We start from the raw sequence: 112,594 nt of genomic DNA on the forward strand, positions 1-112,594 counted from the left end.
CGGCCGACGGAACACGGGAGTTCGTGGTCAAAGGCGCCCCGGAGATCGTCCTGCCCGCCTGCCGCGACCTGCCCGAACACGCCTCCCGTACGGCGCAGTCGCTGGCCCGCGACGGACTGCGCGTCCTCGCGGTCGCGCGACGGCGCCTGCGCGACGACGAGAAGGACGCGGACGTCTGCGAAGAGCCCCTGTCGGAGCTGGAGTTCACCGGTCTGCTCGCGCTCGCCGACGTACCGCGCGAGACATCCACCGCCCTGGTCCACGGCCTGCGTGAGGCGGGCGTACGACCCGTCATGCTGACCGGCGACCATCCGCAGACGGCGCGGGCGATCGCCATCGAGCTGGGCTGGCCCGACGACACGGCCGTCGTCACCGGCGACGAACTGGCCGCCGCGGACCGCTCCGAGCGCGCCCGGATGCTGCGGGACGTGGACGTCGTGGCCCGCGTCGCGCCCGAGCAGAAGCTCCAGGTCGTCGAGGCCCTGATGGACGCGGGCCGGGTGGTCGGCATGGTCGGCGACGGCGCCAACGACGCGGCCGCCATCCGCGCCGCCGACATCGGCGTAGGCATCAGCGCCCGCGGCTCGGCCGCCGCCCGCAACGCCGCCGACCTGGTGCTCACCCACGACGACCTCACAGTGCTCGTCGAGGCCGTGGTCGAGGGCCGCGCCCTGTGGCACAGCGTTGCCGACGCGATCGCCATCCTGATCGGCGGCAACGCGGGTGAGGTCGGCTTCGGGATCCTGGGCACGCTGCTCGCCGGCGCCGCGCCGCTGTCCACCCGTCAGATGCTGCTGGTGAACCTGTTCACGGACCTGTTCCCGGCGATGGCGGTGGCGGTGACACCCCAGAAGGAGGGGGAGTCCGACGTCAGCGCGCCGCTGGGCAAGACCCTGCTCGGCACACCGCTGATGCGGCAGATCCGCCACCGGGCGCTGACGACCTGCCTGGGCGCGGTCGCGGCCTGGCTCATCGGCCGGTTCACGCCGGGGTCGGCCCGCCGGACCACGACGATGGCCCTGTGCGCGGTCGTCGGCACCCAGCTCGCCCAGACCCTGGCCGACCGCAGCGGCTCCCCGCTGGTCCGCGTCACCTCCTTCGGCTCCGCGGCCGCCCTCGTCCTGCTGGTACAGACCCCGGGCGTGAGCAACGCCCTCGGCTGCACACCGCTGGGCCCGGTCGCCTGGGCCGGCGTCGTGGCGGCCATCGCACTGGCGGTGACCGGACAGCGGGTGATGCCGGAGCTGGAGCGGGCGGTGGTACGGCTGAGCCGGTAAGCCTGGACGCATACGGGTGCGTCCCTTCGGGTGGCCGCGGCTGGTCATGTACGTGAATGACGTACGGGATGTAGAACGCCAAGCTGGGAATGCTGACTGATTTCGCCTGAGAGAGCTACCTGACGGTCAGTTTGCTGAACTGCACCCACGAGATCGGCGCTCCGCTCCACGCTTTGCGCACAACACATTCGGACACCCCTGCTCAGCGAGGGAACTGTCGAAGTCGCCGCACGGAAGCGCCCGCTTCCCTGCCGATCCCCCTGTCGACAGCCCCACGAGCCGCCATCACGAAGGGATGACCGTCTTGCCTGCCACTACCAAGCGCAGACCACTTCGCACCATGCTCGCCGCACTCTGCGGAATGCTCGCGGCAGCGCTCATCGCCGCACCCCCGGCCGACGCCCGCGTCGACGAGCCCACCGCGGCGCTCAACGAGGTCACCGGCTTCGGCGAGAACCCCAGCAACCTGCAGATGTACGTCTACGTTCCGGACAACGTGGCCGACAAGCCGGCCGTCGTGGTGGCCCCGCACTGGTGCGGGGGCTCCGGCCCGCTGATGCACTCCACCACCGAGTACGCCTCGCTCGCCGACCAGCATGGGTACATCGTCGTCTACCCGTCGGTCACCCGTGACACCAAGTGCTTCGACGTCGCCTCACCCGAGGCCCTGCGCCGAGGTGGCGGCAGCGACCCGGTGGGCATCAAGTCCATGGTCGACTGGGTGACCCGGATGTATGACGCCGATACGAGCCGGATCTTCGCCACCGGCATCTCCTCGGGCGGGATGATGACGAACGTCCTGCTGGCGGTCTACCCCGATGTGTTCAAGGCGGGCGCCTCCTTCGCCGGTGTGCCGTTCGGCTGCTTCGCCAACGCCGACGGCACCGGGTGGAACCATCCGTGCGCGAACGGCGACATCGACCGCACGCCGCAGGAGTGGGGCGACCTCGTGCGTGCCGCGTATCCCGGTTACGACGGACCCCGGCCGCGGATGCAGGTGTGGCACGGCACCGAGGACGACGTGCTGTGCTACCCCAACTTCAAGGAGCAGATCGAGCAGTGGACGAACGTGCTCGGTGTCGGTCAGGAGCCGGCTGCCACGGACTCGCCCCAGTCCACCTGGACCCGCACCCGCTACGGCGGTACCGGTGACCAGGCTCCCGTCGAAGGCATCAGCCTCCAGGGCGTCGGCCACCCCGACCTGTACGCCCCCGGTATGGCCGCTCGCGTGCTGACCTTCTTCGGCATCGCAAACAGCTGACCGAGCCCCAAGCCCGTACGACCGCGCCCACCAGCGCGGTCGTACGGGCTTAATAGGGCAGCAGACGACCCGAGGGTGTCCTCCGGTCGATCGTCGTCTCGCGCGGGCGGGTGGGGCGGCGGGTGGGGCGGATGCGGGTCTGGCGGTTCATGGCCCGCCTCCTCGTCTCTGATGCGTTTGTGATGCCACCACCCTCGCCGTCGGCCGAGTCCGGCACATCGTGCCCGGGTAGGCACCGCCCCTGACCTTGGCGGAGCAGTCCCCGGGGGTTGCCGTACTCCCCGGGGAGGAGGGAACCCTCAGGGCCGGTCAGACCGAGCGGTGATACTGGTCCGGTACGTGGACGTCCGCACCCAGCTCGCGCGCCGCGTGCCGCGCCCAGGACGGGTTCCGCAGCAGCTCACGGCCGAGCAGCACCGCGTCGGCCTCGTCGTTGGCGAGGATCTTCTCGGCCTGTTCGGCCTCGGTGATCAGGCCCACGGCGGCGACGGACAGGCTCGTCTCCGCCTTGACGCGGGCGGCGAACGGCACCTGGTAGCCGGGGCCGGTCGGGATGCGGACGCCGGAGGCGTTGCCGCCGGTGGAGACGTCGAGCAGGTCGATGCCGTGGGCCTGGAGGTCGGCGGCGAAACGGACGGTGTCGTCAGCGGTCCAGCCGCCGTCCTCCAGCCAGTCGGTCGCCGAGATGCGGAAGAACAGCGGCTTGTCGTCCGGCCACACGTCCCGCACGGCGTCGACGACCTCGAGGGCGAAACGGGTGCGGTTCTCGTACGAGCCGCCGTACGCGTCCGTGCGGTGGTTGGAGTGGGGCGAGAGGAACTCGTTGATCAGGTAGCCGTGGGCGCCGTGGATCTCGGCGACCTCGAAGCCGGCGGCGAGAGCGCGGCGTGCGGCGTCAGCGAACTGGCCGACGACCTCGTGAATCTGAGCCACCGTCAACTCGTCCGGCACCGGGTGCCGCTCGTCGAACGCGACCGGGCTCGGCGCCACCGGCTGCCAGCCGTACGTCTCCGGCCCCACCGGCGCCCCGCCCTTCCAGGGCTGGTCGGTCGACGCCTTGCGGCCGCCGTGCGCGAGCTGGATCCCGGGCACCGTGCCCTGCGACACCAGGAAGCGCGTGATCCGGCGGAACGCCTCGACCTGCGTGTCGTTCCAGATGCCCAGGTCGTACGGGGAGATCCGGCCCTCGGCGCTGACGGCGGTCGCCTCGACCAGGATCAGGCCCGTGCCGCCGGCCGCGCGCGCCGCGTAGTGGGCGAAGTGCCAGTCGTTCGGTGCCCCGGTGTCCGGGCCCTCCGGTGCGGCCGAGTACTGGCACATCGGGGCCATCCAGACCCGGTTCGGGACGGTCACATCGCGCAGGCGGAAAGGCTGGAAGAGGGCGCTCATGGCGAGCTGCTCCAATCGTCACGGGGTCGATGGACGACTCGTACGATAGGCATCGTAGTACGGGAAGTGTCAAACTACGAGACCCTTCGTACAATGGAATTCCGCCCGACGAACTGGAGCCGCCGTGACCACCGCCGCCACCACCAGCCGCGATCTTCCGCACCCGGCGCGCGACGAGATCCGGCTGGAGGGCATCCTGCATGCGCTCTCCGACCCGATGCGGTTGCAGATCGTGCGAGAGCTCGCCACCGACGGCGGCGAGCTCTCCTGTTCGCGCTTCGACCTGCCGGTCACCAAGTCCACGACCACGCACCACTTCCGGGTGCTGCGCGAGAGCGGCGTGATCCGGCAGATCTACCGGGGCACAGCAAAGATGAACGGCCTGCGCCGGGACGACCTAGACGGCCTCTTCCCGGGGCTTCTCGACACCCTTCTGGACGCCGCCGCCCGGCAGGCCGTCCGCCTCGGCGGCTGAACCGGCCCGTGCGGGAAGGTGGTTGAAGAGCAGGTTCAGCACGATCGCGGTGAGACAGCCCGCGCTGATGCCGCTGTTCATCACCGTCTGGAACCAGTCCGGGAACTTCTCGTAGATCGTCGGCACGCCGACCGGCAGCACGCCCATGGCGACCGAGACGGCCACCACCGTCAGGTTGTCGTTGCCCTTGAAGCCGACCTGGGCCAGCGTCCGCAGCCCGCTCGCCGCGACCGTCCCGAACATCACCAGACCCGCGCCGCCGAGCACCGGCGCCGGTATCGCCGCCACCACCGCGCCCAGCTTGGGCAGCAGGCCGAGCAGCACGAGCATGCCGCCCGCGGCCGCCACGACCCAGCGGCTGCGCACCCGCGTCATGCCGACGAGCCCGACGTTCTGTGCGTACGCCGTGTACGGGAACGTGTTGAAGACGCCACCGAGGACCGTGGAGAAGCCGTCGGCGCGCAGGCCGTCGGAGAGGGAGCGCGGCTCGACCTTGCGGTCCGTCATCTCGCCGACCGCGATCAGGTCACCGGTCGTCTCGGTCATCGTCACCAGCGCCACCACCAGCATCGAGATGATCGCCGACGCCTCGAAGGTGGGCGCGCCGAAGTGGAACGGCGTGCTGATGCCGACCCAGTCGGCGTCCCCGACCCCGCCGAAGTCCGTGAAGCCGAAGGGCACCGCGACCGCGAGGCCCACCACGATGCCGACCAGCACCGCGATCCGGCTCAGGAACACCGGCGCGAACCGCTGCACGGCCAGCACCACCAGCAGGACGAAACCGGCCAGCGCGAGGTTCTTCGGTTCCCCGAAGTCCGTCGAACCGGCGCCGCCCGCGGCCCAGTTGCCCGCCACCGGCAGCAGTGAGATGCCGATGATCAGGATCACCGTGCCGGTGACCAGCGGCGGGAAGAACCGCAGCAGTCTGCCGAAGACCGGCGCGAGCAGCATGATCGCCAGGCCCGCGACGATCACGGCGCCGTAGATCGCGGGCAGTCCGCCGCCCGTCGTGCCGATCAGCACCATCGGGGACACGGCCGCGAACGTACAGCCCTGCATGATCGGCAGTCGTACGCCGAAGCGCCAGAAGCCGATGCACTGGATGAGCGTGGCGATTCCGCATACCAGCAGGTCGGCGGTGATCAGATACGCCAGGTCCGCGGGCGACAGTTTCATGGCTCCGCCGACGATCAGGGGGACGGCCACGGCGCCGGCGTACATCGCGAGGACGTGTTGGAGGCCGAAGGCGAGGAGGTGGCGTTTGGGCGGGATCTGGTCGACGGGGTGTACGGGCGCAGTTTCGGTCATGGACGGGACCGTAGGCTCCTTGAACAGTTTGTTGATTTCGGGGGTGTTGCTGCGTCGTTGCTTGGTGCGGGTTGTGTGTGGCTGGTCGCGCCCACGCGGCGGAGCCGCATATTGATACAGCCCCGCACCCCTTACGGGGCGCTGTTGTGCGCGGCGTTCATCAGTGACTGCCAGTCGGGGAGCTTCACCACGCCCCTGCCGAGTGACGCACCCAGCTCCGCCTCTGCCCGCTCGATCGCCTGCCAACCCGTCCATTCCACCGGCTCGATCCCCTCGGCGCGCAGTGCCGTCAGCGGATCCTCGGGCAGATCCCTTTGTACGAGTACGTCGGCGTCCTCGATCAGGGATGTCACCGTCTCCTTGGCGTCCGGACGGTTCGTGCCGATGACGCCTGTGGGGCCTCGTTTGATCCAGCCCGCCACGTACTCGCCCGGCGCGACGAGGTCCTCGCGGAGTACGCGGCCGGCGAGATGGGGCACCGTGCCGGTCGTCGTGTCGAAGGGGAGGCCCTCCAGAGGGACGCCGCGATAGCCGACCGAACGCAGGACCAGCTGGGCCTCGATGTCCTCGTAGTGGCCGGTGCCCGTCACGCCGCCGTGGTCGTCGGGCCGTGTCCGCTCGAAGCGCACCGCGCCCACGCGGCCGGCTTCGGCGAGGAGTTCGACGGGGCGCAGGAAGAAGCGCAGCCGGATGTGGTGCTGGGCGTCCTTCGCCGGGGTCTCGGCCCAGCCGCGCAGCACCTCCACGTTGCGGCGGTTCGCCGCGGGCAGGCCGGAGGGGTCGGCGTAGGCCGGGTCCAGTGCCAACTCGGCCGGATCGACCCGCACTTCGGTGTCCGGGAGGGCGCCGAGTTCGCGGAGCTCCTTGGTGGTGAAGCGGGCCTGGGAAGGGCCGCGGCGGCCGACCATGCTGATCTCGGTCACCCGGCTCGCCGCCAGTGCGGTCAGGGCCGCCTGTGGCATGTCGGTGGGGCTCAGCTCGGCCTGGCCGCGGGCCAGCATCCGGGTGACGTCCACGGCCACGTTGCCGACGCCGATGACCACCGCGGAGCGTGCGCCGAGCACGAAGCCGTCGGCGGTGGCGTCCGGGTGGGCGCTGTACCAGGAGACGAACTGGGTGGCCGACCAGCTGCCGGGCAGATCCTCGCCGGGGATGCCCAGATGCCGGTCGGTCGCGGCGCCCACGCAGTACACCACCGCGTGGTACAGCTCGCGCAGCCTCGCGGCCGGCACTCCGCCGGGGCCCACCTCGACGCCACCGAGGAACCGCACCCGCTCGTCCTCCAGGACCGCCCGGAGGTTGTTCTGCAGCGACTTGATCTTCTCGTGGTCCGGTGCCACCCCGTAGCGCACCAGGCCGTACGGGCACGGCAGCCGGTCCAGGACGTCCACGAGCACGTCGGAGTGGAGCTGGACGAGGCTCTGGGCGGTGTAGACCCCGCTCGGCCCGGAGCCGACGACGGCGACACGAAGCACGGCGGAACTCCTTACCCCGAAGGACCGTCGGAGATCGCTGACACTTCCAGCATCGCACCGCGGATGCTCCGCTGACAGGGTGCTGACCGGAGGACGGGCGTGCGTGTCCTTTCGTATGGAATGTGATCATGCGGTTTCGTTGCGTGTGTGCTCGAAGCATCCTTTCTTGATCTTTCTGATCGTTGTCCGATGGACGGTGCGGTGTCCGTGTGGCCCGCGTGGGAAGTGCGGGAAGACGGAGCCGACGGGGACGACGCCGGCGTGACGTCCTGGTGGGGCGTTCGGCTGGCGTTCCCGGACGGTGCGCAGGTCGACCTGCTCGCCGTGGTGTCCGGCGTCGGGGTCCGTATCGAGGACGTGCGGGCCCAGCCGGCCTTGTCCCTCGATGATCTGGCGGTGCTCGCCGAGTGGATCGAGGGCCCGCTGTCCGAGGTGTGCGGGGTGGAGCCGGCCGGTGGGCCGGGGGCTTCACGGCATGCCCGGCCTGCCTGGCCGCGTGGCATCGCCGGGCAGTGGCTGGTGGCCCGGGAGTACCGCGCGGCACAGGAGTTGGGCGTCGATCCCGTGCTCGCGGTGATGAGCGCGACCGGGCACGGCCGGCGCAGGTCGCTCAGTCTGATCGCCCAGGCCCGCGACGCCGGATTCCTGACGGCACGTCACGCACGCCGCTGAGGCGCGTCCGGCTCACGGCAGGTCCCGCATCCGGTTGATCTCGCTGGTCTGCTGGGCGACCGTGTCGTCCGCCATCTCCTCGATCTGTACGTTGTTGCCCTGCGCCTTCACCTCGGTGGCCATGGTGACCGCCCCTTCGTGATGGGTGATCATGAGGGTGATGAAGAGCTGGTCGAACGCTTTCCCCTTGGCCTTGCGCAAGTTGCTGAGCTGACCCTCGGTCGCCATCCCGGGCATCGAGGCGTGGTCGTGTCCGCCGCCCGTCTCCTTCTGGCCGTGTGTCTTCAGCCAGCCCTTCATGCCCTCGATCTCCGGCTTCTGCGCGGCCGCGATCCGCTCCGCCAGCTTCTTGATCTTCGTCGACTCCGCGCGGTCCGGGGCGAGTTCGGTCATCTCCAGGGCCTGGGAGTGGTGCTCGATCATCATGCGGGCGAACGACACGTCCGCGGCGTTGGGGGAGTCGTCGTCGGCGCGCTGCTCTGCGGCGTCCTCGGCGGACATCGTGTGGTTCGCCTCGCCGGGCTTGCCCGGAACGATCACCGAGGGGCCGCTCTCCGGGGCGGAGTCGGCGTCGGATCCGGAGTCGCAACTTCCCAGCGCCAGAACGGCGATGACGGCCAGGGCAGCCGTAAACGATCGATTGAAAAGCTTCATTACATGTCTGTGTCCCTCTGTTGGTATGAGCATGCACAAGACAATACTTCGACGTGCATGAACCGTTCTCACGCGAACGGAACAAGGGAGGAAACAGTGATCCTGTTGAACGATCCCCGAACGCGGCACAGACGCCTGGGAGTCGGCGCTGTCGCCGTCGGGCTGCTGGCCGCGCTGCTCACGGGCGGTCCGGCGGCCGCGACCCCCGACCCGGGGGACGGCCCGGCGGCGCAGAAGGAGGTCTCCAAGAGCACCCAGGCCGAGGTGAGACGGTCCCTCGAGAGTGGCGAGATACCCGGCCAGGACGAGATCGTCCACTCCGCCAACATCCAGCACGTGGCGAACGTCCCCAAGGACGTGCTGCCCGGCCTCAATTCGGACCTCGCCTTCCAGGGCCGCTACGCCTTCGCCGGCAACTACGACGGCTTCCGGATCTTCGACATCAGCAACCCGAAGGCCCCGAAGACGGTCTCCCAGGTGCTGTGTCCCGGCTCGCAGAACGACATCTCGGTCTCCGGCGACCTGCTCTTCCTGTCCACCGACTCCTCGCGCAGCGACAGCAGTTGCAGCAGCACCACGCAGCCCGCGACCGAGAAGTCCTCGTGGGAGGGCATGAAGGTCTTCGACATCAGCGACAAGGCCAACCCGAGGTACGTCGCCGCCGTGGAGACCGCCTGCGGCTCGCACACCCACACGCTGGTGCCCGAGCGCCGGAACGTCTACATCTACGTCTCCTCGTACTCGCCGAACGCCACCTACCCCGACTGCCAGCCACCGCACGACGGCATCACGGTCATCAAGGTCCCGCGCAAGGCCCCCGAGAAGGCCGCCATGGTGGGCTTCCCGGTCCTCTTCCCCGGTGAGGGACCCGACGGCGGCGGCAACCCGGGCGCGCCCACCAACCCCGGCGTCTCGAAGACCACCGGCTGCCACGACATCACCGTGCTGCCCTCGGAGGACCTCGCCGCGGGCGCCTGCATGGGCGACGGCATCCTGTTCTCCATCGCGGACCCGGAGCACCCGAAGGTCATCGACCGGGTCCAGGACAACGTCAACTTCGCGTTCTGGCACTCGGCGACCTTCAACCAGAGGGCCAACAAGGTCATCTTCACCGACGAGCTGGGCGGCGGCGGAGCGGCCACCTGCAACGAGGAGATCGGCCCGAACCGCGGTGCCGACGGCATCTACGACCTCGTGGGCAAGGGCGACAAGCGCAAGCTGGTCTTCCGCAGCTACTTCAAGATCGACCGCCACCAGGCGGACACCGAGGTCTGCGTGGCCCACAACGGCTCGCTGATCCCGGTCAAGGGCAGGGACCTCATGGTCCAGGCCTGGTACCAGGGCGGCGTCTCCGTCTGGGACTTCACCAACTCCGCCAAGCCGAAGGAGATCGCCTACTTCGAGCGCGGCCCGCTGACCACGGACAGGGTCACGACGGCCGGTTCCTGGTCGGCGTACTACTACAACGGCTACATCTACTCGAACGACATCGCCAAGGGACTCGACGTCCTCAAGATCAACGACCGGCGTACCGACCCGGCCAAGTGGGTGCGGATGAGCGAGCTCAACGTGCAGACCCAGCCGGACTACTTCGACTGATCTGCGGGCCGCTCGCCGGTCGCGAAGAACCGTGACAGATCCGTGTCACCCGTCCCGCCGGACGCCACCTCGGTGTCCGGCGGGACGCCCAGCGCCCAGTCCAGCCGGTAGCGCTGGAACAGCTCGGCCCGCAGCACCGGCAGGGGCATCGGAGCACCGGGCACCAGCGCCGCGTAGACCGCGCCCATCAGCAGGGCGCGCAGCATCGGGTAGTCGGCGTCGACATCCTGTGAGCCGTTGCGGGCGACGGTGTCCCGCAGCAGCTCGGCCAGCCGCCGCTGCTCCGGGCACGGCATGAATCCCTCGGCCTGCAGCAGCCCGGCCATGTGCTGGCGCATCAGCACGGGCCGGTCCCGGGCCAGGCCCAGGATCGCGTCGATCGCCCGCGCCATCCGCTCCCGGCCGTCCTCGGTACGCGGCTCGCGCTCCAGCGCCTCCTCCAGCGTGCGGTTCATCAGCCGGTGCACCGCGGACTGCACGAGCTGGCGTTTGCCGGGGAAGTAGTACGACACCAGGCCGCGCGCCGAGCCCGCTCTGTCCGCGATGTCGCCCAGCGTCGTCGCCTCGAACCCGTGCTCACCGACCAGCTCGACCGCCGCCTGCAGAAGCCGCTCCCGGGAACGCCGCCGCAACTCTTCATTGACCGAGGCGCTGCGCGGGGACATGCTGTAACTCCTGCGTTGACTGGCTGGCAGCCAACTATACTCAGGCGCGTCCGGACCTGCCCCTTTCCGCGGGCTGGTCCGGTGCTGCCGTCCTCCTCGGGCGACGCGGGGGATCGTCCGAGGAGGCGGCCACGTCCGGGCCGGCTCAGCCCACCAGGTCCAGCACCGGCCGCAGGCCGTCGGGCCGCAGTGCCACCGGCAGATGGTCCACGAAGTGCACCCCGCAGCCCAGCGCGGCCGCGCCGCCGTCCGCACGGCGGTTGTCACCGACCATGAGCGCGTCCCCCGGTGCGACGCCGAGCTTCGCGCAGGCGGTCGCGAACAGCCGCGGGTCCGGCTTCCTGATGCCGTGCTCGTACGACAGCACGTATACGTCGATGTACGGGTCGAGGCCGTGCTCGCGGAACACCGGGCGCAGATCCCAGCCGATGTTGCTCACCACGCCGACCGGGATTCCGCGCTCACGCAGGGTGTGCAGGACCTCCGCGGCATCGGGGTACGGCGCCCACGCGGCGGGCAGCATATGGCGTTCGTACAGCGCGTCGTGCAACCCCGGGTCGGGCAGCGGCACCTGCCGGGAGAGCCCGGTGTACGCCGCCCGGTGCAGCTCCGAGCTCTGGTCCCGGACGTCCCACACCTCGGCGACCTCCGTGGGCAGCCGCTGAGGATCGGCCCCGCCGGGCAGCGCCCCCGCCGTCTCCAGCGCCTGCGCCGTCTCGGTCAACTCCGGCTCCGGCAACTCGATCCCGGCCTCGGTGAGCGCACCCCGCAGCCAGGACTCGGTGGACTCGACACGGAAGAGGGTCCCGGAGAAATCGAACAGCACGGCAGTCATGGGGTGATCCTACGAGAGCGCTGCGCTGGCTGTGCCGAGTTGGGTCGTCGGGCGTCTGCGGGCTCGTTGTGGCTGGTCGCGCAGTTCCCCGCGCCCCTATGGGGCGCTGCCGAACCGGAGTGGGCTTGGCCCGACCTGCTCAGACGATCCACCGCCGGTGCGCCAGCGCCGCCAGTGCCACCAGCGTCGCGCCCAGGAGCCAGCCGCCGACTACGTCCGTGGTCCAGTGCACGCCGAGCCATACGCGGGTCAGGCCGACGCCGACCACGGAGATCACTGCCACCGCCACCGCTGTACGCCACAGGACGCGGCCGACGCCGTAGTAGTGGAGGAGCCACAGCAGGACGCCGCAGACCACCGCGGCGGTCATGGCGTGGCCGGAGGGGAACGCGGCGTAGTGGGCCGAGTCGACGGGGTCGGGCCAGACCGGGCGGGCCCGGCCGACCGCCGCCTTCAGGGACTGCTGTACCAGGGTGCCCAGGGCCACGGTGGCCGCCAGCCACAGAGCCGTCCGCCAGGCCTTGCGTCTCCACATCAGCCACACCACGACGGCCGCGCACAGGATGCGCATCGTCCACGGGTCCCACACCCAGTCCGTGAGGATCCGGCACGCCTGTGTGACCCCGGGGCCGTCGACCGCCCAGCGGTGGGTGGTCCGGGAGATGTCGCCGTCGAGCGTGATCAGGGGTCTCCACTCCGCCGCGACCAGGATGAGCAGCAGCAGGGAGGACGCCGCCAGGGCGGCGGCGGAGCGCAGGGCGCCGCGCTCGCCGGGCGGGCGGGGCGGGGAGTCGACGGGCGAGGTGTGCATGCTGTGATCCTCGCCGAATGGCGGGGCGTGAGGCGAATTCCTGGGCTCCGAGGGGGCCGGTGTCGCCGACGGACGGGATTCCAGTCTCCTGATCCTTCCTACCGGCCCTAGCCCAGCGTCCGTAGCGCCGGTACGAACGCCACCAGCACCGGCACCACCGGCACCAGCGCGGCGGCCGCGGTGAGCCGCAGCCGCCGGGCCGCCGAAAGCCGGTCCGGGGGAGTGAGCAGCCGGTTCACGCGCTGCGGCACATGGGTGTGCGGGGTGGACCCGTGGCCGAACACGCCCCGGTCCTCGTTGAGTTCCACCAGGGCCAGGGCGGTGGTCAGGCGGCCGAAGCGCCGGGAGGCCGTGTCGTCGGCGGCGAGTTCGACCAACCGGTGCATCTCGTCACGGAACGCGGCGAACACCGGCACCTGCGGAAACCCGCCCGCCAGCGCGGCGGAGCAGTGCAGCAGCCAGTCGTGCCGCGCCTGCGCATGCCCTTCCTCATGGGCCAGTACGGCGTCCAGCTGCCGGCCCTTCAGTCGGCGCAACGCGGCGGTGCTGACGACCAGTTGGGGCCGCGCCCCCGGCAACCACCAGGCGTCGGGCCGCTCGCCCTCCAGGACGACCAGCCGGTGATGTTCGGGCCCCTCGCCGGGCAACCGTGGGGCGCGGACGAGGAGTTCGGCCCGCCGCTGACGTCGCCGTGCGCGTGCCCGTGCGACCTCGCGGACCAGCATCGCCGCGCTCCACACCCCGCCCAGCGCGAGCGCCACCGCGGTCGTGGCGGCCCAGGGGCCGGTGGGACCGAAGGCGTAGGCCTCCACGACGGCGTGCGGCGCGGGCGCGAACACATGGCCCCGGACCGCCTGCCAGGCCGCCGCCGCGCTGAGCGTCATCGACAGCGCACAGCACAGGAGCACGGCCGCCACCACGCACTGCCACACCCACAGGGCGACCACCGGTTCACGGTCCGGCCAGTCGGCCCGGGCGATCAGCCGAGGGGCGACCACGGCGGTCAGGGCGCCGAGCAGCAACAGTGCCGCGGGGACCATCATGGGAGCACCCTATGAGCGGCGGAACGCTCAGGGGTACGGCTTGCTACGCCGAAGTGACGCAGACCACGGCCGTATGCGGCCAGTACTCACAGCGCCAGCAGCATCGCGACCATCCCGATCCCCATCGACAGCCGGCACGCCCGCGCCAGCTCCGGCCGGTCGCCCCACCCCACGCTCCCGCCACCGGCGCCGACGGGCACCAGCCGGGCACCGGACAGCAGCACGTACGCCACGAAGTACGCCAGCAGCGCCGCCGTGACGAGCGGGACCCCGGAATCGCCGTGCCGTCCCGGCGAGGCGGCCATCGCCAGCGCCATGTAGACCATGGCCGAGGCGCCGACCAGGTGGTGCAGATGGTGAGCGTGCGTCCGTGCCGCCCACAGCGCGTGCAGCGCGGCCACGCCGAACACGGCCGCGTACACGGGCCAGGCCCACGAAGGCGGCGTGAACACCGCGGCCGGTACGGCCATCGCGGCCATGCCGAAGCCCATCAGCGCCTCACCGCCCGCGGCACGGCGCTGCTCCTCGACGCTGCTGCGCATCCGCAGCAGGCAGTAGGCGCCGGTCGCCGCGCACAGCATGACCAGCAGCCAGCCGGACGAAGCCGTTCCGTGCACACGCACCTCCGCGGTCGACGGTCGCGGCCACTCGGTCAGGAGATGCCCGGGGCAGGCGGCGCGCATACGAGCGCAAGGGTGTACGCGGGGGCATCTCGGTGGAGCACGCAGAGCATCAGCTCTCGTCCCCCGCGCGGTAGACCCCGAACACCGCCCCCTGCGCCGTCAGGTCATCGGTTCCCAGCTCGGTCCAGCAGGGTCCGCCGGGCACCGGCTTGTCGAGCTTCATGGCGATCCTTCCGTAGCACAGGCACGGGGATCCCCCTCCAGCACGCTATGCCTCGCCCAGGTGCCCGGCCATCCGACGCGAATCCACTGGTGCCCGGCGCCGCCGTCGACGTACCCTCGGCCCCGTACCGCATCGCATGGCGGCCTCCAGTCCGACCCGTTCTTCCGGAGGTCCTGCATGCCCGCGCCCACCGTGCGCCCCTTCCACCGCGCCGACCGCGACCAGCTCACCGACCTGATCAACGCGCATGTCGCCGCCGTCGTACCCGGTGTCTCCGTCTCGGTGAACACCGTCCTCAGCAGCCTGGAGCGACAGCCGGACGAGTTCATCACCGACCCGTGGGTGGCCGAGCGGGTGACGCTCGTCGCCGAGCAGCGCGACTACGTCGTGGCCGCCGCGCATCTGCTGCGGTACCGCGCCGACGCCGAAGTGGGCGAGTGCTACCGGGACATCGGTGAGATCGACTGGCTCGTCTGCCACCCGCCGGCCTCGTTCTGGCCGGACGCCGATGAGGCGGCCGATCTGCTGATGAGTGCGTGTCTCGCCCAACTGGCCCGCTGGGGCGTCCGTGCCTGCTACGCGAGCGGCGAGCTGCCCGCCCCGGTCGTGTACGGCCTGCCCCGGAACTGGCCGCACATCCGGGCCGTTTACGAACGTGCCGGCTTCCGGCACACGGGGGACACCGAGGTGATCCTGATCGCGCGGGTGGCCGACCTGCCGGTGCCGGAGCCCTGGCCGGGCGTCACGGTCGAGCGCACGTTGGGGGAGTGCGGCACGCGTCTCACCGCGTACGCCGACGGCGCCCCTCTCGGCTTCATCGAGGTCGACACGACGCTGGCCCGCCCCGAACGGCACGCCCGCGCGGGTGGCTTCGCCGACATCGGCAACCTGCACGTTGAGCCGGCCCGGTATGGGCTGGGCATCGAGCGGCGGCTCCTTGCCCGGGCGGCGGATTGGCTGGGGTTGTGTGGTGCGGATCGTCTGCTCGCGTACGAGGCGGCTGCCGACCGCGTGATGATCGACCATCTGAGCTCGGCGGGGTTCCGGGAACTGACCCGCACCGATCGTGGGTGGGCGCTTCGCGGCGTGCCGCGCTAGGTCGTCGAGCGTCTGCGGGTCCGTTGTGGCTGGTCGCGCCCACGCGGCGGAGCCGCATATTGATACAGCCCCGCGCCCCTTCGGGGCGCTCAAATCCCCGGCCTGTGGCGGATCGGGTGGTCCGCCGGTACCTCCACCAGCACGATTCGCGTTCCGTCCGGATCCGCCACCCACATCTCGATCAGGCCCCACGGCTCCTTCACCGGCTCCCGGACGATGTCGACGCCCTTCGTCCGTAGCTCCTCGTGCGCCGCGGTCACGTCCTCGACCTGGAGCCACATCCGCACGGCTGGAGACGGCGGAGTGTCCGAGCGGCCGGAGATTTCCAGGAAGCCGCCGCCCAGGAAGTAGACCGTGCCGCGTTCCGGGCCCGTACCGAACTCGCGGTAGACGGACAGGCCCAGCTGTTCGCCGTAGAAGAGCCGGGACCGTTCGGGATCGGTGGGTCGCAGGAGGGTCCGGCTGCTCAGTACGTGCACCATGCATCCGGAGCCTAGTGGCTGGGCTACCCTCGTCGGTGCCCGAGCCGCGCCGCAGATCGGAGTCGTACTCCATGGAGACCGCAGCCAACGGACTGACGTTCCGAGACGCCGCCGACAGCGATGTGGACGCGCTGGTCGCACTGATCGAGTCGGCGTACCGCGGTGACTCCAGCAGGACGGGATGGACCACGGAGGCGGACATCCTCGAGGGGCAGCGGACCGATCCGGAGGGTGTGTGGGCCGTGATCAAGTCGCCCGACAGCCGGCTGGTCACGGTCGAGCGGGACGGGCGGGTCGTCGCCTGCTGCCAGCTCGAACACCGCGGTGACCACGCCTACTTCGGGATGTTCGCGGTCAGCCCCGATCTCCAGGGCGACGGCCTCGGCAAGGTGATCATCGCCGAGGCGGAGCGCACGGTCCGCGAGGAGTGGGGCGCCACGGAGATGCACATGACCGTGCTCTCCGTACGCAATGACCTGATCGCCTGGTACGAGCGGCGCGGCTACCGCCGTACGGGACGGATGTCTCCGTTCCCGTACGGCGACGAGCGGTTCGGCATTCCGCTCCGCGACGACCTGCAGTTCGAGCTGCTGGTCAAGGAACTGGGCTGAGCGTCACGCGGTGAAGCGGCCGGTGCGTTTGATCTCCGGGTAGTCGGTGGTCGCGCCGTCCAGCTCCAGAGCCCGTACGAGCCGCAGGTGGTCCTGGGTGTTCACCACCCAGCCGATGATCCTGAGGTCCGCCTTCCTGGCGTGCTCCACGATCTCCAGGGTGAGCCGGCGGATGTTGAGGCAGATCGTCCGCGCACCGGCCTCGACGGCGCGGTCGACGATGTCGGTGCCGTAGCGGCTGGCGATGAGCGCGGTGCGGACGCCGGGCACCAGGCGGGCGATCTCGGCGATCGCCTCGTCGTGGAACGAGGACACCTCGACCCGGGCGACCAGATCCCGCCTGTGCATGACCTCGGACAGTGCCCGCGCCGCCGCCTCGTCCTTGATCTCGGCCTGGAGCGGGCACTTCACCGCGTCCAGGACCTCCTCGAAGACCGGTACGCGCTCCCCGCGGCCCGCGTCCAGGGCGCGCAGCTCGGCGAGGGTCTTCTCGGCGATCGGGCCGGTTCCGTCGGTCGTGCGGTCCACGTCCGCGTCATGCATGACGACGAGGGCGCCGTCCTTGCTCAGGTGCAGATCGAGTTCGATGACGTCGAGGCCGGCGTGCTCGGCGGCGACGAAGGAACGGAGGGTGTTCTCGGGTTCGATACCCATGACTCCGCGGTGACCGATGGTAAGGAAGTTCAAGGTTCCAACTCGCTTCCGTCGACGGCGGCTCGGGCGCGCGGAAACGGAACGGACGTTTCGCGCGGCAGTGCCGCAGCCTAATGGCCCTGCCCCGGTATGTACCCGCGCGTTCACCGGGGATTGGCGTGGCGCGTATGGCGGACCTGCCCGCCGTCGCCGGGTGCGGTCACCCGGGCGTGGGCGAGTCCTGCGCGGATTGACCGCGGGTGGCTCCGACGCCCGTGCCACGTCTGCCCGTGCACAGCCGAAGTAATCGCCGTCACGGCATCAGGCGGGAAAAAGTTCGGTGACAGTGGGGTGTGCGCAGGATAATTTCCCGAGGCTCCCCTTGCTGGAAGAAACCTCGTATGCATACGGTGTCCTTACGAGAGGTTCTCCCGTGGAGGATGGGACATGACGGAAATTCTTGTGCAGGTGGGTGCGGGGGACCAGGGTCCTTCGGTGGTCAGGGTGGTGGAGCACCCGGCATGGCCCGTGCTCAAGGATGCCGTGGAGCGGATCCGGCCGTGGCAGTCCAAGGACGGATCCATCGACTTCGAGGCCGAGGGCGCCCCCGGTCCCGCGGACGCCGAACGCGTCGTGCGCCGGATCAGCGACGCCGTCGCGGAGCTCTCCGCACTGCTCCCGCACGACCGCGCCTACCACGAGGCCCTCGTCGAGGATCTGCGCCGCTGGGCCGACGGCGGGTTCGGGGTGCCGGACTTCCTCGACTCGCTGCTGGCGTTCCAGCCCGCCGCACACCGCGCGGACGGCCTCCAGTATCTGGTCCTCTTCCCGATGTACACGCAGAACGGCAACCCCGACCGCAACCTCGAAGCGGTCGTCCTGCGCATGGTCTGGCCGGACTGGCTGGCCGAGCTGGAGCGCACCCGCTATGACAACCCGCTGTTCTGCGGCATCAAGTTCGAGGACTTCACGGCCGGTTACGACACCAACTCCGCCGTCCTCTTCCCCGAGACGATCGCCGTGCGCGAGGCGCCCGAGCGCTTCTCCTGGGGTGGCATCTTCTGTGACCGTGAGGCCGCCCGCTTCCGCCGCGTGACCGCCGCCGCCGTGGACGTCCTCGGCCTCGAGCTGCCCGAGGACATCGCCGCCATGGTCCACGACCAGAAGCGCTGCGAGGAGGCCTTCGTCCTGTGGGACATGGTCCACGACCGCACTCACAGCCATGGCGACCTGCCCTTCGACCCGTTCATGATCAAGCAGCGCCAGCCGTTCTGGATGTACGGCCTGGAAGAGCTGCGCTGCGACCTCACCGCCTTCAAGGAGGCCGTGAAGCTGGCCGCGGACGGTGTGCCGCAGGCCCGTGACGTGCAGTACGCGGTGTTGTTCGACCGCATGTTCCGCTTCCCGGTCACCGGCGAGCGCGTCCGCAACTACGACGGCCTCGGCGGCCAGCTCCTCTTCGCCTACCTGCACAGGCACGACGTCGTCCGCTGGACCGACAACAAGCTCTCCATCGACTGGGAGCGCGCACCCCAGGTCACCAACCAGCTGTGCGCCGACATCGAGCAGCTGTACCGGGACGGCATCGACCGCCCCAAGCTCGTCCACTGGTTCAAGGGGTACGAGCTGGTCTCCACCTACCTCGCTCCGCACCCCGGCTCCAAGTGGGCCAAGGGCCCCGACGCCCTCGACCTGACCCTGCCGCCGCGCAAACTCGTCGATGACGTGCTTCCGGACGAGTTTCCCCTGAGCATGTTCTATGAGGCGCTGTCCAAGAAGCTGAAGAACGTGATTGCCTCGACTCGGGGCATCCGGGCGGACGCCGCCGAGCAGGTCGCCGCGTGAGCGACCGCACCAAAAACGCTGCTCAGGAGGCGAAGATCATGGGGAACGGAGCTCTCAGCGGTGCGGTGATCGCGGTGGCCGGCGCGGGTGGACCCGCCGGGCGGGCGGCGCTGCTCAGGCTGGCCGAGGCGGGTGCCACCGTCGTCGGCTCGGACAACGATCCGGAGCGGCTGGCCGAGGCCGTGGACGCGGCCAGTTACGCACACGGCGGTGCCACCGTCGTCGGTGACACGGTCGATCTGCTCGACCTCCAGTCCACCCACGACTGGGCCACGCGTATCGAGAAGGACTTCGGCCGGGTCGACGGCCTGGTCCACCTCGTCGGCGGCTGGCGCGGCAGCGAGACCTTCACCCGGACCAACCTCGACGACTGGGACTTCCTCGAACTGCTGCTGATCCGCACCGTGCAGCACACCTCCCTCGCCTTCCACGAGGCCCTGCAGCGCAGCGACCGCGGCCGGTACCTTCTGATCAGCGCGGCCGGCGCCAGCAAGCCCACCGCGGGCAACGCCGCCTACGCCGCCGCCAAGGCCGCCGCCGAGGCGTGGACGCTGGCCACGGCCGACTACTTCCGCAAGGCCGGGGGCGAGCAGGGCCCGAACGCGGCGGCTGCGATCCTGGTGGTGAAGGCACTGGTGCACGACGCGATGCGCGCCGAGCGACCCAACGCGAAGTTCGCGGGCTTCACGGACGTCAAGGACCTGGCCGAGGCCATCGTCGAAGTCTGGGAGAAGCCCGCCGCCGAAGTGAACGGAAACCGTCTGTGGCTGACCGAGAAGCCGTGAACCCTCCGAAGACCGACGCCCGTCGCCATCACGACCCGGAGCTCCGCGGTTTCGCCAGCGACAACTACGCCGGGGCCCACCCCGAGGTGCTCGCCGCCCTGGCCCTGGCCAACGGCGGGCACCAGGTCGCGTACGGCGAGGACGTCTACACCGAGAACCTCCAGCGGATCATCCGCAGCCACTTCGGCGCCACCGCGGAGGCCTTCCCGGTCTTCAACGGCACGGGCGCCAACGTCGTCGCGCTCCAGGCGGTCACCGACCGCTGGGGCGCGGTGATCTGCGCCGAGAGCGCACACATCAACGTCGACGAGGGCGGCGCCCCCGAGCGCATGGGCGGCCTGAAGCTGCTCACCGTGCCCACACCCGACGGCAAGCTCACCCCCGAGCTGATCGACCGGCAGGCGTACGGCTGGGACGACGAGCACCGGGCCATGCCGCAGGTCGTCTCGATCGCCCAGAGCACCGAACTCGGCACCGTCTACACGCCGGACGAGATCCGCGCCATCTGCGAGCACGCCCATGCGCACGGCATGAAGGTCCACGTCGACGGCTCCCGCCTCGCCAACGCGGCGGCCTCGCTCAACATGCCCCTGCGGACCTTCACCGACGCGGTCGGCGTAGACCTCCTGTCTCTGGGCGGGACCAAGAACGGCGCGCTGTTCGGCGAGGCGGTCGTCGTCATCAACCAGGACGCCGTCAGCCACATGAAGCACCTGCGCAAGCTGTCCATGCAGCTCGCTTCCAAGATGCGCTTCGTGTCGGTGCAGTTGGAGGCGCTGTTCGCCAAGGACCTGTGGCTGCGCAACGCCCGCCACTCCAATGAGATGGCCCAGCGGCTCGCGGAGGGCGTGCGCGCGGTGCACGGCGTCGAACTGCTCTATCCGGTGCAGTCCAACGCCGTGTTCGCGCGCCTCCCGCACGACGTGAGCGAGCGCCTGCAGAAGCGGTTCCGCTTCTACTTCTGGGACGAGGCCGCGGGCGACGTCCGCTGGATGTGCGCCTTCGACACCACCGAGGAGGACGTGGACGCGTTCGTGGCGGCCCTCAAGGAGGAGATGGCCCGCTGAGGCCGCGCCGTCCGTCAGTTGACGACGATGGCCGTCCTGTTGTTGCGCAGGTTCGGATCGAACCGGCGGATGTCGAGCTCCGCTTCGTCGATGACGGTGGCGACGGTGGTGCGTGCCCCGCGCACCACCCGGTCGATCCGCAACTGGACCTCGATGGTGTAGGACGCCTTGTCGTGCAGGTAGATCGGCGTCCAGCAGAAGTACGTCGTGGCGGACGGACCCTCCTCGGACGGCGGCAGCACATAGCAGTCCTCGGGCAGCTCGACGACGGTCGTGCCCTCCGGCGCCTGGAACCGCACCATGGTCACGGGCGCGCCCGCGCCCAGCGATGCCACCCACGCCGGGCCGCGGTTGTGCACGGTCACTCCGGCGGAAACGGTGTCACCGGCGGCGCCGGTCACCCGGCTGCCGATGAGCTTCAGGTCCGCGGTGTTCCGGGCGTCGAGCATCACGGCCCGTGCGTTGTCCGACAGATCGAGGTCGTCGTCCCCGGCCGCGGTCACCGGAAGCAGGTCCAGCTCGGCGCCGGTGCCCCGAGTCCACGTCCAGTCGCCGCGGATGTCTTCCAGCCTCTCGTCGGAATACGGCTCGACGGAGTGGTCGAACCGCTCGTACAGCGCCTTCCGCCCGACGCCCAGCTCGGTCACCAGCGCGTACTCCTGCCCCGGCGCCACCGGTTCGTCCAGCACGCACACCGCCGATGTACCGGTCTCGTGCTGCCGGTACTCGCAGTTGGTGTGCCGCTCCTTGAACCGCAGGCCGTATGAGGCGTTGAGCCACAGCAGTGTCCGGTCCACGGCGCGGTTGCCGCTGTTGGCGACCGTCGCCCGCACGCTGGTGTCCGTGCCCGGCCTGAGTCCCCGCTGGTCCTCGGCCTGGCTGAGTCCGAGATCCGGTCCGTTGCCGAGGGTGACCAGGGTCTCCGTGGTGTGCGACGTCAGCTCCCCGGCGGTGGCCGTGTAGCGCACGGACCCCGAGGCGCTGAGGTCCGCGTCCGGCAGCGCGCTGAGCCCGAGCCGGGCGGCGGTCACGCTCTCCGTCCCGGCCGGCATCTCCGGGAAGGCGCAGCTCGCCTTGGTGGCCGACTCGGGCACGCAGTTGTCCGGCCACGACACCTGCGCGAAGGAGCCGATCCCGCTCGCGTCCACGGTCAGCTGCCCGGCCGGAACACCGTTGTCGAGGTTGTCGTGGGTGATGTCCACAGTGAGCCGGCGCTCAGGTGCGCTGCCGTCCGCGTCCGGCCCCGGCAGCACGGTCTCGGACGGCACGCTGATCCACAGCTGGTCGGAGACGGCCTGCGCGGACCCGGTCCCGGCCACTGCCAGGGCACAGCCGGCGAGCGCCCCCGCGAGAAGACGGAGCCTCACACGTCGTGTCGGTCTGGTCTGCGGGTGCTTCATCTGTTCCCCCTCGTCGACGGTCTGCCGGTGGCCGAGACCGACGGCTCGGGGGATGGGTTGTGCCGGAGCGGCGGGTTGCGGCGGTCTTCGGCCGTTCTCCATCGCCAGACCCAGCTGATGCATAGATATGCGCTTGCGAGAAAATTCATTGACGGCCGGGTGATCGTATTCCTATGCTCTACGGATATGGAGCTCACTCAGGAAACCCCTGACCTGTCCGCCTACTTGGCTGCCGATGACGTCATCGACCACGATCATCCGCGCGTACGGACGACGGCTGCCCGCCTCGCCGGGAAGGCGCAGGACTCGTATGCCTATGCGCGGCTGGCGTTCGAGTTCGTGCGCGACACCATCCCGCACTCGCAGGACTCCGGCGATCTGCGGGTCACCTGGCGCGCTTCCGATGTCCTGGAACAGGGCACGGGCATCTGCTACGCCAAGGCGCACGCCCTCGCGGCGCTGCTGCGGGCCGAGGACATTCCGACGGCGTTCTGCTATCAGCGGCTGTCCGACGACGGCGATGGGCATGTCGTGCACGGTCTGGTCGCCGTCCGGTTCAACGGCGCCTGGCATCGGCAGGACCCCAGGGGTAACAAGCCCGGCGTGGACGCACAGTTCTCGCTCGACGGTGAGCGGCTGGCGTTCATGCCCGAACCCAAGTCCAATGAGGTGGACTATCCGGTGCTGTACGCTGAACCTCATCCGGTCGTGCTGAACACCCTCAAGGCGGCGCGCGACCGGCCGCACCTGTGGCAGACGCTCCCCACCGCACTCTGAGGCAAGGCCGACCATGACTCTCACGCTGACCGTGTCCGACGAGGTGCGCGCCCTCGCGCCCGGCTTCACGCACGTCGCCATCGAGGCGCACGGCCTCGTCAACGGGCCCAGCACCGACGCCAGTTCGGCGCTCCTCGACGACGCGGCCCGACGGCTCGCCGTACGCCTGGACGGGCGCGCGCCGCACGAGGACCCGCACATGGCGGCCTGGCGGGAGGCCTACACGGCCTTCGGTTCGAAGCCCTCACGCACCCGTAACTCGGCGGAGGCGCTGGCCAAGCGGGCGTTGTCAGAGGCCGGGCTGCCCCGGATCAATGTGCTCGTCGACCTCTACAACGCCATCAGCGTCGCCCACCTGATCCCCGTGGGCGGCGAGGACCTCGACCACATCCAGGGCGGCATGCGTCTTGTCCGGGCCACCGGCGACGAGGAGTTCGTGACCGTCGCCGCGGGCGAGGAAGTCGTCGAGCACCCCGATGCCGGCGAGATCGTGTGGTGCGACGAGGCCGGGGTGACCTGCCGCCGCTGGAACTGGCGCCAGGGGCCGCGCACGCGGCTCACCGAGGAGACCGTGTCGGCGATCTTCCTGCTGGAGAGTATGGCGCCGATGCCGGTCGCCGACGTCGAGACGGCGGCTGCCGAACTCGCCGAGCTACTGGAGAAGTTCAGCCCCGGCGCACACATCGAGATCCGTCCCGCGGAACCGGCGCGGAACTGATCCGCCGCACACGCCGCGGCCGGGAGCCGGTTGGTCGGTGTGACGCGCGGTTCTAGCGGGCCTCGGCCGCGCGGACCTCTTCCGGTGTCGGCGCCGTACCACCGAGGTGCGCCGGCATCCACCAGGTGTCCTGGGCGTCCTTGGGGCGTACGGGGTAGGCGCGCTGGGCTGCTTCGAGCAGCTCCTGTACGGCCTCACGCAGCTGGCGCGTGATGGCGCCGGCGTACTTGTCGCGGGACGCCTCGATCGCCTCGCCGACCCGGATGGTGATCGGGGTGTGGCTCCGCTTGAAGTTCTTCGGGTGGCCCTTGGTCCACAGCCGCTGCGTGCCCCACACGGCCATCGGGATCAGCGGTACGCCCGCCTCCTGGGCCAGTCGCGCGGCGCCCGACTTGAAGCTCTTCAGCGTGAACGACTCCGAGATCGTGGCCTCCGGGAAGACCCCGACGATCTCGCCGGAACGCAGCGAGTCGAGCGCGTGCTTGTACGCCGCCTCACCCTGCTTGCGGTCCACGGGGATGTGCTTCATCCCGCGCATCAGCGGCCCGGAGATCTTGTGCCGGAACACGGACTCCTTCGCCATGAAGCGGACCAGCCGTTTCTGCGGGAGCGCCGCCAGGCCGTCGAAGATGAAGTCCAGGTAGCTGATGTGGTTGCTCACCAGCACGGCACCGCCCGAGCGCGGAATGTTCTCCGACCCCTTGCAGTCGATCTTCAGGTCCCACGCCTTGAACAAGGTGAGGGCGGCACCGACAACGGGACGGTAGACAAGCTCTGCCATGGACGGAGTGAACCCTTCCTTCTCTGCCAGGGAAAGGGCTCCCGGCGGGAAAGTTACGCAGCCGTAGGTTTACGGCATCTCGCAGATCGTGCCCCAAGAACGCACGGACAGCCAGTGTTGGTGCCTGGGAACGGCGAGATCCTCGTCACGTCGACCCCATGATCCACCTCGGGCTTTTACGTCGCCTTTACTCCGCGCGTACGGCGATTCTCCGTACGACCAGGCACATCTCGCAGCCCAGCAGTACCCGAATGCAGCATTGAGAAACACGGCGGCGAGCTCGGCGCCGGTCGCCGCGAACTCCAGCCAGGGCGGCACCAGGGCGAAGGAATCTTTGGAGTCGTGCGCATGCTGACGAGATGATGAGGGGACTGGTGGCGGCCCTCACGGAGTGCCGCGTCGGCGGCGGAACGGGAGAGTGCGGGTGCGCGGGCGCGACGACGAAAAGCGGCTCGGCGCGGCCGAGTTGGGCCAGGAGCTCGGCGAGCGCGCCACCCTTGTGCAGTTCTCCAGCGCCTTCTGCGCGCCCTGCCGGGCGACCCGGCGGGTCCTCGGTGAGGTGGCGGACATGGTGCCGGGCGTGGCCCACATCGAGATCGACGCCGAGGCCCGGCTGGAACTCGTACGCCGACTCGGCATCCTCAAGACCCCGACCGTGCTGGTCCTCGACGCCGACGGTCACGTGGTGCGGCGGGCGACCGGTCAACCGCGCAAGGCGGATGTGATCGCGGCGTTGGGGGAGGCGGTGTGAGTGCGTGAGCCATCTCCCAGGTAATGGGACGTACTTGACTGTGTGCACCATCTATCGTCAGCTTGACTGTATGCCTTCGGAACTCCTTCTCGTCGGGCGGGTGCACATCGACCTCGTCCGTACCGCGAGCGCGCGCTGTCCGGGTCGTTGAACACCCAGAACACCGACAGGACCGCTGCCCACTCCCCGCAGAAGGACCACTCCATGACGGCCACGCCCGATCTGGTCACCCCTCAGCTCGCCACGACCGACACGACCGACCTGTTCCGCTCCGTCTTCCGGCGACACGCGGCGGGCGTCGCCGTGATTACTGCCCACGGTGACCGGGGCCCGGTCGGCTTCACCGCCACCTCCCTCACCTCGGTCTCCGCCGCACCCCCGCTCGTCTCCTTCGGTATCGGCACCGGCGCCTCCAGCTGGCCCGCGATAGCCAGGGCCGACCATGTCGGGGTGCACATACTCGGCGAGCACCAGCGCGAGCTGGCCGCGACCTTCGCGCGCAGCGGTGCCGACCGCTTCGGCCCGTCCACCGCCTGGCGGAAGGGGCCGGAAGGCGTTCCCGTCCTCGACGATGTCCTCGCCTGGCTCGTATGCCGGGTCCACGCGCGCGTGCCCGCCGGGGATCACCGCGTGGTGCTCGCCGAGGTCGTGCACGGGGACCCCTCGGGGCCCGGACGTCCGCTCGTGTACCACCAGGGGCGGTTCACCGCACTGCGTGACTGACCGGGCTCCGGACTCTTCTGCGGGACCGTCGAGTTCCGGTTACGCTGCGTTGCAAAGGTCACAGTTCAAAGCGCTTGCTTAGCGGGCAGGAACTGGGTGTACTGACGAGTAATATTCCGCTCGGAGCGCAGGCCGCCCCGACCGGGATCGGCCGCTTGGGGCGCCTATGCTGCCTGCAAGTAGGCAGCAGAGAAATGTCGATGCAGTAGGAGAGCCGGCGTGAGCTTGAGGATCGTTGTCACTGTGAAGTACGTGCCCGACGCCACTGGCGACCGGCACTTCGCCGATGACCTGACCGTCGACCGGGACGACGTGGACGGTCTGCTCTCCGAGCTCGACGAGTACGCGGTCGAGCAGGCGCTGCAGATCGCCGAGGACGCCGACGACGCAGAGATCACCGTCCTGACCGTGGGCCCCGAGGACGCCAAGGACGCGCTCCGCAAGGCCCTTTCGATGGGCGCCGACAAGGCGATCCACGTCGAGGACGACGACCTGCACGGCACCGACGCCATCGGCACCTCGCTGGTGCTGGCCAAGGCGATCGAGAAGGCCGGCTACGACCTGGTCATCTCCGGCATGGCCTCCACCGACGGCACCATGGGCGTCGTACCGGCGCTGCTCGCCGAGCGTCTGGGCGTCCCGCAGGTCACGCTGCTCTCCGAGGTCTCCGTCGAGGACGGCACCGTCACGGGCCGCCGGGACGGCGACGCCGCCTCCGAGACGCTGCAGGCCTCGCTGCCGGCCGTCGTGTCGGTCACCGACCAGTCGGGCGAGGCGCGTTACCCGTCCTTCAAGGGCATCATGGCGGCCAAGAAGAAGCCGGTGGAGTCCTGGGACCTGTCCGACCTGGACCTGGAGGCCGAGGAGGTCGGCCTGGAGGGTTCCTACACGGTCGTCGACTCCGCGGCCGAGCGTCCGGCCCGTACGGCAGGCACGATCGTCAAGGACGAGGGCGAGGGCGGCAAGCAGCTCGCTGAGTTCCTCGCGGGCCAGAAGTTCGTCTGAGCCCGGATTCGCTGACCGCCCCTCATCTTTCGCAAGCAGGAGAGAAGAAGTCCCATGGCTGAAGTTCTCGTCTACGTCGACCACGTGGACGGTGCCGTCCGCAAGCCCACCCTGGAGCTGCTGACGCTGGCCCGCCGTGTCGGCGAGCCCGTCGCCGTCGCCCTGGGCAACGGCGCCGCCGACACCGCCGCCACGCTCGCCGAGTACGGCGCCGTGAAGGTCCTCACCCACGAGGCCGCCGAGTACGCCGACTACCTGGTCGTTCCGAAGGTCGACGCCCTGCAGGCCGCGGTCGAGGCCGTCTCCCCGGCCGCCGTGCTGGTGCCGTCCTCCGCCGAGGGCAAGGAGATCGCCGCCCGCCTGGCGCTGCGCATCGGCTCCGGCATCATCACCGACGCCATCGACCTGGAGGCCGGCGACGAGGGCCCGGTGGCCACGCAGTCGGTGTTCGCCGCGTCCTTCACCACCAAGTCCCGTGTCTCCAAGGGCACTCCGGTCATCACGGTCAAGCCCAACAGCGCCGCCGTGGAGGCCGCTCCGGCCGCCGGCGCGGTCGAGGCGCTCGCCGTGGCCTTCTCCGAGAAGGCCACCGGCACCAAGGTCACCGCCCGTACGCCGCGTGAGTCGACCGGTCGCCCGGAGCTGACCGAGGCCGCGATCGTGGTCTCCGGCGGCCGTGGCGTGAACGGCGCGGAGAACTTCGCGATCATCGAGGCGCTCGCCGACTCCCTCGGCGCGGCCGTCGGTGCCTCGCGCGCCGCCGTCGACGCCGGCTGGTACCCGCACACCAACCAGGTCGGCCAGACCGGCAAGTCGGTCTCGCCGCAGCTGTACATCGCCTCCGGCATCTCCGGCGCCATCCAGCACCGCGCCGGTATGCAGACCTCGAAGACGATCGTGGCGATCAACAAGGACGCCGAGGCCCCGATTTTCGACCTCGTCGACTACGGCATCGTCGGCGACCTTTTCGACGTCGTCCCGCAGCTCACCGAGGAGATCAAGACCCGTAAGGGCTGATCCGCGGACGGCTGAACGAGGCCCCCGCGACCGTGCCGACGGTCGCGGGGGCCTCGGCTCATCCCAGGGTCAGCGACGCCTGCACCGGCAGATGGTCGCTCGGGAACTGCCCGTCCACGGCGAAGGTGTTGATCGACGCCTTGTGCGCCGTCACCCCCGGCGTGGTCAGGATCCAGTCGATCCGGTCGCCGTTCGGCGTCAGCGGCCGGTAGCCGTGGAAGGTCGCGTACAGCGGGCCGCGCTCGGCGGCCGTGTCCCACGTGTCGACGAGACCGGCGTCCAGCATGGTGTCGTAGACGACGTTCTTGTGGGCGGCCACGTTGAAGTCGCCGGTCACCACGAAGGGCAGGGAGCGATCCAGGCCGGTGAGCCGCTGGGCGATGAGCACGGCGGAGCGCTCGCGTGCGTACTGGCTGGCGTGGTCGAAGTGTGTGTTGAGGACGTAGAACTCCCGTCCGTCGTCGCGCCGGTCGCGGAAGCGGACCCAGGTGACCATCCGGGCGAAGCCCGCGCCCCAGGTGTTCGAGCCGATCACGTCCGGGGTGTCGGAAAGCCAGAAGTGGTCGTACTCGGTGGGGGTGAGGCGTCGCCTGTCGTAGAAGACCGCCATGGACTCGTCCCGGCTGCCGTGCAGGCGGCCGGTGCCGATCCAGTCGTAGTGGCTGCCGAGATCGTTCCCGATGTCGAGCAGCTGGTGGAAGATGCCCTCCTGGGTGCCGATGACGTGCGGGGCCTCGCGGTGCAGCAGTTCGCGCATCACCGGTCTGCGGACGGCCCAGCTGTTGGGCTCGGTGGTGCTGGCGAAGCGGAGGTTGAAGGACATGACCTTCAGGCGACGGCCCGCGGATCGGGATTCGCCCGCCGAGGCGGACGGTCCGGACAGTGCTGTACTGGAGAGCGGAACGGCGACCGCCGCCGCTAACGCGGCCTTCAGACCCAGACGGCGCGTGATTCGGCTGTGGTGCGGCACGGGGGCTCCTTCGGTAGGGCTGCCGGACGAGTCGTGCATACGGAAGTGTTCTACCGTCACGTGAGATGGGCGTGAACATGCCGATAGCCCGGAGTGGACCGATACGGAAGTGGTGTTGACCGGCGGGAAGATCCCCGGATAACTTCGTTCTACGGATTGTTGATTCCGTACTGCGGAAAACAGGAGGGTATGGGATGGGTCAGGGCCAGCAGGAGCAGGTGGCGACGAGCCTCGCGGGCGCCGTCAGCGAGGAGATCAGCGCCTCTCTCGCGCCGGTCGACGCCGAACTGGAGCGCCGCTATCCCGGCGACCCCGGCACCCGCCAGCCCGTCCACACCGTCTATGTCCCCGGAGATGTCTTCGCCGCCGACACCATCCGCTCCTGGGGCGACCAGGCCCTCGCCGCCCTCGACGAACACGCCCCGGACGCCGCCTCCTTCGCCGCCGTCCTCGGCCTCGCGGACGAGCTCGCCGAGCCCGTGTACGCGCGCGTGCGCGCCAAGCTGGAGCGCGAGCCCATCGAAGACCTGCGCGTCGACTTCGAGGACGGCTACGGCCCGCGCCCGGACGCCGAGGAGGACGAGGCGGCGGCCCGCGCGGCGCGACTGATCGCTCAGGCGTACGAGAACGGCACGGCGGCGCCGTACATGGGCATCCGCATGAAGTGCATGGAGGCGCCGGTCCGCGACCGGGGCATCCGCACCCTGGACATCTTCCTCACCGGCCTCATGGAGGCGGGCGGGCTGCCCGGCGGGCTGGTCCTGACACTGCCCAAGGTCACCTACGCCGAGCAGGTCACCGCCATGGCGCGGCTCCTGGAGGCCTTCGAGAAGGCGCGCGGTCTCGAGCCCGGCCGGATCGGCTTCGAGATCCAGATCGAGACCAGCCAGTCCATCCTCGCCGCCGACGGCACCGCCACCGTCGCCCGCATGATCCACGCGTCCGAGGGCCGGGCCACCGGACTGCACTACGGCACCTTCGACTACAGCGCCTGCCTCGGCGTCTCCGCCGCCCACCAGGCCAGCGACCACCCGGCCGCCGACCACGCCAAGGCGATCATGCAGGTCGCGGCGGCAGGCACGGGCGTACGTGTGTCGGACGGCTCCACCAACGTCCTCCCGGTCGGTACGACCGAGAAGGTCCACGACGCCTGGCGACTGCACTACGGCCTCACCCGGCGCGCCCTGGCCCGCGCCTACTACCAGGGCTGGGACATGCACCCCGGGCACATCCCGACCCGGTACGCGGCCGTCTTCGCCTTCTACCGCGAGGGCTTCGAGCAGGCCGCGGCCCGTCTCACCCGGTACGCCAACCGGGCGGGCGGCGATGTCATGGACGAGCCCGCCACCGCCAAGGCCCTCAGCGGCTATCTGCTGCGCGGCCTGGACTGCGGCGCGCTCGACATCGCCGAGGTCGCCCGCGCGACCGGGCTGACCCGGGCCGACCTGGAGGGTTTCGCGGCGCCCAGGCGCGCCGATCTGACGGTGTCCGCCACGTGACGAAGTAGCGGAGCTGTCACAGCCGAGGTCTCCCGGCCGCGTTGTCACTGGCTCCCCCTAGTCTGTACACCACGCATCAGACGGGTCACAGGAACGGGGCGGCGGTGTCTTCGGGGGAGTACGGACAGGCGGACGGGATCGGTCGGCTGCTGGCCGGGCGCTATCGTGCCGTGGCGCAGCTCGGGCGCGGCGGCATGGGCGTGGTCTGGAGAGCCGCCGACGAGGTGCTCGGCCGCGAGGTCGCCGTCAAGGAACTGCGCACGTACACCGACGCCGACGGACCCGAACTCGCCGATCTCCGGGTGCGGATGCAGCGCGAGGCCCGCGCCGCGGCCCGGGTGCGCCATCCCGGAGTCGTGGCCGTGCACGACGTCGCCGAGGTCGACGGCCGCCCGCTGATCGTCATGGAGCTGGTGGACGGCCCGTCCCTGGACGACGTGTTGCGTGAACACGGCACCATCGACCCGCGCGAGGCGGCCGGGATCGGCGCCAAGGTGATGGACGCGCTCGCCGCCGCCCACCGCGCCGGTGTCCTGCACCGCGACGTCAAACCCGGCAACATCCTGCTGGAACGCTCCGGCCGAGTCGTCCTCACCGACTTCGGCATCGCCACGATGGAGGACCCGGGCGACGGCTCCGCCACCCACCTCACCCGCAGCGGCGAACTCGTCGGCTCCCTGGACTACTTGGCGCCCGAGCGGGCCCAGGGCGCCGACCCCGGCCCGGCCTCCGACGTCTGGGCCCTGGGTGCCACGCTCTACGCGGCCGTCGAGGGCGTCTCGCCCTTCCGCCGTACGTCGACCTACTCCACCCTCACCGCGATCGTCTCCGAACCGCTGCCGGAGCCGCGCCGGGCCGGGCCCCTGGGTCCCGTTCTCCAACTCCTGCTGGACAAGCGGCCCGAGCACCGACCGGAGGCCGACGCGGCGCGGGAGCTGCTGCAGCGGGTGGCGGACGGCTCCGGGACGGACGTACCGACGACGATGCTGCGGGGGAGCGGGGCGCCGCGGGAGGAGACACAGCGCAGCGTTCCGGCGGTACCGCCGGGGTTCGGGCCGCCGGAGTCCGGCGTGTCGGCGGCACAGGGGGCGGATGCGCCAGGACGGTCCGGGCAGGAGGGACAGGCCGGTTCGGAGACGCCCTTCTTCGGTTCGCCGGTGCAGGACGGCTCAGGAGGGCCCGGCTCCGGCTCCGCCGCCGCCCAGGCCTCGGCCGCCACCGGCCCCATCCCCGCGTCGCCTCCTTCCCGTCGCAAGGGCCGCGTCCTGCTGGCCGCCGCGGCCGTCACCGTCGTCCTCGCGGCCACCGCCGGCACCGTCGCTCTGCTGAACAACACCGGCGATGCGGAGGCCGGCGCCGGGCCCACGTCCTCCGCCACCACGTCCGCCGGCGCCACGTCCTCGGCGTCCGGCAGCCCCGACGCCGACCGCTCCGCCTCCGCCAAGCCCACGGAGCAGGGCGACGGGAAGACGCGCACTCCGACGACGACGCCGCCCGAGAAGGGCGAGGGCACGTCCGGCGGCCAGGGCTCCTCGCCCGCACCGACCAAGTCCGCCGGCGGCGGCACCACGGAGGGCGGCTCCAACAGCGGCGGTGCGAACGGCGGGGGCGGTGCGACCACCCCGGCACCGACGGTGGCCTGTGTGTCCATAGGCGGTGGCAAGTACAACTGCGAGGTCTGGCGCACCGCCACCTCGTACACCGCCGACGGCGCCGAGGCCGGCGTCCTCAAGGCGGGCACCAACTACTTCTACTGCCAGTCCAACCTGGGGCGCCGGGAGACCTACGGCGAGTGGACCAACGTCTGGTGGGCGAAGACGGACGACGACAGCGGCAACGCGGGCGTGTACATCAGCGACGTCTACATCAAGGGCGGCAACAACGACGAGCCGGTCCCCGGGCTCCCGGTCTGCTGAACCGGCAGATACCGCTCCAGACCCGAGGCCGTCACCAGTTTCTCCTCGCCGAGCAGCCGCGTCCCCGCCGCGCACACCCGCCCGTCGGCACGTGCGCGCGTGCAGAATTCCTCGGGCGTGACGCCGAACAGCTCCCTCAACCGCGCCGAACCCGCGAGGAGTTCGGTGATCAGGGCCCGCTGCCCCGGGTGGGTGCGCGGCGCGCCGGTGCCGTTGTGCAGGACGCCGCGGCGATTGACGTAGATGTACGCGCCGGGCAGCGCGGTGCCGTCGGCCAACTCCACCAGCACCTCCGGCGCGGGCAGCCAGGTGCGGCCGTAGTTGCCGTCCGGCAGTGGCACGCCCTCGCTGGCGTCGACCACCGCGAGCTGCTCGGCATCCAGCCAGGTGATGAACAACTCCCGCACTCGCCCCGGTGCTTCGAAGGGCGACGCGGACACGTACCCCATGCGGCTCACATGCGCGGAGACGCCGATCTCGACGCCCGTGACCCGGGCCTTCACCATCGGCACGGGGGCGGCGATCCCGGACTCGGCCATCTTGTACCGCAGTTGGGCCGGGCAGGCGTTGGAGCCGACCGCGAGGACGGGGACGCGGTCCTCGTACACCAGACGGTCGAGCGGCAGCAGCCGGTCGCCGTCCAGGAGGCCGGACTCGCTCGGCCACACACCGGGGTAGAGCAGCGGATGATCGCGCGGAGCCTCGGCCAGGCCCAGCGATTCCAGGGTGCGGTCGTCCACAGGCGCCTCAGTCCGTCGGCGGCAGTTCGCCCGACCCGCGGGTGATCAGCCGGGTCGGGAGCTCGATGCGCTCCGGGACGACCAGCGAGCCGTCCAGCTGGCGGAAGAGACGCTCGGCCGCGGTACGTCCGAGGGTGGCGGCGTCCTGGGCGACGACCGTGACGCCCGGCTGCAGCAGATCGGCCAGCTCGATGTCGTCGAACCCGACCAGGGCGACCCGGCGCGACTGCTCGGCGAGCACCCGGACCACGGTGACCGTCACCCGGTTGTTGCCCGCGAAGATCGCGGTGACCGGCGAGGGGCCGGAGAGCATCTCCTCGGCCGCGCGACGCACCCGCACGGGGTCGGTCACCCCCAGCGACATCCAGGAATCCTCGACCGGTATCCCCGCGTCCTCCATGGCCGCCCGGTAGCCGCGCAGCCGCTCGGCGGCCGTGTGGATGCGGGGCATGTCGCCGATGAAGCCGATCCGGCGGTGACCGTGGGCGATGAGGTGGGCCACACCGTCGCGGGCGCCGCCGTAGCTGTCCGACAGCACCACATCGGCGTCGATCTTCCCGGCCGGACGGTCCACGAACACCGTGGCCACGCCCGCCCGCAGCTCGGGCTCCAGATAGCGGTGGTCGTCGCCGGCCGGGATGACCACCAGCCCGTCCACCCGGCGTGCGCACAGCGCCAGCACCAGTTCCTGCTCACGGTCCGGGTCCTCCGCGCTGGAACCGTTGATGAGCAGGGCACCGTGCGCGCGGGCCACCTCCTCGACCGCGCGGCTGAGCGGACCGTAGAACGGGTCCGCGAGGTCCTCCAGGACCAGGCCGATGCTCGCCGTACGGCCCTTGCGCAGCACCCGAGCGCTGTCGTTGCGGCGAAAGCCCAGCGCGTCGATGGCCTCCTGGACGCGGCGCTCCGTCTCCGGGGTGACCCCCGGCTCCGCGTTGACCACGCGCGAGACGGTCTTGAGTCCGACTCCCGCACGCGCCGCCACGTCTTTCATGGTCGGACGATTGCCGTAGCGGTTCCCGGAGATGCGGTCTGCGAGGCGATCTGCACGGCGGCTGGTCTCGGGCACAGTGCGGTGTCCTGTCCTGTCGTCCACGGGGATGCGTCGGGCCATGGGTATGTATGAGGATGTGGCGTCGAGCATAGAGCCTGGACAACGTTGTCAGATGCGGGAGAGACTGTCCACCGCAATCTCCGGCCTACGTCCCCACCGTGAGACCGGCCCGCCTTTTTCCCGTGGTTGACGGGGAGAACCGATCCTTGACCGGGAGATCAGACACAGATGCACACCGACTTCGTGGCTGCGCTCGACATCGGCGGCACCAAGATCGCCGGAGCGCTGGTGGACGGCCACGGCAGCATCCTGGTGCGTGCACAGCGCGCGACTCCGGCACAGGAGGACGGCGACACCGTGATGGAGGCCGTCGAGGAAGTGCTCGGCGAGCTGACCGCGTCCGAGCTGTGGGGACGGGCCACCGCGCTCGGCATCGGCAGCGCGGGCCCGGTGGACGCCTCCGCGGGCACGGTGAGCCCCGTGAACGTGCCCGGCTGGCGCGACTACCCACTCGTACGGCGGGTGCGGGCCGCTGCCGGAGGGCTGCCCGTCGAGCTGATCGGCGACGGAGTGGCGATCACGGCGGCCGAGCACTGGCAGGGCGCCGCCCGCGGCCACGACAACGCGCTGTGCATGGTCGTCTCCACGGGCGTCGGCGGCGGCCTGGTGCTGGGCGGCCAGTTGCATCCCGGGCCGACCGGCAACGCAGGCCATATCGGGCACATCAGCGTGGATCTCGACGGCGACGACTGCCCGTGCGGTTCGCGCGGCTGCGTGGAGCGCATCGCGAGCGGCCCGAACATCGCGCGGCGCGCCCTCGAAGGCGGCTGGAGTCCGGGGCCCGACGGTGACACCTCCGCCGCCGCGGTGGCCGCCGCCGCCCGTGAGGGCGACCCCGTCGCCGTGGCCTCCTTCGAACGCGCCGCCCAGGCCCTGGCCGCCGGCATCGCGGCCACCGCGACCCTCGTCGAGATCGACATCGCCGTCATCGGCGGGGGCGTCGGCAAGGCGGGCGACGTGCTCTTCACGCCGCTGCGCAAGGCGTTGAGCGACTACGCGACGCTCTCGTTCGTGCAGCGCCTGACCGTGGTGCCGGCGCAGATGGGGACGGACGCGGGACTGGTGGGCGCTGCCGCCGCCGCGCTCGCCAAGCGAGCGGACACGGCCGCTGCGAGGGTGTGAGGCGGGGCCTCGGCAGGAACGTGCACTCGGCGGCCGGGCCCGGGGAAGGGGCTCGGCCGCCGAGGTGTCTCGCAGGCGGACGGCACGGGTGCGTACCCGCCGCCGGGCTCAGCAGCTCAGCTGTGCGTCCGCCCAGTCCGCGTGGTCGGAGTCGATACCGTCGCCGCCGTCGGTGACGACGAGGCGGATCAGCTGGGCGCCCGTCACATCCGCGGTGAGCGGCTGGGCGGGCATCGCGTTGGTGAGGACGCCGGTCGAGGCGGCCTTGGTGCCGTCCGCCCAGATCTCGAAGGCGACCGTCCCGTTCGCCCCCTTCTCGTCGTCGACACCGACGTCCGCGGTCACCGTCTCGCACGCGCCGCCGGCGTAGTACTCGACGGCGCTCTCGGCGTGCACACCGAGCCCCTTCGCGTACGCGACCCCGCCGATGGTGATCGGGTTGCCGTCGCCCGCGTCGCTCTCCCCGTTGCTGGTGTTGCGCTCGACCGGCCCCCATCCGTTGGCGGCCGACAACCACGGAAGGTCACCCAGTCCGGACGTCCCCGAGGGCGGCGGCACCACCACGGACACGGCGATCGGCACCGCGCTGTCGACGCGGACACCGGCCGGGGAGCGGTAACTCGCCTTGAGCGTCAGGTCGTACGACCCGGAGGGCGTCCCTGACGGGGCGGTGACGGACCACTTGGTGCGCAGCGAACGGCCGGTCGGCAGGGAGGCGGTGGTCGTCGGTGACGTGGCCCTGACGGTCCAGCCCTCGGGACCGGTCAGCGCGACGGAGACGCGCTTGGCCGACGTGCGTCCCAGGTCAGTGACGGTGGACGTCAGTGCGGCCTGCTCACCCGCCTCGACCAACGGGCTGCCCTCCAGGCCGAGTTCGACGGCGGGCGGGTACTTGCCCCAGCGCGGGTCCGGCGCGACCCGGACGAGCACCGTGCCGTGCGCCGGGACGGTGGCCGAGATGGTGCCCGCGGTGTTGTAGCTCTTGTGCTGCCACAGGTCGCGCAGGGTGTAGGCGTCGGCCTCGGGCAGGCCGACGGCCGCCGCGGTCGTGGAGACGCGCTGGGCGCTGCCGGTCTCGTTGAAGAGCGCAACGGCGCGGCTGCCGTCCCGCATCTCCTTGGCGACGACCCAGCGTCCGCCCTCCGACGACACGACCGCGCCCTGCTTGCCCAGCGGGTCCTGGTCGACCGCGATGACCTCCTTGTTGCCGAGGATCTCGAAGGTCGCGTCGGAGGCCTCGCGCAGGTCGGAGCCGATCAGCAGGGGTGAGGCCATGATCGACCAGAGCGAGAAGTGCGAGCGGTACTCGGTGTCCGTCATGCCGCCGTTGCCGACTTCCAGCATGTCGGGGTCGTTCCAGTGCCCGGGACCGGCGTACTGCGCGAGCGGCAGGTTCTGCTTCAGGATCGACAGCATCGACCCCCAGGTGTCGCTGATGTCGCCGGTCGTACGCCACAGATGTCCGACGTCTGACGCCCACTCCCAGGGCTTGTTCTGGCCCCATTCGCAGATGCTGTAGACGATGGGCCGCCCGGTGGCCTTGAGGGCGTCGCGCATGGTCGTGTAGCGCAGTTTCGCGTCCACGCCCTGGTTGTTGCAGTTGTCGTACTTCAGGTAGTCGACGCCCCAGTCCGCGAACTGCTGGGCGTCGCTGTACTCGTGGCCCAGCGCGCCCGGGAAGCCGATGTTGCTGCAGGTCTTGGTGCCTGCGCTCGTGTAGATGCCGAACTTCAGCCCCTTGGAGTGCACATAGTCCGCGACGGCCTTGATGCCGTTCGGGAAGCGGACCGGGTCCGGTACGAGCTTGCCGTTCGCGTCGCGCTCCGGCAGGGCCCAGCAGTCGTCGAGGTTGACGTACTCGTATCCGGCGTCCTTGAGCCCCTTCTCGACGAAGATGTCCGCGATCCCCTTGACCATGGCTTCGTTGAACTCGGCGCGGCAGTGCGTGGAGTTCCAGTTGTTGAAGCCCATCGGTGGGGTGGGGGCGAGGCCGTCGGCCAGGGCGGGGGCCGCGCTTGGGGCGTTCTCGGCGGCGTGGACGGGTGCGGCGAGACCCGCCGTGCACAGGAGTCCTGCCGTGAGTGCTCCGACCACTCTTCTGCGGGTTGTGCGGGTGTGAAGGTGACGCATCGTTACGTTCCTCCGAACCAGCGAAAGGTGGGATGACGGCATGCACGCGTCATCAGTGCGTTCACGGTAGAACGTGTCGGACTCTGTTGGAAGATGCGCGTTCGATGGTGCGGGTCTGTTCTCACATACTCGAGAAGCGGCGTGCGAGGTCGCGCAGCGAGGCCGCGGCATCGGCCACCTGATCTCCCGAAATCGTGGAGCCCGCCATGGCGCCCAGGCGCTCGATGTCCTCGGCGAGGCGCAGGTGTTCACGAGCGGCGTGTTCACGGCAGGGCAGGCAGGTGACGCTCTCGGGGCGCGCGGAGGTCATCGCGTACGGCACACGCAGGCCGCAACCGGCGGTGACGGTGCTGGGGAGATCGCCGGCGAGAGCGAACGTGGACGCCAGGATGTTGCGCGTGGCGGCACTGTTGCGCGTCACCTTCGCGTCGACGTGGATGTGCCGGTCCTGCTCGTTCATCCGCCCTCCTTGTCGTGGCCGCCACAGCAGAGCATGCCAGTTGGGCATGGATGCCATCCGTTCCGGTTCCCTCGGGAAGGGGTGCGTGACCCCGGCCCGGTCCGCGCAGTTGAGCGGGGCATGAAGAAGCGCAGCATGCTCGCCATCGCCTCCCTTGCCACCGGTTTCGTCGTCGCGGCTGTGTCGCCGTCCCATGCCCACGGCGACGACCCCGCCGCGCCCAGCGGTCCGGCTGCTCCCGACCGTCCGGCTGGTCCCGGCGACTCGGCCGTTCTCCACGGTCCGGCCGTACTGCACGGTCCGGCTGTTCTCGGCGGCACCCCGGCGGTGGTCCACAGTCCGGCCGTTGTCGACGTCGACGAGACCATGGGCACCGTCGACCCGTTCCTCGCCAGGGAGTTCCGTATGGCGCTGGACGACACCCCGCACGGGCAGAAGGGCAAGGGCAAGATCGGCTGACGAGGCCGACGGCCGGAGCGCGACGCCGGTGTCCCCGCTGCCGGGGCCACCGGCGTCCTGCGTTTGCGCGCCCTCAACGGGAGCTGGTTTTGGTGGCAGGGTGGAGCGGGCAAGCCACAGGGGGCCAACAGAAGAGGGGGAACCGTGATCGTTTGGATCAACGGTGCGTTCGGTGCGGGGAAGACCACCACCGCACGGGAACTGATCGACCTGATCCCGAACTGCACGCTCTTCGACCCCGAGGTCATCGGCGGAGCACTCACTCACCTGCTCCCGCCCAAGCACCTCGCCGAGGTCGGTGACTACCAGGATCTGCCGATCTGGCGGCGGCTGCTGATCGACACGGCGGCCGCGATGCTCGCCGAACTCGGCGGCACGCTGGTGGTCCCGATGACCCTGCTGCGCCAGGACTACCGCGACGAGATCTTCGGCGGACTCGCCGCACGCCGGATCAGTGTCCGGCATGTGCTCCTCGCCCCGGCGGAAACGATCCTGCGCGAACGAATAGCCGGGCGGGAGGTCCCGCCCGAACTGTCCGACGGTGAGATGCGCATACGGCAGTGGTCGTACGACCACATAGAGCCGTACCGCGCCGCCCTCGCGTCCTGGCTCACCGCCGACGCTCACCCCGTCGACACCGGTGCCCTCACTCCGTATGAGACCGCGGTCCGTATCGCCGACGCGGTCAGCAGGGGGAGCGTTCCGGTATGTGACATTGTACAAACGCCGGAACCCACCGCCGAGACGACCGCCGCCGGCGTCCTCCTCTTCGACGAACACGACCGGGTACTGCTCGTCGACCCCACCTACAAGGCAGGTTGGGAATTCCCCGGCGGTGTCGTCGAACCCGGTGAGGCGCCCGCGCGCGCGGGCATGCGTGAGGTCGCCGAGGAGACCGGGATACGGCTCGACGAGGTACCCCGCCTCCTCGTCGTGGACTGGGAACCCCCCGCCCCGCCCGGCTTCGGCGGCCTGCGCCTCCTCTACGACGGCGGTCGGCTCGACTCCACCGAGGCCCAGCGGCTCCTGCTGCCAGGCCCCGAACTGCGCGACTGGCGCTTCGTCACCGAAGCGGAGGCCGCCGACCTGCTCCCGCCCGTCCGCTACGAGCGGCTCCGGTGGGCGTTGCGGGCCCGGGAACGCGGAGCGGCGCTGTATCTGGAGGCCGGGATTCCGACACCGTGACCCCGCGTTGTCACGAGGGAGGTCGCGCCTCGCCGTGGCGGCGAGGCGCGAGGTGGGAGGCGGGATACACCGTGGAGTGGCTCAGCTGCCCGCGTAATTGCGCAGGAACAGTGCCTCCGCCACCGACAGTCGCTCCAGCTCCTGCGGGGACACGCTCTCGTTCACCGCGTGGATCTGGGCCTCCGGCTCGCTGAGGCCGATGAGCAGGATCTCGGCGTTCGGGTAGAGGGCGGCGAGGGTGTTGCACAGGGGGATGGAACCGCCCTGGCCGGCGTACTGCATGTCCTGGCCCGGGTAGGCCACCGCCATCGCGTCCGCCATCGCCTGGTACGCCGGGCTGCTCGTGTCGGCGCGGAAGGCCTGGCCCCCGCCGACCTGCTCGGAGTGCACCCGGGCGCCCCACGGAGTGTGGGCCTCCAGGTGGGCCTGGAGCAGCTTGGTTGCCTCGGCCGCGTCCACGCCCGGCGGCACCCGCAGGCTGATCAGCGCGCGTGCGCTCGCCTGCACGGACGGGGTGGCGCCGACGACCGGCGGGCAGTCGATGCCGAGGACGGTGACGGCCGGGCGTGCCCAAAGGCGGTCGGCGACCGTGCCGGAGCCGATCAGCCCTACGCCGTCCAGAACCTTGGCGTCCGTGCGGAACTGCCCCTCGTCGTACTGCAGCCCGTCCCACGACGTCTCGTCGGTGAGCCCGTCGACCGTCGTCGAACCGTCTTCCGCGCGAAGCGAGTCCAGTACGCGGATCAGCGCGCCCAGCGCGTCGGGCGCGGCACCGCCGAACTGGCCGGAGTGCAGGTTGCCTTCGAGCGTGTCGATGCGGACGCGGACGAGGGTCATGCCGCGCAGGGTGGAGGTGACCGTCGGCAGGCCGACGCGGAAGTTGCCCGCGTCGCCGATGACGACGGTGTCGGCCTCCAGGAGCTCCGGGTGCTCCTCGGCGTACCGCTCCAGGCCGCCCGTACCCATCTCCTCCGAACCCTCGGCGATCACCTTGACGTGGACGGGTATGCCGCCGTTCGCCTTGAGCGCGCGCAGCGCGAGCAGGTGCATGATCACGCCGCCCTTGCAGTCGGCGGCACCGCGCCCGTACCAGCGGCCGTCACGCTCGGTCAGTTCGAAGGGCGGCGTGGTCCAGGCGGCCTCGTCGAGCGGCGGCTGCACGTCGTAGTGGGCGTAGAGCAGGACCGTCTTGGCGCCCTCGGGGCCGAGCAGGTAGCCGTAGACGGACTGCGTGCCGTCCGGGGTGTCGAGCAGGGCCACGTCCTGGAAGCCCTCGGCGCGCAGCGCGTCGGCGACCCAGTTCGCGGCGCCTTCGCTCTCGCTCTTCGGGAACTGGTCGAAGTCCGCCACCGATTTGAACGCCACCAGTTCGGTGAGCTCCGCCCGCGCCCTGGGCATCAGCGCGGCGACGGTCTCGGCGACCGGATTCGACGACATGGGCACGCTCCTTGTGGGTGCGACGTTGTGACGAGTAAGTGCTGTGATCCTCCCACAGCGGCCTCGGGCGACGGCCGCCGTAGGATGCGGGAGACAGGTGCGGCAGCGGCTTGATCGGGAGCAGTAGACCATCGTGAGCAGCGAGAACTCTTCGGCGGACGACGTGCGGCAGGTGTGGGACGTCGTCGTGGTGGGTGCGGGACCCGCGGGGGCCTCGGCCGCGTACGCGGCGGCGGTCGCGGGGCGCCGCGTCCTGTTGCTGGAGAAGGCCGAACTGCCGCGCTACAAGACATGCGGCGGCGGGATCATCGGCCCGTCGCGCGACTCCCTGCCGCCCGGCTTCGAGCTGCCGCTGCGGGACCGGGTGCACGCGGTCACGTTCTCCAACAACGGGCGTTTCACGCGTACACGCCGCTCCAAGCAGATGCTGTTCGGCCTGATCAACCGCTCCGAGTTCGACCAGCAGCTCGTCGAGCACGCGCAGAAGGCGGGCGCCGAGCTGCGTACGGGCGTCACCGTGGCGCGGGTCGAGCAGCACGGGTCGGCGGTGCCGGACCGGCGCACGGTCGCCGTCGTCCTGCAAGGCGGCGAGACGCTGCTCACGCGGGCGGTGGTGGGGGCCGACGGCAGCGCCAGCCGCATAGGGGCGCACGTCGGCGTGAAGCTCGGCCAGGTCGATCTGGGGCTGGAGGCGGAGATCCCGGTGCCGGAGACCGTCGCCGAGGACTGGAAGGGGCGGGTGCTCATCGACTGGGGGCCCCTGCCCGGCAGTTACGGGTGGGTGTTCCCCAAGGGGGACACGCTGACCGTCGGGGTCATCTCCGCGCGGGGCGAGGGCGCGGCGACGAAGCGGTACCTGGAGGACTTCGTCGGGCGGCTCGGGCTCGCCGGGTTCGAACCCAGCGTCTCCTCCGGCCACTTGACGCGCTGCCGCGCCGATGACTCGCCGCTGTCGCGCGGGCGGGTGCTGGTGTGCGGGGACGCGGCGGGGCTGCTGGAGCCGTGGACGCGCGAGGGCATCTCGTTCGCGCTGCGGTCGGGGCGGCTCGCGGGCGAGTGGGCGGTGCGGATCGCCGAGGCGAACGACGCGGTGGACACCCGGCGTCAGGCTCTGAACTACGCCTTCGCCATCAAGGCGGGGCTGGGCGTCGAGATGGCGGTCGGCAAGCGGCTGCTGACCGTGTTCGAGCGGCGCCCCGGTCTCTTCCACGCGGCGCTGACCGGCTTCCGGCCCGCCTGGAAGGCGTTCACGGACATCACGCGCGGGGCGACCTCGCTGGGCGAGATCGTCCGCTCGCATCCGATGGCCCAGCGCGCCCTGACCACGCTGGACCGCCGGCCCGTCGGCGGCGAGGCCGGCGAGGTCAGCTCTTGACCGTGACGCGGAACACCGGGTGGTCGGGGGCGATGCGCCGCAGTTCTTCGTTGGACGAGTCCGGGCCGACGCCCTTGAAGAACACACCGACCTCGGCCTTCCAGCGCTTGAGGTAGGCGCGCAGCAGCGGGGGCTTGTCGTCGTCGGCGACCTCGGTCGCGGTGAACGTCTCCACGTTCTTCCCGAGCCGCAGTTCACCGCCGCCCGCGGCCCGCATGTTGTGCGTCCACTGGACGTGGCCGCGGGGTGCGACGAGGTACTGCGTGCCGTCCACGGTGAGGAGGTTGACCGGTGTCGTGCGCCACTCGCCGCTCTTGCGGCCACGGACGGCGAGGACCCGGGAGCCCCAGACGCTGAGCCCGCGGCGCGTCATCCAGGCCACGGCGCGGTTGAAGACGTTGACGGTGAACCAGCCGGGCTTCTGGATGTGGGTGGACGTGGACATCTGGGCCCCCAGGGATTTGGTGGGAGAGCGGCGCTCGTTTGGGTGAGCGCCGATCGTGTTTGTGAGCACTGCTCTCGCTGCTCTCGCAGTCTGCCCGAGATTGGTGATCCAAAGCAAGAGCACTGCTCTCTTTTGCGTGTACTGCTCTTTTCTGCGTTGCCCGCTCTTGTTTGTGTGCACTGCTCCGAAAACATGGAACACTCCTTCGCATGAGGACCGCACAAGGAGCCCGCGCCCGAGCCAGGATCGAGGTCACCGCCGCCATCAAGCACGAGGCGCGCAGACAGCTCGCGGCCGAGGGTGCCGCCAAGCTCTCGCTGCGCGCCGTGGCCCGCGAACTCGGCATGGCCTCCTCCGCGCTCTACCGCTACTTCCCGAGCCGCGACGACCTGCTCACCGCCCTCATCATCGACGCCTACAACTCCATGGGCCAGAGCGCGGAGGCGGCGCACGAGAAGGCCGCGGACGCCGGGCCCGCACAGCGGTGGGTCACGGTGTGCGAGGCGGTACGCGCGTGGGCGCTGGGGCATCCGCACGAGTACGCGCTGATCTACGGTTCGCCGGTCCCCGGCTACACCGCGCCCGACGACACCGTCCCCGCCGCATCCCGGGTCGCCCTCGTCTTCATCGGCATCCTCCGCGACGCCTACCAGGGCCTCGGCCTCGCCAAGCCGCCGCTGCCCGCCGAACTGCGTCCCGAGGCCGAACGGATGGCGGCCGACTTCGCGCCCGACCTGCCGCCCTAGACGGTCAACGCACTCGTCGCGGCCTGGGCGCAGCTGTACGGGCTGGTCGGGTTCGAGCTGTTCGGTCAGTTCAACCGGGTCGTGGAGGACCGCGAGACGTTCTTCCGGCATGCGGTGGCTCAACTCGCCCATGGGGTGGGCCTGGTGTATCCGCGGAGCGCTCCGCGGGAAGTGCGGTGAGAGGTCGCCGGTCGTCTGCGGGTGCGTTGTGGCTGGTCGCGCAGTTCCCCGCGCCCCTGTCGGGGCGCTGCCGAACCGTCCGCTGCAAGCCCTACGGCACCGCAACCGCCGGCAGCAACTTCGGGTCCTGCCGCAGGATCCGCTCGTGCAGCGATCGCAGCGCGGGCCCCGGATCCGCGCCCATCGCCTCGGCGAGCCGTTGCCGCGCGGCCTCGTATGCGGTGAGCGCGTCCGTCGGGCGGCCGGTGCGGCACAGGGCCAGCATCAGCAGCTCGACGAGGCGCTCGCGCAGTGGGTGCGCCGCCACGAGCCGGACGAGTTCGTGGACGTACTCGAAGGACTGGCCGAGTTCGATCGCTCCGGCGAGCCGGGCTTCCAGGACGGTGAGCCGTTTCTCGGCCCAGCGCAGTCGCTCCGCCGCAAGGTAGGGCGCCTGCAGGCCCTCGGCGAAGTCGCCGCGCCACAACTCCTCGGCATGCCGGGCTAGTTCACCGGCCTGCCGCAGGTCGCCCGCGTCGCGTGCCGCCAGGGCCTGGTCCACCAGGCGGCGCCGTTCGCGCAGGTCGTCGGCCTCGGCTCCGGTGAGCAGGTATCCGGTGCCGGTCCACGACAGCTCCGGCCCGTCCCCGAGCGCGCGGCGCAGCCCGGAGACGTACTTCTGCACGAGGTTGCGCACATGCACCGGCGGCGCGCCGCCCCACACGGCCTCGACCAGACCGTCGTACGACAGGGGGCGCCCTTCCTGGAGCAACAGGACGGCGAGCACCGCGTGTTGCTTCGGTGGGCCGAGCGGGATCTCCACGCCGTCGCGTAACGCGCGCAGCGGGCCGAGCAGTTCGCAGCGCAGGGCGGGTGAAGCCGCCGTCGTCGCCGTGTGCGGGCCGCGCGCAGTCCCCGTTGTCCCCATGCGTCGAGCCTAACGCGCACCCCGTCTTCCAGCGGATCTTCCAGCGGATCTTCCAGCGGGCCTTCCAGCGACCCGGCCGACGGTGTGGGAGCACACCAGCCTCCATGGAAAGGCGACTTCATGCTCACTCGGCTCGGCCGACTCGCCGTGCGGTACAGCCGTGCCGTGCTGATCGGCGCGGTTCTCGTCCTCCTCGGCCTCGGTGCGTACGGCGCGGGCGCCCAGGACGACCTCGACCTCTCGGGATGGAGCGCCCCCGGGACCGAGTCCGTGCGCGCGGGAGACCGGCTGCGCGACGACTTCGGCACCGGCAACCCCAATCTCGCCCTGCTCGTCACTGCCCGCGACGGCGATGTGGACAGCCCGCGCACCGAACGGGCGGCCCGTGAACTGACCGCCGAGGTCGAGCAGTTGCCGCTCGTCACGGACGTCACCGCCTACTGGGAGGCCCGCAGCCCCGCCCTGCGCGGCGAGGACGGACGCCGTGCCCTGATCCTGGCCCACCTCGAAGGCACGCCCACCGAGATCCGTAAGGAACTCGGCGCATTGTCACCCCAGTTGACCCGCACCACACCCGTACTCGACGTCAGCGCCGGCGGCCAGGAGGAGATCTCCCGGCAGGTCAGTGCGCAGGCCCGCACCGACTTCCTGCGTGCGGAGGCCTTCGCGCTGCCCGCCGTGCTCCTTCTGCTGATCCTCGTCTACCGGCGCACCACGGCCGCCCTGCTGACCGTCGGAGTCGGCCTGTTCGCCGTCCTCGGCACTCTCGCCGGACTGCGTCTGCTCGCCCGCTTCACCGAGGTGTCGACGTTCGCCGCGAACCTGGCGCTCGTACTCGGCCTCGGACTCGGCGTGGACTACAGCCTGTTCGTGATCAACCGCTACCGCGAGGAACGCGCGGCGGGCCGGGATCAGCAGGCGGCGGTGGTCAGGGCGACCGTCATGGCCGGGCGGACCGTCGTGTTCAGCGGTGTCACGGTCGCGGTGTCGCTGTGTGCGCTGCTGGTGTTCCCGTTCTTCTTCCTGCGGTCGTTCGCGTACGCCGGTGTCCTCGTCGTGCTCTTCGCGGTCGCCGGAGCGGTGCTCCTCCTGCCCGCCGCGCTCGGACGCTGGGGTCACCGCGTGGAGCGTCCCACCGCACCCGCCTCCGGTTTCTGGCACCGCACGGCCCTCGCCGCCATGCGCCGCCCGCTCCTCGCCGGCGCCGGCGTCCTCACGATCCTGCTCGTCGCCGCATCGCCCCTGCTCGGCCTGCGCTTCGGCCTGCCCGACGAGCGCACGCTCCCCGAGGGCACGTCCTCGCGCACCACCTCCGAGATCGTCCACCGCGAGTTCGCCGCCGAACCCACGGACACCGTCCAGGTCGTCCTCGGCGAACCGGCCGACACGCGCGCGTACGCCGCCGAACTCTCCCGTCTCCCGGGCGTGTTCCAGGTCGACGCACCCGCGGGGGCCTACCGCGACGGGGCGCGCACCGCACCCCCCGGCCAGGACCGGCTGAGGGCACCCGACGGAAGCGTGCGCGTGGCCGTCGTACCCACCCAGCAGGCGATGTACGGCGACGTCCCCGCCTTCGTCGAACGCGTCAGAGACACCCCGGCCCCCGCTCCCGCCCTGGTCGGCGGCTACCCCGGCGAGATGACCGACTTCCGCTCCACCCTCCTCGACCGGCTCCCGCTCGCGATCGGGATCGTGCTGGTGGCGACGTACGTGATCCTCTTCCTGATGACCGGGAGCGTGCTGCTGCCCGCGAAGGCGACCGTGCTGAACCTTCTCAGCCTGTCGGTGATGTTCGGCTGTCTGGTGTGGGTCTTCCAGGACGGGCATCTGTCCGGGCTCCTCGGCTTCACCCCGACGGGCTCGATCGAGCCGAGCATCCCGGTGCTGATGTTCTGCGTGGCGTACGGACTGTCCATGGACTACGAGGTGTTCCTGCTCGCACGCATCAAGGAGGAGCACGAGCGCACCGGCGACACCGAGCGGGCGGTCGGCGAGGGCATCCGGCGCAGCGCTCCGCTGATCACCGCCGCTGCGGGGATCCTGGCGCTGTCGTTCCTGTCGTACGCCACCGGAGGCGTCGTCTTCCTCAAGGAACTCGGCATCGGGACCGCCCTGACGATCCTCGTCGACGCCACCCTCATCAGGGTCCTGCTGCTGCCGGTGACGATGCGGCTGGCGGGGCGGGCGAACTGGTGGGCGCCGAGGCGGCTGCGCCGGCTGCGGGTGCGGGAGGAGAAGGGGGAGGAGGACGTACTTCGCGGGGAGTACGTGTGATCACCCCGTCCGGCTGACGTCGCAGGCGGTCCGTGGCGTCTAGCGTTGCGGACATGGACAGGCTTCGGGTACGCGGTGGAGGCCCGCCGCCGTGGTGGCGGTACGGGCCGCCGTGGGCGCACCGCTGGGACGACGAGGAGCGGGGCGCCCGGTGGCCCTGGCGTTCCACCGCGGCGCTCACCGTGTTCGTGCTCGTCGGCTCGGGCTTCGCGGCTGAGGCGCAGGCCGGTGAACGCGCGGCGCTGGACCCCTTCGCGCGGGTGCTGCTGGTCGTGGCCTGCGTCCAACTGCTGTGGCGGCAGCGGTATCCGGTCGTCGTGGTCTTCGGCACGGCGACGGCCGCGATGGTCTACTTCGGCGCCGGGTACCCGTACGGGCCGATCTTCCTCGCCGTGGCCCTGGCCTGCTTCAGCGCCATCGTCACGGGGCACCGGCGGGCCGCCTGGGCGGCTGTGGGGATGCTCTGGGTCGGGCATGTGCTGATCGCGCACTGGCTGTACCGCTGGCTGCCGCCGTCCGGGGACGGGCCTCAGCCCTGGGGGACGGAGGGGGTCGTCGCGGCCTGGGTGGTCGCCATCGTGGCGCTGGCCGAGCTGGTCAGGGTCCGGCGGGAGCAGTGGGCCCGGGAGCGGGACGAGCGCGCCCAGGCGGCGAAACGGCGTGCCGACGAGGAGCGGCTGCGGATCGCGCGCGAGCTGCACGACGTCCTCGCGCACAGCATCTCGGTCATCAACGTCCAGGCGGGCGTCGGTCTCGCGCTCCTCGACTCCGACCCCGAGCAGGCGCGCACCGCGCTCAGCACCATCAAGGCCGCCAGCAAGGAGGCGCTCGGCGAGGTCCGCCAGGTCCTCGACACGCTGCGCACACCGGGTGACGCGCCGCGCGCGCCGGCACCCGGCCTCGACCGGCTGCCCGAACTGGTGGAGCAGGCGGCGAGCGCGGGCCTCTCCGTCGAGGTCGAGGGCGAGTCCCCGCCGCTGCCGCCCGGCGCGGACCTCGCGGCGTTCCGTATCGTCCAGGAGGCCCTCACCAATGTCGTACGGCACTCGGGCTCGCGGCACGCGCGCGTACACCTCGATCAGGAGGTCGGGGCGCTACGGCTGCGGATCGACGACGACGGGCCCGCGACCGGCGCCGACGCGGGCGGCAGCGGCAACGGACTGGCCGGAATGCGGGAGCGGGCCGCGGCCCTCGGTGGCACGATCGAGGCGGGACCGCGCGACGACGGCGGATTCCGCGTGCTGGCGGTACTGCCGCTCAATGCCAAGGAGGACGACGGGTGATCCGCGTACTGCTCGCCGACGACCAGTCGCTGGTCCGCGCAGGCTTCAAGGCGCTGCTCGACGCCCAGCCGGACATCGAGGTCGCGGGGGAGGCCGCCGACGGTGAGGAGGCGTTGCGCATGGTGCGCGAACTGCGTCCCGATGTCGTCCTCATGGACATCCGCATGCCCAAGCTCGACGGGCTGGCCGCGACCCGCCGTATCACCGACGAGGCCGAGCTGAAGGACGTCAAGGTCGTCATGCTCACCACCTTCGAGCTCGACGAGTACGTCTTCGAGGCGATCCGTTCCGGTGCCTCCGGCTTCCTGGTCAAGGACACCGAGCCGGAGGAACTGCTGCGCGCCGTGCGGGCGGTGGTCGGGGGCGACGCGCTGCTCTCGCCGGGCGTGACGCGCCGCCTGATCGCCGAGTTCGCCGCCCGCTCGAAGGAGCCCGCGGCCGCCGACGCCCTCGGCGAACTCACCGAGCGGGAACGGGAGGTGATGGCGCTGGTCGGCATCGGCCTGTCCAACGACGAGATCGCCCGCCGTCTGGTCGTCAGCCCGCTCACCGCGAAGACCCACGTCAGCCGCACGATGGTGAAGCTGGGCGCCCGGGACCGGGCCCAACTCGTCGTGCTGGCCTACGAGTCGGGGCTGGTGCGGCCGGGCTGGCTGGGCTGAGGCGGCTGCCGGAAGCGGAGCAGCACGCTGACGACGCGGGCGGCGAAGAGCACCGGCGCGAGCACGAGTCCGGTGCGTAGTGCAACGTCTCCATGGTGCCGGGCAGTTCGAAGAGCAGCGCCGGACCGGCGACGGCCCGTTTTCGCTCATCCGTGCAGTGTCACAGGCGTGCGCCCGGCGGAGCAAGCAGGCTCCGCCGGACGCACGCAGGGGCAGGCCGCGCCCCAAAGGGGCGCGGGGAACTGCGCGACTAGCCACAATGGCGCCGCAGACGACCGACGGCCCATCGCCGCACAGCCAGCGGAGCGCCTAGTCGCGTACGGACACGCGCTCCGCCTCCTGCGGGGTGGACTTGGCGACCACGACGGACTGCCGCGGACGACGGGCGGGCCGCAGCCCGGTGAGCGTGATCAGCAACCCGGCGACGGCGATACCCGTCACGACGACCAGGCCGGGCCGGTAGCTGTCGAGGACGGCCTGCGGGGTGGCGTCCTCGGGAGCGCCCGCGGTGACCACCGCCGTCACGATGGCCAGGAAGATCGCGCCGCCCACCTGGACCGAGGTGTTGAGCAGACCGGAGACCATGCCCTGCTCGTGGTCGTCGACACCGTTGGTGGCCTGGATGTTGAGCGACGGGAAGACCAGGGCGCAGGCCGCGCCGATGAGCAGCATCGACGGCAGGATCACGGCGGCGTACACGGGGTCGAGGTCGACCTGGAGGAACAGGGCGTACCCGATGACCATCAGCCCGAAGCCCGCCGGGAGGAGCCGCTGGGTGCCGAACCGGTCGACGATCGAGCCCATCTTCGTCGCGGACAGTGCCACCAGCGCGCCCGCGGGCAGGAAGGCGAGCGCGGTGTGCAGCGCGGACCAGCCGAGCAGCGACTGCATGTACAGGGTGACCAGGAACTGGAAGCTGACGTACGACCCGAAGAAGAGCATCGCGCCGAGTTGGGCGCGGATCTGGATGCCGGAGCGCAGCACGCCGAGCCGGACGAGCGGGCCCGGCGAGCGCCGCTCGACCAGGACGAACACGGTGAGGAGCACGGCGACGGCGAGGAAGGACAGCAGCGTGCGGGCCGACGCCCAGCCGACCTCCGGTGCCTGGACGACGGTGAAGACGAGCAGCAGCATCGACGCGGTGCCGAGGATGGCGCCGGGAATGTCGTAACCGTTGTGGTCCTTCTCGCGGGCGCTGCGCGGCAGCAGCTTCAGGCCCGCGATCAGGGCGATCAGGGCGATGGGCGCGGGCAGCAGCATGGTCAGGCGCCAGCTGGCCTCGGTGAGCAGACCGGACAGCACCAGGCCCATGGAGAAACCGGTGGCCGCGCAGGTGGTGTAGATGGACAGGGCCCGGTTGCGCAGCGGGCCCTCGGGGAAGGTCGTGGTGATGATCGACAGGCCGGCGGGCGCCGTGAACGCCGCGCTCAGGCCCTTGATGAAGCGGCTGGCGATCAGCAGCGGGCCCGAGTCGACGAGCCCGCCGAGCAGCGAGGCGAGCGCGAAGACACCCAGGGCGACCAGGAAGACCTGGCGCCGGCCCAGCAGGTCGGCGGTCCGTCCGCCGAGCAGCAGCAGGCCGCCGTATCCCAGGATGTAGCCGCTGACGATCCACTGCAGCGTCGAGGTGGACAGACCGAGATCGGCGCCTATGGACGGCAGGGCGACGCCGACCATCGACACGTCCAGCGCGTCCAGGAACATCGCGGCGCAGAGCACCAGCAGGGTGCCCCACAGCCGGGGCGTCCAGCGTCCGTCGGACGTGGGGGTGGTGAGCGGAGAGGTCATGGCGACGACACTACATGCGCATGCATCGAATGCAAGCGCATTTAATTCTGATGCAACAAAGCCGCTTCTCTGCTACGGTGCCGCGCTATGGCGGCGAAGAAGCCCGAACAGGTGCTCGTGGAACAGTGGCGTGACATGCTCGCACTCCATGCGCGCACACAGTGCGAACTCGACCGCGCTCTCCATCAACACGGCCTGTGCGCAAGCGACTTCGAGGTACTCGACGTCCTGGCCGAGGCGCGCGCGGTGGACGGCACCTGTTCCTACCGCGTCCAGGAGATCTCCGAGCGGGTCCACCTCACCCAGAGCGCACTGTCCCGGCTGGTCGCCCGGCTCGAGAAGGACGGTCTCGTCGAGCGCGGCATGTGCCCGGAGGACCGGCGGGGCGTCAAGGTGGCCCTCACCCCGAAGGGGCGCTCACTGCACGGCGAGGTGCTGCCGGTGCAGCGCGAGGTGCTGACGCGCATGCTCGCCGGGCACAGCGCCACGTGACGCGGCTCAGCTCCATGTGACGGCGGACTTCTCCCGCCACAGCGCGGCGAGCGAGGCGTCGCCGGTGACGGCGGGGAACGGCAGCCGGTTCCAGAGCGACAGATAGAGCCGGGCCGCCGGACCACTGATCTCGCAGTCGGCGGCGATCGCCTCCGAGGCATCGTCGCGGGTGGCCGCGGGCGGCTCCGGAGACAGTCGTACGGTCCACACCGCGCCGTCCGCGTCCGTCGCCCGCACCCGCAGCACCCGGGACTCATCGGTGCGCACCCTGCTCTTGGGGCGGGCGTGGAAGGCGAGCAACAGTTCGTCGATGCCGTCCACCGCGAAGGCGGGCGCGATCTCCGACGGCGTACCGCCGCGGGCCGCCTCGGCGTCGAAACGGTGCACCGTGGTCTCGTGCGCCTGCCTGCGCGCCCAGAACGCCAGCGGCGACGGCGCGGGCAGGAAATGCCAGCACTTCACGTCGGGAGCCGCGTTGGAGAGGGTGCTGACGAGATGCCGGTGCCCGTCCCGGAACCAGGTCACGAGCTCGGCGCCGTCGAGGTCGGGCAGGCCGTCGTCAGGGTGATAGGAGGGGTACCCCTCGTTCACGAACCCCGCCGCCCAGCGGTGCACCATCCCCGTGTGCCGCAGCAGGTCCCGCACCTGCCAGTCCGGGCACGTCGGCACCTTGACACCGGTGCCGGCCTCCTCGGCGGCCGAGGCCAGCGCCTGGCCCTCCCGGTCGAGGATCTGTACGAACTCGGCTGTCTCCATGCGCCGAGTGTGCCGTATGGAGTGCGGTCGAAGGGAAGAGCGCAGAGGCTGGAGATCGGGCCGCCGGGTTCCCCGGCAACCCGGCGCGTGGACCTTAGGCTGCCCTCGGCCCCGTCGGGGCTTCGCGAAACGGAGGAGTACCGATGGGCGAGCGGGAGCAGGACGAGGCACTGGCTCGGGGGCAACGGCTGCACTGGCAGCGCACGTACGCCGGCCACCCGGGCATGTACGGCGACGAGCCGTCCGCCCCCGCCGTGTACGCAGCCGAGGTCTTCCGGCGGGCGGGCGCACACGAGGTGCTGGAGCTGGGCGCGGGGCACGGACGCGACGCCCTGTACTTCGCCGGCGAGGGCTTCGCCGTGCACGCCACCGATTTCAGCGCCGAGGGCCTGGAGCAACTCCGCGCCCGGGCGGCCGGATCCGGTCTGTCGGTGACGACGACGGTCCACGACGTACGCGAGGCGCTTCCGCTGCCCGACGCGTCCGAGGACGGGGTGTTCGCCCACATGCTGCTGTGCATGGCCCTGTCCACCGAGGAGATCCACGCCCTCGTCAGCGAGGTACGCCGCGTGCTGCGCCCCGGCGGCGCCTTCGTCTACTCCGTCCGCCACATCGGCGACGCCCACTACGGCGTCGGCGTCTCCCACGGCGACGACATCTTCGAGCACGGCGGCTTCGCGGTGCACTTCTTCGACCGCACGCTGGTGGAGGAACTGGCCGAGGGCTGGGAAGGCGTCGACGTGTACGCCTTCGAGGAGGGCGAACTGCCGCGCCGGCTGTGGCGGGTGACGCAGCGGCTGCCGGGGTGAGGGCTTCTGCTTGAGATACTCCGGCCATGGACCCAAGTGCGCAGGTGAACGCGGTACAGCAGGGTGGGACGGCGGGCCGTCCCATGGGATGGGCCCTGCGTGCCGCTGAGCCGGCGGATGTCGAGGCGATCGCGGAGCTGCGGGCGACGGTGATGCGCCCGGATCTGGAGCGGTTGGGACGGTTCGACGAGCATCGGGTCCGGCAGCGGCTGCGGGATTCCTTCTCGCCGCAGCACACGTCGGTCATCGTGGCCGAGGGCGCCTTCGCGGGCTGCGTCACCGTGCGCCCGGCCGAGGACGGGCGGTGGCTGGAGCACTTCTATCTCGCTCCGCGGCTCCAGGGCCGGGGACTCGGGTCGGCCGTCCTGCGCACACTGCTGCGGCGGATCGACGCCGACCACATGCCCGTCCGCCTGAACGTCCTGCGGGGCAGCGCCGCCCGACGGCTGTACGAGCGCCACGGGTTCACCGTAGAAGCTCAGGACCCGATCGATCTCTATATGGTGCGACGGCCGCCTGAGGGCTCCCTCGGAACGCGTTCTGCCGGAAAGCCCAGCTGATCCTCGGTTCCACGGCGAAGCGGAAGACCTGCCGCACGGGCGGCGTGCACAGCACGGTGACGACACCGGCCGCCACCACGGTGACGGCGATGGCGCCCAGCGGCCCATGGACCCAGGCGGGGTCGTACCAGCCCCAGAACTTGGAGCCCTGAGCCACGAACCCGTGCAGCAGATAGCCGTACAAGGTGCCCGCGCCCAGCACGGTGAACCACATGCGCCGCCCCGGCACCCAGGCGAGGAAACAGGCGACCAGGAGCATCGAGCAGCCGAAGGTGACCAGCGTCATCACGGGCCCGTACCAGGCCGGTGCGCCGAGTTCCGGGGCGCTGTCACGGTGGTAGAACCAGGCACTGGTCATCCGGGGCACCGCCCAGTACGCCGCGACGAAAGCGCACATGAACACCGGCACGGCCAGAATCCGCACCGCACGCCGCCGGACCAGCCGGAAGTGCTCGGGCTTCAGGGACAGGCCCAGCACGAAGTACGGCAGGAACTGCAAGGCGCGCTGCAGATCGAGGTCGTTGCCGATGCTCGGCGCCATGGTCGCCAGCATCGCGACGGCGAGGGCGACCGGCAGGGGCCTGCGCACCGACCGCCACAGCGGCGTGGTCAGCCGCCAGATGACCAACGCCACCAGGAACCACGTCAGATACAGGGGATCCAGCAAGGTGACGGGACGGTCCGGCACCTGGTCGGTCCACCGGGTGAAGAGGGTGTACGCCGTCTCGAACACGACGTACGGGACGACCACACCGGTCACCAGCCGTTTGAGCTGCTCCGGGCGCGCGTCGAAACCACGCGAGAAATAGCCGGAGATGACGATGAACGCCGGCATGTGGAAGGCGTACACGAGTGTGTAGAGCGCCATGACGGTCCGGCTTCCGTCACGCAGCGGCTCCCAGGCGTGTCCCATCGCCACCAGCACGATCGCCAGATACTTGGCGTTGTCGAAGAACGCGTCGCGCTGCTTGGTCTCCTCGCGCGCCGGGGTCTCGTCGCGGTCGCGTGCGGTGTCCGTGGCCTGGTTCACCACACCGCCCCCTGCGCAGAGCGCAGCGGATGAGCGCCATGGGATGCAGGTCCTGGCGGGCGGTTGGATACAGGTCTTACCGGAGTGACTGCTGTGACGAAGCTGCGCGACATCCCGTGCGCCTCACCGATTCGTCACAACGCAAACCTCTCGATACGAGGAGCAGTGCCGACTCCGTAGCCGAGCCCCCGCGCCTCAGCCGGCCGCCGCACGCCGCGTCACGACGGCGATGAGCGCGGCTGCCGCCGCCAGTGCCGCCACGCTGGTGAGGGCGGTGGGAAGGGAGAACCAGTCCGCCATGAACCCGATGGCGGGCGGGCCCAGGAGCATGCCGCCGTAGCCGAACGTGGACGCGATGGCGACCCCGTCTGGGCCGGCCAGTGCGCCCGCGCGTTCGACGGCGACAGGGAAGAGATTGGCCAGACCGAGTCCGGCGATCACGAAACCGAGGAGGGCCGCCCAGAGTGCGGGAGCGAGGGCGCCGAGCAGCATGCCGGCGGCGGCGGTCGTGCCGCCGTACACCAACGTGCGCGTCTGGCCGAGGCGTTCGAGCAACTGGGTGCCGGTGAGCCGCCCGATGGTCATGGCGAGCGCGAAGCAGGAATAGCCGACCGCCGCGACACCCGCCGTGGCGTCCAGATCCTGCTCCAGGTGCAGCGCGCTCCAGTCGGCCAGGGCTCCCTCGCCGTAGGCCGTGCACAGCGCGATGAGGCCGAAGGTGATCACGAGCGGGCGGGTACGGGACCCCGGTCGGCGCGGCGCCGACTCCCCTCGCGGTGCACTCTCGGGCGATTCTGGGGGCTGGATACGCAGCAGCGTGCGGCCCGCGAGCACGGTGACGAGCAGCCCGATCAGCGTGAGGCCGAGCAGGTGCGGCGTCGGAGTCAGCGCACCGGCGACGAGCGCACCGAGCCCGGCGCCGATCATGCCGCCGAGGCTGAACGCCGCATGGAAGCTGGGCATGACGGGGCGTTGCAGGGCTCGTACCAAGTCGACTGCGGCGCTGTTGAACGCCACGTTGATCCCGCCGTACGCGGCACCGAAGACCAGCAGGACGGCCCCGAGTGCCGGCACGGAGTGGGTGAGCGGGGGCAGTGCGACGCTGAGGGAGAGCAGGATTCCGCAGATCACGGTCATCGGGTGGCTGCCGAAGCGACGGCACAGGCGGCCGGTGACCATCATCGTCACGACCGCGCCGGCGGAGACGCCGAGGAGGGCGAGGCCGAGTGCGCTGCTGGACGCGTTGGTCTGCTCCTTGATGGCCGGGATGCGCACGACCCAGCCGGCGAAGATGAAGCCGTCGAGGGCGAAGAAGACGGTGAGGGCGATACGGAGTCGGGTGAGGTCGCTTCGGTTGCCCGGCACGGCGTTGTGCGTTCGGGCTTTGTTTATTAGCGGCACAAAGTCAGGCTAGGGCGTGTGTGGAGGCAAGGCAAGGCTGTCGATCGCCGGTCGGTCGGGGTGGGAAGAGTGGCGCAATCGGACGTCGCGCCCCCGTTTTGCTGGCAGGCGTGGCAGGACAACCCGAACGCCATGTGGAACTGGAACGGCCTGTACCGCAACGGCTCCGGCGGCCAACTCCCTGGACACCGTCGGCCCTTGGAAGACGACGGACATCGGCAGCAGCGACTTCACCGTGCGCCTGTACGACCAGGCCAGCCATGGCGCGGACTACTTCCTCGTCTACGTCACCCGCCAGGGCTTCGACCCGAACACCCAGCCGCTGACCTGGAGCGACCTCCAACTACTCGATCGACGTGAGCATGCCGGGCCTCACCGGTCGCCACGTCGTCTACACGATCTGGCAGGCATCGCACATGGACCAGACGTACTTCCTGTGCAGCGACGTGAACTTCACCCGGACCGGGACGCCGAGCGTCCAGTAACCGTCCGAGCTGTCCGTGTCGTACCGGGCCCGGGGCAGCGAGTACTCGATGGTCGGCGAGCGGTACGGCTCTGACCGTCCCCGCCCCTCAGAGCGTGGTCAGCTCGTAGAACCCCCTCCCGAACGTCGCCGCCACCAGCCGGTGGTGCCCCGCGTCGTACTCGATGTCGTCCACCGGCACCTGCGGCATGCCGCGGCCCAGGCGCAGCCAGCGCCCGCCGCCCGTCACGGACGTGAACACGCCCTGATCGGTGGCGATATGGAGGACACCGCTACGGGCCACGACCAAGTCGTTGACGGGGGCCGCCGGGAGGTTGCCCGACAGGTCGCGCCAGTGCCGGCCGCCGTCGGCGCTGCCGTACACGTGGGGGAGCGGGTCGCCGGAGCGGTAGCCGGAGTGGGTGGTCCACACCCGGTCGGGGTTCTTCGGATCGACGACCACCCGGGTGACCCAGGGGCGCCCCTCAGCCAGCTTCGTCCAGGTGGCGCCCAGGTCCCTGGTGACCCAGACGCGGCCGTCGTCCGTGCCCACGTAGACCGTGCGGCCGTCGGACGCGGGGGCGATGGAGGTGATGGTGCCGTAGTTGGGGTAGAGCGGGTCGGAGCCCGGACCGCCGCTCAGGTCGGGGCTGACGGTCTGCCAGGTCTCGCCGCCGTCCGTGGAGCGGTTGAGGACCTCGGAGCCGTAGTAGAGGACCTTCGGGTCACGCGGATCGAAAGCCATCGGCGTGAACCAGTTGCGGCGCTGGAACGTCGTCCGGTCGGCGAAGTACGTAAGGGTGTCGCCGCCGTCGGTGGAGCGGAAGCAGTTGCCGTACTGGTAGCAGGCGAAGACGTTGTTCACGTCGGCCGGGTTGATCAGGTTCTCCTCGCCGTCCCCGCCCAGGTACTCGTTGAACTTCTCCCCGCCCCAGGAGCGCAGCGAGCCGTTGTCCTGCGCGCCGCCCGAGATCCGGGTGACGTCCTGCGGGGTGATCGCCGCGCTGTAGAGCTGGGTGTACGGCTGGTGGCGGGACTTGACCCAGCCGCCGTCGCCGCGCGCGTCGGAGCGATAGACGCCGCCGTCGTTGCCGAGGTAGACGCGGTCGGCGCGGCGCGGGTCCCACACCATGGCGTGGTGGTCGACGTGCATGCTTGTGTCGTCGGCGCTCCAGGTGGCGCCGCCGTCCTTGGTGGTCAGCAGGGCGACCCCGGCCACGTGCACGTGCTCGGCGTCCCGGGGGTCGATCCACACCTTCCCGAACCACCAGCCGAAGCTGGACTGCGAGTTGGTGAGGTCGTCGTTGGCGGGTGTGCGGGTCCAGTTGTCGCCGCCGTCGTCGGAGGCGTAGAAGCCCTCGAAGGAGCCGTTGGCCTTGTTGGCGATGGCGTAGAGCCGGTCGCCCGCGACGCCCAGGCCGATGCGTCCCACATCGGGGCCCACGGCGGGCAGTCCGCCGCCCAGCCGCTCCCAAGTCTCGCCGCCGTCCGTGCTGCGGAAGACGCCGGAGCCGACACCGCCGTACGTGCGCAGATCGGGGCGGCGGCGCTTGTCCCACAGCACGGCGTACAGGCGGTCGCCGTCCGCCACGATCTCGGTGGCGCCGGTGAACTCGTTGGCACCGGCGAGGATCCGCTCCCAGGTCGCGCCGCCGTCCTCCGAGCGGTACACGCCCCTGTCGCCGCCGCCGTTGTAGAGCGAGCCGGCCGCGGCCACGTAGATGCGGCGCGGGTTGGCCGGGTCGACGGTGATGGCGCTGATCGCCCCGGAGTCGCGCAGGCCGAGCGGCGTCCAGCTCCGGCCGCCGTCCCGGCTCCGGTACAGGCCCGTCCCCTCGTACGTGACGCTGCCGCCGCCCGGGTTGGGCTCGCCAGTGCCCACGTACAGGGTGCCGTCCGGGGCGGCCGTGACCGCGCCCATGGCCTGCGTCCAGCTGTCGGGCCACACCGAGTGGAACGTGGCCCCGGCGTCCGTGCTGCGCCACAGACCGCCGCTCGCGGCCGCCGCGTACAGGGTGTCGGCGCGCTTGGGGTCGAGTGCGAGGGAGACGACCCGGCCGCCGATGTTCGTGGGGCCGGCGTTCTTCCAGCGGCCGCCGACGACCGGCAGCTTCCGGGCCTGCGCCGCGGCCAGGTCGTGTGCGTGGCGGGGGATCGACTCGCCGGGCACGGTCTTCTGGGCGTAGCGGTACTCGGCGGGCGCGGACGGCCCGCGCACCGGCCGGTACACGTCGGAGGGGCCGGGCGGGGCCGCGCTCGCGGGTGCGGTGAGCAGCGAGGCGCCGGTGACCGCGGTGAGTACCAGCGCAAGCAGACCTCTGCCCATGAGAACCCTTCCGTCACATTGGCCACATCAAACGCGAACGACGGTACGAGAAGGGCGAGTTGAGCAGAAGAGCGCGTCGGGCACTCAGCCCACGGCGGCGGGCGCCTCCGCCAGCGGGAAGTGGCAGGCCGCGCTGCCGCCCGCGCCCACCGCCGGCCACCGGCGAGGGCGCCGCCGACAGGAGCGCCGCCGTGTAGGGATGGCGCACCGGCCCGGTCTCCACGACTGTGCCCGCATACATCACGGCGACGCGGTCCCCGTGCGCGGCGGCGAGTCCGAGGTGATGCTGGGCGCCGCCGGGAACGAACCCGTGCGGAAAATCGTTTTATGCGCAGCCGCGCTATACTTGCGTCGCCCATGAGGACCACTGTCGTGCCTGGTCGCACGGCTCCCAGAGCGAGGGGGTGGACGCCATTTCGGCACGCCCCGCCCGTATTCAGGAGGTCGCCGCCGCGGCGGGTGTCTCGGTCTCCACGGTGTCGAACGTCCTCAACCGGCCCGAGCGGGTCAACGCGCAGACCGCCGAACGCGTCCGCAGCGCGATCGCGGCGCTCGACTACATCCCCCACCCCGGCGCCTCCGGCCTGCGCACCGGGCACTCGTCCTCGATCGGGCTGGTCCTGCCCGACGTGGCCAACTCCTTCTACGCGCGCATCGCACGGGGCGCCGCCGACGCGGCATACGACCACGGCTATGCGCTCGTGCTCTGTCACAGCGGGGACGCGCCGGAGCGGGAACAGGGCTACTTCACCATGCTCGTCGAACAGCGTGCCGTCGGTGTCGTGGTCGTTCCGCTCAGCGCCGATCCGGGACGGCTCACCCGGCTGCGCGATCGTGGCATCCCCCTGGTCCTGGCCGACCGCGCGATGCCGGAGCGCGAAGGCTGCTCCGCCTCCGTCGACGACATCGCCGGCGGGCGCATCGCCGTGCAGCACCTCCTGGACCGCGGGGCGCGGGACATCCTCGTAGTCAACGGAGAGCGCGGGATCCGCCAGTGCGCCGACCGCTACCAGGGCGCCCGGCAGGCGGTGCGCAGCCGGCGGGAGGCCCGCTGCGACCAGGTCGTGGCCCAGGAGATGACGGTGGCGTACGGCATGAAGATCGCGGACCAGCTCGCCGAACTGCCCGACGGGGTCTTCTGCACCAACGACTTCCTCGCCGCGGGACTGTGCCGCGGACTGACCGACCGGGGCGTGCGCATTCCCGAGGACGTACAGGTGGTCGGCTACGGCGACCTCGACATCGCGAGCTTCGGGGCGACGACCCTCACGACGGTCCGGCAGCCGGTCGAGGAACTCGGCCGGGCGGCCGTCGAGATGCTGCTCGACGAGATCGAGGCCCGCACGGAACACGTCCACGAAACCCGGGTGTTCGCGCCCGGCCTCGTCGTACGGGACTCCACGCTGCCGCCGGCCGACCTCTGATCACGAGCCCGGAATCCGCAACGTCACCGGCCCCAGCAGACCCGACGAGAGCTGGGACGGGAAGGCCCAGGCGGTCGGTGTCGCCTCGGCGAGATACGGCGCCAGGGTGTTGTGCACGGTCACCTCGATCCGCACGGTGCGCCCCGCGGCGCCGGGTAGCGCGAAGCGGTACGGCCCGCAGAACGCCTCGCCGACCATCTCCCCGTCCAGCGCCACCTCGACGCTGCCCCGCACCCTTCCCAGATCCAGTACCGAGTCCGGCCCCGGCGGCACATCGAGCGCCCGCGAGTAGGCCACGCCCCCGCTCCAACTGCCCAGCCCCCGCGCGCTCCAGTTCCCCAGAGCCAGCGGCGCCGGCACCGTACGCACCCGTGCCGGCCCGCGCCACGCGGCGCCCCCGCGCAGGAAGGCCGTGGGCCCGGTGACGACCTCCAGCTCCGTCGGTTCCCCCAACGGCCGCTCCAGCGTGAGCACTTGGCCGTCGAGCGGGCGCTCCACGCCGTTACCGACCCGCACCCGCGCGGGAATCTCCAGCGGCAGATCGATCGAGACCGAGCCCGCGGGCACGGTGAAGCGGAAGCGTTGCGCTGAGGAATGCACGTCGTCGGTGGACCGTACGGGGAGCATGCGGCTGCCGAGCACCGGCGGGCCGCTGAGCCACTCGGTGTCCGGCAAGGGGTGCGGCCGCACGGCGGCGTGGCAGTGCTGCAACTCGCCGCGTCTGACGGTGTCTTCGACGGTACGTCCGTGCCAGGCGCCCGACTCCGCCTCCCAACCGGCGCCACTGACCAGTGCCGTCGACCGCGCCACCAGGTCGACGAACACCGCCTCCCGGTCGCCGTCGGTCACCACATCGAGCACGTGCTCGCCCGCCCCGAGAGCCACCTCGTGGCGGAAGAACATCGGCACCGCGCCCCAGTCCGCCTCGTAGTACTCCACCTTCTCCTGCCGCGCCACGACAGCGCCGTCGAGCAGCACGGTGACCGCCGCCGCGGCACCCACGACGAGCACCGCCCGCGCTCCGTCGCGGGGCAGGCGCAGCCGTGCGCGGTACGTCACCGGGCCGCTGTCCGGCCCCACCCCCTCGGGCAGCCGCATGAACCGCGGCCGCGCCGCGGATCCGTCCGGCTCGGACAGGCAGAAGTAACTGCCCAGCGGTGTATTGGCGGCGGCCGAGATCGTCGACGGCCGGCCCTGGGCGTCGGCCAGTTCGTACTCGAGCACATGGCGAGCGCGGGCCACCGTCACCGGCGCGGAGGCCAGATACCCGCAGCCCGTGTCCAGCAACTCGCCGTCCCACCACACGCGCTTGACCGCCTCCGCGGCGACGTGCAGCTCGGCAGGTCCCCGGTGATCGGTTTCCACGATCGCCCGGACTCGGGCGACTGTTCCGCCGCCGGGCACGGGGACGCGTACGAACTCCTCGTCCACCAGACCCTTGGTGCCGAGCAGCCCTCCCGGCTCCGGGATCCCACGGCTCGATGAGTACACCGCCACGTCCCACCCCGGCGCGAGGGGCAACTCCCCGTCCAGAACCCGCTCGACGGACTCGGCGTCGAGCGGCTCGGGGGCGTCGGCGGCGGGAACCGGCGGCAGGACGCGGACCCGGTTGCCGTAAGTGACGCGCGTCCGCTGCCACACCGCGTCCGGCGCCTCTGTCTCCGTCCACGCCATGTCCCAGATCTGCGGCTCGGCCACGGACGACCCCGCGGGCAGCGCCAGATCGCCCCACCGGTTGTCGATGGTGGGGATCAGGCGGCCCTGCCAGCCGGTCGAGATATCGATGATCGTCTCGTCCGGCTCTGGAGGTACGGCCGCGCGGCTCGTCGGTGCGCCTTCGCGCCATACGACGAGCACGGCCGGGGCGCCGTCCAGGCGTACTTCGATGGTCGACACGCCGTCCTCGGAGACGGTGAGGCGTGCCGGGCTCCGGGTGCCGGTCGCCGGGTTCCAGACCTCGGCCTCGGCGACCGGGGCGCGCACGGTGAGGGACGAGGTGCGGGAGTAGCGCGCGGGATCGGTGGTGCAGTTCCGGGCGCCCCGTTCACGTACGCAGGCGTCGGGGAAGGCCCCCGTCACCAGGGCGACCGCCGCGTTCCCCTTCCTCCTGACGAGCAGCGGCACTTCGCCGGTGACGTGTCCGGCCGAGTCGGCCACCGCCGCCGCGCCCGCCTCGGCGTCGCGCACCCGCTCCAGCCGCGGATGGGACACCAGCGCCGCTACGACGGAGTCGTCACCGGCCACGCCCGCGGCCGCCGCCGGAGGCCGCCCCACGACCACGACCCGCCCGCCGGCATCGAGCAGTTCGGTCAGCCGACGCGCCGTCTCCTCCTCCAGGACGCTCGCAGAGGGCAACAGCACCGCGCTGTACGCGAGATCCCTGATCCGCAGGGCGCCGTCGGCGGCCTTGGCGCGCTGAAGGGAATCGTCGTCGATGACGTCGAACGAGACCCTGCGGATATCCAGCGCGCCTGCGCGGGGGCGCCGCCAGTCGTTGGTGCCGCACAGGTCCAGGTAGTGCCGCTGTGTCTCGTCGGCGTCGGCATGCGGGGCGCCGAGTCGGCCGTCGCCGAAGTGGTGGACGGGGGCGTCCAGGGGGAGGAGGGACTGCATGGTGGCGGTGGGGTGCAGGACCGCCACGTCGGCCTCGTAGCTTCCCCAGGACATGATCGAGCAGATCCGGGCCACGGCCCGGGAAAAGGCCGGGTACTGCCTCCAGTACGGCTGTCGCCAGTCGGTGGCGGGCGGTGCCCACTCGAACCAGCCACCCGCGGTGCCGAAGTAACTGGCGTGCGGGTTGTAGAGGTTGGCACCGCTGCGCAGGAACGGCAGCAGCCAGTCGTAGGTGTCCTCCAGGGTGCCGCCCCAGCCGGAGGAGTGGAACGCCTCGATCCAGACGCGCTCGTGGCCGTAGAGGTGAGCCATCGAGGAGTGGACCTTGGCATCGCCGTGGTGGTCGCTGCCCGCGGCGCTGTACCAGCGGTGGGTACGGAAGTAGTCCGTGTAGAGCTGCGTCGACTGGGCCGGGTAGCCCGCGCGGGCCGGGTTGCTCTGGTCGCAGCCCAGGAGCATGCCGCGCTCGCGGTGCCAGTCGGCGAGCGGGCGGAACAGGGCCTCTTCGGTGAGCTCCGCGCGGACCGCGTAGTAGTCGGCGCGGACCTTCGCCGCCCGGTCCGTGGTGCGGGTTCCGAAAAGGGCCGGCAGGTGGTCGAGCAGGTCGTAGCCGCGCCGCACGCGGAACTCGTCCGGGAAACGGCGGCTCCAGGCGTTGGTGCCCGGTAGTTCGTCCTGGAAGCTGCCCGCGATGACGTTGCCCAGGTACTCCGGCACACGGCGGTCGTACTCGTGATGGATGGCGTCCATCAACGCGCCGACGGCGTCCCGGCCCAGGTAGTCGAACGCCGTGGGCACCGCGGTGACCAGCTGTACCTGGGTGCCGTCCGCGACCGCGACCGGATCGGGCAGGCGTCGGCCGTCGGCGTCGTAGGCGCCCACCAGGGTCTCGCCGTCCCGGAGGGCGAGCGCGCCCCGGTGCACGGCCGCCGTGCGGGTGCGCAGGGCCAGGCCCGCGGCCTCGGGCTGCCGTCGGGTGACACCGCCCTGGACGTTGGCGCCGGAGAACCCGATCTGGTCGTAGAACCACAGGCGCATGCCGAGTTCGGCGGCGATCTCGCAGGCGTCGGTGAAGCGGGCCCACCACTCCTCGCCGAACCACGCCGGCTCATCGGCGCGGGCGCCGAAACTCGGCCCCGTCGGCGCCAGGTTGATCACCACGAGGTTGTGGACGCCACCGTCCGCGAACGCCCGCATCTGCCATGCCAGGCGGTCACGGGTGACCTCGGCGCCCGACCACCACCACAAGGGGGTGGGGCCGAAGTCGCGGGGCGGGTCCTCGAACAGCTGCTGAAGTTCTGGGGAGAGCACGGATGCGGTCCTTCCCCTAAAAACGTTTTTAGATGGCGAACACCGTAGGGGACATGGAAGGTTCGCGCCATGGTCGAGGGAGCGCCGGACACGGTCGGCGACTTGCCATGGATATCTGCGCGGCATCTTGTTGGAACGTTTTTCGCGCCCTATATTCTCTGCGATCCGGCCCGGAACCGCGATGTCACGAGACGACGGAGTCGCATCATGGCCGAAGAACCCGTCCCCAAGCACCTGTGGAAGGCCGCGGCCCTGTCGGGCATGGCTTCCTACCTCGACGCCGGACTGATCGTCAGCATCTCCGTGAACCTGGCCATCTACCGCGACAGTTACGACATGGGCGTGTGGATGGCCGGCGCGATCAGCGCGATCGTCACCATCTGCATCGCCGTCGGATCCCTGGTCGGCGGACGGCTCGCCGATCTGTTCGGGCGTCGCCGTGTCTACAACTGGGACATCTTCTGCTTCGCGGTGGGCGCGCTCGTCATCACGCTGGCACCCGACGACATCGTCCTCCTGATCGGGGTGCTCATCGCGGGCCTTGCGGCGGGCGCCGACCTGCCGACGTCCCTGGCCGTGGTCTCGGACGCCGCCCCCGCCCGGGCCCGCGGACGTCTCGTGGCCTTCACCCAGGTCATGTGGATGCTGGGCATCACCGTGGCCATCTTCCTCGGCTTCGTCCTGTCCACGACGGGCATGACCGGAGCCCGGATCATCACCGGCCAACTGGCCCTCGCCGCACTGGTCACCTGGCACCTCCGCTCCCGGCTGAAGCTGTCGCCCGAGCAGGTCGCCGAGGAGGATCAGGCCGCCGCACAGCAGACGGAGGACGCGGCCGGCCCGTCCGGCATCGCGTTGAAGAACGTGTGGACGCGTGCCGCGCTGCTGCCGATGGCCGCGACCTTCGTCTTCTACGTCACCTGGGGTCTCGGAGCCAACACCTTCGGCCAGTTCGGCACCTATCTGCTGGTCACCGTCAGTGACGCGTCACAGAGCCTGGCCACCGGGATCAATCTGGCCTTCATCCCGATCGGGGTCCTGCTGACCATCGCCTTCGTACGCGTCGCCGACAGCCCTTGGCGCGACCGGCTGTTCTATGTGGCCGCCGCCGTGCAGGTCCTCGCCTTCGTGATCGCGTCCCTGACCGCCGGTGCCCTGGTCGGCATGCTCGTCTTCTTCGTCCTCTACCAGCTCTCCAACCCCTTCGCCGGCGAGGCCAATTACAAGGTCTGGTCGCAGCTCACCCTGCCCGCGGACACTCGCGGCACCACCCAGGGCCTCACCTACGCCCTGTCGCGCGGGGTCTTCGCGGTCGCCGCGTTCTTCACCCCTGCCCTGGTCGACTACAGCCCGGCCGTCCTGCTCTGGTCCATCACCGCCTGCATGGCGCTGGCCGCCTTCGCCGGCGCCTACATCGTCCGTGTCCTCGTCCCGCGTTCGCCCAGCGCCGCCCGCACCCACAAGGACCTGCGGATCGCCAGCGCCTGAGCCGAGGCCCACCCGTCGGCGTCACAAAGGAGCACCATCCATGGCTACGACCGCCCCCACGACGGCAACGACCACGGGCCGCACCGCCGAACAGGCCGCCCATCTGCGCGAGTTGCTTCCCCCGGCGGCCCGGCGCCGCACCCGGATCGGGCTCGTGGCCGGCGGGCTCGGCACATACTGGCCGCAGTTCCCCGGACTCCTGCCGCAGCTGCGGGAGTCGGCGCGTTACGTCGCCGACCGCTTCCGGCGGATGGACGCGGAGGTGACCGACGTCGGGTTCATCTCCGACGCCCAGGAAGGAGCGGCGGCGGCCGAGAAACTGCGCCGCGCGGACTGCGACCTGATCGTGCTGTTCCTGACGACGTATCTGACCTCGTCGATGGTGCTGCCGATCGCCCAGCGCTCGCACGCCCCCGTCCTGGTCATCGACCTCCAGCCGACCGAGCGGATGGACCACGCGTCCTTCGACACCGGTGCCTGGCTGGCCTACTGCGGACAGTGCCCGGTGCCCGAGGTCGGCAATGTCTTCCGTCGTGCCGGCATCCCGTTCCGGTCGGTCTCGGGGTGGTTGCGCCAGGAGAACGCCTGGCGGCGCATCGAGCAGTGGATCCGGGCCGCCCACGTCCGGGCGGCCCTGCGGCACGCCCGGCACGGCCTCATGGGGCATCTCTATCCGGGGATGCTCGATGTGTCGACCGATCCCACGCTGCTGTCCACGACGTTCGGCTCGCACACGGAAGTGCTGGAGTTCGACGACCTGCGGCACCGGGTGGAGCAGGTGACCGAGGCGGAGACCCGTGAACGCATGGCGCTCGCACGGCAGGTCTTCACCCTTGACGACAGCGTGGTGGACGAGGACTTCGCCTGGGGAGCGACCGTCTCGGTCGCCCTCGACCGGCTCGTGGACGACTTCGGCCTCGACACGCTCGCCTACTACCATCGCGGCCTCGGCGGGGAACTCCACGAGCGGCTCGGCGCGGGCATGATCCTCGGCGCCTCCTTGCTGACCGCCCGGGGCGTCCCCGCGGCCGGCGAGTACGAACTGCGCACCAGCGTCGCGCAGTTCGCCTCCCAGAGCATCGGCTCAGGGGGCTCGTTCACCGAGATCCAGGCTCTGAACTTCGAGGACGGCGTGGTGGAGATGGGCCACGACGGGCCCGGCCACCTCGCGGTCAGCGCCCGCGACCCGCTGCTGCGCGGGCTCGGCGTCTACCACGGCAAGCGCGGCTGGGGCGTGAGTGTGGAGTTCGACGTCCAGCCCGGTCCCGTCACCCTCCTCGGCCTCGGCCAGGACGCCGACGGCAGCCTGTCCTTCGTCACCTCCGAGGGCACCGTCGTCCCGGGACCGCTCCTGGAGATCGGCAACACCACCAGCCGCGTCGACTTCGGCCGGGACCCCGGCGAGTGGGTCGACGCGTGGAGCGCCACGGGCGTCGGCCATCACTGGTCCCTGTCGGTCGGTCATCACGCGGCGGACTTCAGGGCCGCGGCGAGTCTGCTGGGGATCGATCACCGGGGGGTGTGACGGAGGGTCGGTGCGCCCCGGTGATCGATCAGCTCAGTCCCGGGCCGGCGGAGTGTAGAAGTCGCCGACAGACGTCCAGACGCCGTTCTTCACCGCCACTCGCTGCACGCTGCGCGTGCCCAGATGGTTGCCGGCGCTGAAGTTCATGACCGGCGACACCCCCGGGTCCACCTTGGCCGCCTTCTCGTAGGCCGCGGTGAGGGACTGGGAGGTGACGGGCCCCTTGACGGTCTTCGCGATCTCGGCGAACACCTTCGCGTTGCTCCAGCCCCACAGGGCGAGGAAACCGGCGGCCTGATCCGGCTCGTACTTGGCCATCGCCGTCCGGAACTCCTTCACCGCGGGGTCCGGGTCCGAGGGCGCCTTCACCAGCTGTACGGCCTTGAGGCCCTCGGCGGCGTCCTTGGCCAGGGAGACCGTCGACTCGGCGGCCACGGGTGCGTAGGCGTAGGTGGGCAGGGAGAGTCCCTGGAGCTTGGCCTCCTTGAGGAAGGCGGCCGCCTCGGGGGAGGTGAGGATCAGGATCACCGCCTGGGGGCCGGCCGCCTTCACCTTGCTGATGACCGGGGTGTAGTCGGTGGTCTGGTACTTGACTGTAAGCCGGTCGACCTTGACCGAGGGATCCACCTTCTTCGCGACGGGCTCCACCTGTTCGGCCACGTTCACGAACGCGGCCGGGTCACTGTGCACGACCAGGACCTTCTTGGCACCGTCCTCCGTCGCCCAGGCGGCGATCGCCGCGGCCTGGTCCTCGTAGAGGGTCTGCGTGCCGAACAGGCCCGGGCGCGGCGGCTCGAACCAGGACTCGCTGCCGCCCACCTCGTTGAGGACCGGGACCTTGGACTGATTGAGGACGAACGGGAAGGCCGCCTCCGCCTGGGAGGTGCCGTTCGCGTTCACGATGGCCACGACCTTGTCCTGGCCGACGAGTTCACGTGCGATCTGGACGGTCTGCTGCGGGTCTGCCGCGTTGTCCTTGACGGTCCACCGGACCTTGCGGCCGTTGATGCCTCCAGACGCGTTGAGCATCTTGAAGTACGCGTCGGCGCCCGCCTTCTCGGGCACGCCGTACGCGGCCGTGGCGCCGGTGAGGGGAAGCCACGCGCCGATGTGGATCTCCGACGTGTCACCTCCGCCGGCTCCTGCGGAGTCCTGGCCGGCACATGCGTTGGCCGTCAGCGCGACCACGGCCAGGACGGCCGTCGTTCCCGCAGCTCGGCGGAACTTTCTCATTGTCCGGAACACGGTCCACCTCGTTCACAACGGGATTGTCAATTCACTGGGGAGGTCCGGGCGTCGGCCTTCGCCGCCGTGGCGGCCGCATCCAGGCCGCCGCTGAAGTACGCCGCTTCCGCCTGCTCCGCGAACTCCGGGTCGCCCGGACGCCCGTGGGCGGCGATGCCGCCCTCGTGCAGCACGACGACCTCGTGGCAGACGGACATGGCGCGGCTGAGCAGTTGTTCGAGCAGGACGACCGTCAGGCCGTCGTGGGCGAGCCGGGCCAGCCGGTCGTAGACCTCGTCGACCAGGGCGGGAGCGAGCCCGAGCGCCGGTTCGTCGACGATCAGGACGTCCGGCCGGACGATGAGGGCCCGGGCGATGGCGAGCATCTGCTGCTCGCCGCCGGACAGCCCGGCGGCGGAGGCGGACATCCGGTCGCGCAGCCGCGGCGGCAGCCACTCGACGGTCTCCTCCAGCCGTTCGCGCAGCGGCGCGCCGGTGATGCCCGCCGCATACGCCGCCACTTCGAGGTTCTCCCGCAGGGACAGCGTCTTGAACAGGGCCCGCCCCTCGGGCGCCAGGCTGGTGCGGACGGTTCCGTCCGTCTCCCTGTCGCCCCGGGCGGGCTTGAGTGAGCCGTGCAGGATGCCGCCCAGCGTGCTCTTGCCCGCTCCATTGGCCCCGGCGATGCCCAGCACGACCCCTTGGCGGACATCGAGGTCGACGTCGCGCACGGCAACCACGCCGCCGTAGGTATGGCCGATCCCGCGCAGGCGGATCATGCTCCGCTCGCCCACGTGCTCGGGCAGCGGGGTCCTGCCGTCGACCGTCCCCAGGTACGACGACCGCACCGCCGGATCCTGCAGGACGGTGTCCGGGGTGCCCTCGCCGATCGTGCGGCCGAAGTCGAAGGCGATCACCCGGTGGGCGACGGAGAAGAGGTCGTCGAGGACGTGGTCGATGACCACCACGGCGGTGCCCTCGGCGTGCAGCCTCCTGATGTGCTGTGCCAGCAGCGCCCGTTCGCCCGCGTCGAGGCCGCCGAACGGCTCGTCCAGGATCAGGAGTTTCGGTTCCTCGGCCATCGCGCGGGCCAGGTCGAGGCGCTTCTGGAGCCCGAACGGAAGCTCACCGGGGCGGCGGTCGGCCACGTCAGCGAGACCGACGGAGCGCAGCAGCCGCGCGACGGACTGCCGGTCACGCGCGGTGATCAGGCGACGGGTGCACAACACGTTCTCCGCGACAGTGAGTTCGGAGAACACCTCCGCGTGCTGGAAGGTGCGTCCGATGCCCAGCCGCCGCCGCGCGGTCGCCCTGGCCTTCAGGAGGGGCCGGCCGGCGAAGTCGGCGCTCCCGCTCACCCGGCCGTTCCCCGTCAGCCCCGACAGGGCGTTCAACAGGGTTGTCTTCCCTGCCCCGTTGGGCCCGATGACCGCCAGGATCTCGTTCTGCCGCAGGGACAGCGAGGCATCCTCCAAGGCTTTGAGTCCGCCGTACGACACCGATACGTGCTCCAGCCGCAGCAGGACGGGGTCGTCGCCCGCGGTCTCGGACGCGGCCCGGACCGGTGACAGCTCCGCCGACTCGTCGGCGGGCAACGGGACGTGTTCGTCCGGTCGCCGCAGCACGCGCCATACGACGCTCCGCGCGGGCTTGGCGAGGAACGGCACGACGCCCCCCGGCAGGAAGAGGAGCACCGCGATCAGTACGAGGCCCTGCACGACCGGCTGGGGCAGCCCGACAGCGGACGAGAGCGAGGGGTTCCAGGTCAGATAGACGCCGCCGGCCACGGCGCCGAGGATCGTGCCGACCCCGCCGAGCACACAGGCCGCGATCAGCGAGATGCCGAAGGTCAGCGAGAACGGGTCCGGGCTCACGAACCCGGTGAGCAGACCGAGCAGCACACCCGCGAAGGAGGTGCAGGCCGCGCTCACCGCGAAGGACAGGGACGACTGCGCCTCCGGCGCGATACCGATCGTACGGGCGGCCAGCGGGTGCGACTTGGCGGCCACCAGCCGCATCCGCAGCCCGGAGCCGGCGGCCGGTACGGCCAGCGCCAGTACGACGGCGGCGGCCCCGACGGCGAGGTACTGGGCGTCGGTGCCGCCACCGAGGAGAGTGCCCAGGCCGAGCGCGCTGCGCAGCTCGATCACCGGCACGCCCTGGTCGCCGCCGGTCACGCTGCTCCAGCGGTTGACCACTTCCAGGGTCACCGTCGTGAAGGCCAGCGTCAGCAGGGCGATGTAGAGCACCGAGAACCTGGCACCCGCATACCCGATGAAGGCGCCCAGGACGGCACCGGTGGCGACGGCACCGAGGACCACCGCTTCCAGGGGCCAGTCGTGGCCGCTGCCGTACGCGGTGAAGTAGGCGCCGATGGCGAAGAACGCGGGGTGGCCCACCGACCAGATGCCGGACCAGCCGGCCAGCAGGCCGACCGACAGCACGACGATGGTGTACACGGCCGCGAGCCCCACCGAGTACATCTGGTACGCGGGGATCGCGCCGGCGGCCATGAACGCCATGAGCACCGCGCCGGCGGCCGGGCCCAGCGCCGCCTTCGCCAGGAGGGAACGGTTGAAGACCATGGATACGACCCCTCAGACCCGTTGGAAGGTGCGGGTGCCGAACATGCCCTGCGGACGGATCAGCAGCACCAGCACGGTGAACGAGAACACGAACGTGTCCCGGAAACTGGCGGAGACGTAGTTCGCCGCCAGGTTGTCCAGGACACCGATGGTCAGCCCGCCAAGGACGGCGCCGTACATGCTGGTCAGGCCACCGAGGAAGATCCCGGCGAAGGCCCGGAACAGCGGTGCGACCAGCGCGGTGGGCACCAGCCCGGACCGTGGGGCGTACAGACAGGCGGCGAGCGCGGCGAGACCGAGGCCGAGCGCCCAGGAGATCCTGGCCAGGCGCTGCGCACTCAGCCCCAGCACCCGGGCGGTGTCCGCCGACTCGGCCGCGGCGCGCATCGCGGAGCCGAGCGTGGTGCGGGCGAACAGATAGCCCACCAGCGCCATCGCCACGGCCGCGACCGCGATCGTCACCAGGCTCTGCACCGGCACCGCGGCGCCCGACCAGCGCACCGTCCCGTCGACCAGGCTGGGGAAGGCCTTCGGCTGGTCGCCCCAGATCGATCCGGCCACGCTCTCCGCGATCAGGGACACGCCCATGGTCACGACGAGAGCGGAGAACAGCTGCCCCTGCCCCAGTGGCCGGATCACCGTCTCGCGTACCAGCATGCCCGCCGACACGGTGATCGCGACGGCGGCGAGGACGCCGAGCACCGTCGCCACACCGCGGTCGTGGAGCGAGACCGCCACGTACAGACCCAGCGTCGCGATCGACGCCATCGCGAAGTTCACGACGTCCGTGGCCCGATAAATGATCACGAGCCCGAGGCCGATGAGGCCGTACACGGCTCCGCTGGCCACCCCGCTGACCAGGACAAGCAGGAACTGACTCACAGCCCCTCCTCGGTGGAAGAGCGCGATCGCGCCACATGTGCGAGAAGCATGACCACCTCACGAACAGTTGAGTTAAAGTGAACTCAATTCAGTAAGCTAGGCACTCCGGAGCCGGGCGGGCAAGCCTCGTGCACCGGATTTCGTGCCGAGCGGCCGAACGGGGCTCAGCGCCCGACGGCCGCCGGGGTCTCGGTGAGCGCGGTCCGTGCCGCCGCAAGGCCGAACACCAGCGCGGGGGCGAGGCCGCCGGCGTAGGCGCGCCGGTACAGTCCGCCCGCGTCCGCACCGGCTGCGAGCAGGCCGGGTACCGGATGCCTGCCGCCGGAGTCCGCGGACAGCGCGTGCGCCCTCGCGTCGATCAGCAGACCCTCGAAGGTGAAGGTGATCGCCGGGGCCGCCTCGAGGACGTAGAACGGCGGTTCGTCGAGCGGCCGGCGGTCGAGCAGCCTGCCGGGCGTTGTCGCGCCGTTCGCGCGCATCGTGGCGTTGAACTGCGAGATGCGGTCACGGATGGTGGTACCCGGATAGCCCCACTCCTCGGGCATCGACGCGAAGTCCTCCAGACTGTCCGCCACCGCGCTGCGGGCGCCGGCCCGATGGCACAGCTGGAACTTGTTCACGCCGGGGATCCCCTCCACGTACGAGGCGCTGATCCACTCGCGGTGCACCCCCGCGTCGGCGACCAACAGGCCGCGGGCCTCCGGTCGTTCCAGCAGCGCCATGGCTGTCAGGTGGTCCCCGGCCGTCTCGTCGACGAAGCGCTCGCCCGTCGTGTCGAACAGCAGGGCGTGCTCGCTGTAGTAGAGCGCGAGGTCGACGAAGCGTGCGGGATCGGACAGGGAGACGCCCGCCGGCATCAGGTGCCCGTAGAACCCCGCGTCCTGCCTGCCGAACGCCGCGCCCGCGGCCCGCCCGAGTGCGAGGCCGTCGCCCCGGCTGTGCGGGTTGGCCCGCAGCCCGATGTCCTCGGCCTGGGGGTGGATGCGCTCGGCGCGCAGGCTCGGATCTCCTTGGAATCCGCCGGTCGCGAGCAGGGTCCAACCGGCTTCGATCCGGCGCCGGGATCCGTCCGGCAGGAGGCAGTCCGCCCCCTTGACCACGCCGTTCTCCGTCACCAGTGAGTGAGTCCGGGTGGCGGTCAGCACCTCCTGGCCCCGGTCGCGGAGCATCCGCTCGCACGCGTCGAGATAGTGGTTCGTGTCGACCTGGTGTCCGCGGCCGAAGCCGAGCACCGGCACCGGCGGTCGGCATTCCACGCCGAGCGACCGGATCCACGCCACGCCGTCGGCGAACCCGGCCACCAGAGCGGCCGCCAGCTCCGGGTCGCCGTCCGGGTTGACCCGGCGCATGTCCTCGACGGTCGGGGTCGTCCATACGAAACCGGCGAACCGGGCGGAGCCGCCGGTGCGTTCCGCCTTCTCCACCAGAACCACCGAGCCACCCTCGGCAGCGACCCGGGCGGCGGCCGAGAGACCGGCCATGCCGCCGCCTATCACCAGCAGATCCACTGTCTCCGCGTCCATGGCAACGACGCTAATTGAACTCACTTCTGTAGTCGAGAGGTGCGCTGGGGGTGGCTGGGTCGTGCGGTTTCGGCCGGATCTCAGGGAGCGAGAATCACGCGCCCTCGTACCCGGCCCGAGCGCAGCCTCTCGATCGCCTGCAGCGCGCTCGACAGTGCGAACCGTTCGACCTCCACTTTCAGGACCCCCTTGCGTGCCAGGGCAACGACCTCTGCCAGTTCGGGCAAGGTCCCCCAGAAGGGCAAGGAGATCCGGGCTCCAGCGGGAAGCGCGCCCGGTTTGCGCACCGTAAGCTCCCCGCCTCCGCTGCCCACCACGACCAGCTCCCCGCCGGCCCGCAGCAGGCCCGCCGCCAATCCCAGGCTGGACCGGCTGCCGACGAAGTCGAGTACGGCTGCCGCTCCGACGCCACCGGTCCGGCCCAGGAGAACCGCCCCGGTGTCGGGCCGCAGGAGCGTGCCGAAGTGCGCGCCGCACGCTTCGGCCAGGGAGAGCGCCTCCGCCCGCACGTCAACGGCCAAGATCTGCGCGGTTGTCGTGGCCCGCAGGATCTGGACGGCCACATGCCCGAGGCCGCCCACGCCGAACACGACCACGCTCGTGCCGTCGACGAGAGAAGGCCGCACCGCGGCCACGGAGTGATAGGCGGTGAGCCCGGCGTCCGACAGCGGCGCCGCCTGGACCGCGGGCAGGTCGCCCACCGGGACCAGCAGGCTGCCCGACGGCACGAGCATGAGGTCGGCCATCCCTCCGTCGCGCCCGAGCCCCGCTCCCGTACCGGTCAGGGCGGCATCAAGGTGTGCGCGCCGGTCGCAGTAGTTCTCCGCGCCCGCCGTGCACCGCGCGCAGTTCCCGCAGCCCCAGGGGCCGTAGACGACCACGCGCTCGCCGACCGCCGGTCCCACGGCCTGCGGGCCGCGCTCGGCCACCCGGCCCGCGACCTCGTGCCCGAGGGTGAAGGGAGTTCGGTACGGGAGATCGCCTGGCCGGGCGTCGATGACATGGAGATCCGAGCGGCACAGCCCCGCCGCCTCGACCTGGATCAGGACCTCTTCGCCCGTGGGACTGGGGCGTTCGGATTCGATGAGAACCGGTGGGCCGCCCCATCGGGTCAGCTGTACGGCTCGCGTCCCGCCTGTTGACATACCTGAGACAGTAACAAAAATGAAGTCAGTTCAGTAGCTGGGGCGAGGGATGGTGACCGGACATGGAGCACGAGCACTTCGGACGCTTCGACGGGCGGGTCGCCATCGTCACCGGCGCCGCATCCGGTATCGGCGCGGCGGTCGCGCGGCGACTTGCCGCGGAGGGTGCCGAGGTCTTCGTTGCGGACGTGGACGGCCCGGCGTCCGAGGCCGTGGCGAAGGGACTGGCGCGAGCGCGGCCGCTGACCGTCGACGTGGCCGCGCCCGCGGAGGTCGAGCGGGCCTTCGCCGAAGTCGTACGGCGGCACGGGCGGCTCGACGCGGTGGTGCACGCGGCCGGGGTCGACGACCCCACGGCCAAGGAATGGATCGCCGAAGCCCTGGTCGCGGACCGGCCACCGGAGGTGACAGGGCGGCTCGACGACACCGCCTGGGAGCGGGTCGTGCGGGTCAACCTGTCCGGCACCTTCCATGTGCTGCGCGCCGCCCTCCGGGTCATGGCACCGCGCCGGTCCGGAGCGGTCGTCACCATCGGTTCCTCGTCGGCCTTCGATGCTCCGGCCGGCTATCCGCACTACGCGGCATCGAAGGCCGGTGCGCACACGCTGAGCCAGTCGGTCGCCAAGGAGGCGATCGCGTTCGGCGTCCGCGTCAACACCGTGGCACCGGGGCCCACCGAGACCGGCATGGCCGCCAGGACGCCCGCGGCACTGCGCCGTGGCTTCGCCGATCCGCGGGTGCGCCCGTACGCCACACCGGAGGAGATCGCCGACATCGCCCTGTTCCTGGCGAGCGACGAGGCCGCGAACCTCGTCGGCGCGGTCCTCCTCGCCAACGGTGGACGCTTCACGGTCTAGGGAGGCTTGGATGTTCCGGCTCGATGCCGATCCGGCGCTGCTGCTGGACAGCGACGAACGGCGCCAACTGCGCCAGATCCTACGACAGTTGCTCAGCGAGACCTGCGGTCCCGAGGAGGTCCGCAAGCAGACGGAGGGCCCACGCGGTCACGACCGGGTGCTGTGGGATCGGCTCGCGGGCGAGATCGGGGTGCACGGGCTCGCCGTGCCCGAGGAGTACGGCGGCGCCGGCTGCGCCTTCACCGAACTCGCCGTGGCTCTGGAGGAGACGGGCCGCGCGCTGTGCCCGGCTCCGCTGCTGTCCACCGTCGTCCTCGCCGGACAGACCCTGCTCGGCAGCGGCGACCCGCGGGCCTGCGCACGCTGGCTGCCCCCACTCGCCTCCGGCGCGCTCACGGCCACGGTCGCCGGATTCCTGCACCCGGCCGATCTGACGGCCGAGCGCGGCCCCGACGGATGGGTGCTGCGCGGAGCGGCCGATTTCGTCCCCGACGCAGAGAGCGCCGATCTCCTGCTGGTCCGCGCCCGCACCCCGGACGGGGAGCGGCTGTTCGGCTGCGAGCCGGACGATGCGACCTGCGCCCGGACACCTCGCCGGGTCCTCGACCCCACGCGCCGTCAGGCACGCGTCCGCTTCCGAGGGGCGCCGGCCGAACCGGTCGGCGAGCCCGGACAGGCGCCGGGCATCGCCGACGCCGTCGTCGACGCGGGACGGGTGGCACTCGCGGCCGAGCATGTCGGCGGCAGCGCGCACGCCCTGGACGCCGTCCTCTCCTATGTGTCGCAGCGAACCCAGTTCGGTCGGGTCATCGGATCGTTCCAGGCCGTCAAGCACCGGCTTGCCGATCTGCTCGTCGAGATCGAGGGCGCCCGGTCGGCGTCGGCGTACGCGAGCGCCTGTGTCTCCTCGCGGACGGCCGAGGTGCCGGTGGCGGCGAGTGCGGCGGCGGTGGCCTGCACGGGGGCGTACCGGCTGGCCACTGCCGAATACGTCCAGTTCCACGGCGGGATCGGCTTCACCTGGGAGCACCCGGCCCATCTGTACCTACGCCGTGCGCGGGCCGACGAGGCCCTGTTCGGCACCGCCGACGACCACCGGCTGCGACTGGCCGGGCTGCTCGGTCTCGCCGGTCGTGAGGACGGGCCGGCCCGCGGCGCCTGAAGACAGCACGGCCCGACGGACCATTGACAGGGGCAACCACCGCCCTCAGAATCGTACTGAATTCAGTTCAGGTTGGAGGAGCTCATGGCAGTCGAAGACGAGATCCAGTTCGAGCGGGACGGTCATGTGGCGCGGGTCTGGCTGAACCGGCCGCACAAGAAGAACTGCGTGACGGTGCCCATCCTGGACCGGCTCGACGAGATCATCACCGAGGTCGACGAGGACCCCGAGCTGCGCGTGCTGGTCCTGCGCGGGCGCGGCAACACCTTCTGCTCCGGCTTCGACCTGGACAGCCTCCAGGCCGACTTCGTCGGACGGTCCAACGCCATCGACGTCGCCGTGAAGTCGGCGAAGGTCTGCGACCGGCTGTACTCGATGAAGACCCCGTCGATCGCCGTTCTCGAAGGCCACGTCACCGCGGGCGGCTTCGAGCTGATGATCTCCTGCGACTTCGCGATCGCCGCGGACGACGCCCTGATCGGCGACTTCCACATCCGCCGTGCGCTGTTCGGCGGAGCGGGCCCCATCTACCGCGTGCCGCGGATGATCGGTGTCCGCAAGACCAAGGAACTCATGCTCACCGGCAAACTGCTCACCGGCGTCGAGGCGGCGGAGTTCGGCCTCATCAATTCCTCGGCACCCGCGGACAAGCTGGACGCGACGGTCGAGGAGTTCGCCGAACAGCTCACCGACAAGAGCCCGTTCACGATGTGGATCACCAAGATGACCATCGACCGGAGCCTCGATGCCGACATCCAGTCCCTGATGGTCATGGAGCACCTCGCGGTCGGCGTGATGCTCAACTCCGAGGACGCGGCGGAGGGCGTGGCGGCGTTCCTGGAGAAGCGGGAGCCGCAGTGGAAGGGTCGTTGAGCGACGCGGGGCGACTGCGCGGCTCCCGGTGTGCCGACTGTGCGGTGGCTGTCTACCCGGCCGACCCCGCGTGCCCGCGCTGCGGGGGCCCGGCCGAGCCGATCGCCCTCTCGGCGACCGGCACGCTGTGGACGTGGACCGTCCAGCGGTACGCGCCCAAGTCGCCGCCGTACGCCGTGCCCGACACGGGGTTCGAACCCTTCGCCGTCGGATACGTCGAACTGCCCGAGGGGGTCAGGGTGCTGGCCGCGCTCGACGTCCCTCCCGAGCGGATCACGATCGGTATGCCGCTGCGGGTCACGGCGGGGGACGGCGTCCCCAGGGCCGCCGCTTCGGGAGTCGCCGTATGAGCGCCGATGAGGTGCTGGTCTGCGGCGCCGGGATCACCTCCTTCGCCCGTACGGAGGCGACCGGCAGGCAGCTCGCCGAGCGGGCCGTCCGCGCGGCCCTCGCCGACGCCGGACTGCCGTGGTCGCGCGTCCGGGCCGCGTACGGCGGCAGCGACGCGGCCGGGAACGCCGACACGCTGGTGGCCGAACTCGGCCTGACCGGAGTGCCGTTCGTCAACGTGCGCAATGGCTGCGCGACCGGTGGCAGTGCGCTGGTCTCGGCCGTGAACGCCATCCGCTCGGGCGCGGCGGACGTGGCCCTCGCCGTCGGCTTCGACAAGCACCCGCGGGGCGCCTTCGACCCACGGCCCGCCGACTGGGGGCTCGACGAGGTCTACGGCCGCGACGGGCTCATGGTGACCACCCAGTTCTTCGCCATGAAGATCCAGCGGTACATGCACGATCACGGCATCAGCGCCCGCACGCTCGCGCTGGTCGCACAGAAGGCGTACGGCAACGGGGTGCTCACTCCCCACGCCTGGCGCCGCAAACCGCTCGACGCGGACGAGATCCTGGCCTCCGGCATGGTCAACGACCCGCTGACCAGGTACATGTTCTGCTCACCCGGCCAGGGTGCGGTCGCCCTGATCCTGTGCAACCGGACGGTCGCGCGTGACCTGGGCGGCAGCCCGATCGCACTGCGGGCGGCCGTCGTACGGACCAGGAGGTTCGGTTCCTTCGAGGTGTTCAGCCCCTGGGCGCCGCCCGGCACGCCGACCAGTGTCAGCACCGACGCGGCACAACTGGCCTTCGAACAGGCGGGGTTGGGGCCGGACGACATCGACGTGTGCCAGCTCCAGGACACCGAGAGCGGCGCCGAGGTGATGCACCTGGCCGAGTGCGGGTTCTGCGAACACGGCGAGCAGGAGCGGCTGATCGCCTCCGGAGGCACCGGGATCGACGGAGCGCTGCCGGTCAACACCGACGGCGGGTGCATCGCCAACGGCGAGCCCATCGGCGCTTCCGGGCTGCGCCAAGTCCACGAGATCGTCCAGCAGTTGCGGGGGAGAGCGGGCGAACGGCAGGTGCCCGGCGGCCCGGCGGCCGGCTTCACCCAGGTGTACGGAGCACCGGGCGTCAGCGCCTGCACCGTACTGACTCGCTGAAGGGAGGACCATGACCCGCATCCCGGACCCTGAGGAGTTCCGTGCCGAGGCCCGGCGCTGGCTGACGGGCGTGGCGAAAGCCCGCCCCACGCGCCGGGCATGGGGCAGCGGCGACGACTCCGTGGCCGTCTTCGAGAACCGGACCGAGGCGCAGGAGCGCGAGCACACCGACCGGACACGGGAGTGGGAACGCACCCGCCACGACCAGGGGTGGGGCGCGCTCGGCTGGCCGGAGGAGTACGGAGGGCGTGAACTGCCCGCCCACTACGAACAGTTGTACCGGGCGGAGGAAGCCGCCTTCGACGTGCCCCGGCGCACCGAGATCTTCCCCGTCACCCAGCAACTCGTGGCTCCCGCGATCCGTGTCTGGGGCACCGACGAGCAGAAGCGGCGCTGGCTGCGCCCCATGCTCCGCACCGACGAACTCGCCTGCCAGCTCTTCTCCGAGACGGAGGCGGGCTCCGACCTCGCCGCCGTTCGCACCCGCGCCGTGCGGGACGGGGCGGGCTGGGTGCTCAGCGGCCACAAGATCTGGACGTCCGGCGCCCGCGTCGCCACCTGGGGCGTCGCCGTGTGCCGTACCGACCCGGATGCGCCCAAGCACGCGGGCATCACGGTCTTCCTGGTGCGGATGGACGCGCCCGGCGTGACCGTACGGCCCATCCGCCAGATGACCGGCGGCTCCAGCTTCAACGAGGTCTACCTGGACGACGTGTTCGTCCCGGACGCCGATCGGCTCGGCCCCGTCGGCGAGGGCTGGCGGGTCACCCTCACCGTGCTGGCCGCCGAGCGTCTCGACTCCGGCGGCCTCGGCCTGGACAACGCCGACCGCGCACTCGACCTCGCCCGGCACCTGCCCCGGCCGCTCACCGGCGGCGAACGGCAGCAGGCGGCCGACCTGTTCGTCCGCTCCCTCGTTCAGCGGCTCATCGGGCTCCGTGTCACGGCCGCCCTGGTCGCCGGCCGCGAACCCGGCGCGGAGGCCTCGGTCGGCAAGCTCCACGCCACCGCCACCATGCGCGCCACCACCGACCTGGTCCAGCAGCTGCTGGGGCCACGCCTCGCCGCCGACACGGGGGAGTGGGGCACCTTCGCCTGGACCGAGCACCTGCTCGGCGCGCCCGGCTACCGCATCGCCGGCGGCAGCGACGAGATCCAGCGCACCATCCTGGCCGAACGCGTGCTGGGACTGCCCAAGGAGCCGAAGGGGGCCGGTCGTTGAGCACCGCGACCGAGGTGACCGAACTCGCCGGACGGGTCCGCACACGCCTCGCCGAACGGCATCCGGGCGAGTCCTTCGGTGATCTGCGCACCCTGCCCGGCGGCCACTCGGGACTCACCTACACCATCGCCTCGAGAACGGCCCGTTATGTGGTGAAGGCGGTGCCACCCGGACAGCGGCCCATCGGCCGCAACGACGTGCTCCGCCAGGCCCGGGTGCTGCGCCTGCTCACCGGATCAGCCGTGCCCGTGCCCGGAGTCGCCGCGGTCGACGAACGCGAACCGGCCTGGTTCGCCATGGAGTTCGCGGACGGCGAGGCGATCGAGCCGGTCCTCGACGAGCACCGGCTCGATCCGGGGCTGTGCCGGACCCGGATGCTGGCCGTGGCCGACGTACTACGAGACCTGCACGACACGGGAGCGGACGCGTCCGAGCCCCCACTGGACCCGGCGAGCGAGCTGGAGCGGTGGTCCCGCACCATGCGCGCCGTACCGATCGAACTGCGGCCCGGGTCCGAGGAGTTGCTGGGCGCCCTGGCGTCCCGGGTACCGGCGCGCATCCCGCCCGTGCTGACCCACGGCGACTTCCGGCTCGCCAACGTCCTGTGCCGGGGCGAGCGGCCGGTCGCAGTCGTCGACTGGGAGATCTGGGCCGTAGGCGATCCCCGGATCGACCTCACCTGGTTCCTTCTCTTCGCCGACCACACCAACTTCCCCCGACTCGGGCGGACCGTGCCCGGCCTGCCAGGCGAGGAGGAACTGCTCGCCGCCTACCTCGACGGCCGCCCCGAACCACCCGCCCTCGACTGGTTCCGCGCCCTGGCGCGCACGAAGATGGCCGCGATCATGGGCCACAACCTGCGCAGACACCGCGAGGGCAAGCACCACGACCCCGACCAGGAGCGGCTGCCGCCGACGATCGCGGAGATGATCCGCACGGCGCGCGGCATCGTCGCCCCCATGCCCTGAAGGAGCGCCGGCATGGATTTCGGACTCACCCCGAAGGCCGAAGAACTCCGCGACCGCATGGCCGCGTTCATGGACGAGTACGTCCTGCCCGCCGAAGCCGTGTACGACCGGCAGCTCGCCGAGGGCAACGACCCCCATCGACTCCCGCCGGTGATGCGGGAGTTGAAGGAGAAGGCGCGTGCCGAGGGCCTGTGGAACCTCTTCCTCGCGCATGGCGACTGGGGCGCCGGCCTCACCAACCTCGAATACGCACCGCTCGCCGAGCTGGCCGGACGGTCGGTGATGGGGCCCGAGGTGTTCAACTGCTCCGCACCCGACACCGGCAACATGGAACTGCTCGCCCTCTTCGGCACACCCGAGCAGCAGGACCGCTGGTTGCGGCCCCTGCTCACCGCCGAGATCCGCTCGTGTTTCGCGATGACCGAACCGGAGGTCGCCAGTTCCGACGCGCGCAACATCCGCACGCGGATCACCCGTGACGGCGACGAGTACGTGGTCAACGGCCACAAGTGGTACACGTCCGGAATCCTCGATCCGGACTGCCGGCTGATCATCCTGATGGGCGTCACCGACCCGGACGCGCCGACGTACCGGCAGCAGAGCATGCTGCTGATCCCACGGGACACACTCGGCATCACCGTCCTGCGTGATCTGCCGATGTTCGGTTACACCGACCGCTGCGGCCACGGCGACGTGCTGTTCGAGGACGTACGGGTGCCGGCCTCGGCGCTCCTCGGCGGCGTGGGGGAGGGATTCGCCCTGGCACAGGGGCGGTTGGGACCCGGGCGCATGCATTACGCCATGCGGGCCGTCGGATTCGCCGAGCGCGCCCTGGAGTTGATGTGCCGCCGGACCCTGACCCGCACCGCCTTCGGCGGCCCGCTCGCGGAACAGGGCGTCGTACGCGAGTGGATCGCCCGCAGCCGCATCGAGATCGAGCAACTACGGCTCCTGGTCCTCAAGTCGGCCTGGCTGATGGACACCCAGGGCAACTCGGCCGCCCGTACCGAGGTCGCCGCCATCAAGGTGGCCGCCCTGGAGGTCGCCCACCGGGTGGTCGACCGGGCCGTCCAGGCGCACGGGGCGGCCGGCGTCAGCGACGACACCGTACTGGCGCGGCTGTACGCCATCACCCGGGCGCTCAGGATCGCGGACGGGCCCGACGAGGTGCATCTGCGCACGGTCGCGCGGCGTGAGCTGGCCAAATACCCGGAGGAGTCGGCGTGAACGGACAGGTACTGAGCGGCCGGGTCGCGGTCATCACGGGCGGTTCCCGGGGAATCGGTCTCGGAATCGCGAAGGCGTACCGCGAGGCGGGCGCCCATGTGGTGATCGCGGCCCGGAAGCCGGACGGACTGGCCGCGGCGCGCGAGGAGTTGCTGCGGGCCAAGGGGGACGGTGAGGTGCACGAGGTGGTCGCCAACGCCGGGGAGCCCGACGACGCCCGGCGCTGCGTCGAGGAGACGATGTCCCGCTTCGGCCGTCTCGATGTCCTGGTCAACAACGCGGCCACCAACCCGTACATGGGTGACCTCCTCGACCTCGACCTGCCGCGCGCGGAGAAGACCGTACGCGTCAACCAGTACGGAATGGTCGCCTGGACCCGGTGCGCCTGGCGGGCGTGGATGCAGGAGCACGGGGGAGCGGTCGTCAACATCGCCTCCGTCGGTGGACTGATCGTCGACCCGCACATCGGCTGGTACAACGCCACCAAGGCGGCCATGCTGCACATGACCCGGCAACTCGCCTACGAACTCGGGCCGAAGGCACGGGTGAACGCCATCGCGCCCGGGCTGATCAAGACCGAGCTGGCCCGGGCCGTCTGGGAGCCCAGGGAGCCGATCCTGACCGCGAAGCTGCCGCTGCGCAGGCTCGGGACGGTGGCGGACGTGGCGCACGCGGCCGTCTTCCTGGCGTCCGAGGCCTCGTCCTGGATGACGGGGCAGACGCTGGTCCTGGACGGCGGGGCGACCGCGCTGCCCATCGGGGTGGAGGGATGACCCCCGTCGTGCGCCCGGTGCCGGAGTTGTTCTCGCTGCGCGGTCGGACCGCCGTGGTCACCGGGGCGTCGTCCGGACTCGGCGCCCGGTTCGCCGTGGTGCTCGCCGCGGCCGGTGCCACCGTCCTCGCCGCCGCCCGTCGACTGGAGAAGCTGAAGGAACTCGCCGACGAGGATCCGCGCATCCACCCCGTCCTCTGCGACGTCTCGCGGGAGGAGGACCGGGTACGGCTGATGGAGACGGCGCTCGACGAGACCGGCCGCCTCGACGTGCTCGTCAACAACGCGGGCGCCTCCGGAGCCGTACGCGCCGAGGAGGAGAGCGCCGAGGACTTCGCCGGCGTCCTGGCCGTGAACCTGGTGGCACCCTTCCACCTCGCGCGGTTGCTGGCCGAGGCGCCGTCGTCCGGTCGTATGCGATCGGTGGTGAACGTCTCGTCCATCCTGGGGCTGGTCTCCGGAGCCCCGCTGGGCGGTGCGGCCTACGCGGCGTCCAAGGCCGGTCTCATCGGTCTGACCCGTGAACTGGCCGGGCAGTGGGGAAGCTCGGGGGTGCGGGTCAACGCGCTCGCCCCCGGCTGGTTCGCCTCGGAGATGACCGACGGGCTGTTCTCCGACGAGCGCTCCCGGCGCTGGGTCGAACGGGGCACGATGCTGGGGCGCGGCGGTGAGCAGGGGGAGTTGGACGGGGCGCTGCTCTACCTGGCCTCCGACGCGTCCTCCTACTGCACCGGGCACGTGCTCACCGTGGACGGCGGATGGACGGCGCGATGAGGGTCACGATCGAGGTGGACGGCGACGGGCTGGCACGTGTTGAAATGTGCCGCGGGGCGGGCAACGCGATCGACCTGACGACGGCCCGGGAGATGCTGGACGCCGTGCGCGAGTGCGAGGCGACGCGGGCGCGGGCGGTGCTGCTCACCGGACGGGGGCGGTCCTTCTGCGTGGGCGGTGATCTGAAGGAGTTCGCCGCGCTGTCCGGGGAGCGCCTGGCAGGGCATCTCACCGATGTCACCGACGCGCTCCACGAGGCGCTGCGGATCCTCGCCGCGCTGGACGCTCCGCTGGTGGTCGCCGCGCAGGGGGCCGTCGCGGGGGCGGGGCTGGGACTCGTGACGGCGGCGGACGTCAGTCTCGCGGCGACCGACGCCTCTTTCACGGCCGCGTACACCGCGATCGGGTACACGCCGGACGCCGGCGTCAGTTGGTCGCTGCCCCGGCTCGTCGGGCCACGCCGGGCCCTGGACCTGCTGTTGACCAACCGGCGCGTGCCGGCTGCCGAGGCGCTGGAGATGGGGCTGGTGAGCCGGATCGTCGCGCCCGGACGGCTGTACGAGGAGGCCGTCGAGACGGCGAGGGCGCTGGCGCGCGGAGCCACCGGGGCCTACGGGGTGACGCGGCGGCTCGTTCGCAGGGCACTCTCCGCCGGCCTGGACGAACACCTCGACGCGGAGGCCCGCCACCTGGCCGCCGCCGCGGTGTCCGCGCAGGGCCGGGAAGGCGTGGCGGCGTTCCTCGCCGGGCGCCGGCCCGACTTCGCTCGGCAGGAGCCCGCGCGGCCCGATCCTCCGCCGCCCGGGTGCGCGCGACCGATCTTCGATTCGAACCCGACCTGAACTTGGGTCTACTCTCGGACGACCGGACGGTGATCGGAACCGCCCGTGGAGCAGAGGGAGAGGCGATGGCAAGGGCGCGGATCGTGGATCCGGAGGAGGGGCCCAGGTCGAAGCGCGGCGCGATCCTCGTGGCCGCCGTGGAGCGGTTCGGCGAGGACGGCTACGAGAACACCAAGTGGTCGGAGGTGGCCGACCGGGTCGGCATCGGGCAGACCGCTCTGTACCACTACTTCGAGTCCAAGGCCCACTGTCTGCTCACCATCATGCGGCTGGAACTCCAGCGCTCCCACGACCAGTTCGTCGAGGCCACGACCGATGAGACGGACCCGGTGGAGGAGGTGCGCGCGGCGGTCCGGAGCGCCTTCGCGGTCACCGAGCGGGAGATCCGCCAGATGCGGATCCTGCAGGCCAACATGTCCCTGCTGGCCAACCCGCGGAAGTCCAAGCGCGAGGAGACGGAGCGCGTCGCGGCCCGTCAACTGGTCCAGATGGTGGAGCGGGACTGGACGAACCTGCTGATGCGCGGCATGGCGAAGGGTGCCTTCCCGGTCCGCGACGCGCACACCCTCGGTCTTGCCGTCCTCGGCATGATCGTCAGCGTCTGGCGCTGGTACCGGCCGACCGGAGCGATTCCCCTGTCGGAGATCAGCGAGATGATCGAGGGGTGCGTGGTGCGGATGGTCGCGGAGTAGCCCTCTCCACCCTGCGCGGACCGGCCCCGTCGCGCGACGTCCCGCCTCTTGTCGGCGGCGGGGCGCTGGGCTTACAGTTCAAATTGAACTGAACTCAGGTTGTTTACTGATAGACGCTGAGGGAGAGCGATCGGCAATGGTGCTTCGCGAGTACATGGCCAGAATGGACGGCCAGGACCCGGAAAAGGCCCTCGAACTCCTGGAATCCGGCTTCCGGTTCCTCATCGCCCTCCCCGGCGGCCAACGGACCGGCACGTCCCGCGAGGACTTCGCCGCGTACATCGCCGGGCGCGACGCCGTGGACCGCAGGCACGAACTCGTGCGGTACGCGGTCGACGGCGATGTCGAGACGGCCTATGGCTTCGTCGTCGACCAGGGCGTGACCACCGGCGCGTTCCTCTCCGCCGTACAGGTGTCACCGGCCGGGCTGATGGCGCGCTACCAGTCGTTCTTCACTCCCGACTTCGATCTCGTGGACCGGCCGTGACCGCGCCGTCCACGTCCGCCGCGCCGTTCCTGGCCGCTTGGTTCGCCATCCTGGACAGCGACGACGCCGACCGGATCCTCGACCTGATCAGTGACGACTTCGCCTTTTCCATCCTGTTCTCCACCGGGGGCGACGAAGGCACCGACTTCCACGGCGGCCGGGCCGAGATGGAGGGCTACCTGGCGCAGCGGGAAGTGGGCGTGCGCACCCACCACCTGCTTGGCGCGAGCACCGTCGGCCGGGACGAGCTGTACCTCGGCGAGGTACGCAGGTCGGGCGTGCCGGAGGCGAGCTTCGTGGCCTCGGCCCGGCTGGACGGCGAAGGCAGGGTGCGGCGCCTGCTGATCGGACGTTCGCCGGCGGTCCTGTTCACCTGAGGAGGCGTGATGTACAACCTCGTCCTGCTGGCCGCCCGGCCGCCCGAGTGGACCCATGAGCGATTCATCGACTGGTGGCGAGGCGAACACGCCGAACTCACCCGCCGGCTGCCCGGACTCCGCGCCTGGCGGCACACCGACATCGACGAGGCTCTCGAACCGCGCTCGGAGGGCTGGGACGGCGTCTCCGTCCTGAGCTTCGACACGGCCGAGGACCTGCGCAAGGCGCTGCGGAGCCCGGAGTGGGCGGGGGCCGTCGCCCAGGTCGGCGACATGCGCGGACGCCGGATCGCCGTCATGGGCGGCGAGGCGGAGATGTACGCCGGCTGAGCACGCCGGGCCGTGGACCCGGCCCGACCTGGGCCACCCCCTTCGCGACGAGGCGAGGAACCGGATGCGACAGACAGTGCGGGAGTTCTACGACCGGGCCGAACTGGCCGACTTCACAGCCGTCATCGACGACCACGGACAGCACTCGGCACGCGAACTTCTGCGGTGCGCGACCGAGCTGGCCGACGAGATGACCCCGGACGGCACGCCGGGCGGCACCGTGCTTCTCCAGGCCGACAACTCGTGGCGCACGGTCGCCGCGACGCTCGCCGTGGGACTGACGGGCGGTGTCCTGGCCCTGGTCAACCGGCACACCACCCAGGCCGAGTTCACCGCCGCCGTGGCAGACATCCGGCCCGATGTCCTGATCGCCGAACCGTCCGCGCTCCATGAGTGGGACGGCGGCCTGGCCCTGCCGGACGCGCTCACGGCCGAGGCCCTCGACGGCTGGTCGGTACGTGCCGCCCGCGGCCCGCGCGATGTCTCCCGCTGGTCCGGCGGCACGCTCATCGGCCTCACTTCGGGCTCCACCGGACGGCCCAAGGGCGTCGTCCAGTCCGAGAGCGCGCTGCGGTACGCGTGTTCCTGCACGATCGACGTCAACGGCCTGCGCGACGGGGACGCGGTGGCCGCCGTCGTCCCGCTCTCCTCGACGGCCGCCTACTGCTTCGGCCCCTGTCTGTCGCTCATGCTGGGCGGACCGCTCGTCCTGACCGGTCGATGGGACCGCGAGGAGGCGCTCGCGCGGATGGCCGCCCACGACGTGCGATGGACCATGTGCGTGCCGACCATGGCCCTCCAGATGGGCTCCGCCGCGGCCGGCTCGAAGGTCCTCGACGGGGTCCGTTCGATCACCGTAGGCGGCGGCCCCATGGACCAAGGGGCGCTGGCCCGCGCCGAACGCTCCCTGGGCACGACGATCCTGCGGGTCTTCGGCATGTCCGAGTGTCTCGGCCACACCTCGCCCCGGCCCGACGACCCCGAGGACATCCGCCTCGGCCGCGACGGACGGCCCTTCCCCGGCACGGATCTCAGGGCCGTCGCCGCCGACGGCACGGTGCTGGGGCCGGATTCGACAGGCCGCGCGCAGGTCCGCGGACCGTCCCTCTTCCTCGGCTACGCCCGCGACGGCAAGGTCGAGCCGCCGGACCTCACCCCGGACGGCTTCTTCCCCACCGGTGACCTGCTGACGGCCGGTGAGGACGGGACGGTCACCGTCATGGGCCGGGAGAAGGACGTCATCATCCGCGGCGGACGCAACCTCGACATCACCGAGATCGAGCGTGCCGTCGCCGCCCACCCCTCGGTGGCCCGCGCCTGCGTGACCCCGGTACCCGACCCGCTCCTCGGCGAACGTGCCGCCGTGCTCGTGGTGGTCGAGGAAGGCAGCGCGGAACTCGGCCTCGACGCGATCACCGCACACCTCGCCGGCACCGGTCTGTCCAAGGCCAAGTGGCCCGAATTCGCCTTCACCGTCGGCGAGTTGCCCCAGACCACCGTGGGCAAGCTCGACCGGTCGGGAGCCCGCAGGCTCGCCCGCGACCTGCACGCGGGTCTCCCCGCACACCACGAACAGCACCGACAAGGAGATGCATGACCATCCCCACGACCCGCACCCCCCGTTTCGACCGCGGCCGTTGGGCGCAGGGCGGACCCGAGACCGTGCGACCCGGTGTCCACCGCATTCCGCTCCCGCTGCCGGAGGACGGACTGCGGGCCGTCAACGTCTACGCGCTGGAGGGGCTGACGGAGGGGCTGGTGCTGATCGACGGGGGCTGGTCGATCCCCGAGTCGCGCAAGGCACTTGAGGACGCGCTGACCGAACTAGGCCACGATCTCGGCGAGATCAGTCACATCCTGGTCACCCATATCCATCGCGACCACTACACCCAGGCCGTCGAACTGCGCAGGCTGCTGGGCTCCCGGGTCTACCTCGGCGCGGGCGAGCGGCGCGGTCTGGAGTTGCTGGGGGAGCTGCGGACGGACCAGCCGGCCGGTTCGCTCCAGACGCTGCGCCGGGCCGGCGCACCCGACCTCGCCGAGCGGGTCGCCGCGCTGGACCACGGCGGTTTCGACGCCGGTGTCTGGGAGGCACCCGACCGCTGGCTGCAGGCGGAGGAACTCCGCTTCGGAGACACCCGGTTGACGGTCGTGCCGACGCCCGGCCACACCCAGGGGCATGTGATCTACCTCGACCAGGCGCGGGGGCTGCTGTTCTCCGGCGACCACGTCCTGCCCCACATCACCCCGTCCATCGGCTTCGAACTCGGGGGCCCTGCCCTGCCGTTGGGTGACTACCTCGACTCACTGCGCCTGATGACCACCCTCGGCGACGCCCGGCTGCTGCCCGCCCACGGGCCGGTCGGCGACAGCGTGCACACCCGGGTCGCAGAGCTGCTGACCCATCACGACGACCGGCTCGCGGAAACGCTGGCCGCCCTCGGCGGTCGTACACGCACCGCGTACGAGGTGGCGGGGGAACTGGGTTGGACCCGGCGCAAGGTGCCCTTCACGGACCTCAGCGCCTTCAACCAGATGCTCGCCGTCAACGAGACCGCGGCGCACCTCGACGTGCTGGCGGCCCGCGGACACGTCCGGTGCACGCGCACCGAAGGCGTCAACTGGTATGAGGCTGCGACTGGTTGAGCCCCTTCGCGAGCAGCCGGCTCAGCGCGCGGTCCAGCCTCCGTCGACGTACAGCTCGGACCCGGTCATGAAGCTCGCGTCGTCGGAGGCGAGGAACGCCACCGTCGCCGCCACCTCCTCGGGCGTGCCGAGTCGGCCCAGCGGCGTTCCCTCGATCATCGCCGCCAACCGGGGTGTGTCGCGCCAGAGTTCACGGGAACGGGGCGTCTCGATGAAACCGGGGTGCAGGGAGTTCACCCGCACGCCACGCTTCGCCCAGTGCAGCGCGGCGTTCTTCGTCATCAGGCGTACGGCCCCCTTGGCCGCGTGGTACGAGAACTGGGCGCCGAAGCCGCCCACGGTACCGAAGATCGACGCGACGTTGACGATCGAGCCGCCGCCGGAGCGCTCGATGGCCGGGCCGCCGTACTTCATGCCGAGCCACACTCCGGTCTGGGTCACGCCGAGGACCTGGTCCCAGGAGTCCATGGTCTCGGTCTCGACGGTGTGCATCGCGGCGATACCGGCGTTGTTGACCAGCACGGACAGACCGCCCAGTGCCGCGGTCGCCGCCGTGACGGCCTCGCGCCACGCCGACTCGTCCGACACGTCCAGGGCCAGCCCCAGGGCGCCGCCCCCGACCTCTTCGGCGAGCTTCTCGCAGCGATCGGCGTCGAGATCGGTCACCGCGACCGCCGCGCCCTCGGCCGCGAGCCGGCGTACCACGGCGTCGCCGATGCCTCCGGTGGCGCCGGTCACCAGCGCCGTCTTCCCGGCCAGCCTCGCTTGCATGGGATCCCCTCGCTTCTTGATGGTGCCGGGTGCCTCTCGGTGGTCCTCAGTCCCGTACGCCGAGCCAGGCGAGCGCGCCGCCGTCGATCACGTACGACGACCCTGTGATGAACCCCGCGTCGTCGGAGGCCAGGAAGCACGCCAGCCTGGCGACCTCCTCCGGGCGCCCGAGCCGCTGCACCAACTGAGGTGCGGTCAGTTCATGTTCCATGGCGTCACGGTCCGCGGCGGCGGCGAAGTAGTCCTGGGCGAGTGGGGTGTCGATGACCCCGGGACAGAAGCAGTTGCAGCGCACCGGGGCCAGGTCGACGGCGGTGACCTTGGTCAGATGGATGACACCGGCCTTGGTGACGCCGTAGGCAGGGGCGTTGGGAAAACCGGTGAGGCCGGAGACGGAGGCTGTGTTGACGATGGCGGGCCCACGAGCAGAGCGGCGCAGATGGGGCGCGGCGAACTTGGTCGTCAGCCACACCGCCTTGAGGTTGACCTCGTAGACCGCGTCCCAGACCTCCTCGGGCAGCGAGTCGATGCCGCGGTCCGGTTCGGCCGTGAACGCCGTCTCGACCACCCCGGCGTTGTTGACCAGGACGTCGAGTCCGTCGAAACGCTCCGCCGTACGGGCCACCATCGCGGCGATGCTGTCCCGCTCACGCAGATCGCAGACGATCGCCTCGGCCTGTGCGCCGGCGGCGCGCACCAGCTCAGCGGTCTCGGCGGCGGTCTCCTTGTTCAGGTCGGCGACGGCCACGGCGGACGCGCCCTGACGGGCCATCTCCACCGCGATCGCCTGCCCGATGCCCTGCCCCGCGCCGGTGACGAGCGCGGTCTTGCCGTCCAAGGAACCCACCATGAGTCTGCTCCCGACCGCCTGTCCCGTACGGTACCTGAACTCCTGAACTTACTTCATTTCAGGCAGTCTAGAGTCAGGGAACGAGGGCGACAAGGCTCAGATCCCTGGGCCTCCTGGGAACGGTTCGGTGGTCGTCAGGCGTCGTCCCTCTCCAGGGCACGGTGGCCGTGTCCGGAGAGGAGCGACCGGGTGCATACGGATGGATTCGCCAAGTGGACGCAGCGGTTCGAGGATGAGCGGGAGCGCCGGGACGCCGAGGGGGACCCGGACTGGGGGCGAGGAGCGACGCTGCATCCGGCGCTGTCGGCGAGCATTCAGCGCTTCCAGGTCGGCGAGGACGGCGACGGCGCCAACCTCGTCGCCAAAGCGGACCAGGCCGGCGACGCCGACTATGCGCGGGCGGTCCGGCTCTTCGTCGCAGAGGAACAGAACCACGCCCGTCTGCTCGCCCGTCTGCTGGCCGCGGGTGGCGTACCGACGTTGACCGGCCACTGGAGCGACACCGTCTTCGTACGGTTGCGGCGACTCATGGGCCTGCGCATGGAATTGCTGGTGCTGATGATCGCGGAAGTGGTGGCGCTGCGTTACTACCGTGCCCTGCGCGACGGCGCCGATGACCCGCTCGCGTCGGATGTGGCCGGACGGATCCTCGCCGACGAGCAGCGCCACGTCCCGTTCCACTGCGAGCGACTGCACACCTCCCTGGCCGAACTGCCCCGCCCGATACGCCGCCCGGTGATGGCCCTCTGGCGAGTGCTCCTCCTTGCGGTCTGCCTCGTCGTCGCCGTCGACCACGGCCCGGCCCTGCGCCGACTCGGCATCCGTCGCCTTCGTTTCGTGGCCGACGTCATGGCATCGGCCGACGCCGTGGTCTCCGCGGTGCTGGCACCCCGCCCGGATGCGTGGTCGAGCGCGCGTTGACGCCCTGGCTGTTCCTGAGGGAGCGGCGGTTCGCGCCGGCGGTCTCGTGAACTACCGTCGTCATCGCCTCGACGAGGTCCCGGCAGGCCGAACCCCGCCGTGCCCGAGCATCGACAGGAGCTTCCGTGACGTACGACGTAGCCGCTCTCCGTGCGCAGTTCCCCGCCCTGAGTGCCGGGATCGCGCACTTCGACGGTCCCGGCGGCACACAGACACCCCGGCCGGTCATCCAGGCCATCGCCGACGCGCTGGCGCAGCCGCTGTCGAACCGGGGCCGGATCACGGCCGGGGAGCGCAATGCCGAGACCATCGTTACCGAGAGCCGCCGGGCCCTGGCGGACCTGCTGGGCGCGGAACCGGCCGGGATCGTCTTCGGCCGCAGCGCCACCCAGCTCACCTACGATGTCTCCCGCACCCTCGCCAAGACCTGGTCGCCCGGCGACGAGGTGATCGTCACCCGACTCGACCACGACTCCAACATCCGCCCCTGGATCCAGGCCGCCGAGCAGGCCGGCGCCACCGTGCGCTGGGCCGACTTCAACCCCGCGACCGGCGAGCTGGGCGTCGAGGACATCCGCGCCGTGCTCTCCGAGCGGACCCGGCTCGTCGCGGTCACCGCCGCCTCCAACCTGATCGGCACACGGCCCGCGATCGCCGCGATATCCCGTGCGGTGCACGAGACCGGGGCGCTCCTCCACGTCGACGGCGTGCACTACACCGCCCACTCCCTGGTCGACGTCGAGCAGCTCGGTGCCGACTTCTACGTCTGCTCTCCGTACAAGTTCCTCGGCCCGCACCACGGCGTCCTCGCCGCCCGGCCCGAGTTGCTGGAGAGCCTGCACCCCGACAAGCTGCTGCCCTCGACGGACGCCGTCCCGGAACGTTTCGAACTCGGCACACTGCCCTACGAGTTCCTCGCGGGCACCCGCGCCTCGGTCGACTTCCTCGCCGGCCTCGACACCGACGCCACCGGATCTCGCCGCGAGCGGCTGGCCTCCGCGTTCGCGGCGCTGGAAGAGCACGAGAACGTCCTGCGCGCGCAGATCGACAAGGGACTGTCCGCCCTGGAGCAGGTCACGGTGCACTCCCGCGCCGCCGACCGCACCCCCACCGTGCTGCTCACCTTCGAGGGCCACAGCACGGCCGACGCGTACGACTTCCTGGCGCAGCGCGGAGTCCAGGCGCCCGCCGGCTCCTTCTACGCCCTCGAAGCGTCCCGCCGACTCGGCCTCGGAGACACCGGCGGCCTCCGTGTCGGCCTGGCGCCCTACAACAACACCGATGACGTCGACCGGCTCCTGGAGGGCCTGGCGGACTTCCTGAGCTGATCAGCTTCACCCTGTGACATGAGAGATCCCGGCACCGGGCCTGAGGCCCGGTGCCGGGATCTGTTTTGTGCTGTCGGCCGCCTGCGCGACCGTGCGGTGCTTAGAAGGCGCTGTTGCTGCAGCCCATGTCCGAGCCCAGGTGCGTGCCCTGGCCGCCCGAGTTGCCCTCGCCGTTGAGTCCCTGGCCCAGCAGGCCGTTGAGGATCCCGACCTGGCCGAGGATGTCGAGGTTCAGGTCGTGCGACTTGCATTCGGTGCTCTGCAGGACGCTGTAGTTCCCGCCGCCCTTGCCGTGACCGTCGCCGCCGTTGGCGCTGGCGGTGCCCGCGCCCAGGAGCCCGACGCTGCTGAGAGCGGCGACCAGGACGGCAGCCTTGTGAAGCTTGTGCATGTCATCTCCGGTGAGTGAGGTGGGTGCGATCCGTGACAGATCGACTTCGTACCGTGACCGAAGATTAGAAGGAAAAGTGATAGGCGAGCCGGTGTGGCGCGCCGACCTTCGCGATCTTGCGGCGAAAGCACCCTGACGCCGTAACGCATGAGCGCCCTTGGGTCGCGATCTCCTGACGGGTTGTCAGCTCACCTTGTGCGTCGACGTCCGGCCCTCGGGCGGCACTTGGGGTTCGCCCTGAGTTCGACACGGCACGCGGAGGCGTCGGAGATCCAATATGGCTACGCGTTGTGTGCTTATCATCACATTACGTAATCAAGCGAGGGCAACTGCCCACGTAAGAAAGGGTCAAACTATGCGCAAGATTCAGCGTGTTGCGGTCGTGGCGGTAGCGATCGCGGGGCTGTCCACCCTCGGTGCCGGCGTCAGCTTCGCCGGCGACCACGGCAAGGAGAAGGACGCCACGGACATCACCGCGGTGGCCGTCTCGCAGTCCAACGCCGTCGCCTCGTGGGACGCGCCCCACGGTGAGAAGCACGGCGACAAGGGTGGGCACTCCACGCCGGAGCAGGCTGTCGACCAGTTCGCCCTTCCGTACATCTCCCGCTAGGACAGGCGTCGAGGGGTCGATGCGCAGGTCTCAGCGCGTTGCGGCCGTAGCCGTGACGGCCGCGGGGCGGGTGGCTTCGTACTCCGTCGCGTAGCGGCCCCATAAGTCGCAACAACCCCGTCAACCAGGCCTCCACAGGCACCGCAGCCCGGACGCGCAACACAGCCCCACCAGGGCGCGCGTCCGGGCTGCAGCTGTGCTGGGGGCTGCTCACTCGATGGTGCTCGGCGACGGTCGCACAGCGCCGGCGAACGCCGGCGCCAGGTGATCAACGGGGTGAGTGTTGCCTGCTGCTCCGGGGTGCGGAGGCGCGGCGGGCGCCGGAGGCTCCGGTTGCGGTGGTGCTGGTGGTGGTACCGGTCGGTGTCGATCGGCGGCCCGATCGGCGGGGAGCCTTGCCGGAGGCGGCACCGGTCGAGGCGGTGTCCGTGGCTCGGCGGTCCGCGGTCCGGCCGGCCGTGCCGGCGGCGGCGCCGGTCGCCGCTCCGGCCGCGCCGTTGCCGTTCCGGCGGCGGTTGGAGCGCTTGCCGGGCTCGTTGCCGGGCTTGCGGTTCGGGCGGGAGGCTGTCGGCGTCTCCGGCTGGGGGACCGGGAGGGTGACGGCGATGCCGGACGGCTCACGGGCACCGGTGATGCTGGACAGGTGGGGGTCGCTCGATGTTATGCGGGCGGTGCGGGCGCGGATGCCCGCGTCGGACAAGAGGCGGGTGACGTCCCGCTTCTGGTCGGGCAGGACCAGGGTGACCACGCTGCCGGAGCCGCCGGCGCGGGCCGTGCGGCCGCCGCGGTGGAGGTAGTCCTTGTGATCGGTGGGGGGATCGACGTTCACGACGAGGTCGAGGTCGTCGATGTGGATGCCGCGGGCCGCGACGTTCGTCGCGACCAGCGCGGTGACCTGGCCGTTCTTGAACTGATCCAGGGTGCGGTTGCGTTGCGGCTGGGACCGGCCCCCGTGCAGGGCCGCCGCGCGGACACCGACGGCCAGGAGCCGCTTGGCGAGCCGGTCGGCGGACCGCTTGGTGTCGAGGAAGAGGAGGACCCGGCCGTCACGGGCGGCGATGCGCGTGGTGACCGCCTTCTTGTCGGTCTCGTCCAGGAGGTGGAGCACGTGGTGCTCCATCGTGGTCACCGCTCCCGCGGACGGATCCACGGAGTGCACCACGGGATCGGTCAGGAACCGCTGCACCAAGCGGTCGATGTTGCGGTCCAGGGTGGCCGAGAAGAGCAGGCGCTGCCCGTCGGGCCGTACCTGCTGGATCAGCTTGGTGATCTGCGGCAGGAAGCCCATGTCGGTCATCTGGTCGGCTTCGTCGAGCACCGTGATGCGGACGCTGCCGAGCACGCAGTCCCCGCGTTCCACGAGGTCGTTGAGCCGACCCGGGGTCGCCACGAGGACCTCGGCGCCGCGCCGGAGCGTACCGGCCTGCTTGGTGATCGACAGTCCGCCGACCACGGTCGCCAGCCGGAGATTCACCGCGGTCGCGTACGGCGTCAGCGCCTCGGTCACCTGCTGGGCGAGTTCGCGGGTCGGCACCAGCACGAGGGCAAGAGGTGCCTTGGGCTCCGCGCGCTGCCCCGCCGTGCGGGCGAGGAGCGCGAGCCCGAACGCGAGGGTCTTGCCGGAGCCGGTGCGTCCACGGCCCAGCAGATCACGGCCGGCGAGCGAGTTGGGCAGGGTGGCGGCCTGAATGGGGAAGGGGGTGGTCACACCTTGCGCGGTAAGGGTCTTCAGCAGCCCCGCGGGCATGTCCAGACCGGCGAAGTCCTCGACGGCGGGAAGTGCGGGTGTGGTGTTTTCCGGCAGCCGGAATTCCCTGGGCGACGCCGCGGGCTGTGGGGGTGACGACGAGCGCCGGTTCGGCTTATTGGGCCTGCGGGACATTGCGGTTGCCTGCCTTCCTGGAAAACACACTGGAAACAGCACTCACCGGGGTCCGCACCGTGACGGTGCGGACCCCGGTGAGCGGATACGCGTGCGGCGATCAGGCGGGGACGATGTTCTCCGCCTGCGGGCCCTTCTGGCCCTGCGTGACGTCGAAGGAGACCCGCTGGCCCTCCTGCAGCTCACGGAAGCCCTGGGTCGCGATGTTCGAGTAGTGGGCGAACACGTCCGGGCCGCCGCCGTCCTGCTGAATGAAGCCGAAACCCTTTTCGGCGTTGAACCACTTCACAGTTCCCTGTGCCATGACTTTCTCCTTCTGTAGGCAGAGGCCCCATCCGGAGATGCCGGGAAAACAACTAATGCGCCTGATGGAGAAACATTCCCGTCAGGCGCACATAGGTTCATGGGTACCACAACTGCAACGCAGAAACCGTAGCACAACTCGGCGGCCGACGTTCGTCGAGTCGCTCGTGTTTGAGTCGAGCCCCTGGGGCCGCGCCGACGCCGCTGATGCCGCCCAACTCGCTCTCAGCGTAGGCTAGTTGGCGCGATCCGGAGATCATGTACCGGACAGCCCCTAGGATGGCTGGCTGCCGCGCTTGTACGCGTGCAGAGTTGCGTTCACCGCAGGGAGAATGCCGATGGGTATGAAAGAGGCCGCACGCACCCCGTCCGACAGTGCGGTAGGGGACGGCGGGTCGGCCGGCCCCGTAGTGCCGCGGCTGGTGCTGGGCGCACGGCTGCGCAGGCTGCGGGAGGAGCGGCACATCTCGCGTGAGGCCGCGGGACATGTGATCCGCGCCTCCCGGTCCAAGATCAGCCGGCTGGAGGGCGGCCGCCACGGGTTCAAGCTGCGGGACGTGGCCGATCTGCTCACCCTCTACGGCGTCACCGACGAGGCCGAGCGTGCCACCTTGCTGGCGCTGGCCGAAGAGTCCAACACACCCGCCTGGTGGCAGTACTACAACGACGTGGTGCCCACCTGGATGCAGACCTACCTCGGGGCCGAGCAGTCGGCGAGCCTCATCCGCTGCTTCGAGGTCCAACGCGTTCCCGCCCTGCTGCAGACCGCCGACTATGCGCGTGCCGCGATTCGGCTCGCCCACCCGGGCGCCGGTGCGGAGGAGATCGAACGGCGAGTCGGACTACGGATGACCCGCCGGCGGATCCTGCACCGCCGTCCGGCCGCTCAGTTCTGGGCCGTGATCGACGAGGCGGCGCTGCGTCGCCCAGTGGGCGGCGTCAGCACGATGCGCGCCCAGCTCAGGCAGCTCATCGAGATCTGCGGACTCCCGCAGGTCACGGTCCAGATCATGCCGTTCCGCGCCGGCGGTTACGCCGGGGAATGCGGTCCGGTCACCATCCTGCGGCTGCCCGGCGGTCAGCTGCCCGACGTGGTCTACCTCGAGCAGCTCACCACCGCGCTCTACCCCGACAGGCCCGCCGAGATCGAGTGCTACTGGGATGTCATGAACCGGCTGGTGGTCGAGGCCGAATCACCGGACGAGACGCCGACGACCCTCCATCGCATCCTCCAGGAAACCTGATCCACGGGCCGGCAGTCGGCGGGTGTCAGCGCTTGAGGGCGACACCGCCGTACTGGTGCACCTCCGCTGGCAGGCCCCAGGCGGCGGCGTCGGGGCGCCAGCGCGAGCATGACGCGACGCCCGGTTCGAGCAGTTCCAGACCGTCGAAGTAGCGCTCGATCTGCTCGGGGCTGCGAAGGATGTAGGGGATCGAGCCACCCTCGTTGTACTGCTGGATGGCCTTCACGTACGACTCACTGGTGCTGGTGCTGTCGTAGTGCACGAGGTAGCTGCCGGCGGGCAGCGCGTCCACCAGCTGCCGCACGATCGAGCGTGCCTCGTCGAAGTCCTCGATGTGGCCCAGGATGCCCATCAGCATCAGCGCGACGGGCTGGTCGAAGTCCAGCGTCTTCCCGGCCTCCCGCACGATGGTGCTCGGCTCGCGCAGGTCGGCGTCGACATAGTTGGTGACCCCTTCCGGGGTGCTGGTGAGCAGCGCACGGGCGTGTGCCAGCACCAGCGGGTCGTTGTCGACGTAGACGATCTTGCAGTCGGGGGCCACCCGCTGGGCGATCTCGTGGGTGTTGTCCACGTTGGGCAGCCCGGTGCCTATGTCCAGGAACTGCCGGATGCCCTCCTCGGCGGCCAGGTGACGCACGGCGCGGGCGAGGAAGTAGCGGGCGGCGCGGGCGCCGGTCTCGATGCCGGGGAAGATCTTGCGGAAGGCGTCACCGGCCACCCGGTCGACTTCGTAGTTGTCCTTCCCGCCCAGCCAGTAGTTCCAGATCCGGGCCGACTGCGGCACTGAGGTGTCGATCTTGGAGGGCGTCTCCTGCTCGGAGTTCGCTGCCTCATCAGTCATGGACGCTCCTGTGCGTACGTAGTGACAACCACGAAACCGTCGAACATCAGTCGTGGCTGCCTACGCTATTCCTCGGGCCACGCCTCCCGTGCACCGGCGCCCCCAACCTGCCCGTGTTTTACCGCCTGTTGGCTTGTTTTCGTCCTCTCACCTGCGAGCGGTACGGGGCTGGGCCGACCGGAAGTACGCGCGGCTCGGCGGTGAGTAGAGGAGGCCTACGCCGATGCCTTCCGTGACGATGGCGAGGATGGCGCGTATCGCGTACTCCTCGCTGAACGGGTCGCTCGGGTCCGACAGCCCCCACATCACATGCGGGCCCAGAAAGAGCAGGAAGACCACGGCCGTCACCGTCGCGACGACACGGGCCGTGCGCCCGCCGCGGCAGAAGCGGAGGGCCGCACCGATCGTGACGAAGAGCAGGAGATACACGAACTGCGTCATCGCCGGGTCGTTCACGGCGATGGTGCCGCTGATCAGTGCGGAAAGGATCAGTAGCGCGGCGGCCCCGTTGACGTGCCCGGGCCGCTCGGCCGGAAGCCGCTCCGGCGGGTGGTCCTCGTCTGCTGAGCCAGTCATCCTGCCCTCCTCGTCTCTGGTCCTGAGGCCCGCAGCCGGCGGCGTCGGGCCGTGCCCGGGATCGTCCGGCCAGGGGCCCGGGACCCCTCCCGGGCGGGACGCGCCATCGTGACGGCATGCCCAAGGTCATGCGTGTCGTAGCCGCCGTCATGGGGCTGGTGGTGCCCGTCGTCGCCGGCTGCTCCTCCGAACCGGGTTCACCGAAGGAGGAGTTGATCCAGAGCGCCGACGAGACCTGCCGTGAGATCAGCGAGCGGTTCACCGGTGACCTGGCGTACGGCGAGGGCGTCGGTGTGGGCGACGTACCGAAGTTGCGTGAACGGGCGGTCCTGCTGAAGGACCTGCGCGCACAGGTCCGCAAGATGCCGAAGCCGGAGACCGGCCAGAAGGACCTGGACGCCTGGCTGGGCAAGCTCGGCGTCTACATCGGCGGCCTCGAGGACCTGAGTGGCCAGTTCGAGAACTACCGGCCCGGACAGGACTTGCTGCTCGCGATGCAGATGTCCATCAACGAGCAGGCGGCTCAGGAGATCGCGTCGCCTGCGAAGCGCTTCGGGTTCGAGGACTGCGCGGCCACCAAGAAGTGGGAGTACATCGCTTCCTGACGCGTCAGCGCAGGCATGGGGCCGCTCCAGGCCAAGCCACGAAACGGGAGGAGATCGGCATGGATGAACCGACCTACGTCGTGCGGGAACCCGAGCCGTACGGGGCCAGGGCGCACGATCCGCTGGCCGTCGCGATCGGCAACGCCTCGCTGCTCGGCGTCGGCTATCTGATGCTGCGGCGGTGGCGCTTGGCCGTGTTCTCCGTCGCCGGCACCGTCGTGGTCGTCTCGCTGCTCGCGTCGACTGCCCGGACGTCGTACGAGATCGTGGCGCTGGTGTGGTGGGTGGCCGTCACCGTCCACGGCTGGTTTCTGGCGCGCGGAAGTGCCGGTCGGGGCGGCGCGGTGCGCGGTCAGCGTCTGGTCGCGCTCGCGGTGACGCTGCCGGTGCTGCTGGCGGCGGGACTGCTGCGGTACGACGCGTCGAGGATCGGCGACAGTGTCACCGAGGCTCGCGAGAGCGGTGACTGCGCAGAGGTGTCGGCCGCCCAGGACAGGGTGTGGTTCGGGCACCGCGTCGCCGACGCCCCGCTGACCGCCCGCGGCGACGAGGTCGTCCAGGACTGCCGTCGGCTGGATACGGCCCGGGCGCAGCTGGCCTCCTCGCTGACCGGTGAGACCGGCGCACTGGAGCGGGGCTTCGACACGCTCGCCTCCGTCCTCGCCGAACCCGGCAACGAGAAGACGGTCGAAGCGACCCTGAACGGATTCCTGCGCGCCCTGCCCGCAAAGGACCCCTGCGACACCGTCATCCTCACCTACTGGCTCCGCGACCGCGAGAGCAGCCACGACATACTCGACCGGTCCGCCGAGACGGCCCGGCGGACCGCGCCCGCCGCGCTCGTCGAATGCGGCGACGATCTGATGGATACCGACGACTGGAGGCAGGCCCGCGCGCACTACGAGCGGCTGCTGGACGAGTACCCGGACGACGGGCTCGCGAGCAGGGCCCGCAAGGGAGCCAGGAAGGCCACGCTGAGCATCGAGCTGGACAACGTCCGCAGTCTCCTCGCCGGAGGCGACGACTCACAGCCCGAGTACTGCTCCCACCCGGCGAAGTACAGCGGCGCCAAGCCCCTGAGCAAGGGCGCCAACCGGGCCCTCTACTACGGCCATGACGAGTACAGCGAGGACTACTCGGCGAAGCTCCCCGGCTCCTGGAAGGCCAACGGCCCCACCGACGCCGTCCTGGTGGTCTGCATGGGCGAGGAGACCTTCGGCAGCTCCGTCGAGACCTGCCCGTACCGGGCCCAGTCCTCCGGGAAAACGACCTATGTGACCTTCTACAAGATCGCGCTTCCCGTGAAGGTCTACGAGCTGCGCACCGGCAAGCTCGTCGCCAACCGCAAGATCCAGATCAGCGGCAGCAGTTGCCCCTCGGTCATCAAGTACTACACCAGCGGCGGTATCGACCCGGGCCCGTTGTCGAGCAGGTCCGTCACCGAGTCGACGTCCGATGTGCGGGCCGCGTTCCGTCCCTTGATCAACAGGTGAGGGGCGTACAGAATCTGACGCTCCGTCATCAACCGTGGTTCGTCGCCGTTTTCGGGAGGGCTCCCGGACGGACGGGGTGAGCATGGCGGGGCGCTCTGTGACATGGCGCGCGCACGGCCGAGGGGAGAGACGCTGGTGGCAGGGGAACGGGAGCAGGTCATCGCCGGGCGGTACCGGCTGCGGCAGCGGCTGGGTTCCGGCGGTGGAGGCAGCGTGTGGCTGGCCGAGGACCAGGAACTGCGGGTGCAGGTCGCGGTCAAGGAGATCGACGTACCGCACACCTCGGAGGCCGCCCTCGGCGACCCCGCAGGCCGGGGCCGCAAGGAGGCCCTGAAGGCGGCGCAACTGCGCGAGCACCCGAACGTGATCACGGTGTACGACGTCGTGGAGGCCGACGACCGCCCGTGGATCGTGATGGAGTACCTGCCGGGGACGCGCGACCTGAGCGCCGTACTGAAGGAGCGCGCCCCGCTGCCGAGCGACGAAGTGGCCCGGATCGGCGCCGCCGCGCTCGACGCGCTGTCCGCCGGGCATCGGCTCGGCATCATCCACCGTGATGTGAAGCCCTCCAACATCCTGTTGGCGCCGGACCATTCGGGCGTCGCCGACCGCCGGGTCCTGCTCACGGACTACGGCATCTCGCTGCGGCTGCGCGAGACCCGGATCACCCAGAGCGGCATGGTCGTGGGCACGCCGGGCTATGTGGCTCCCGAGCGCCTGTCCGGCGGTGAGGCGACTGCCGCGTCCGATCTGTTCTCGCTCGGCGTCACGCTCTATGCCGCCGTCGAGGGCACCGCCCCGTTCGAGCGGGACACGCTCGACGCCACGCTCCTCGCCGCACTGAACTCGGAACCCTCCGTGCCGCAGCGGGCGAGCGATCCGCTCAGCCGCGTGATCATGGGCCTGCTGGCGAAGGACCCGGCGGAGCGTATGCCGGTCGCGGAGGCGGCCGAACTGCTCGCCGAAGCGGCAGCGACCGGGACGGCGAGCGTGCCGTTGCCCGAACCGTCCGCGAGCGAGACTCAGGAGCCCCGCACTCCCACCTCCCGTAGGCCGGCCGGGCGCACCACCGTGGTGCTGGCGCTCGCCGCCGTGCTGGTCGGCGGCGGAGGGTTCGCGCTGGGCGCCACCACGTTCCACGACACCGGGGACACCGGGAAGAAGCCCGACGTCAAGGCGAAGGCCGTCGCGACTCCCTCCCCGTCGGTCACCCGCGGCGCATACCCGTACGGCAAGCAGGTGCGGCTGCGTGAGGAGCTCACGCCGGGCCAGTGCGTGGACGCCGACTGGAAGGGCGAGGACTACCAGGGACGGCCCGGCCTCAAGCTCGTCGACTGCTACGACGACGACCCCGAGGGACAGGTCATCACCACGATCGCGGCGGACGGCACCGAGGACGCACAGGACGAGTGCACCCGGCGCACCGCGGAGCTGCGCGGCACCATGGCCGACCCGCTGCTGTACGTCCTCACGCCCGAGACCGGGCAGAGCGAGCCGCCTGCCGCGGCCTGTCTGCTCTTCCTGAAGAACGCCACGATCGGCGGCCCGCTCGGCGACTTCCGGAAGTTCGGCGACCAGGTGTACGTCACCCAGCTGGGCCGGGGGGACTGCATCAACTCCAAGGAGAGTGACGACGGTACGGTCACCGACACCCTGGTGAACTGCGACGAGCCCCACCATGAGCAGATCGTCGGCTGGACCTGGGCCTCGGGCGACGGCTCGGCGGACAGCGTCGACAAGGGAGACCTGTGCCAGGAGAAGTACGGCGTCAACTGGGCCCGCGGAAAGGGACACGAGATGTGGGGCTGGTACTCCACGGACGAGGAGTGGGAGGCCGGTTTCCGCCATGTGCTGTGCAGTGTCGCGCGGGAGGACGGCAAGCAACTCCCCGGCGGAGCGCTGAAACCGGCGTACTGACCCGTGCCGTCGCCCACGTCGACGCGTTCGTGGACGACGGTTCCGCCCCCTCCCCGGAACCGTCGTCCTGGCACGTTCCTTTTATACGGGGGAGTTTTGGGGAGGGGTCCCGGAGGTGATGCCGGATCCTGTAATTGCGCCCGTACGCGTGTCGAGAACACCCCCGATCCAAGGAGCACCGCGATGACCCTCTCCGCCAGCCTCGCGCGCGGAGTCGCGCCCACCCAGCCCGGCACGCTGCATGTGCGCTCGGTCACCGGCGACCTCAGCGCCCCGCCCCGCCCGGGCCTGACGGTCTCCTTCGGCCGTGGCGAGAAGCCGGACGTGGACCTGGGCGTCGGCGTGGACGATCTGCGGGTGAGCCGCCGGCACGGCGAACTGACGTACCGCCAGGGGTACTGGTGGCTGCGCAACATCGGACAGCAGCTCGTCCGGCTGCCCCGCGGCCGGATGATGCACCTCACCACCGAGCCGATCCCGCTCGCCACCGGCTACACGCCCCTGTTCGTGAAGGGCTCCGGCTACCGTGAGCACCTGGTCGAGCTGTATGTGGCGAGCCATGACGACCAGGGGCCGGTGTCGCGGCGGCGCGCCGAGACCGCGCGGCCGGAGACCTGGGCGCTCGACGACGACGAACGGCTGCTCCTGGTCGTGCTCGGCCAGCGGTATCTGCTCTACGAGGAGGATCCGCGCCCGCTGACCTACTCGATGGCGGCCAAGCAGCTCGCGTATCTGCGCCCGGACGCACGCTGGAACGAACGCAAGATCGAGTACCGCGTCGAGGCCGTCCGCCGCCGCCTGGACCGCACCGGCTTCAAGTACCCGCTGATGCACGACAAGGCGCAGGGCCGCCCCGCGGACAACGGCCTGCTGCACAACCTGCTCAAGGGGCTGGTCGAGTCCACGACACTCGTGCCGCCGGACCTGGACCTGATGGAGGACGAGGCGACCTGGCCGGACTCCGCGCCCTGAGCCCCGCCCTCCGTGTCAGCGCGCGCGGAGTGCCGTGGCGGCGGAGCCGGCGAGTCGGGTGGCCATCCCGCAGAGCTTGTCCGTGGAGCGCTCGCCGCCGACGTCCAGGCGCACCATCTCGGCGGCCGTCTCGGCGTCCTGGCCGCTGTACTGGCGGTACTCGACGAAGGCGGAACAGGTGTCGCCGTCGTCGCCCGGCTCGATGACCGTGCGATATCCGCTGAGCGTCACCTCGTCGGCGCCGTCCGCCGCGGACCTCGGCTGGTCACGGAAGAAGGCGATCTCCGCGTCCAGGTCGTCGACATCGCTCGACCACTCGCAGCTCCAGTCCGCGACCCCGACGACCGGTACGTCGACCTTCAGGCCGGGAACGACGGACAGCGCCTTGGTGTCAAGCAGTTCGCAGGCGTTCGCCCAGGCCAGCGACGCGCGCTTGTAGCCGGGGTCACGACGGGGGAGCGGACCCTTGTCGAGGATGTTCGCGGCGCTCTCCGCGGTCTTGGTGGCGACCGTGCACAGCGTCGCGTTGCCGCCGTTCACGGACCCGTCGCCCATGTTGACGCGGATCCCGACGAGGGTGTCCTCGGTGTCGCCGTCGGACGTCAGCAGCAGCTTGCACTCGTCGCTCTCCGCCTCCTCCTCCCGGATGCCGATCCTCCCGATGGTGCTGGAGGGCTTCGACGACTCGGGCGGCGAACCCCGGCGCAGCTGGATCGACACATCGATCCGGGTCTTGGGATCGACGGTCACGAGCATGTCGCAGCGGTCGAAGTTCCCGTAGTCCACGTCGACTTCGGCGGTGCCGAACTGGTCGAGGGCGTCCGGGTCGGCCAGGGCGCACACATCGGCGGTGTGCGGATCGCCGATCAGGGTCGACGCTTTGGCGTTCGCGGCGCCCTGCGCCGCCTGGCTCGGGCCGGCCCCGCCGGCGGCGGCCCGGCCGTCCCCGTCGTCGGGGAGGGCGACGAGCCCCAGCGCCAGCGCGGCACTGAGGCCGAGAACCGCGGCGAGCAGCCGGCGCCGCCTGTGCGGGCGCCGGGCGGTGTCCTGCGTGGTGTCCGACTCCGGTCCGGCGCCGGCGGCGACGGCCTCCAGGAGCCGCTTGACCTCGACTGCGTCGGGGCGCTGCCGGGGGTCGCGCTGCAGCATGGCGGTGAGCACGGGGTACAGCGGTCCCACGGCGTCGGCGTCCATCTCGACGACGCCCTGCTCGGCCTTCCAGTACCGCAGGCGGTCGGTGTCCTCCGAGTCCGCGCCCTCCCAGCGGTCGCCGTCCCGCTCGGTCTCGCCGCCGCGCGGGGGCGAACCGGTGATCAGCGCGTACAGGGTGGTGGCCAGGCAGAACACATCCGAGGCAGGCCGAGGCACATTCCCCCGCGCCAGCTCGGGGGCGGCATAGTCCGGGGTGAAGCTGAAGGGCCCGTTGGCCGTGATGGTGTCGGTGCCACCGACCCGGTACGCGGCCCCGAAGTCCAGCAGCTTCGCCGCACCGCGGCGGCTGAGGCCGATGTTGGCGGGTTTGACGTCGCAGTGGACGATGCCTTCTTCGTGTAACGCGGCGAGCGCGTCGGCGAGTTGGGCACCCATGCGGGCCGCCCGCACCGGAGAGACCGGGGGCAGCCGGTCCAGGCCGCCGCCGGGAACGTACTCCATGACGAACCAGTAGGTGTCCGATCCCTCGCCGTCCGCCGGGACCTTCACGACGTCGAACAGGGTCACGACGTGCGGATGGTCGCGGAACTTGGCCATGGCGCGCGGCTCGCCCAGCAGTCGTCGGACCGCGGTCTCACGGTCCTCGTCGGCCCGCTCCGGTTTCAGCGCGACGTCCTGCCCCACCACCGAGTCGTGGGCCAGCCACACGTCGCCGCTCCGCCCCGCGCCGATGACCTCCCTCAGCACATAGCGGCCGGCAAACTCGTCCCCGGAACGCACGGATCTTCCCCCTCGTTCGAGTCCAGAACGCATACGACCGCGGCCGTGCGCATAGATCGAACCTACTGCGTCGGACGGGCCGTACGCAGTGTCTACCCAGAGCCTTCATCAGTCGCACGCAAGCGTAGAGCCGATGAGAGGGAGGGAGGTGGATGGCCGGGGCTTTCGGCCATGGTCAACAGTGAAGCGGAGGCGCTTCGGGACCGGTCCCGCCGACGACACATACGGTACGGGACGGCCAGAACCGAGCATCCGAGAGAGGGAGGAAACCCTCCATGCCAAGCACTCCGACCAGCGTGCTGGCGGGCGTCGTCACGGCTGTGTCGACCGCCGCGCTCACGCTGTCCGCGCAGCCCGCCGCTCCGGCGGCCGCGCAGGAGCGGGCGGCTGCCCAGTGCACAGCTCCGTCCGACGTCCTCGACCTGACCGACTGGAAGCTGACCCTGCCCACCGGCGAGGACGAGGACCCCACCGAGATCACCCAGCCCCAGCTGAAGGGCTTCTCCGCGTCTCCGTGGTTCCGGGTCAGCGGGGACTGCAAGGCTGTCCGGTTCCGGGCCGCCGTCAACGGCGTGACGACCGGGGGCTCCAGCTATCCGCGCGCCGAACTGCGGGAGATGACCGACGGTGGCGGGGACGAGGCCGAGTGGTCCACGACGGAGGGCACCCACACGCTCGTGGTCAACGAGGCGTTCATGGCGCTGCCCAAGGAGAGGCCGTACCTCGTCGGCGCGCAGGTCCACGGCGGGGACGACGACGTCACGGTCTTCCGTCTCGAAGGCAGCAGCCTCTACATCACCGAAGGCGACGATCGCCACCATCACCTCGTCACCGACGACTATGAACTGGGTACGAGGTTCGAGGCCAAGTTCGTGGCGGAGGACGGGAAGATCGACGTGTACTACAACGGGCAGCTGGAGACCACGATCTCCCACGACGGCGACACCAACTACTTCAAGGCCGGGGCCTACACGCAGGCCAACTGCGACAACTCCGACCCGTGCAGCGACAAGAACTACGGCGAGGTCCGCATCTCCGGCATCAAGGTCACCCACTCCTGACCTCACGGTGGCGCGGAAACGAATCCCGGCGCCGGTCGACGGCGCCGGGATTCGGGCAAGCTCACCAGGTGCGCTGCCGGGATCACACTCTGTGACCGATGAGGCGGAGTGCGGCTTCCGCACGGACCGCGGCTGTGCGCTGACTGTCCGGGTTCCGCCGGAGGTGCGACGCTGGGAGCACAGGTATCCGCCGAGGGAACTCGGGAGGACACGATGGGACGTGATGTGCCGGCCCTTGTGTTCACGCGGGAGGACCGGCGTCGGTACCGGGAGAAGATGCACACCTGCCTCGATGTGCTGGCGCAGATGCTGCGCGAGTCGGCCTTCGAGAGCGAGCGCCCCCAGGTCGGGCTGGAGATCGAGCTCAACCTGGTGGACGGCGACGGGCGGCCGGCGATGCGCAACACGGAGGTCCTCCAGGCGATCGCCGACCCCGCCTGGTCGAGCGAGCTGGGCCGCTTCAACCTGGAGATCAACATCCCGCCCCGGCGACTGACGGCCGGCGGCCCCGGCGCCTGGGAACAGGCGATCCGCGACGCGCTCAACCACGCCGAGGAACGCGCCTCGGCGGTGGGCGCGCACCTGATCATGATCGGCATCCTGCCGACGCTGGGGGAGGCGGACGTGGGCGAGGCCGCCCTCTCCGGAGATCCCCGGTACCGGCTGCTCAACGAGCAGATCTTCGCGGCACGGGGCGAGGATCTGCGGATCAGGGTGGACGGCGTGGAGCGTCTGTCGATGTACGCCGACGTCATCACCCCCGAGGCGGCCTGCACCAGCACCCAGTTCCATCTCCAGGTCGACCCGAAGGAGTTCGCGGACTACTGGAACGCGGCCCAGGCCATCGCGGGCGTGCAGATCGCCCTGGCGGCGAACTCGCCCTTCCTCTTCGGCCGGGAACTGTGGCGCGAGTCCCGTATCCCCCTGTTCGAGCAGGCCACCGACACCCGCCCACAGGAGATCAAGGCCCAAGGAGTACGACCGCGCGTGTGGTTCGGAGAACGATGGATCACCAGCGTCTTCGACCTCTTCGAAGAGAACGTGCGCTACTACCCCGCGCTGCTGCCGCTGTGCGACGACGAGGACCCGCAGGAGGCGCTGGACGCGGGCGGTGTGCCGCAACTGGGCGAACTGACGCTGCACAACGGCACGATCTACCGCTGGAACCGCCCCGTCTACGCCGTCACCGACAGCGGCCCGCATCTGCGCATCGAGAACCGCGTCCTGCCCGCCGGCCCCACCGTGGCCGACATCATCGCCAACGGCGCCTTCTACTACGGCCTCACCCGCGCCCTGGTCGACGAGGACCGGCCGGTCTGGACGCGGATGTCGTTCACGGTCGCCGAGGAGAACCTCCACGCCGCGGCCCGTGACGGCATCGACGCCCGCCTGTATTGGCCCGGCATGGGCGAAGTGCCGGTCACGGAACTGGTGTTGCGGCGCCTGCTGCCGCTGGCACATCGCGGACTGGAGCTGGCCGGCATGGACGCGACGTGGCGTGAACCCATGCTGGGCATCATCGAGCAGCGCTGCGTCACCGCCCGCAACGGCGCCCTGTGGCAGGCCGAGACGGTCCACCACCTGGAGAAGGGCCACGCCTCGGACCGGCGGGAGGCGCTACGGCAGATGACGACGACGTACATGGACTACATGCACCTGAACGCGCCCGCGCACACGTGGCCCGTGGACTGACGGTCTCACCCAGCCGGGGCTCTCCTCCACTCGTCGGCGGCCGTCAGCGGAACGAGGACCGGCGGCTCCACCGAGGTCGTCAGCTCGATGCGCCGCCCCTCGGCGGACGAGCGGAGCAGGGCACTCATCGTCTCCAGCACGTGCAGGGCGAGATCACCGTTCGCGCGGGGTGCCCGCTGCCCGTCGGCGGCGATGAAGTCGAGCAGGCCGATGCCGCGTGCGCCGGCGGCGTAGCCGGCCGACGGCGGGAGTGGGCGCCACTGTGTGCCGCCGAGTTCGTGGAGCCGTACCTCGCCGTCGAAGTGGTTCGGATCCGGGACCGTGAGGGTTCCCGTCTCGCCGTGGACCTCGATCGGCGCGGCGGTGGTGGCCACGCCGTCGAAGCTCGTCGTGAGCGTGGTCAGGGCCCCACTGGCGTGCTCCAGGACACCGGAGACATGGGTGTCCACCTCGACCGGGATCCGCTCGCCCGCGCGCGGACCGGAGCCGATGACGCGCTCGGCGCGCAGCCGGCCGGCCGCCCCGATCACGGCACGCACCGGACCCAGCAGGTGGACCAGGGACGCGAGGTAGTACGGCCCCATGTCCAGCAGCGGGCCGCCCCCGGCGGTGTAGTAGAAGTCGGGGTGCGGATGCCAGCGTTCGTGCCCCGGGGTGACCATGACCGCCGAGGCGGACAGCGGGCGTCCGATGCTCCCCGCCTCCACCGCGGCCCGCGCGGTCTGGATGCCGGTGCCCAGGACGGTGTCCGGGGCGCACCCCACACCGACACCGGCCTTCGCGGCGGCCTCCAGCACGGCGTGCGCGTCGACGAACTCGGCCGCCAGGGGTTTCTCCCCGTAGACGTTCTTCCCGCGTCCGATGGCGGCCAGTGCGATCTCGGCGTGCGCGGCGGGAACCGTGAGGTTCAGTACCGTGTCCACGTCCGCGCTGCTCAGCAACTCCTCGACGGTCAGCGCCTCGACGCCGGGCCGTTCGGCGGCGACCGCGGCCGACCGGGAGGCGTCGAGGTCGGCGACCGCGGTGATGCGCACGGCGGGATGGCCGGCGAGTGTGTCCAGGTACGCCCGGGAGATGACGCCGAGCCCTATGACGCCGATGCGGTGCGCGTCGCCCACAGCATGCCCCTCTCGATGACGGTGCGGACGTTCGGGTTCTCCAGCACGTCGAGGCTGTGCCCCGGTGTCGTCACCACGATCCGCCCGGCGCCCCAGCGGCGGGTCCAGATCGCCGGCGAGGTGACCGGTCGGTCCCAGGGCTGCCACGGCCGGGTGGGATGGGTGGTGGTGGCCAGTACGTCGATGAGGTCGTCGTGGAGCACCCAGTACTGCTCGGTGCAGAGGTCGAAGTCCTCGATGCCGGCCGTGACGGGGTGCTCGCGGCCGAGTTCCGTGAGGGTGACGGTGTGGGGAAGGTAGTTGTCCTCCTGAACTCCCCGGCGTTCGCAGGGCTCCTTGCACGGGTGGGTCGCGAACTGCCCTCCCACCAGGTGGAGATAGTCGGAGGAGGCGCGGAACGAGTCGGCGATGCCGCCGTGCCAGCCGGTGAAGCCGGTGCCGGCCTCGACCGCTTCGCGCAGTCCCGACAGCTGCTCGGCGGTGATCTCCGACATCGTGATGCACTGCACGACGAGATCGGTGCCGGCCATCGCGGCGGTGTCGGCGTACACGTCGGTCGACTCCTCGATCCGGACGTCGTATCCACTGCTTTCCAGGAAGGGCAGGAACAGCTCCGTGGCCTTGACCGGCTGGTGCCCCTCCCATCCGCCTCGGACGATCAGGGCGTTCTTCCGCGTCATCTGGTTCCTTCGTCGGGCCCGTAGAACAGCGCCATCACTATGCGTCAACCACCCGTGTCCGGAAAAGGGTTGGTGGATACACGAAACATTTCGTGGTGACCGGCCCCGACGTCAGGCTCGGGCGCCGACGAACCAACAGGCCCCGGTGAAGCGGACTTCCGTGCCGTCCACAAAGGGGTCGAAGGCGGCGCGGACCGTCTCGACGACCTGTGCGCGGGTCTGTTCGTCGGCCTCGGGCAGGACCTGGCCGACAGGACCGAAGCGGGTGAAGTAAGGGACCAGTTCGCTCTCCGGCAGGACGCATTCCACGTCGACCGGCCGGATGTCGATGCCGGTCCACCCGCTCTCCTCCAGGATGCGGTGGACCCTGTCCGGGTCCGCGAAGGCGAACTGCCCCGGCTGGTCAGGTTGGCGGGCGGGGAGGTTCGGCAGGAACGGTGCCGCGGCGCGTTCGGCGGTCGTCATGAACGGATTCTCCGCGGGGCCGCGCCACACGATGCACCGCAGCTCGCCCCCGTCCCGGACGGCACGCCGGATGTTCGCGAAGGCGCGGACGGAGTCGCTGAAGAACATGACGCCGAAGCGCGAGATGACGGTGTCGAAGGTGGCCGGTTCGAACGGGTGCTCCTGTGCGTCGGCGTGGATGAAGGAGGCCGGTGTGCCCTCCCGTTCGACGCGTTCCCGGGCAGCGGTGATCATCGGTTCCGAAATGTCGACGCCGACGCAGTGGCCCTCCGGCCCGAGGCGTCGTGCGACGGCCAGCGTGGTGCTGCCGGTGCCGCAGCCGACATCGAGCACACGGCCGCCGCGCCCGGCGGCCACCGCTTCGGCGAGCAGGTCCTCATAGGGCCTGAGCAACTCGTCCAGCACCGCCTGCGCCTCGACCCAGGCGTGGCCGGAGGCCCCGCTCCAACGGGCCGCCTGGTCGTCGGTCCTGCGTGTGACGTCCATGATCGTCTCCTCTGCTTGCCTTCGTCGGGCCGGGATGACAGCGTTGTACTTCAAGTCGACTTGAAGTCAAGGGGTGACAGACCTGGACATCGCCGAAGTGGCGCACCGCGCCGGGGTCCCCGCCTCGACACTGCGCTTCTACGAGGAGAAAGGGCTGATCGCCTCGGTCGGCAGACGGGGCCTGCGCCGCCAGTACGATCCCGGCGTGCTGGAGCGCCTGGCACTGATCGCGATGGGCCGCAGCGCGGGGTTCTCGCTCGACGAGATCGCGCACATGTTCGCCCCGGACGGGCAGCCACGCATCGACCGCGAGATGCTCGCGGCGAAGGCGGACGAGCTGGACCGGAAGATCCGTGAACTGGCCGTCCTGCGTGACTCCCTGCGGCACGCCGCCGCCTGCCCCGCGCCGAGCCACATGGAGTGCCCCACTTTCCGTCGCCTCCTCAAGGCCGCCGTGTCGAGGAAGCGGGCTCAGCGACCACTGTGAATCCAGGTGTCCTGCCGCGTCCAGTCCCGCGCGGGGAGGTCGAGGAGCCGCTCGATCCGGGCGCGGTCCGGCAGCGGACCGTGGTCGCTGGTCACCCGGAGCGCGGACGCGGCGGTGATGTGCCCGAGCCGCAGTGCGCGGTGTACGTGGCCGTCCCGCAGCAGCCCGGCCAGGAATCCGGCGGCGAAGGCGTCGCCCGCTCCGACGGACTCCACCACGTCCGTGCGCGGCGCGGGCACGGTCCAGGTGTTCCCCTCGCCGAAGGCGGTGGCGGCGTGTCCGCCGTCCTTGACCACGAGAAGGCGCGGATGCGGCACGAGCCGGCGCACGTCGGCCGCCGCCAGATCCGCACCCCAGAGATCCTGTGCCTCGTCGAGCCCGACGAAGGCGATGTCGGCGCGGTCGGCCAGGTCCCGCAGTACCGCGGCTGCGGTGCCGTCGGACCAGAGCGCGGGTCGGTGGTTGACGTCGAAGCTGATGGCGTGGGGACGTTCGCCCGGCGGGGTGGCGAGCGCCCGCTCCACCAGGCTGCGGCAGGACGGCGACAGCGCCGGGGTCACGCCGGTGAGATGCACGACGGACGCCGACTTCAGCCGGTCGTCGTCCAGTACCTCGGGGCCCATGGCGGACGCCGCCGAGCCGCCGCGGTAGTAGCGGACACGGGTGCCGGTGCGGCCGGTCTCCTTGACGAGCAGGCCGGTCGGCCGGTCCGGGTCGTGGCGTACGCCGCTGACGTCGACGCCCGCCGCGCCGACGGCGGCGCGCACCCGCCGGCCGAAGGCGTCGTCGCCGAGCGCCGAGAGCCAGGCGACCGGAACCCCCAGATCGGCCAGGTACATCGCCACGTTCGACTCCGCACCCGCCACGGACACCCGCAGATCCTCGACGGTCTCCAGCGGCTCCGGCACGGCGGGAGCCAGGGCCGCCATGGTCTCGCCGATGCAGACGACGGGTCCCTCGGCCGGACCCCAGGTGCTCTTCACTCGCTCCCTC

104 protein-coding genes and 4 pseudogenes (1 of these 108 cut by a window edge) are annotated in these 112,594 nt (G+C 70.8%); 62 read left to right on the plus strand and 46 right to left on the minus strand.

Going from position 1 to position 112,594, the window contains the following annotated elements:
* Nucleotides 1–1,277: cation-translocating P-type ATPase (locus ACTWQO_RS05160; RefSeq protein WP_443236008.1), on the plus strand; the 1,277-nt coding region annotated here is incomplete at its 5' end.
* Nucleotides 1,278–1,572: 295 nt separating this feature from the next.
* Nucleotides 1,573–2,526 (plus strand): annotated as a pseudogene (locus ACTWQO_RS05165) (extracellular catalytic domain type 1 short-chain-length polyhydroxyalkanoate depolymerase); the annotation flags it as partial.
* A 321-nt stretch (nt 2,527–2,847) separates the two neighbouring features.
* Here the strand turns inward: ACTWQO_RS05165 and ACTWQO_RS05170 are convergent.
* Nucleotides 2,848–3,927, minus strand: a complete 1,080-nt coding sequence (locus ACTWQO_RS05170) for an NADH:flavin oxidoreductase/NADH oxidase (protein WP_443236009.1) — start codon at nt 3,925–3,927, stop codon at nt 2,848–2,850.
* A 124-nt stretch (nt 3,928–4,051) separates the two neighbouring features.
* On the opposite strand from ACTWQO_RS05170, the gene ACTWQO_RS05175 reads away from it, so the two are divergent.
* Nucleotides 4,052–4,402, plus strand: coding sequence for an ArsR/SmtB family transcription factor (locus tag ACTWQO_RS05175; protein ID WP_301977806.1), 351 nt, complete (start codon nt 4,052–4,054; stop codon nt 4,400–4,402).
* Here the strand turns inward: ACTWQO_RS05175 and ACTWQO_RS05180 are convergent.
* Nucleotides 4,325–5,710: a nucleobase:cation symporter-2 family protein gene (locus tag ACTWQO_RS05180; RefSeq protein WP_443236010.1), complete on the minus strand. Its 1,386-nt coding sequence runs from the start codon at nt 5,708–5,710 to the stop codon at nt 4,325–4,327. The two genes, ACTWQO_RS05175 and ACTWQO_RS05180, sit on opposite strands and share 78 nt — an antisense overlap.
* A 131-nt stretch (nt 5,711–5,841) precedes the next feature.
* Nucleotides 5,842–7,185: an FAD-dependent oxidoreductase gene (locus tag ACTWQO_RS05185; protein WP_443236011.1), complete on the minus strand. Its 1,344-nt coding sequence runs from the start codon at nt 7,183–7,185 to the stop codon at nt 5,842–5,844.
* A gap of 201 nt (nt 7,186–7,386) precedes the next feature.
* Between ACTWQO_RS05185 and ACTWQO_RS05190 the strand changes: the two genes are divergently transcribed.
* A complete protein-coding gene (locus ACTWQO_RS05190; protein WP_443236230.1) occupies nt 7,387–7,857 on the plus strand; it encodes a DUF6214 family protein in 471 nt (156 codons plus the stop codon).
* Between the two features lie 12 nt (nt 7,858–7,869).
* On the opposite strand, the gene ACTWQO_RS05195 is transcribed toward ACTWQO_RS05190, so the two are convergent.
* Nucleotides 7,870–8,511: a DUF305 domain-containing protein gene (locus tag ACTWQO_RS05195; protein WP_443236012.1), complete on the minus strand. Its 642-nt coding sequence runs from the start codon at nt 8,509–8,511 to the stop codon at nt 7,870–7,872.
* Nucleotides 8,512–8,607: 96 nt separating this feature from the next.
* On the opposite strand from ACTWQO_RS05195, the gene ACTWQO_RS05200 reads away from it, so the two are divergent.
* Entirely contained in the window at nt 8,608–10,110 is a 1,503-nt protein-coding gene (locus ACTWQO_RS05200; RefSeq protein WP_443236013.1) for an LVIVD repeat-containing protein, read from the plus strand.
* On the opposite strand, the gene ACTWQO_RS05205 is transcribed toward ACTWQO_RS05200, so the two are convergent.
* From ACTWQO_RS05205 to ACTWQO_RS05225, 5 genes are all read right to left on the minus strand, one after another.
* The gene (locus ACTWQO_RS05205; RefSeq protein ID WP_443236014.1) at nt 10,098–10,775 is read right to left on the minus strand and encodes a TetR/AcrR family transcriptional regulator; all 678 of its coding nucleotides are present in this window, start codon (nt 10,773–10,775) and stop codon (nt 10,098–10,100) included. The two genes, ACTWQO_RS05200 and ACTWQO_RS05205, sit on opposite strands and share 13 nt — an antisense overlap.
* Nucleotides 10,776–10,920: 145 nt before the next feature.
* Entirely contained in the window at nt 10,921–11,610 is a 690-nt protein-coding gene (locus tag ACTWQO_RS05210; protein WP_443236015.1) for an HAD family hydrolase, read from the minus strand.
* A gap of 139 nt (nt 11,611–11,749) precedes the next feature.
* Nucleotides 11,750–12,421 carry a phosphatase PAP2 family protein gene (locus ACTWQO_RS05215; protein ID WP_443236016.1) on the minus strand — a complete coding sequence of 224 codons (672 nt, stop codon included), beginning with the start codon at nt 12,419–12,421 and terminating at the stop codon, nt 11,750–11,752.
* Nucleotides 12,422–12,528: 107 nt separating this feature from the next.
* Nucleotides 12,529–13,464 carry a M56 family metallopeptidase gene (locus ACTWQO_RS05220; RefSeq protein WP_443236017.1) on the minus strand — a complete coding sequence of 312 codons (936 nt, stop codon included), beginning with the start codon at nt 13,462–13,464 and terminating at the stop codon, nt 12,529–12,531.
* Between the two features lie 86 nt (nt 13,465–13,550).
* Entirely contained in the window at nt 13,551–14,081 is a 531-nt protein-coding gene (locus ACTWQO_RS05225) for a DUF5134 domain-containing protein (protein ID WP_443236018.1), read from the minus strand.
* Nucleotides 14,082–14,487: 406 nt separating this feature from the next.
* Here ACTWQO_RS05225 and ACTWQO_RS05230 point away from each other — a divergent pair, with 406 nt between their 5' ends.
* Nucleotides 14,488–15,408: a GNAT family N-acetyltransferase gene (locus ACTWQO_RS05230; protein ID WP_443236019.1), complete on the plus strand. Its 921-nt coding sequence runs from the start codon at nt 14,488–14,490 to the stop codon at nt 15,406–15,408.
* Nucleotides 15,409–15,497: 89 nt separating this feature from the next.
* On the opposite strand, the gene ACTWQO_RS05235 is transcribed toward ACTWQO_RS05230, so the two are convergent.
* Nucleotides 15,498–15,890 (minus strand): VOC family protein, encoded by a 393-nt coding sequence (locus tag ACTWQO_RS05235; protein ID WP_443236020.1) that lies wholly within the window; start codon nt 15,888–15,890, stop codon nt 15,498–15,500.
* Nucleotides 15,891–15,961: 71 nt separating this feature from the next.
* Here ACTWQO_RS05235 and ACTWQO_RS05240 point away from each other — a divergent pair, with 71 nt between their 5' ends.
* Nucleotides 15,962–16,501: a GNAT family N-acetyltransferase gene (locus tag ACTWQO_RS05240; protein ID WP_443236021.1), complete on the plus strand. Its 540-nt coding sequence runs from the start codon at nt 15,962–15,964 to the stop codon at nt 16,499–16,501.
* Nucleotides 16,502–16,504: 3 nt separating this feature from the next.
* On the opposite strand, the gene ACTWQO_RS05245 is transcribed toward ACTWQO_RS05240, so the two are convergent.
* Nucleotides 16,505–17,188, minus strand: coding sequence for a glycerophosphodiester phosphodiesterase (locus ACTWQO_RS05245; RefSeq protein WP_443236022.1), 684 nt, complete (start codon nt 17,186–17,188; stop codon nt 16,505–16,507).
* Nucleotides 17,189–17,581: 393 nt separating this feature from the next.
* On the opposite strand from ACTWQO_RS05245, the gene ACTWQO_RS05250 reads away from it, so the two are divergent.
* The 3 genes from ACTWQO_RS05250 to ACTWQO_RS05260 are packed head-to-tail and all read left to right on the plus strand — an operon-like array spanning nt 17,582 to nt 20,831.
* Nucleotides 17,582–18,979, plus strand: coding sequence for a DUF6421 family protein (locus tag ACTWQO_RS05250; protein WP_443236023.1), 1,398 nt, complete (start codon nt 17,582–17,584; stop codon nt 18,977–18,979).
* 38 nt (nt 18,980–19,017) lie between these two features.
* Nucleotides 19,018–19,764: an SDR family NAD(P)-dependent oxidoreductase gene (locus ACTWQO_RS05255; RefSeq protein ID WP_443236024.1), complete on the plus strand. Its 747-nt coding sequence runs from the start codon at nt 19,018–19,020 to the stop codon at nt 19,762–19,764.
* On the plus strand, nt 19,761–20,831 hold the full coding sequence (locus ACTWQO_RS05260) for a threonine aldolase family protein (RefSeq protein ID WP_443236025.1): 1,071 nt from the start codon (nt 19,761–19,763) through the stop codon (nt 20,829–20,831). Before ACTWQO_RS05255 ends, ACTWQO_RS05260 begins: the two co-directional genes overlap by 4 nt.
* A 14-nt stretch (nt 20,832–20,845) precedes the next feature.
* Here the strand turns inward: ACTWQO_RS05260 and ACTWQO_RS05265 are convergent, their stop codons facing one another.
* Nucleotides 20,846–22,198, minus strand: a complete 1,353-nt coding sequence (locus tag ACTWQO_RS05265) for a hypothetical protein (RefSeq protein ID WP_443236026.1) — start codon at nt 22,196–22,198, stop codon at nt 20,846–20,848.
* A 219-nt stretch (nt 22,199–22,417) separates the two neighbouring features.
* Between ACTWQO_RS05265 and ACTWQO_RS05270 the strand changes: the two genes are divergently transcribed.
* Together ACTWQO_RS05270 and ACTWQO_RS05275 are read left to right on the plus strand one after the other, a co-directional pair.
* A complete protein-coding gene (locus ACTWQO_RS05270; protein WP_443236027.1) occupies nt 22,418–23,008 on the plus strand; it encodes a transglutaminase domain-containing protein in 591 nt (196 codons plus the stop codon).
* 13 nt (nt 23,009–23,021) lie between these two features.
* Nucleotides 23,022–23,726 (plus strand): B3/B4 domain-containing protein, encoded by a 705-nt coding sequence (locus tag ACTWQO_RS05275; protein WP_443236028.1) that lies wholly within the window; start codon nt 23,022–23,024, stop codon nt 23,724–23,726.
* Between the two features lie 52 nt (nt 23,727–23,778).
* Here the strand turns inward: ACTWQO_RS05275 and ACTWQO_RS05280 are convergent, their stop codons facing one another.
* A complete protein-coding gene (locus tag ACTWQO_RS05280) occupies nt 23,779–24,507 on the minus strand; it encodes a lysophospholipid acyltransferase family protein (RefSeq protein ID WP_443236029.1) in 729 nt (242 codons plus the stop codon).
* Nucleotides 24,508–24,931: 424 nt separating this feature from the next.
* Here ACTWQO_RS05280 and ACTWQO_RS05285 point away from each other — a divergent pair, with 424 nt between their 5' ends.
* The 5 genes from ACTWQO_RS05285 (at nt 24,932) to ACTWQO_RS05305 (ending at nt 28,003) form a co-directional block, all read left to right on the plus strand.
* The gene (locus tag ACTWQO_RS05285; protein WP_443236030.1) at nt 24,932–25,258 is read left to right on the plus strand and encodes a TlpA family protein disulfide reductase; all 327 of its coding nucleotides are present in this window, start codon (nt 24,932–24,934) and stop codon (nt 25,256–25,258) included.
* 70 nt (nt 25,259–25,328) lie between these two features.
* Nucleotides 25,329–25,409, plus strand: coding sequence for a putative leader peptide (locus ACTWQO_RS05290; RefSeq protein WP_443236231.1), 81 nt, complete (start codon nt 25,329–25,331; stop codon nt 25,407–25,409).
* A gap of 53 nt (nt 25,410–25,462) precedes the next feature.
* Entirely contained in the window at nt 25,463–25,981 is a 519-nt protein-coding gene (locus ACTWQO_RS05295; protein ID WP_443236031.1) for a flavin reductase family protein, read from the plus strand.
* 219 nt (nt 25,982–26,200) lie between these two features.
* Complete coding sequence (locus ACTWQO_RS05300; RefSeq protein ID WP_443236032.1) at nt 26,201–26,986, plus strand: electron transfer flavoprotein subunit beta/FixA family protein; 786 nt, start codon at nt 26,201–26,203, stop codon at nt 26,984–26,986.
* Between the two features lie 54 nt (nt 26,987–27,040).
* The gene (locus ACTWQO_RS05305) at nt 27,041–28,003 is read left to right on the plus strand and encodes an electron transfer flavoprotein subunit alpha/FixB family protein (RefSeq protein ID WP_443236033.1); all 963 of its coding nucleotides are present in this window, start codon (nt 27,041–27,043) and stop codon (nt 28,001–28,003) included.
* Between the two features lie 58 nt (nt 28,004–28,061).
* Here the strand turns inward: ACTWQO_RS05305 and ACTWQO_RS05310 are convergent, their stop codons facing one another.
* Nucleotides 28,062–28,973 carry an endonuclease/exonuclease/phosphatase family protein gene (locus ACTWQO_RS05310; protein ID WP_443236034.1) on the minus strand — a complete coding sequence of 304 codons (912 nt, stop codon included), beginning with the start codon at nt 28,971–28,973 and terminating at the stop codon, nt 28,062–28,064.
* Nucleotides 28,974–29,167: 194 nt separating this feature from the next.
* Here ACTWQO_RS05310 and ACTWQO_RS05315 point away from each other — a divergent pair, with 194 nt between their 5' ends.
* Together ACTWQO_RS05315 and ACTWQO_RS05320 are read left to right on the plus strand one after the other, a co-directional pair.
* Nucleotides 29,168–30,472: a DUF6986 family protein gene (locus ACTWQO_RS05315; protein WP_443236035.1), complete on the plus strand. Its 1,305-nt coding sequence runs from the start codon at nt 29,168–29,170 to the stop codon at nt 30,470–30,472.
* 104 nt (nt 30,473–30,576) lie between these two features.
* Nucleotides 30,577–32,388: a serine/threonine-protein kinase gene (locus ACTWQO_RS05320; RefSeq protein WP_443236036.1), complete on the plus strand. Its 1,812-nt coding sequence runs from the start codon at nt 30,577–30,579 to the stop codon at nt 32,386–32,388.
* Here the strand turns inward: ACTWQO_RS05320 and ACTWQO_RS05325 are convergent.
* Both ACTWQO_RS05325 and ACTWQO_RS05330 read right to left on the minus strand, forming a co-directional pair.
* The gene (locus ACTWQO_RS05325) at nt 32,334–33,128 is read right to left on the minus strand and encodes a hypothetical protein (protein WP_443236037.1); all 795 of its coding nucleotides are present in this window, start codon (nt 33,126–33,128) and stop codon (nt 32,334–32,336) included. The genes ACTWQO_RS05320 and ACTWQO_RS05325 overlap by 55 nt on opposite strands.
* Before the next feature lie 7 nt (nt 33,129–33,135).
* Complete coding sequence (locus tag ACTWQO_RS05330; RefSeq protein ID WP_443236038.1) at nt 33,136–34,242, minus strand: LacI family DNA-binding transcriptional regulator; 1,107 nt, start codon at nt 34,240–34,242, stop codon at nt 33,136–33,138.
* Nucleotides 34,243–34,410: 168 nt separating this feature from the next.
* Here ACTWQO_RS05330 and ACTWQO_RS05335 point away from each other — a divergent pair, with 168 nt between their 5' ends.
* Entirely contained in the window at nt 34,411–35,364 is a 954-nt protein-coding gene (locus ACTWQO_RS05335) for an ROK family protein (RefSeq protein WP_443236039.1), read from the plus strand.
* A 108-nt stretch (nt 35,365–35,472) separates the two neighbouring features.
* Here ACTWQO_RS05335 and ACTWQO_RS05340 read toward each other — a convergent pair whose 3' ends face one another.
* Together ACTWQO_RS05340 and ACTWQO_RS05345 are read right to left on the minus strand one after the other, a co-directional pair.
* Nucleotides 35,473–37,494: an NPCBM/NEW2 domain-containing protein gene (locus ACTWQO_RS05340; protein ID WP_443236040.1), complete on the minus strand. Its 2,022-nt coding sequence runs from the start codon at nt 37,492–37,494 to the stop codon at nt 35,473–35,475.
* A gap of 121 nt (nt 37,495–37,615) precedes the next feature.
* A complete protein-coding gene (locus tag ACTWQO_RS05345) occupies nt 37,616–37,954 on the minus strand; it encodes a hypothetical protein (RefSeq protein ID WP_443236041.1) in 339 nt (112 codons plus the stop codon).
* Nucleotides 37,955–38,074: 120 nt separating this feature from the next.
* Here ACTWQO_RS05345 and ACTWQO_RS05350 point away from each other — a divergent pair, with 120 nt between their 5' ends.
* Both ACTWQO_RS05350 and ACTWQO_RS05355 read left to right on the plus strand, forming a co-directional pair.
* Nucleotides 38,075–38,413, plus strand: a complete 339-nt coding sequence (locus tag ACTWQO_RS05350; RefSeq protein ID WP_443236241.1) for a hypothetical protein — start codon at nt 38,075–38,077, stop codon at nt 38,411–38,413.
* A gap of 144 nt (nt 38,414–38,557) precedes the next feature.
* Nucleotides 38,558–39,598: an NUDIX hydrolase gene (locus ACTWQO_RS05355; protein ID WP_443236042.1), complete on the plus strand. Its 1,041-nt coding sequence runs from the start codon at nt 38,558–38,560 to the stop codon at nt 39,596–39,598.
* Nucleotides 39,599–39,679: 81 nt separating this feature from the next.
* Here the strand turns inward: ACTWQO_RS05355 and ACTWQO_RS05360 are convergent, their stop codons facing one another.
* Nucleotides 39,680–41,035, minus strand: a complete 1,356-nt coding sequence (locus tag ACTWQO_RS05360; protein WP_443236043.1) for a dipeptidase — start codon at nt 41,033–41,035, stop codon at nt 39,680–39,682.
* Between the two features lie 133 nt (nt 41,036–41,168).
* On the opposite strand from ACTWQO_RS05360, the gene ACTWQO_RS05365 reads away from it, so the two are divergent.
* Nucleotides 41,169–42,410 carry a geranylgeranyl reductase family protein gene (locus ACTWQO_RS05365; RefSeq protein WP_443236044.1) on the plus strand — a complete coding sequence of 414 codons (1,242 nt, stop codon included), beginning with the start codon at nt 41,169–41,171 and terminating at the stop codon, nt 42,408–42,410.
* Here the strand turns inward: ACTWQO_RS05365 and ACTWQO_RS05370 are convergent.
* Nucleotides 42,400–42,855: a nitroreductase family deazaflavin-dependent oxidoreductase gene (locus ACTWQO_RS05370; RefSeq protein ID WP_443236045.1), complete on the minus strand. Its 456-nt coding sequence runs from the start codon at nt 42,853–42,855 to the stop codon at nt 42,400–42,402. The two genes, ACTWQO_RS05365 and ACTWQO_RS05370, sit on opposite strands and share 11 nt — an antisense overlap.
* A gap of 209 nt (nt 42,856–43,064) precedes the next feature.
* On the opposite strand from ACTWQO_RS05370, the pseudogene ACTWQO_RS05375 reads away from it, so the two are divergent.
* Nucleotides 43,065–43,781: pseudogene (locus ACTWQO_RS05375) on the plus strand (TetR/AcrR family transcriptional regulator).
* Between the two features lie 91 nt (nt 43,782–43,872).
* Here ACTWQO_RS05375 and ACTWQO_RS05380 read toward each other — a convergent pair.
* Nucleotides 43,873–44,688, minus strand: coding sequence for an AfsR/SARP family transcriptional regulator (locus ACTWQO_RS05380; protein WP_443236046.1), 816 nt, complete (start codon nt 44,686–44,688; stop codon nt 43,873–43,875).
* A gap of 120 nt (nt 44,689–44,808) precedes the next feature.
* Here ACTWQO_RS05380 and ACTWQO_RS05385 point away from each other — a divergent pair, with 120 nt between their 5' ends.
* Genes ACTWQO_RS05385 through ACTWQO_RS05395 form a run of 3 tightly spaced genes read left to right on the plus strand, consistent with a single transcriptional unit; the run spans nt 44,809 to nt 48,907 of the window.
* Nucleotides 44,809–46,962, plus strand: coding sequence for an MMPL family transporter (locus ACTWQO_RS05385; protein WP_443236047.1), 2,154 nt, complete (start codon nt 44,809–44,811; stop codon nt 46,960–46,962).
* A gap of 53 nt (nt 46,963–47,015) precedes the next feature.
* The gene (locus tag ACTWQO_RS05390; RefSeq protein WP_443236048.1) at nt 47,016–48,245 is read left to right on the plus strand and encodes a sensor histidine kinase; all 1,230 of its coding nucleotides are present in this window, start codon (nt 47,016–47,018) and stop codon (nt 48,243–48,245) included.
* Nucleotides 48,242–48,907 (plus strand): response regulator, encoded by a 666-nt coding sequence (locus ACTWQO_RS05395; protein WP_210571384.1) that lies wholly within the window; start codon nt 48,242–48,244, stop codon nt 48,905–48,907. The genes ACTWQO_RS05390 and ACTWQO_RS05395 overlap by 4 nt, the downstream gene beginning before the upstream one ends.
* Here ACTWQO_RS05395 and ACTWQO_RS05400 read toward each other — a convergent pair.
* Nucleotides 48,868–49,043, minus strand: a pseudogene (locus ACTWQO_RS05400) (DUF6332 family protein); the annotation flags it as partial. The gene ACTWQO_RS05395 and the pseudogene ACTWQO_RS05400 sit on opposite strands and share 40 nt — an antisense overlap.
* A 173-nt stretch (nt 49,044–49,216) precedes the next feature.
* Nucleotides 49,217–50,695 (minus strand): MFS transporter, encoded by a 1,479-nt coding sequence (locus tag ACTWQO_RS05405; RefSeq protein ID WP_443236049.1) that lies wholly within the window; start codon nt 50,693–50,695, stop codon nt 49,217–49,219.
* 87 nt (nt 50,696–50,782) lie between these two features.
* Here ACTWQO_RS05405 and ACTWQO_RS05410 point away from each other — a divergent pair, with 87 nt between their 5' ends.
* Nucleotides 50,783–51,187 (plus strand): MarR family winged helix-turn-helix transcriptional regulator, encoded by a 405-nt coding sequence (locus tag ACTWQO_RS05410; protein WP_443236050.1) that lies wholly within the window; start codon nt 50,783–50,785, stop codon nt 51,185–51,187.
* Nucleotides 51,188–51,193: 6 nt separating this feature from the next.
* Here the strand turns inward: ACTWQO_RS05410 and ACTWQO_RS05415 are convergent, their stop codons facing one another.
* Nucleotides 51,194–51,943, minus strand: coding sequence for a maleylpyruvate isomerase family mycothiol-dependent enzyme (locus ACTWQO_RS05415; protein WP_443236051.1), 750 nt, complete (start codon nt 51,941–51,943; stop codon nt 51,194–51,196).
* A gap of 143 nt (nt 51,944–52,086) precedes the next feature.
* On the opposite strand from ACTWQO_RS05415, the gene ACTWQO_RS05420 reads away from it, so the two are divergent.
* Complete coding sequence (locus ACTWQO_RS05420) at nt 52,087–52,752, plus strand: class I SAM-dependent methyltransferase (protein ID WP_443236052.1); 666 nt, start codon at nt 52,087–52,089, stop codon at nt 52,750–52,752.
* 83 nt (nt 52,753–52,835) lie between these two features.
* On the plus strand, nt 52,836–53,312 hold the full coding sequence (locus ACTWQO_RS05425; RefSeq protein ID WP_443236232.1) for a GNAT family N-acetyltransferase: 477 nt from the start codon (nt 52,836–52,838) through the stop codon (nt 53,310–53,312).
* Here the strand turns inward: ACTWQO_RS05425 and ACTWQO_RS05430 are convergent.
* Together ACTWQO_RS05430 and ACTWQO_RS05435 are read right to left on the minus strand one after the other, a co-directional pair.
* Nucleotides 53,218–54,342 (minus strand): acyltransferase family protein, encoded by a 1,125-nt coding sequence (locus ACTWQO_RS05430; protein WP_443236053.1) that lies wholly within the window; start codon nt 54,340–54,342, stop codon nt 53,218–53,220. The genes ACTWQO_RS05425 and ACTWQO_RS05430 overlap by 95 nt on opposite strands.
* 195 nt (nt 54,343–54,537) lie before the next feature.
* Entirely contained in the window at nt 54,538–55,707 is a 1,170-nt protein-coding gene (locus tag ACTWQO_RS05435) for an MFS transporter (RefSeq protein WP_443236054.1), read from the minus strand.
* A 105-nt stretch (nt 55,708–55,812) separates the two neighbouring features.
* Here ACTWQO_RS05435 and ACTWQO_RS05440 point away from each other — a divergent pair.
* A pseudogene (locus ACTWQO_RS05440) lies at nt 55,813–56,228 on the plus strand (lytic polysaccharide monooxygenase).
* Nucleotides 56,229–56,315: 87 nt separating this feature from the next.
* Here the strand turns inward: ACTWQO_RS05440 and ACTWQO_RS05445 are convergent.
* The gene (locus ACTWQO_RS05445; RefSeq protein ID WP_443236055.1) at nt 56,316–58,532 is read right to left on the minus strand and encodes a WD40/YVTN/BNR-like repeat-containing protein; all 2,217 of its coding nucleotides are present in this window, start codon (nt 58,530–58,532) and stop codon (nt 56,316–56,318) included.
* 404 nt (nt 58,533–58,936) lie between these two features.
* On the opposite strand from ACTWQO_RS05445, the gene ACTWQO_RS05450 reads away from it, so the two are divergent.
* Nucleotides 58,937–59,956, plus strand: a complete 1,020-nt coding sequence (locus ACTWQO_RS05450) for a LacI family DNA-binding transcriptional regulator (protein WP_443236056.1) — start codon at nt 58,937–58,939, stop codon at nt 59,954–59,956.
* Here the strand turns inward: ACTWQO_RS05450 and ACTWQO_RS05455 are convergent, their stop codons facing one another.
* Complete coding sequence (locus ACTWQO_RS05455) at nt 59,957–63,880, minus strand: glycosyl hydrolase (protein WP_443236057.1); 3,924 nt, start codon at nt 63,878–63,880, stop codon at nt 59,957–59,959.
* Between the two features lie 207 nt (nt 63,881–64,087).
* Between ACTWQO_RS05455 and ACTWQO_RS05460 the strand changes: the two genes are divergently transcribed.
* Nucleotides 64,088–65,368: an MFS transporter gene (locus tag ACTWQO_RS05460; protein WP_443236058.1), complete on the plus strand. Its 1,281-nt coding sequence runs from the start codon at nt 64,088–64,090 to the stop codon at nt 65,366–65,368.
* A gap of 40 nt (nt 65,369–65,408) precedes the next feature.
* Nucleotides 65,409–66,893 carry an arabinose isomerase gene (locus ACTWQO_RS05465; protein ID WP_443236059.1) on the plus strand — a complete coding sequence of 495 codons (1,485 nt, stop codon included), beginning with the start codon at nt 65,409–65,411 and terminating at the stop codon, nt 66,891–66,893.
* A 33-nt stretch (nt 66,894–66,926) separates the two neighbouring features.
* On the opposite strand, the gene ACTWQO_RS05470 is transcribed toward ACTWQO_RS05465, so the two are convergent.
* The 5 genes from ACTWQO_RS05470 to ACTWQO_RS05490 form a co-directional block, all read right to left on the minus strand.
* The gene (locus tag ACTWQO_RS05470; RefSeq protein ID WP_443236060.1) at nt 66,927–68,126 is read right to left on the minus strand and encodes an ABC transporter substrate-binding protein; all 1,200 of its coding nucleotides are present in this window, start codon (nt 68,124–68,126) and stop codon (nt 66,927–66,929) included.
* A gap of 38 nt (nt 68,127–68,164) precedes the next feature.
* A complete protein-coding gene (locus ACTWQO_RS05475; RefSeq protein ID WP_443236061.1) occupies nt 68,165–70,702 on the minus strand; it encodes an ATP-binding cassette domain-containing protein in 2,538 nt (845 codons plus the stop codon).
* Between the two features lie 12 nt (nt 70,703–70,714).
* Nucleotides 70,715–71,584 (minus strand): branched-chain amino acid ABC transporter permease, encoded by an 870-nt coding sequence (locus ACTWQO_RS05480; RefSeq protein WP_443236062.1) that lies wholly within the window; start codon nt 71,582–71,584, stop codon nt 70,715–70,717.
* 164 nt (nt 71,585–71,748) lie between these two features.
* On the minus strand, nt 71,749–73,107 hold the full coding sequence (locus ACTWQO_RS05485; protein ID WP_443236063.1) for an FAD-dependent oxidoreductase: 1,359 nt from the start codon (nt 73,105–73,107) through the stop codon (nt 71,749–71,751).
* 80 nt (nt 73,108–73,187) lie between these two features.
* Complete coding sequence (locus ACTWQO_RS05490) at nt 73,188–74,252, minus strand: alcohol dehydrogenase catalytic domain-containing protein (RefSeq protein ID WP_443236064.1); 1,065 nt, start codon at nt 74,250–74,252, stop codon at nt 73,188–73,190.
* A gap of 62 nt (nt 74,253–74,314) precedes the next feature.
* On the opposite strand from ACTWQO_RS05490, the gene ACTWQO_RS05495 reads away from it, so the two are divergent.
* From ACTWQO_RS05495 to ACTWQO_RS05575, 17 genes are all read left to right on the plus strand, one after another.
* Complete coding sequence (locus tag ACTWQO_RS05495; protein ID WP_443236065.1) at nt 74,315–75,109, plus strand: SDR family NAD(P)-dependent oxidoreductase; 795 nt, start codon at nt 74,315–74,317, stop codon at nt 75,107–75,109.
* A gap of 10 nt (nt 75,110–75,119) precedes the next feature.
* Entirely contained in the window at nt 75,120–76,271 is a 1,152-nt protein-coding gene (locus ACTWQO_RS05500; protein ID WP_443236066.1) for an acyl-CoA dehydrogenase family protein, read from the plus strand.
* Nucleotides 76,272–76,355: 84 nt separating this feature from the next.
* Nucleotides 76,356–77,144, plus strand: coding sequence for an enoyl-CoA hydratase/isomerase family protein (locus ACTWQO_RS05505; protein ID WP_443236067.1), 789 nt, complete (start codon nt 76,356–76,358; stop codon nt 77,142–77,144).
* Nucleotides 77,141–77,494 (plus strand): Zn-ribbon domain-containing OB-fold protein, encoded by a 354-nt coding sequence (locus tag ACTWQO_RS05510; RefSeq protein ID WP_443236068.1) that lies wholly within the window; start codon nt 77,141–77,143, stop codon nt 77,492–77,494. Before ACTWQO_RS05505 ends, ACTWQO_RS05510 begins: the two co-directional genes overlap by 4 nt.
* A complete protein-coding gene (locus tag ACTWQO_RS05515; RefSeq protein WP_443236069.1) occupies nt 77,491–78,639 on the plus strand; it encodes a thiolase family protein in 1,149 nt (382 codons plus the stop codon). The genes ACTWQO_RS05510 and ACTWQO_RS05515 overlap by 4 nt, the downstream gene beginning before the upstream one ends.
* A 10-nt stretch (nt 78,640–78,649) precedes the next feature.
* Nucleotides 78,650–79,861 carry an acyl-CoA dehydrogenase family protein gene (locus tag ACTWQO_RS05520; RefSeq protein ID WP_443236070.1) on the plus strand — a complete coding sequence of 404 codons (1,212 nt, stop codon included), beginning with the start codon at nt 78,650–78,652 and terminating at the stop codon, nt 79,859–79,861.
* On the plus strand, nt 79,858–80,829 hold the full coding sequence (locus tag ACTWQO_RS05525) for a phosphotransferase family protein (RefSeq protein WP_443236071.1): 972 nt from the start codon (nt 79,858–79,860) through the stop codon (nt 80,827–80,829). The genes ACTWQO_RS05520 and ACTWQO_RS05525 overlap by 4 nt, the downstream gene beginning before the upstream one ends.
* Nucleotides 80,830–80,841: 12 nt before the next feature.
* The gene (locus ACTWQO_RS05530) at nt 80,842–82,056 is read left to right on the plus strand and encodes an acyl-CoA dehydrogenase family protein (RefSeq protein ID WP_443236072.1); all 1,215 of its coding nucleotides are present in this window, start codon (nt 80,842–80,844) and stop codon (nt 82,054–82,056) included.
* Nucleotides 82,053–82,829 carry an SDR family oxidoreductase gene (locus ACTWQO_RS05535; RefSeq protein WP_443236073.1) on the plus strand — a complete coding sequence of 259 codons (777 nt, stop codon included), beginning with the start codon at nt 82,053–82,055 and terminating at the stop codon, nt 82,827–82,829. Before ACTWQO_RS05530 ends, ACTWQO_RS05535 begins: the two co-directional genes overlap by 4 nt.
* A complete protein-coding gene (locus tag ACTWQO_RS05540) occupies nt 82,826–83,602 on the plus strand; it encodes an SDR family NAD(P)-dependent oxidoreductase (RefSeq protein ID WP_443236074.1) in 777 nt (258 codons plus the stop codon). The genes ACTWQO_RS05535 and ACTWQO_RS05540 overlap by 4 nt, the downstream gene beginning before the upstream one ends.
* The gene (locus ACTWQO_RS05545; protein ID WP_443236075.1) at nt 83,599–84,444 is read left to right on the plus strand and encodes an enoyl-CoA hydratase/isomerase family protein; all 846 of its coding nucleotides are present in this window, start codon (nt 83,599–83,601) and stop codon (nt 84,442–84,444) included. The genes ACTWQO_RS05540 and ACTWQO_RS05545 overlap by 4 nt, the downstream gene beginning before the upstream one ends.
* Nucleotides 84,445–84,509: 65 nt before the next feature.
* A complete protein-coding gene (locus ACTWQO_RS05550) occupies nt 84,510–85,136 on the plus strand; it encodes a TetR/AcrR family transcriptional regulator (RefSeq protein WP_443236076.1) in 627 nt (208 codons plus the stop codon).
* A 136-nt stretch (nt 85,137–85,272) separates the two neighbouring features.
* Entirely contained in the window at nt 85,273–85,623 is a 351-nt protein-coding gene (locus tag ACTWQO_RS05555) for a nuclear transport factor 2 family protein (protein WP_443236077.1), read from the plus strand.
* A complete protein-coding gene (locus ACTWQO_RS05560) occupies nt 85,620–86,000 on the plus strand; it encodes a nuclear transport factor 2 family protein (RefSeq protein ID WP_443236078.1) in 381 nt (126 codons plus the stop codon). Before ACTWQO_RS05555 ends, ACTWQO_RS05560 begins: the two co-directional genes overlap by 4 nt.
* A 9-nt stretch (nt 86,001–86,009) precedes the next feature.
* The gene (locus ACTWQO_RS05565) at nt 86,010–86,330 is read left to right on the plus strand and encodes an EthD family reductase (protein WP_443236079.1); all 321 of its coding nucleotides are present in this window, start codon (nt 86,010–86,012) and stop codon (nt 86,328–86,330) included.
* A gap of 64 nt (nt 86,331–86,394) precedes the next feature.
* Nucleotides 86,395–87,927 carry a class I adenylate-forming enzyme family protein gene (locus tag ACTWQO_RS05570; protein WP_443236080.1) on the plus strand — a complete coding sequence of 511 codons (1,533 nt, stop codon included), beginning with the start codon at nt 86,395–86,397 and terminating at the stop codon, nt 87,925–87,927.
* Complete coding sequence (locus ACTWQO_RS05575; RefSeq protein ID WP_443236081.1) at nt 87,924–88,976, plus strand: MBL fold metallo-hydrolase; 1,053 nt, start codon at nt 87,924–87,926, stop codon at nt 88,974–88,976. The genes ACTWQO_RS05570 and ACTWQO_RS05575 overlap by 4 nt, the downstream gene beginning before the upstream one ends.
* A gap of 21 nt (nt 88,977–88,997) precedes the next feature.
* Here ACTWQO_RS05575 and ACTWQO_RS05580 read toward each other — a convergent pair whose 3' ends face one another.
* Entirely contained in the window at nt 88,998–89,747 is a 750-nt protein-coding gene (locus tag ACTWQO_RS05580; RefSeq protein ID WP_443236082.1) for an SDR family NAD(P)-dependent oxidoreductase, read from the minus strand.
* 46 nt (nt 89,748–89,793) lie between these two features.
* The gene (locus tag ACTWQO_RS05585; RefSeq protein ID WP_443236083.1) at nt 89,794–90,597 is read right to left on the minus strand and encodes an SDR family NAD(P)-dependent oxidoreductase; all 804 of its coding nucleotides are present in this window, start codon (nt 90,595–90,597) and stop codon (nt 89,794–89,796) included.
* A 189-nt stretch (nt 90,598–90,786) separates the two neighbouring features.
* Between ACTWQO_RS05585 and ACTWQO_RS05590 the strand changes: the two genes are divergently transcribed.
* Both ACTWQO_RS05590 and ACTWQO_RS05595 read left to right on the plus strand, forming a co-directional pair.
* The gene (locus ACTWQO_RS05590; RefSeq protein WP_443236084.1) at nt 90,787–91,518 is read left to right on the plus strand and encodes a ferritin-like domain-containing protein; all 732 of its coding nucleotides are present in this window, start codon (nt 90,787–90,789) and stop codon (nt 91,516–91,518) included.
* 125 nt (nt 91,519–91,643) lie between these two features.
* Nucleotides 91,644–92,846 (plus strand): cysteine desulfurase-like protein, encoded by a 1,203-nt coding sequence (locus tag ACTWQO_RS05595; RefSeq protein WP_443236085.1) that lies wholly within the window; start codon nt 91,644–91,646, stop codon nt 92,844–92,846.
* Between the two features lie 100 nt (nt 92,847–92,946).
* On the opposite strand, the gene ACTWQO_RS05600 is transcribed toward ACTWQO_RS05595, so the two are convergent.
* Entirely contained in the window at nt 92,947–93,237 is a 291-nt protein-coding gene (locus tag ACTWQO_RS05600; protein ID WP_443236086.1) for a hypothetical protein, read from the minus strand.
* A gap of 355 nt (nt 93,238–93,592) precedes the next feature.
* On the opposite strand from ACTWQO_RS05600, the gene ACTWQO_RS05605 reads away from it, so the two are divergent.
* On the plus strand, nt 93,593–93,847 hold the full coding sequence (locus tag ACTWQO_RS05605; RefSeq protein ID WP_443236087.1) for a hypothetical protein: 255 nt from the start codon (nt 93,593–93,595) through the stop codon (nt 93,845–93,847).
* A 268-nt stretch (nt 93,848–94,115) separates the two neighbouring features.
* Here the strand turns inward: ACTWQO_RS05605 and ACTWQO_RS05610 are convergent, their stop codons facing one another.
* Nucleotides 94,116–95,729 carry a DEAD/DEAH box helicase gene (locus ACTWQO_RS05610; protein WP_443236088.1) on the minus strand — a complete coding sequence of 538 codons (1,614 nt, stop codon included), beginning with the start codon at nt 95,727–95,729 and terminating at the stop codon, nt 94,116–94,118.
* A 100-nt stretch (nt 95,730–95,829) separates the two neighbouring features.
* Nucleotides 95,830–96,033: a cold-shock protein gene (locus tag ACTWQO_RS05615; RefSeq protein ID WP_023544341.1), complete on the minus strand. Its 204-nt coding sequence runs from the start codon at nt 96,031–96,033 to the stop codon at nt 95,830–95,832.
* A gap of 337 nt (nt 96,034–96,370) precedes the next feature.
* On the opposite strand from ACTWQO_RS05615, the gene ACTWQO_RS05620 reads away from it, so the two are divergent.
* The gene (locus ACTWQO_RS05620) at nt 96,371–97,276 is read left to right on the plus strand and encodes a helix-turn-helix domain-containing protein (protein ID WP_443236089.1); all 906 of its coding nucleotides are present in this window, start codon (nt 96,371–96,373) and stop codon (nt 97,274–97,276) included.
* A 25-nt stretch (nt 97,277–97,301) separates the two neighbouring features.
* On the opposite strand, the gene ACTWQO_RS05625 is transcribed toward ACTWQO_RS05620, so the two are convergent.
* Both ACTWQO_RS05625 and ACTWQO_RS05630 read right to left on the minus strand, forming a co-directional pair.
* Nucleotides 97,302–98,117: an SAM-dependent methyltransferase gene (locus tag ACTWQO_RS05625; RefSeq protein ID WP_443236090.1), complete on the minus strand. Its 816-nt coding sequence runs from the start codon at nt 98,115–98,117 to the stop codon at nt 97,302–97,304.
* A gap of 147 nt (nt 98,118–98,264) precedes the next feature.
* Nucleotides 98,265–98,693, minus strand: coding sequence for a hypothetical protein (locus ACTWQO_RS05630; RefSeq protein WP_443236091.1), 429 nt, complete (start codon nt 98,691–98,693; stop codon nt 98,265–98,267).
* Between the two features lie 116 nt (nt 98,694–98,809).
* On the opposite strand from ACTWQO_RS05630, the gene ACTWQO_RS05635 reads away from it, so the two are divergent.
* The 4 genes from ACTWQO_RS05635 (at nt 98,810) to ACTWQO_RS05650 (ending at nt 103,680) form a co-directional block, all read left to right on the plus strand.
* Nucleotides 98,810–99,298, plus strand: coding sequence for a hypothetical protein (locus ACTWQO_RS05635; protein ID WP_443236092.1), 489 nt, complete (start codon nt 98,810–98,812; stop codon nt 99,296–99,298).
* Between the two features lie 59 nt (nt 99,299–99,357).
* Nucleotides 99,358–100,791 carry a tetratricopeptide repeat protein gene (locus tag ACTWQO_RS05640; protein ID WP_443236093.1) on the plus strand — a complete coding sequence of 478 codons (1,434 nt, stop codon included), beginning with the start codon at nt 99,358–99,360 and terminating at the stop codon, nt 100,789–100,791.
* A gap of 135 nt (nt 100,792–100,926) precedes the next feature.
* Entirely contained in the window at nt 100,927–102,708 is a 1,782-nt protein-coding gene (locus ACTWQO_RS05645; RefSeq protein ID WP_443236094.1) for a serine/threonine-protein kinase, read from the plus strand.
* 183 nt (nt 102,709–102,891) lie between these two features.
* The gene (locus ACTWQO_RS05650) at nt 102,892–103,680 is read left to right on the plus strand and encodes an FHA domain-containing protein (protein WP_443236095.1); all 789 of its coding nucleotides are present in this window, start codon (nt 102,892–102,894) and stop codon (nt 103,678–103,680) included.
* 15 nt (nt 103,681–103,695) lie between these two features.
* Here the strand turns inward: ACTWQO_RS05650 and ACTWQO_RS05655 are convergent, their stop codons facing one another.
* Complete coding sequence (locus ACTWQO_RS05655) at nt 103,696–105,612, minus strand: serine/threonine-protein kinase (RefSeq protein ID WP_443236096.1); 1,917 nt, start codon at nt 105,610–105,612, stop codon at nt 103,696–103,698.
* 275 nt (nt 105,613–105,887) lie between these two features.
* Here ACTWQO_RS05655 and ACTWQO_RS05660 point away from each other — a divergent pair, with 275 nt between their 5' ends.
* A complete protein-coding gene (locus ACTWQO_RS05660; protein WP_443236097.1) occupies nt 105,888–106,673 on the plus strand; it encodes a polysaccharide lyase family 7 protein in 786 nt (261 codons plus the stop codon).
* Nucleotides 106,674–106,886: 213 nt separating this feature from the next.
* Entirely contained in the window at nt 106,887–108,365 is a 1,479-nt protein-coding gene (locus tag ACTWQO_RS05665; protein ID WP_443236098.1) for a glutamate-cysteine ligase family protein, read from the plus strand.
* 5 nt (nt 108,366–108,370) lie between these two features.
* Here the strand turns inward: ACTWQO_RS05665 and ACTWQO_RS05670 are convergent, their stop codons facing one another.
* From ACTWQO_RS05670 to ACTWQO_RS05680, 3 genes are all read right to left on the minus strand, one after another.
* Entirely contained in the window at nt 108,371–109,483 is a 1,113-nt protein-coding gene (locus ACTWQO_RS05670; protein WP_443236099.1) for a Gfo/Idh/MocA family protein, read from the minus strand.
* Complete coding sequence (locus tag ACTWQO_RS05675) at nt 109,453–110,163, minus strand: ThuA domain-containing protein (RefSeq protein WP_443236100.1); 711 nt, start codon at nt 110,161–110,163, stop codon at nt 109,453–109,455. Before ACTWQO_RS05675 ends, ACTWQO_RS05670 begins: the two co-directional genes overlap by 31 nt.
* Nucleotides 110,164–110,274: 111 nt before the next feature.
* On the minus strand, nt 110,275–111,114 hold the full coding sequence (locus ACTWQO_RS05680) for a class I SAM-dependent methyltransferase (RefSeq protein ID WP_443236101.1): 840 nt from the start codon (nt 111,112–111,114) through the stop codon (nt 110,275–110,277).
* Between the two features lie 73 nt (nt 111,115–111,187).
* On the opposite strand from ACTWQO_RS05680, the gene ACTWQO_RS05685 reads away from it, so the two are divergent.
* On the plus strand, nt 111,188–111,601 hold the full coding sequence (locus tag ACTWQO_RS05685; protein WP_443236102.1) for a helix-turn-helix domain-containing protein: 414 nt from the start codon (nt 111,188–111,190) through the stop codon (nt 111,599–111,601).
* Here the strand turns inward: ACTWQO_RS05685 and ACTWQO_RS05690 are convergent.
* Together ACTWQO_RS05690 and ACTWQO_RS05695 are read right to left on the minus strand one after the other, a co-directional pair.
* The gene (locus ACTWQO_RS05690; RefSeq protein WP_443236103.1) at nt 111,586–112,584 is read right to left on the minus strand and encodes a sugar kinase; all 999 of its coding nucleotides are present in this window, start codon (nt 112,582–112,584) and stop codon (nt 111,586–111,588) included. The two genes, ACTWQO_RS05685 and ACTWQO_RS05690, sit on opposite strands and share 16 nt — an antisense overlap.
* Nucleotides 112,581–112,594: the 3' end of an SMP-30/gluconolactonase/LRE family protein gene (locus ACTWQO_RS05695; RefSeq protein ID WP_443236104.1), read on the minus strand. 850 nt of this gene lie beyond the right edge of the window; the window shows 14 of its 864 coding nt (coding positions 851–864); its start codon lies beyond the right edge, outside the window; it ends in the stop codon at nt 112,581–112,583. The genes ACTWQO_RS05690 and ACTWQO_RS05695 overlap by 4 nt, the downstream gene beginning before the upstream one ends.

It is taken from the genome of Streptomyces sp. 4N124 (genome assembly GCF_052245395.1).
GTDB lineage: Bacteria > Actinomycetota > Actinomycetes > Streptomycetales > Streptomycetaceae > Streptomyces.

Excerpts from the sequence above, each read along its gene's own strand:
- ACTWQO_RS05615 (WP_023544341.1), bottom strand. The coding sequence starts at position 96,033 with ATGGCACAGGGAACTGTGAAGTGGTTCAACGCCGAAAAGGGTTTCGGC.
- ACTWQO_RS05350 (WP_443236241.1), top strand. The coding sequence starts at position 38,075 with ATGAAGAAGCGCAGCATGCTCGCCATCGCCTCCCTTGCCACCGGTTTC.
- ACTWQO_RS05360 (WP_443236043.1), bottom strand. The coding sequence starts at position 41,035 with ATGTCGTCGAATCCGGTCGCCGAGACCGTCGCCGCGCTGATGCCCAGG.
- ACTWQO_RS05250 (WP_443236023.1), top strand. The coding sequence starts at position 17,582 with ATGACGGAAATTCTTGTGCAGGTGGGTGCGGGGGACCAGGGTCCTTCG.
- ACTWQO_RS05330 (WP_443236038.1), bottom strand. The coding sequence starts at position 34,242 with ATGGCCCGACGCATCCCCGTGGACGACAGGACAGGACACCGCACTGTG.
- ACTWQO_RS05220 (WP_443236017.1), bottom strand. The coding sequence starts at position 13,464 with ATGATGGTCCCCGCGGCACTGTTGCTGCTCGGCGCCCTGACCGCCGTG.
- ACTWQO_RS05620 (WP_443236089.1), top strand. The coding sequence starts at position 96,371 with ATGGGTATGAAAGAGGCCGCACGCACCCCGTCCGACAGTGCGGTAGGG.
- ACTWQO_RS05465 (WP_443236059.1), top strand. The coding sequence starts at position 65,409 with ATGGCTACGACCGCCCCCACGACGGCAACGACCACGGGCCGCACCGCC.
- ACTWQO_RS05295 (WP_443236031.1), top strand. The coding sequence starts at position 25,463 with ATGACGGCCACGCCCGATCTGGTCACCCCTCAGCTCGCCACGACCGAC.
- ACTWQO_RS05425 (WP_443236232.1), top strand. The coding sequence starts at position 52,836 with ATGGGATGGGCCCTGCGTGCCGCTGAGCCGGCGGATGTCGAGGCGATC.
- ACTWQO_RS05515 (WP_443236069.1), top strand. The coding sequence starts at position 77,491 with ATGAGCGCCGATGAGGTGCTGGTCTGCGGCGCCGGGATCACCTCCTTC.
- ACTWQO_RS05475 (WP_443236061.1), bottom strand. The coding sequence starts at position 70,702 with ATGGTCTTCAACCGTTCCCTCCTGGCGAAGGCGGCGCTGGGCCCGGCC.
- ACTWQO_RS05585 (WP_443236083.1), bottom strand. The coding sequence starts at position 90,597 with ATGGTGGGTTCCTTGGACGGCAAGACCGCGCTCGTCACCGGCGCGGGG.
- ACTWQO_RS05460 (WP_443236058.1), top strand. The coding sequence starts at position 64,088 with ATGGCCGAAGAACCCGTCCCCAAGCACCTGTGGAAGGCCGCGGCCCTG.
- ACTWQO_RS05335 (WP_443236039.1), top strand. The coding sequence starts at position 34,411 with ATGCACACCGACTTCGTGGCTGCGCTCGACATCGGCGGCACCAAGATC.
- ACTWQO_RS05415 (WP_443236051.1), bottom strand. The coding sequence starts at position 51,943 with ATGGAGACAGCCGAGTTCGTACAGATCCTCGACCGGGAGGGCCAGGCG.
- ACTWQO_RS05570 (WP_443236080.1), top strand. The coding sequence starts at position 86,395 with ATGCGACAGACAGTGCGGGAGTTCTACGACCGGGCCGAACTGGCCGAC.
- ACTWQO_RS05280 (WP_443236029.1), bottom strand. The coding sequence starts at position 24,507 with ATGGCAGAGCTTGTCTACCGTCCCGTTGTCGGTGCCGCCCTCACCTTG.
- ACTWQO_RS05275 (WP_443236028.1), top strand. The coding sequence starts at position 23,022 with ATGACTCTCACGCTGACCGTGTCCGACGAGGTGCGCGCCCTCGCGCCC.
- ACTWQO_RS05345 (WP_443236041.1), bottom strand. The coding sequence starts at position 37,954 with ATGAACGAGCAGGACCGGCACATCCACGTCGACGCGAAGGTGACGCGC.
- ACTWQO_RS05235 (WP_443236020.1), bottom strand. The coding sequence starts at position 15,890 with ATGGTGCACGTACTGAGCAGCCGGACCCTCCTGCGACCCACCGATCCC.
- ACTWQO_RS05675 (WP_443236100.1), bottom strand. The coding sequence starts at position 110,163 with ATGACGCGGAAGAACGCCCTGATCGTCCGAGGCGGATGGGAGGGGCAC.
- ACTWQO_RS05180 (WP_443236010.1), bottom strand. The coding sequence starts at position 5,710 with ATGACCGAAACTGCGCCCGTACACCCCGTCGACCAGATCCCGCCCAAA.
- ACTWQO_RS05605 (WP_443236087.1), top strand. The coding sequence starts at position 93,593 with ATGCGCAAGATTCAGCGTGTTGCGGTCGTGGCGGTAGCGATCGCGGGG.
- ACTWQO_RS05340 (WP_443236040.1), bottom strand. The coding sequence starts at position 37,494 with ATGCGTCACCTTCACACCCGCACAACCCGCAGAAGAGTGGTCGGAGCA.
- ACTWQO_RS05680 (WP_443236101.1), bottom strand. The coding sequence starts at position 111,114 with ATGGACGTCACACGCAGGACCGACGACCAGGCGGCCCGTTGGAGCGGG.
- ACTWQO_RS05270 (WP_443236027.1), top strand. The coding sequence starts at position 22,418 with ATGGAGCTCACTCAGGAAACCCCTGACCTGTCCGCCTACTTGGCTGCC.
- ACTWQO_RS05485 (WP_443236063.1), bottom strand. The coding sequence starts at position 73,107 with ATGGACGCGGAGACAGTGGATCTGCTGGTGATAGGCGGCGGCATGGCC.
- ACTWQO_RS05410 (WP_443236050.1), top strand. The coding sequence starts at position 50,783 with ATGGCGGCGAAGAAGCCCGAACAGGTGCTCGTGGAACAGTGGCGTGAC.
- ACTWQO_RS05380 (WP_443236046.1), bottom strand. The coding sequence starts at position 44,688 with ATGGGGACAACGGGGACTGCGCGCGGCCCGCACACGGCGACGACGGCG.
- ACTWQO_RS05370 (WP_443236045.1), bottom strand. The coding sequence starts at position 42,855 with ATGTCCACGTCCACCCACATCCAGAAGCCCGGCTGGTTCACCGTCAAC.
- ACTWQO_RS05445 (WP_443236055.1), bottom strand. The coding sequence starts at position 58,532 with ATGGGCAGAGGTCTGCTTGCGCTGGTACTCACCGCGGTCACCGGCGCC.
- ACTWQO_RS05490 (WP_443236064.1), bottom strand. The coding sequence starts at position 74,252 with ATGTCAACAGGCGGGACGCGAGCCGTACAGCTGACCCGATGGGGCGGC.
- ACTWQO_RS05580 (WP_443236082.1), bottom strand. The coding sequence starts at position 89,747 with ATGCAAGCGAGGCTGGCCGGGAAGACGGCGCTGGTGACCGGCGCCACC.
- ACTWQO_RS05540 (WP_443236074.1), top strand. The coding sequence starts at position 82,826 with ATGACCCCCGTCGTGCGCCCGGTGCCGGAGTTGTTCTCGCTGCGCGGT.
- ACTWQO_RS05520 (WP_443236070.1), top strand. The coding sequence starts at position 78,650 with ATGACCCGCATCCCGGACCCTGAGGAGTTCCGTGCCGAGGCCCGGCGC.
- ACTWQO_RS05420 (WP_443236052.1), top strand. The coding sequence starts at position 52,087 with ATGGGCGAGCGGGAGCAGGACGAGGCACTGGCTCGGGGGCAACGGCTG.
- ACTWQO_RS05630 (WP_443236091.1), bottom strand. The coding sequence starts at position 98,693 with ATGACTGGCTCAGCAGACGAGGACCACCCGCCGGAGCGGCTTCCGGCC.
- ACTWQO_RS05210 (WP_443236015.1), bottom strand. The coding sequence starts at position 11,610 with ATGACTGCCGTGCTGTTCGATTTCTCCGGGACCCTCTTCCGTGTCGAG.
- ACTWQO_RS05215 (WP_443236016.1), bottom strand. The coding sequence starts at position 12,421 with ATGCACACCTCGCCCGTCGACTCCCCGCCCCGCCCGCCCGGCGAGCGC.
- ACTWQO_RS05600 (WP_443236086.1), bottom strand. The coding sequence starts at position 93,237 with ATGCACAAGCTTCACAAGGCTGCCGTCCTGGTCGCCGCTCTCAGCAGC.
- ACTWQO_RS05195 (WP_443236012.1), bottom strand. The coding sequence starts at position 8,511 with ATGAAGCTTTTCAATCGATCGTTTACGGCTGCCCTGGCCGTCATCGCC.
- ACTWQO_RS05635 (WP_443236092.1), top strand. The coding sequence starts at position 98,810 with ATGCCCAAGGTCATGCGTGTCGTAGCCGCCGTCATGGGGCTGGTGGTG.
- ACTWQO_RS05555 (WP_443236077.1), top strand. The coding sequence starts at position 85,273 with ATGGTGCTTCGCGAGTACATGGCCAGAATGGACGGCCAGGACCCGGAA.
- ACTWQO_RS05470 (WP_443236060.1), bottom strand. The coding sequence starts at position 68,126 with ATGAGAAAGTTCCGCCGAGCTGCGGGAACGACGGCCGTCCTGGCCGTG.
- ACTWQO_RS05230 (WP_443236019.1), top strand. The coding sequence starts at position 14,488 with ATGCCCGCGCCCACCGTGCGCCCCTTCCACCGCGCCGACCGCGACCAG.
- ACTWQO_RS05385 (WP_443236047.1), top strand. The coding sequence starts at position 44,809 with ATGCTCACTCGGCTCGGCCGACTCGCCGTGCGGTACAGCCGTGCCGTG.
- ACTWQO_RS05390 (WP_443236048.1), top strand. The coding sequence starts at position 47,016 with ATGGACAGGCTTCGGGTACGCGGTGGAGGCCCGCCGCCGTGGTGGCGG.
- ACTWQO_RS05505 (WP_443236067.1), top strand. The coding sequence starts at position 76,356 with ATGGCAGTCGAAGACGAGATCCAGTTCGAGCGGGACGGTCATGTGGCG.
- ACTWQO_RS05660 (WP_443236097.1), top strand. The coding sequence starts at position 105,888 with ATGCCAAGCACTCCGACCAGCGTGCTGGCGGGCGTCGTCACGGCTGTG.
- ACTWQO_RS05170 (WP_443236009.1), bottom strand. The coding sequence starts at position 3,927 with ATGAGCGCCCTCTTCCAGCCTTTCCGCCTGCGCGATGTGACCGTCCCG.
- ACTWQO_RS05240 (WP_443236021.1), top strand. The coding sequence starts at position 15,962 with ATGGAGACCGCAGCCAACGGACTGACGTTCCGAGACGCCGCCGACAGC.
- ACTWQO_RS05625 (WP_443236090.1), bottom strand. The coding sequence starts at position 98,117 with ATGACTGATGAGGCAGCGAACTCCGAGCAGGAGACGCCCTCCAAGATC.
- ACTWQO_RS05640 (WP_443236093.1), top strand. The coding sequence starts at position 99,358 with ATGGATGAACCGACCTACGTCGTGCGGGAACCCGAGCCGTACGGGGCC.
- ACTWQO_RS05305 (WP_443236033.1), top strand. The coding sequence starts at position 27,041 with ATGGCTGAAGTTCTCGTCTACGTCGACCACGTGGACGGTGCCGTCCGC.
- ACTWQO_RS05550 (WP_443236076.1), top strand. The coding sequence starts at position 84,510 with ATGGCAAGGGCGCGGATCGTGGATCCGGAGGAGGGGCCCAGGTCGAAG.
- ACTWQO_RS05545 (WP_443236075.1), top strand. The coding sequence starts at position 83,599 with ATGAGGGTCACGATCGAGGTGGACGGCGACGGGCTGGCACGTGTTGAA.
- ACTWQO_RS05205 (WP_443236014.1), bottom strand. The coding sequence starts at position 10,775 with ATGTCCCCGCGCAGCGCCTCGGTCAATGAAGAGTTGCGGCGGCGTTCC.
- ACTWQO_RS05530 (WP_443236072.1), top strand. The coding sequence starts at position 80,842 with ATGGATTTCGGACTCACCCCGAAGGCCGAAGAACTCCGCGACCGCATG.
- ACTWQO_RS05290 (WP_443236231.1), top strand. The coding sequence starts at position 25,329 with ATGCCTTCGGAACTCCTTCTCGTCGGGCGGGTGCACATCGACCTCGTC.
- ACTWQO_RS05650 (WP_443236095.1), top strand. The coding sequence starts at position 102,892 with ATGACCCTCTCCGCCAGCCTCGCGCGCGGAGTCGCGCCCACCCAGCCC.
- ACTWQO_RS05315 (WP_443236035.1), top strand. The coding sequence starts at position 29,168 with ATGGGTCAGGGCCAGCAGGAGCAGGTGGCGACGAGCCTCGCGGGCGCC.
- ACTWQO_RS05405 (WP_443236049.1), bottom strand. The coding sequence starts at position 50,695 with ATGACCTCTCCGCTCACCACCCCCACGTCCGACGGACGCTGGACGCCC.
- ACTWQO_RS05500 (WP_443236066.1), top strand. The coding sequence starts at position 75,120 with ATGTTCCGGCTCGATGCCGATCCGGCGCTGCTGCTGGACAGCGACGAA.
- ACTWQO_RS05665 (WP_443236098.1), top strand. The coding sequence starts at position 106,887 with ATGGGACGTGATGTGCCGGCCCTTGTGTTCACGCGGGAGGACCGGCGT.
- ACTWQO_RS05495 (WP_443236065.1), top strand. The coding sequence starts at position 74,315 with ATGGAGCACGAGCACTTCGGACGCTTCGACGGGCGGGTCGCCATCGTC.
- ACTWQO_RS05565 (WP_443236079.1), top strand. The coding sequence starts at position 86,010 with ATGTACAACCTCGTCCTGCTGGCCGCCCGGCCGCCCGAGTGGACCCAT.
- ACTWQO_RS05255 (WP_443236024.1), top strand. The coding sequence starts at position 19,018 with ATGGGGAACGGAGCTCTCAGCGGTGCGGTGATCGCGGTGGCCGGCGCG.
- ACTWQO_RS05575 (WP_443236081.1), top strand. The coding sequence starts at position 87,924 with ATGACCATCCCCACGACCCGCACCCCCCGTTTCGACCGCGGCCGTTGG.
- ACTWQO_RS05610 (WP_443236088.1), bottom strand. The coding sequence starts at position 95,729 with ATGTCCCGCAGGCCCAATAAGCCGAACCGGCGCTCGTCGTCACCCCCA.